Source organism: Pseudacidovorax sp. RU35E (assembly GCF_900156165.1).
Lineage (GTDB): Bacteria > Pseudomonadota > Gammaproteobacteria > Burkholderiales > Burkholderiaceae_C > Xenophilus.
Window position 1 is genome coordinate 1 of the sequence record NZ_FTMY01000009.1, and the last position, 108,706, is coordinate 108,706.

The following is a 108,706-nucleotide window of genomic DNA, read 5'->3' on the forward strand; positions in this document are numbered from 1 at the left end:
CCAGCGCAGGTGGACAAGGCCATCGAGAAGTTCGGCTTCGCCATGGGCCCCTTCCGCATGGGCGACCTGGCCGGCAACGACATCGGCTGGGCGATTCGCAAGCGCCGCTCGGTCGAGCAGCCCGACATGAAGTACAGCCGCACGGCCGACAAGCTGTGCGAGCTCGGCCGCTTCGGCCAGAAGACGGGCGCGGGCTGGTACGACTACCAGGCCGGCAAGCGCGACGCGATCCCGTCCAAGCTGGTGGAGGACATGATTGCCGAGCACCGCAAGGAACTGGGCATCACGCCGCGCAAGATCAGCGACGAGGAGATCGTGCAGCGTCTGGTGTATTCGCTGGTCAACGAGGGTGCGCACATCCTCGAAGACGGCATCGCCAGCAAGGCCAGCGACATCGACATGGTCTACATCACGGGCTACGGCTTCCCGATCTTCCGCGGCGGCCCGATGCACTACGCCAGCCAGCAGGGGCTGTTCAACGTGGTGCAGGCGATGCAGCGCTTCGGCCGCAACCCCAACGACGATGCCAAGTTCTGGGAGCCTGCCGGGCTGATCAGCAAGCTGGCGGCCGAGGGCAAAGGGTTCGATCAGGCCTGAGGCACTGAACCACTGACGCACTGCCGCACCGACTGCCGATGATCCGCCGCCTCCTGTCGATCCTGCTCGCCGCGCTGGTGCTGCTGGCCGCGGCGCTGGGCCTCAACACCTGGCGTCAAGGCTCGCGGCAGGTCGCCGTGGCGCCAGCACCCAAGGCGGACATCGACCTCGGATCGGCAGCGCAGCGCTTGGCGGGTGCGGTGCGCTTTCGCACCGTCTCGGCCATGGACGGCTCGGGCGAGTCCAGCGCCGAGTTCGACAAGTTCCAGGCCTACCTGGCCCAGCAGTTTCCGCGTGTGCACGGTGCGCTTCGCAAGGAGGTGGTGGGGCGGCACGCGCTGCTCTTCACCTGGGAAGGGCGCGACCCCAAGGCCATGCCCGCCGCGCTGATGGCGCATCAGGACGTGGTGCCCATCGCGCCCGGCACCGAGCGCGCCTGGAGCGTGGACCCCTTCGCCGGCGAGGTGAAGGACGGCTTCATCTGGGGCCGCGGCACCATGGACGACAAAGGCAACCTGCTGGCCCAACTGGAGGCCGTGGAGTCGCTGCTGGCGGCCGGCTTCCAGCCGCGCCAGACCCTCTACTTCGTGATGGGCGACGACGAGGAGGTCAGCGGCCTGCGCGGCGCCAGGCCCATCGCCGAGCTGCTGCAGTCGCGCGGCGTCGAGCTGGAATGGGTGCTCGACGAGGGCCTGCTGGTGCTCGACGGCGTGCTGCCCGGCCTGTCGAAGCCCGCGGCGCTGATCGGCCTGGCGGAGAAGGGCTACGGCACCTTCTTCCTCACGCTCGACACCTCGCCCGGCCATTCGTCCATGCCGCCCGCGCACAGTGCCATCGGCCGCATGAGCGCGGCGCTGGCCCGGCTCGAGGCCTCGGCCATGCCGGGTGGTATCCGCGGCGTGGCGGGCCAGATGTTCGGCACCCTCGCGCCGGAGATGAGCCCGCTTAATCGCGTGATGCTCTCCAACCTGTGGCTCACTGAGCCCCTGGTGCGGGGCCAGCTCGAGAAGAGCCCCAGCAGCAACGCCATGCTGCGCACCACCACCGCGCTCACCATCGTGCGCGCCGGGAACAAGGACAACGTGCTGCCTGGCCGCGCCGAGGCGGCCGTCAACTTCCGCGTGCTACCCGGCGACACGCTGGACAGCGTGCAGGCCCACCTCAAGAAGGCGCTGGCCGACGACGACATCCAGATCAAGGCCTATCCCGGCAATGCCGAGCCGTCGCCAGTTTCGCCCACCGACAGCACGGGCTATGCGCTCATCGAGCGCAGCATCCGCGAGCGCTTCCCCGATGCGGTGGTAGCCCCCGGCCTGATGACCGCCGCCACCGACTCGCGCCATTTCACGGGCATCTCGAAGGCGGTCTACCGCTTCTCGCCCATCCGTGTGAACAACGAGGACCTGCCTCGCTTCCACGGCACCAACGAACGCCTGAGCATCGCCGCCTACGGCGACATGATCGGCTTCTACCAGCAGCTGCTGCGCAACGCGTCGCAGCCCGCTTCCGTTTCCGCCTCCATTCAAAGGAAGACACCATGACCCGCGCCGTGATCGTTTCCACCGCCCGTACGCCGCTCGCCAAGAGCTGGAAGGGTGCCTTCAACATGACCCACGGCGCCACGCTCGGCGGCCACGCCGTGCAGCATGCGGTGCAGCGCGCCGGCATCGATGGCGCCGAGGTCGACGACGTCATCATGGGTTGTGCCACGCCCGAAGGCGCCACCGGCAGCAACATCGCGCGCCAGATCGCCCTGCGCGCCGGCCTGCCCGTGACCACCTCGGGCATGACCATCAACCGCTTCTGCTCCTCGGGCCTGCAGACCATCGCCACCGCCGCCCAGCGCATCATCGCGGGCGAGGGCGACGTGTACGTGGCCGGTGGCGTGGAAAGCATATCGTGCGTGCAGAACGAGGCCAACAAGCACATGCTGACCGATCCCTGGCTGGTCAAGAACAAGCCCGAGATCTACTGGAACATGCTGCAGACCGCCGAGCAGGTGGCCAAGCGCTACAACATCGGCCGCGAGGCCATGGACGAATACGGCGCCCGCAGCCAGCAACGCGCCACCGCCGCGCTGGAAGCCGGCAAGTTCAAGGACGAGATCGCGCCGATCACCGTGCTGGCCGGCGTGGCCGACGGCCAGCTGGGCCTGATCACCAAGGAAGTGACCGTCGAGAACGACGAGGGCATCCGTCCCGGCACCACCAAGGAAGGCATCAGCGGCATCCGCCCGGCCATGCCCGGCGGCCTGATCTCGGCCGGCAATGCCAGCCAGTTCTCCGATGGCGGCGGCGCCTGCGTGGTGGTGGACGAGGCCTATGCCGAGCGCAAGGGCCTGAAGCCGCTGGGCCGCTTCCTGGGCTTCGCGGTGGCGGGCTGCGAGCCGGACGAGATGGGCATCGGCCCCGTCTTCGCCATCCCGAAGGTGCTCAAGAAACTGGGCCTGACGGTCAATGACATCGACCTGTGGGAGTTGAACGAAGCCTTCGCGGTGCAAGTGCTGTACTGCCGTGACAAGCTGGGCCTGCCGGACGACCGCCTGAACGTCAACGGCGGCGCCATCGCCGTCGGCCATCCCTACGGCGTGAGCGGCCAGCGCCTGACCGGCCATGCGCTGATCGAAGGCAAGCGTCGTGGCGCCAAGAAGGTGGTGGTGACCATGTGCATCGGCGGCGGCATGGGTGCGGCCGGCGTGTTCGAGGTTCTCTGATCCTCGGCGTACGCGCACCGAAGGCATGGCGATGAAGGTCGATCTGCCCACGCTGCAGGGCTTCTTCGCCAGTGCGCCCTTCATGGCCGACCTGGGCGTGCAGGCGACGGGCGGCGAGGCAGGGCGGGTGCGCACGGCGCTCACGCTCGCGCCGCGCCACCTGCAGCACACCGGGGTGGTCCATGCCGGCGTCATGGCTTCCATCGCCGACCACACCATGGGCGCGGCGGCGCAGACGATGGCGCCGGATGGCTTCTGGATCGTCACCGCCGAGTTCAAGACCACGCTCCTGCGAGGCGCCCGCGGTGTGCGCCTGGAGTGCGAGGCCTGGGTGCTGCGGGCGGGACGCCAACTGAGCTTTGCCGAGGCCGAGGTCTATGCGGTGGCGGCCGATGGGCAGCGCACGCTGGCCGTCAAGGCGGCGGGCACCATGGCCCTGATCGCGGCGCAGGGCTGAGCACAGGGCGTCCAGGCCGCTACTGCCCAACCCCGCGCCGAACTCCGGCGCGGTCTTCTTCACCACGAGACAACCATGAGCTATCGCGACACCCTCGACTTCCTGCTCTACGACTGGCTCCATGCCGAGCGCCTGAACGAGCGCCAGCGCTTCGCCGACCATTCGCGCGAGACCTTCGATGCCGTGCTCGACACCTGCGAGCGCATCGCCCGCGAGAAGTACGCGCCGGCCAATCGCACCGTGGATGTGGAAGAGCCGCATTTCGACGGCGAGAAGGTCGTTCTGCCGCGCGCCACGCACGAAGCGCATGCGGCCTTCGTCGAGAGCGGCATGATGGCGGCCGCGCAGGACTACGACATCGGCGGCATGCAGCTGCCCTACACGGTGCAGGCGGCGGCCAATTCCTTCTTCGCCATGGCGTCGGTGAGCATCGGCTCGAACATGCTCACCAGCGGCAATGCCAACCTGCTGATGGTGCATGGCACCGAGATGCAGAAGCAGGTCTTCGCGCTCAACGAGTTCTCGGGCCGCTGGGCCGGCACCATGTGCCTGTCGGAGCCGCAGGCCGGCTCCTCGCTATCGGACGTGGCCACGCGCGCCGTGCCGGACGGTGACGGCTTCGAGAACGACCCGCTTGGGCCCCGCTACCGGCTCAAGGGCAACAAGATGTGGATCTCGGCCGGCGACCATGAGCTGACCGAGAACATCGTCCACATCGTGCTGGCCAAGATTCCCGACGCCGAGGGCAAGCTGATTCCCGGGGTCAAGGGCATCTCGTTGTTCATCGTCCCCAAGAAGATGGTGGACACCGAAGGCAATCTGACTGGCGTGCGCAACGACGTGGCGCTGGCCGGTCTCAACCACAAGCTTGGCTGGCGCGGCACCACCAACACGCTGCTCAACTTCGGCGAGGGCAAGTACCCGGTCGACGGCAAGGCCGGTGCCGTGGGCTATCTGGTCGGCAAGCCGGGGCAGGGCCTGGCCTGCATGTTCCACATGATGAACGAGGCCCGCATCGGCGTCGGCACGGCCGCCGTCATGCTGGGCATGGCGGGCTATCACGCCTCGCTCGACTACGCCAAGAACCGGCCGCAGGGCCGGCCCGTAGGCCCGGCCGGCAAGGATGCGACCCGTCCGCAGGTGCGCATCATCGAGCACGCCGACGTGCGCCGCATGCTGCTGGCGCAGAAGGCGTACTGCGAAGGCGCGCTGGCCCTGCAGCTGTACTGCGCCCGCCTGGTGGACGAGCAGAAGACCGGCACGCCCGAGGCCGCGGACGACGCCCGCCTGCTGCTGGAGGTGCTGACGCCCATCGCCAAGAGCTGGCCCAGCGAATGGTGCCTGGAGGCCAATTCGCTGGCCATCCAGATCCACGGCGGCTACGGTTACACGCGCGACTTCCCGGTGGAGCAGTACTGGCGCGACAACCGCCTGAACATGATCCATGAGGGCACGCACGGCATCCAGGCCGCGGACCTGCTGGGCCGCAAGGTGCTGATGGAAGGCGGCAAGGGCCTGCAGCTGCTGGGCGCCCGCGTGCAGGAGACCATCGCCCGCGCCGCGGCCCGGCCCGAGCTGGCCGGCTTTGCCGACGCGCTGGGCCAGGCCTTCGGCCGCGTGACGTCGGCCATCCAGGCTGCGTGGTCCACCGGCAACCCGGCAGAGGCGCTGGTCAATGCGGTGCCCTACATGCAGGCCTTCGGTCACATGGTCCTGGCGTGGATGTGGCTGGATGTCGCGGACAAGGCCATCGAGAAGGACAATGGCGCGACCTCGTTGTCGACCACCGGCCGCCTTGGCGCCGCCACCTACTTCTTCCGCTACGAACTGCCCAAGATCGGCGCCTGGCTCAACGTGGTCGAGAGCCGCGAGCCGGTCTGCGCAGACCTTCCCGAAGACGCCTTCTGATGACTCCCCAAGCACCCGTCCGCCCGCCCAAGCAACGCCACTGGACCGAGAAGCTGTGCTGGATCCTGATCTACGCCGGCCTGTTCATCGTGGTGCTGGGCATCGCCACTGCCCGCCAGGACGCGCCGCTGGGCTGGTCCATCGGCGTGCCGGGCGGCGTGGCCGTGCTGGCCGGCGTGGTGCTGATCTACATCCGTTCCCGCATCAAACCCTGAACCGGGCGCGTCGCGCCCATTTCGCAATTTCCGGAGACAAGAAGCCATGAGCGCACGCACCGTCCAGCAATTGTTCGACCTGAAGGGCAAGGTCGCCCTGATCACCGGCGGCTCCCGCGGCCTGGGCCTGCAGATGGCCCATGCGCTGGGCGAGGCCGGTGCCCGGGTCATGCTCAGTTCGCGCAAGGCCGAGGATCTGGAGCAGGCCGCGGCCGAGCTGCAGGCTGCGGGCATCGATGCGCGCTGGATCGCCGCCGACTGCAGCAAGGAAGACGACACCCGCCGCCTGGCCGACGAGACGCTGGAGCGCATGGGCGCCGTGGACATCCTGGTGAACAACGCCGGCGCCAGCTGGGGTGCCCCGGCCGAGGAGCATCCGGTGGCCGCCTGGGACAAGGTGATGAACCTCAACGTCCGCGGCTACTTCATCCTGAGCCAGCAGATCGCCAACGGCTACATGATCCCCAAGAAGACCGGGCGCATCATCAACATCGCCTCCATCGCGGGCCTGAACGGCAACCCGATCGGCATGAAGACCCTCGCCTACAACACCTCCAAGACCGCGGTGATCGGCTTCACCCGCACCCTGGCCGCCGAGTGGGGCCACCATGGCATCAACGTCAACGCCATCTGCCCCGGCTTCTTCCGCACCAAGATGGCCGCTGGCCTGATCGACGCGCTGGGCGAGGACAACATGAAGGCTGCCGCGCCGCTCAACCGCCTGGGCGATGATGAGGATCTCAAGGGCATCACGCTGCTGTACGCCAGCGACGCGGGCAAGCACATCACCGGCCAGTGGATGGCGGTGGATGGTGGCACCAGCGTCGTGCTGGGCGCGGCCTGAGCCCGCCTTTCCATCGAACCCGCGCCGCCTCGTGTGGTGGCCTTCCAGACCATGAACATTTCCTTCGGCGTCGACATTCCCTTCGTCCACCATCTTGGCTTCACGATGCACCGCTTCGAGGGCGGTGAGTCGGAGCTGCGCTACACGCCGACCGACGAGCACCTCAACAGCTTCCAGGTGGCGCACGGCGGGGCCTGCATGACGCTGCTGGACGTGACCATGGCCACGGCGGCGCGCAGCGTGCAGCCGGAGATCGGCGTCGTCACCATCGAGATGAAGACCAGCTTCATGCAGCCCGCGCGCGGCCCGCTGGTGGCTCATGGTCGGCTGATGCACCGCACGGCGACGCTGGCCTTCACCGAGGCACGCATCGTCGACGCCGAAGGCCGCCTGTGCTCGCATGCCACCGGCACCTTCAAGTACGTCAAGCGCCTGCCGGTCGAAGGCCGCAGCGTGCATTCCCTTCAACCCCTTTCCACCGACTGACCCGGAGCGCACCACCATGCCGCAGAACAAGCAGATCCACCTGGACAACCGCCCGACCGGCGAGGCCGAACTCGCCAACTTCAAGCTGGTGACCGCCGAGACGCCGGCCCTGACCGATGGCCAGGTGCTGGTGCGCCACCACTACCTGAGCCTGGACCCGTACATGCGCGGTCGCATGAACGACTCCAAGAGCTATGCCGCCTCGCAGCCCCTGGGCCAGACCTTCCAGGGCGGCACGGTGGGCGAGATCGTCGAGAGCCGCCATCCCAAATTCGCCGTGGGCGACAAGGTGGTGGGCTTCGGCGGCTGGCAGGAATACGGCGTGGTCGACGCCAACCAGCCCGGCATGCTGCGCAAGGTGGACACCACGCACGTGCCGCTGTCGCATTACCTGGGCGCCGTCGGCATGCCCGGCGTGACGGCCTGGTACGGCCTGGTCAAGATCATTGCGCCCAAGGCCGGCGAGACGCTGGTCGTCACGGCCGCGAGCGGCGCCGTCGGCAGCGCCTTCGGCGCGCTGGCCAAGGCCCGCGGCTGCCGCGTGGTCGGCATCGCCGGCGGGCCGGACAAGTGCAAGTACGTGACGGACGAACTGGGCTTCGACGCCTGCATCGACTACCGGCAGCACCCCGACGTCAAGAGCATGAGCGCCGCGCTCAAGGAAGCCTGCCCCGACGGCATCGACGGCTACTTCGAGAACGTCGGTGGCTACATCCTCGACGCCGTGCTGCTGCGCATGAACGCCTTCGCCCGCATCGCCCTGTGCGGCATGATCGCCGGCTACGACGGCCAGCCGCTGCCGCTGCAGAACCCCACGCTGCTGCTGATCAACCGCGTGAAGCTCGAAGGCTTCATCGTCAGCGAGCACATGGAAGTCTGGCCCGAGGCGCTCAAGGAGCTGGGCACGCTGGTCGCCACCGGCAAACTGCGCCCGCGCGAATCCATCGCCGAGGGCATCGAGAAGGCGCCCGAGGCGTTCCTTGGCCTGCTCAAGGGCAAGAACTTCGGCAAGCAGCTGGTCAAGCTGGTCTGAGGCACTGACGCTGTCCCGCCGGTGCGCCGGCTTCGCAAGGCCAGGAGGCAGGCATGAACGCTTTTGTCACGCACGAGGTCTTCAACCAGCCCCAGCCGCTGGTCGACTACGACCTGTTCGCCACGAACCGCGCACTGCAGGACGCCCTGCGCTTCAACGCACCCAGTCTTGACCTGTCGCCGCTGCAGGCGCTGGGCCGCGAGGTGGGTACGGCGCTGATGCAGCAGCATGCGCGCCTGGCCAATGTGCACACGCCGGTGCTGCACACGCACGACCGCTTCGGCCGGCGCATCGACGAGGTGGAGTTCCATCCTAGCTACCACGCGCTCATGGGCGCCGCCGTGGGCGCAGGCCTGCACGGCACGCCCTGGGCCGAGGCGGGCGATCCGGCGGCGGCCGCGGCCGGCCGATCGCCGCATGTGCAGCGTGCTGCCGGCTTCATGCTCTTCACCGAGCTGGAGCCCTCGATGCTGTGCCCCATCTCCATGACCTATGCGGCCACGCCCGGCCTGCGCGGCAATGCCGCCATCTACGCCGACTGGGCGCCCAAGTTGCAGAGCCGCTGGTACGACCGGCAGCTGGCTGTCTGGCGCGACAAGCCCGGTGTGACCATGGGCATGGGCATGACCGAGAAGCAGGGCGGCTCGGACGTGCGTGCCAACACCACGCAGGCGGTGCGCGACGGCAGCGACGCCTGGGGCGAGCGCTATGTGCTAACCGGCCACAAGTGGTTCTTCTCGGCCCCGATGTGCGACGCCTTCCTGGTACTGGCGCAGGCGCCGGCGCCGGCGGGGCTCTCCTGCTTCTTCCTGCCGCGGGTGCTGCCGGACGGCACGCGCAACGCACTGCGCATCCAGCGCCTGAAGGACAAGCTGGGCAACAGGGCCAATGCCAGCTCCGAGGTCGAGTTCCACGGCGCCACCGCCTGGCTGGTGGGCGAGGAAGGGCGCGGTGTGCCGCAGATCCTCGAGATGGGCACCATGACCCGGCTCGACTGCTCGCTGGGCACCAGCGGCCTGATGCGCCAGGCGCTGGCCCAGGCGCTCAACCACACCGCGCAGCGCAGCGCCTTCGGCAAGCCGCTGATCGCGCAGCCGCTGATGAAGAACGTGCTGGCCGACATGGCGCTCGAAAGCGAAGCGGCCGTGGCCCTGTCGATCCGCCTCGCGCGCGCCTTCGACCGCGCGCACGACCCGCGCGAGCGGCTGCTCGCCCGCGTGCTCACGCCCATCGCCAAGTTCTGGATCTGCAAGCGCGGCGCCGCGCTGGCGCAGGAGGCCATGGAATGCCTGGGCGGCAACGGTTACGTGGAGGAGGGCGGCGAAGGCGTGCTGGCCCGCATCTACCGCGAGATGCCGGTCAACTCCATCTGGGAGGGCGCCGGCAACATCATGGCCATCGACCTGCTGCGCGCCCTGCGCAAGGGCGACATCGCCGCGGCGCTGGCCGACGAACTGGCGCCCGCCCGCGGCGCGCATCCGGCGCTCGACCGGCTGATGGAGGCCCTGCCCACGCGCGTGGAAGCCATGGCCACCGAGACGCAGGCGCGCCGCCTGGCGCAGGACGTGGCGCTGGCCGTGCAGGCCGCGCTGCTGGTGCAGACGGCGCCGGCAGCGGTGCATGAGGCCTTCTGCGCCTCGCGCATCGGTGGCGACTGGGGCCAGACTTTCGGCACACTGGGCGAGGGCGCCGATTTCGACGCCATCCTGGCCCGGGCCATGCCGCGCTGAGTCTGCCACTCGCAGGGGCGGCCCGGGCCCACGCACAGACGTTCTTCGCATCCGAACCACGCAGCGGCGTACGCCGCTGAACCCCGGCGCCATGCCGCCGTCCTTTTCCGGAGTCCCCATGGCAGACATCATCCTGCACCACTACGCCGCCTCGCCCTTCTCGGAGAAGGTGCGCCTGCTGCTCGGCCACAAGAAGCTGGCCTGGAAGTCGGTGATCATTCCCTCGGTCATGCCCAAACCCGACCTGGTGGCGCTGACCGGCGGCTACCGCCGCACGCCGGTGCTGCAGGTGGGCGCGGACGTGTACTGCGACACCGCCCTCATCGCCGACGTGCTGGAGCACCTGCAGCCCGAGCCCACCCTCTACCCCGAGCCCGAGAAGGGCCTGGCCCGCATCGTGGCGCAGTGGGCCGACAGCACGCTGTTCTGGGCCGCCATGGCCTGGAACCTGCAGCCCAAGGGCGCGGCCGAACTCTTCGCCAGCCTGCCGGCCGAGGCGGCCAAGGCTTTCGGCGAAGACCGCGGCAAGATGACCGCCGGCAACATGGCGCGCATCAAGCCGGCCGATGCCGCCGCCGCCTACAAGAACTACCTGCGGCGCCTGTCCGACATGCTGGACGACCGCAGCCACTTGCTCGGCGAGGTGCCCTGCATCGCCGACTTCGCGGCCTACCACCCGCTCTGGTACACCAGCCGCGTCAATGCGGTGAAGTCCATCCTGCAGCTCACGCCGGCGGTGGTCGACTGGATGGACCGCATCAAGGCCATCGGCCACGGCACGTTCGAGAAGATCGGGTCGGCCGACGCGCTGGCCATCGCCAAGGCCGCGGCGCCCAAGACCCTGCTGACCGACAGCACCTTCCAGGACGACCATGGCATCCCGCTGGGCAGCGCGGTGACCATCCGCGCTGAGAGCTTCGGCCTCGAAGAGACCGCCGGCACGCTGGTGGCCGCGACACGCACGCACTTCACGCTGGCCCGCGAAGACGAGCGGGCAGGGGCGCTGCACGTGCACTTTCCGCGCACGGGCTATGTGCTGAAGGCAGCCGACGCGGGCTGATCGGCGCGATGGCGGCGGGCTTGTGCTGCCCGCCGACGTCGCCTGCAGGACAGCCGTGGGGCGTCGCGGGCGCTCCAATCGGTCGCACAGCGGCAATCCTCCGCATTCCAGAGACAACGGCAAAAGGACCGACTTCCATGATCCAGGACTTCCACGGCAAGACCGCGGTGCTGACCGGCGCCGCTTCCGGCTTCGGCCTCGAATGCGCGCGCATCGGCGCGGCGCGCGGCATGAACCTCGTACTGGTCGACGTGCAGCAGGATGCGCTCGACAAGGCCGAGACCGAGATGAAGGCCGCCGGCGTGCAGGTGATGGCGCGCAGGGTGGACGTCGCCAACGCCAGCGAGATGGGAGCCCTCGCCGCGGCCGTGAAGGAGCGCTTCGGCGCGCCGCATTTCGTCTTTAACAACGCGGGCGTGGGTGCCGGCGGCCTGGTGTGGGAGAACTCGGTCGCCGACTGGGAATGGGTGCTGGGCGTGGACCTGTGGGGCGTGGTGCACGGCGTGCGCTTGTTCGTGCCCATGATGCTGGAGGCCGCCGAGAAAGACCCGGCCTACCGTGGCCACATCACCAACACCGCCAGCATGGCCGGTCTGCTCACGGCCCCCAACATGGGCATCTACAACGCCGCGAAGGCCGCCGTGGTGAGCCTGACCGAGACCATGTACCAGGATCTGCGCCTGGTCACCGACCAGATCGGCGCCAGCCTGCTGTGCCCCTACTTCGTGCCCACCGCCATCGTGCAGAGCGACCGCAACCGGCCGGGTGGCGCGCTGGCGCAGGGCCAGCTGACCAAGAGCCAGCTGATCGGCCAGGCCATGTCCGAGAAGGCCGTTTCCAGCGGCAAGGTCACGGCGGCCGAGGTGGCGCACAAGGTCTTCCAGGCCATCAGCGACAACCAGTTCTACGTCTTCAGCCACACCGGCGCCAAGGCCTTGGGCAACGTGAAGAGCCGCATGGAGAACATCGTGGCCATCCAGAACCCGGCCGATCCCTTCCTGGAGCGGCCGGAGCTGGGGGCACAGCTGAAGGCGCAGTTGCGGGGCGGTTGAGCGGGCTCAGCCATCGGCCGATGGTGCTCGGGCGGCCGAGGAAGACCGACGTCTCCGTGCGTGCCAAGCTTCAACCCGCCGGCACGGCTGGCGGCGCCAGTTCGGTGAACTGGCCGTTCCAGTACGGGTAGTAGGGATAGGGCGGCGTCGTCGCGCTGGCCGCATCCAGGCGGGCCATCTGCGCGGCGCTGAGCTGCCAGCCGATGGCGCCGAGGTTCTGGCGCAGTTGCGTCGCGTCGCGCGCGCCGATGAGCACGCTGCTCACCGTGGGCCGCTGCAGCAGCCAGTTGATGGCGATCTGTGGCAGGGTGCGGCCGGTCTCTTCGGCCACGGTATCCATGGCCTCGACCACGCGGAACAGGCGCTCGTCCTCCACCGGCGGTGCGAAGCCGGCCGTCTGGTGAAGGCGGCTGCCCTCGGGCAGCGGCTGGCCGCGGCGGAGGCGGCCCGTGAGCCGGCCCCACCCCAGGGGGCTCCAGACGATGGCCCCCAGTCCCTGGTCGATGCCCAGCGGCATCAGCTCCCACTCGTAGTCGCGGCCGATCAGTGAGTAGTAGGCCTGGTTGGCGACGAAGCGCTCCGTGCCCAGTCGGTCGGCCTCGGCCAGTGCCTTCATCAGCTGCCATCCCGCAAAGTTGGAGGCGCCGATGCTGCGCACCTTGCCGCTGCGCACCAGGTCGTCCAGCGTGCGCAGCATCAGCTCCACCGGCGTGGCGGCGTCGAAGGCATGCAGTTGCAGCAGGTCGATGTGTTCGGTGCGCAGGCGGCGCAGCGCGGCCTCCACGCCGCCGATCAGGTGGTGGCGCGACCAGCCACGGTCGTTGGGGCCGGGGCCGGCGGGCAGCGTGAGCTTGGTCGACAGGATGGCCTCGTGCCGCCGACCCTGCAGCGCCTCGCCCAGCACGCGCTCGGAGGCGCCGTCCGAATACACGTCGGCCGTGTCGAAGAGCGAGACACCGGCCTCCAGGCAGATGGCGATCATCTCGCGGGCCTCGTCCACGTTGGTGCGGCCCCAGGCGCTGAAGAGCGGCCCTTGTCCGCCGAAGGTGCCGGCGCCAAAGCCGAGCACAGGGACGCGGAAGCCGGAGCGGCCAAGCAGTCGATGTTCCATGGTGGTTTCTCCTTGGGTGTCAGGGTCAGGCGTTGCAGCGGCGGGGCGTGGAAGGCGCGTCGGCGGACAGGCGACGACGCTGCATCGCCCGGCTGACCAGCGCCAGCGCCAGCCCGGCCAGCGTGAGCCCGGCGGCTGCGGGGCCGAGGCCCTGCAGCCCGGGCCCGTGGTCGATTACCGCGCCGCCCACCCAGGCGCCGAGGGCGTTGCCCAGGTTGAAGGCGGCGATGTTCAGGCTGGACGCCAGGTTCTGACCCGCGCCGGCCGCCTGCTCCAGCATGCGGGCCTGCAGCGGCGCGGCGGTGGCGAAGGCGGCCACCCCCAGCGCCGCCAGGAAGACCGCCGCAGCCAGGCGATGTGGCATGGCGATCGGGGCCAGTGCCAGCACCACGGCCAGCGCGAGCAGGGTGCCGATCACGGCCGGCATCGGCGCCCGGTCGGCCAGCCGGCCGCCCAGGATGTTGCCCACCGCCAGCCCGCCGCCGAAGACCAGCAGCAGCGGCGACACGGCCGCGACGGACAGGCCGGTCACCTGCGTCAGCACCGGCTGCACGTAGGTGTAGAAAGCGAACACGCCGCCGAAGCCCAGGATGGTGATGGCCAGGCTCAGCCACACCTGGGGCCGGGCCAGCACCGACAGCTCCTCGGCCAGCGTGGCGGCCGCCTCGGCCTGCGCCTGCCGCGGCACGAGGCGCATCAGCACCGCGAGCGCGACCACGCCGACCACGGCCACGGCCCAGAAGGTGGCGCGCCAGCCCCACTGCAGCCCGATCCAGGCGCCGGCCGGCACACCCAGCAGCGTCGCAGCTGTGAGACCGGTGAACATCAGCGCGATGGCCGAGGCCCGGCGCTCCGGCGGCACCAGGCCGGCGGCCACCACGGCGCCGACGCCGAAGAAGGTGCCGTGCGCCAGCGACGTGAGCACGCGGGCGGCCATCAGCGTGGCGTAGTCGGGCGCCAGGGCGCAGGCGATGTTGCCTGCGGTGAACACGCCCATCAGCGCGATCAGCACCGTGCGTCGCGGCAGGCGTCGCGTGGCCAGCGTGAGCACGGGCGCACCCACGGCGACGCCCAGCGCATAGCCGGAGATGAGCAGGCCGGCCGCCGTGATGGACACCCGCAGATCGGCCGCGACCTGCTGCAGCAGGCCCATGATGACGAATTCGGTGGTGCCGATGCCAAAGGCGCCGGCGGTGAGGGCAAGTAGTGCGAGAGGCATGATGGCCGTGACTGTGATCTGATCGCGTCACGATGACTAGGACGCTTTCTGGACAAGCAGCTGTGAAGCCAATTCACAAATCGGCCGCCGCGCGTGTGGAGGTCAACCGCGCCGGCGAACTGGAGGCCTTCGTGCAGGTGGTGGACCGGGGCGGCTTCTCGGCTGCGGCGCGGCACCTGGGTCTGACGCCCTCGGCCATCAGCAAGCTGGTGGCGCGGCTGGAAGCGCGTCTCTCGGTGCAACTGGTGCACCGCTCCACGCGCAAGCTGCAGCTCACGGCCGAAGGGCAGCTCTTCTACGAGCGCGGCCTGCGGGTGCTGGCCGATCTGGACGAGGCGGAGCGCTGCGTGGGCGCCGGCGCCGCGCCGCGCGGGCGGGTCAGCATCAATGCCAGCATTCCCTTTGGGCATCGCCTTCTTCTGCCGCTGGTGCCGCGACTGCTGGAGGCCTATCCGGAGCTGCAGGTGGACGTGGTGCTGACCGACCGCGTGGTCGATCTGATGGAGGAGCGCTGCGACATCGCGATCCGCTGGGGCAAGCTGCCGCCTTCGGATCTGGTGGGCCGGCTGCTGGGCCACACGGCGCAGGCCATCGTCGGCTCACCCGACTACCTGGCGCGGCACGGCGCGCCCACCACGGTGGAGGAGCTCGCGCGCCACAACCGGCTGGGTTCCACCTATCGCCGCAACGTGCCCGACTGGCCGCTGGTCGTCGATGGCCGTGCGGTCGCCATGCCGGTGGTGGGCAGCGCCCGCGCCAGCGACGGTGCGGCGCTGCGCCTGCTGGCGCTGGAGGGGGTGGGGCTGGCGCGTCTGTCGGTCTACCACGTGTTGCCCGACCTGCGCGCGGGGCGTCTGGTGCCGGTGATGGAGGCGTTCAACCCGCACGAGCTGGAGCCGCTGCATGCCGTCTATCTGGGCCGACCGGGGCGGCTGCCGGCGCGGGTGCGGGCGGTGCTGGACTTCCTGGCGGCGAACGCGGACTTCGAGGGTGCGGACCGGGTGCCCGCGCCGGCTTCTTGAGCCTGGCTTCGACGTCTGGCTTCAGGCCAACGGTGCACGCGGCAGATGGACTCGGGCGCACAGCCCGTGGGGAATGGCGGACGCCAGCGTCACGCGCCCCCCCTGGCGCTCCACGATCTCCTTCACGATCGGCAGGCCCAGGCCGCAGCCGTTGCCCTGGTCGGTCGCGCGCACGAAGCGCTCGAAGACGCGGGACGAGTCCTCCGGCGCGATGCCGGGCCCATCGTCGGTGACGCTCAGCACCGCCTCGTTGCCATCGCGCTGAACATCCACCGTCACGACCGCGCCACGGCCCGCGTAGCGCAGGGCGTTGTCGATCAGATTGCTGAGGGCTTCGCGCAGCAGCCAGGCATGGCCGGTGACGATGAGGGGCAGGGCCTCCCCCTGCGGGCCCCCATCCTCTTCCGTCGGCGCAAAGCCCAGGTCGATGCCCTCGCGTAGCGCGCGTGGCACCAGCGTGGCGGTGAGCTCCTGCGCCAGCGCCCGCAGGTCCACCGGCGAGCCCCGGGCCGCGGCGGTGTCGGGCTCGGCCCGCGCAAGGGTGAGCAGTTGGTTGACCAGCTGCGCGCTGCGGTCCGCGCTCTCGTGCACGCGGCGCAGGCGCTCGCGCTGGGCGTCGTCGCCGGCCAGGGCCAACGCCACCTCGGCCTGCGACTTGAGGCCCGCCAGCGGGGTGCGCATCTGATGCGCGGCATCGCTGATGAAGCGCTTCTGCTGCGCCAGGTTGTTCTGCACGGCCGCCAGCAGGCCGTTCACCGCCATCACCAGCGCGCGCACCTCGCCCGGTGCAGCGTCGAGGCGGATCGGTGTGAGGTCTGTGGGCGCCCGGCCTTCGACCTCGCGGCGCAGGCGCAGCAGTGGCGCAAGGCCGGCGCGGATGCCCAGCCAGATCACCGTGGTCATCAGCAGGATCAGCCCGGCCAGCGGCAGCAGCGTGTCCCAGAGGATGCCGCGTGCCAGCTCCTCGCGGCTGGTGCGGCTGCGGGCCACCTGCACCAGCAGCACCGCGTCCGGGTCGTCGCGGCCACCCTGGCGCAGGAAGAGGGCAGCCACGCGCAGCGGCTGTCGCGTGCCGACCTCGTCGTTGGCGGGCGGCAGCAGCGCATCGTAGAAGTAGGGCTGGCCGATGGGTGGCCGGGCCATGACGGCTGCCGGTGGCAGCGGCAACTGGTGGTTGCCCAGGATGAAGGCGCCCGGGGGCGTGCTGACCATGTAGTGCAGCCGGTCGTCGGGGTCGGCCTCCAGCACGTCCTGGGCGGCGCGTGGAAAGTCGATCAAGAGGCCGTTGTCCAACGGGCGCAGCTGGCGGGCCAGGGCACGCGAGGCCTGCAGCAGGCTCGCGTCGACGGCCGCGTTGGTGTAACGCTCGGCCAGCTGGTAGGCGGCGAGGCCGCCCGCCAGCCACAGCACGAGCTGCGGGAGCAGCAGCCACAGCAAGAGCTGGCGGCGCAGGGTGGGCGCGAAGCGGCGGGGGGCGGAGGCGCGCCGATCAGCCACGTACGCCCGCCGTCGCTGCCGGCGCCGGGCTTTCGAGCAGGTAGCCCAGCCCGCGCACCGTGCGGATGACCAGACCCGGCTTCTCCAGCTTGCGCCGCAGCTTATGGACGTAGACCTCCACCGCGTTGCCCACCGCGGCGCTGTCGCCCTCGTCGCCCATCCAGGCGCGCACGATCTCGTCCTTGGTCACGACCTCGCCGGCGCGCTCGGCCAGCAGCTCCAGCATGGCCCATTCGCGGCCACTCAGCTCGATGGCCTCGCCGCCGACCGTGGCGCGGCGGTTGTCGCGGTCCAGCAGCATGCCGCCCACCTGCAGGCCGCTGCCGCGCGCGCGGGTGCGGCGCAGCAGGGCGTGCAGCCGCGCTTCCAGCTCCGGAAAGTCGAAGGGCTTGGTCACGTAGTCGTCGGCACCGGCCTGCAGGCCGCTCACGCGGTCTTCCAGGCTGTCGCGGGCGGTGAGCACGACGATGGGCAGCAGCGGCTGCTCGGCGCGCACGTTGCGCAGCAGGCTCAGGCCGTCCAGCAGCGGCAGGCCCAGGTCGAGGATGGCGAGGTCGAAGCGATGGCGGCCCAGCAGGTACTCGGCCACGGCGCCATTGGGCGCGTGCTCCACCGCGAAGCCGGCGCCCTTCAGCTGGGCCGCCAGTCCGTCGGCCAGCAGGGCGTCGTCTTCGGCAAGCAGGATGTGCATGGCGCCGAGATTAACGAAGCAGGGCCGCTTCGGCCTCGGGTTTAACCTTAGATTAATAAATTAAAGAGACTTTAATAATCCGGCCGCGGCGACGACGCCGACCACTCAACGGCCCCGCGGGGCGACTTAAGGAGACCTGGCCATGCGCAACCATCCGACTGCTTCCTTCACCCGCACCGCCGCCGCAGTGGCCTGGCTGGCTCTGGCCGGCGCCGCTCAGGCGGGCGAGGTCGAGGTGCTGCACTACTGGACCAGCGGCGGCGAGGCCAAGGCCGCTGCCGCGCTCAAGGCCACGCTGCAGGCCAAGGGCGACACCTGGAAGGACTTCGCCGTGGCCGGCGGCGGTGGCGATTCGGCCATGACGGTGCTGAAGTCGCGCGTGGTCTCGGGCAATGCGCCGTCGGCCGCCCAGATCAAGGGCCCGGCCATCCAGGAATGGGCGCGCGAAGGCGTGCTGACCAGCATCGACAGCGTGGCCAAGGCCAACAAGTGGGACGCGGCGCTGCCGCCCACCGTGGCCGCCATCATGAAATACAAGGGCAACTACGTGGCCGCGCCGGTCAACGTGCACCGCGTGAACTGGCTCTGGATCAACCCCGAGGCGCTGAAGAAGGCCAAGGCCAAGGCGCCCACCACCTGGGACGAGTTCTTCGTCACGGCCGATGCCATGCAGAAGGCCGGCATCACGCCCGTGGCCCACGGCGGGCAGCCCTGGCAGGACTTCACCACCTTCGAGACGGTGGTGCTGGGCGTCGGCGGCGCCGACTTCTACCGCAAGGCGCTGGTGCAGCTGGACCAGGACGCGCTCAAGAGCCCGACCATGATCAAGGCCGCCGAGACCTTCAAGCGCATCAAGCCCTACACCGACAAGGCCGCCTCCGGCCGCGACTGGAACCTGGCCACCGCCATGGTCATCAAGGGCGAGGCCGGCATGCAGTTCATGGGCGATTGGGCCAAGGGCGAGTTCGTTGCCGCGGGCAAGAAGCCGGGCACCGACTTCCTGTGCATGGCCGCGCCGGGCACGGCCCAGGCCTTCACCTTCAACATCGATTCCTTCGCCATGTTCAAGGTCAAGGGCGATGACCGCATCAAGGCGCAGAACGACCTGGCCGAGGCCATCATGTCGCCCGCCTTCCAGGAGACCTTCAGCCTGGCCAAGGGTTCGATCCCGGTGCGGCTGGACGTGCCCATGGACAAGTTCGACGACTGCGCCAAGCTCTCGGCCAAGGACTTCGCGGCCACCGCCAAGTCGGGCGCCCTGGTGCCCAGCGCGGCCCACAGCATGGCCGTGCCCTCGGCCGTCGAAGGCGCGCTCAAGGACGCGGTGAGCCAGTACTGGAACAGCGACAAGATGAGCGCGCAGGACGCCGTCGCCAAGATCGCCGCCGCGGCCAAGACCCGCTGACCGGCACCGCGCTGCATACCTGACGAGCACCGCCCCGGCCGCCACCCGCGCCGGGGCCCGCCGCCGCATCGCCCGACGAGGGAGCCCCATGTCCGCGCCTTCCCGCCTGCCCACGCCCTGGCTGCCCAAGCTGGTCATCGCGCCCAGCTTCGTGCTGGCCTTCCTGTTCATCTACGGCCTGATCGCCTGGAACGGCTACCTGTCGGTGTCGGAGTCGCGGCTGCTGCCCAACTACGACTTCGCCGGGCTCGACCACTACCTCACCCTGTGGGAGAACGAGCGCTTCCGCGTCGCGATGACGAACATGCTGATCTTCGGCGTGCTCTTCATCGGCGGCAGCACGCTGCTGGGCCTTCTGCTGGCCATCCTGCTGGACCACAAGATCCGCGCCGAGGGCGTGCTGCGCACGGTGTACCTGTACCCCATGGCCATCTCGGCCATCGTCACCGGCACCGCCTGGAAGTGGATGCTCAACCCCGGCATGGGCCTGGAGCACCTGATGCAGTCCTGGGGCTTCGCCGGCTTCAGCTTCGACTGGCTGGTCGATCCCGACCGGGCCATCTACTGCGTGGTGATCGCCGGCATCTGGCAGAGCGCGGGCTTCGTCATGGCGCTCTTCCTGGCGGCGCTGCGCGGCATCGACGACGCCATCATCAAGGCGGCGCAGGTGGACGGCGCCAGCCTGCCGCGCATCTACTGGCGCATCATCATCCCCAGCCTGCGGCCGGTGTTCTTCAGCACCGTGCTGGTGGTCAGCCACCTGGCCATCAAGAGCTTCGACCTGGTGATGGCGCTCACCGCCGGCGGCCCCGGCTTCGCCACCGACCTGCCGGCCACCTTCATGTACGCCATGGCCTTCACCCGCGGGCAGATCGGCCTGGGCGCGGCCAGCGCCACCGTCATGCTGGCCACCGTGGCGGCGGTGGTGGTGCCGTACCTGTACTCCGAACTGCGGACCAAAAAGGGCTCCTGACCATGCGCGTCGTTCACCGCACCATCCTCTGGGCGCTGCTGCTGCTCTTCGCGGCCTACTTCCTGGCGCCCCTGTACGTGATGCTGGTCACCTCCTTCAAGGACATGGACCAGGTGCGCGCCACCAGCATGGTGGCCCTGCCCACGCAGCCCACCTTCGAGGCCTGGTCCAAGGCCTGGAGCTCCGCCTGCACCGGCACCGACTGCCGCGGCCTGCAGCCCTTCTTCATGAACTCGGTGCTGATGGTGGTGCCGGCCGTGGCCATCTCGACGCTGTTGGGCGCGCTCAACGGCTACGTACTGGCGCAGTGGCGCTTTCGTGGCAGCGAGACGATGTTCGCGCTGATGCTCTTCGGCGTCTTCATGCCCATGCAGGTCGTGCTGCTGCCCATGAGCCAGGTGCTGGGCTGGCTGGGCATCGCCAGCTCCATCTGGGGGCTGATCCTCATGCACCTTCTGGCCGGGCTGCCGACCACCACGCTGTTCTTCCGCAACTACTACGTGGGCCTGCCGCCCGAGCTGGTCAAGGCGGCCATGCTCGACGGCGCCAGCTTCTGGCAGATCTTCCGGCGCATCGTGCTGCCGCTGTCGGTGCCGATCCTGGTGGTGACGGTCATCTGGCAGTTCACGGCCATCTGGAACGACTTCCTCTATGGCGTGGTGTTCTCCGGCGCCGACAGCAAGCCCATCACGGTGGGCCTGAACAACCTGGCCAACACCACCAGCTCGGTCAAGGAATACAACGTGGACATGGCCGCGGCGCTGATCGCCGCGCTGCCGACTCTGTTTGTCTACGTGGTGGCGGGCAAGTACTTTGTGCGCGGGCTGACGGCCGGCGCGGTGAAGGGATGAACACCATGGGCGCACTCGGCATCCGGCAGATCCACAAGACCTACGCGGGCAACACCCACATCCTCAAGGGCATCGACCTGGAGATCGAGGCCGGCGAGTTCCTGATCCTGGTCGGACCCTCGGGCTGCGGCAAGTCCACGCTGCTGTCGATCATCGCGGGGCTGGACGCACCGACGTCCGGCTCGGTCCACATCGGCGAGCGCGAGGTCACGAACCTGCCCAGCAAGGACCGCGACATCGCCATGGTGTTCCAGAGCTATGCGCTCTACCCCAACATGACGGTGGCGCAGAACATCGCCTTCGGCCTGGAGCTGCGCAAGGTGCCCAAGGCCGAGCGCGAGGCCACGGTGCAGCGCGTGGCGCAGATGCTCCAACTGCAGGCGCTGCTGGGTCGCAAGCCCGGCCAGCTCTCCGGCGGCCAACGCCAGCGGGTGGCCATGGGCCGGGCGCTGGCGCGCGATCCGGCGCTCTTCCTCTTCGACGAGCCGCTGTCCAACCTGGACGCCAAGCTGCGCGTGGAAATGCGTGCCGAGATCAAGCGCCTGCATCAGCGCACCAAGACCACCACCGTCTACGTCACCCACGACCAGGTCGAGGCCATGACGTTGGGGGACCGCATCGCGGTGATGAAGGACGGCCTCGTGCAGCAGTTCGGCACGCCGGAGCAGATCTACGGCAGCCCGGCCAACCGTTTCGTGGCGGAGTTCATCGGCTCGCCGGCCATGAACTTCATCGATGCCGTGACCGGCGCCGAAGGCGGCGTGGAGGCGGGCGGGTTGGTGATGCCGTGCGACCCTTCGCGCCATCCGGCGTTGCCCTCCCAGGGTGCCGAAACGAAGCTGTTGTATGGCCTGCGGCCCGAGAACATCGTCTTCGCCGATGCGGGCCTGGAGGGCGTGCTGGAGCTGATCGAGCCGACCGGCCCCGAGACCTATGCCGAGGTGGCCACGCCGCTCGGTCTGTTGACGGTGCGCGTGCCCGGCACGCTGCGTGCCCGCGTTGGCGAGGCGGTGCACTTGCAGTGGGGCGCGGAAAGCGTGCACCTGTTCGACGCCGAGGGCACGCGGCGGCTCTGAGACGGCGGGCGCAGCGGTGAGGGCGCTGCCGGCGCGGCATGCCCGCAGCGGCCGGCCTCGGGCACGGCCGAGCCAATGCCCATGGCAGCCCGGGGCCGCAGCCGGGTCGACGGGCAGCTTCGTGCTCGAGCCGGGACAATGCGCCGCCTATGTCCTCGTCTCCCCGGTTCCTCCGCATCGCCGTCGTCCTCGGCCTGCTCTCGGCCATCGGCCCCTTCGCCATCGACATGTACCTGCCGGCGCTGCCGGCCATCGGCCAGCAACTGGGCACCGACTTCGGCAGCGCGCAGCTGAGCCTGACGGTGTTCTTCATCTCCATCGGCATCGGCCAGCTGCTCTACGGCCCGGTGTCGGACATGGTGGGCCGGCGGCCGCCCATGTTCTTCGGCATGACGCTGTTCGCGCTGGCCAGCGTGGGCTGCGCGCTGGCCACCGACATCCACACGCTGATCGTGCTGCGCTTCGTCCAGGGCCTCGGCGCGGCGGCGGGCATGGCGATCCCGCGCGCCGTGGTGCGCGACCTGCACACGGGCTCCGACGCGGCGCGGCTGATGTCGCTGCTGATGCTGGTGTTCAGCATCTCGCCCATCCTGGCGCCGCTCGCCGGCAGCGGCGTGATCGCGGTGGCGGGTTGGCGAGCGGTGTTCTGGGTGGTCGCCCTGGCGGCCGTGGCGGGCCTGGCGCTGCTGGCCTTCAGCCTTGAAGAAACCCGCCCGCCCTCGGCCCGCGTGGAGAGCAGCCTGGGCAGCGCCCTGCGTGCCTATGGCGGTCTGCTGCTGGACGCGCATTTCCTGGGACTGGTCTTCATCGGCGGCTTCGCGATGATGGGCTTCTTCATCTACCTGTCGACCTCGTCCTTCGTGATGATCGGCCACTACGGCCTCACACCCACGCAGTACAGCATCGCCTTCGGCGTGAACGCTGCGGCATTCTTTGGTGCCGCCCAGCTCAATGGCCGGCTCTCGGCCCGTTTCGGCCTGGCGCCGCTGGTGCGTGTCGGCGTGCTGGGCGCCAGCGTCGCGATCAGCCTGATGCTGGCGCACTACCTGACGGGTGGAGACTCGCTGGCGATGCTGATGGGTCTGTACTTCGTGGCCACCGCCTTCATGGGCCTGGTCATTCCGACGACCGCCGTGCTCGCGATGGAGAACCACGGCGCCATCGCCGGCACGGCCGCGGCCCTGATGGGCACGCTGCAGATGCTCGGCGGTGCGGTGGGCATGGCGGTGGTCAGCCTGTTCAACGACGGCCGGCCGCTGCCCATGGTGCTGGGCATGGCGGCGGGCATGTACCTGTCGCTCGTGCTCACCCTGCTGACGCTGGGTGTACGCGGCCGCCGGCTGCCGTCGCCTGCCTGATCGGCTGAACCGAGATCGCGCGTGACCGGCCTTGCCGTCTTCGACACCGCCATCGGCCACTGCGGCCTGGCCTGGGGCGAGGCCGGCCTGCGCAGCGTGCTGCTGCCCGAGGCGGACGGCAGCAACACGGGCCTGCGCGCCCACCTGCTTCGCCGCTGTCCCGACGCATCCGACACGGTGCCTCATCCCGACTGGGTGGTGCAGGCCATCCAGGGCATCCGCGCCCTTCTGACCGGCGAGCCCCGCGACCTGCGCGAACTGCCGCTGGACGAGCGTGGCGTGCCGGACTTCCATCGCCGCGTCTACGCCCTGACCCGGCAGATTCCGCCGGGCCAGACCCGCACCTACGGCGACTTGGCCGAGGCGCTGGGCAGCAAGGGCAGGGCGCGGGCGGTGGGCCAGGCCCTGGGCCACAACCCCTTTGCGCCGGTCGTGCCATGCCACCGGGTGCTGGGTGCCGACGGCCGGCCGGGCGGCTTCTCGGCACCGGGCGGGGCACTGCTCAAGCTGCGCATGCTGGCCATCGAGGGCGCCCGTCCCTGGGGCAGCGAGCCGCTCTTCGACGAACGTTGAACACCTTGCACGACCCTGCCCGCACCACCCCGGCGCGCACTCGGCCATCGGCGGACTTGCGCGCACCGTGACGACGCGCGGCGCAGAATCGCCTGATGCCGATGCTCTCCCTCCGCCTGCCGCCAGCCTTCGTCACCACGCATCCCGACCAGGCGGCACGGAGCGGCGCATGACGCCGGCTGCGACGGAAAGCCCGGCCTACGACGGCCTGCCCCAGCCGCAGCGCGGCCGTGCGATGGCCGTGATCATCGTGGCCATGATCGTCTCGGTGCTCGACGGCACCATCCTCAATCTCGCTCTGCCCGGCATCGCCCGTTCGCTCAACGCCAGTGCCTCGCATGCGGTGTGGGTGGTCAATGCCTACCAGATCGCCACGCTGGTCCTGCTGCTGCCGCTCGCGCGGCTGGGCGAGCAGATCGGCTTCCGGCGCGTCTACATGGCCGGCATGGCGCTGTTCACCGTCGCCTCGCTGGGCGCCTTGATGTCCAACAGCCTGGGCTGGCTGATCGCGGCGCGTGCCGTGCAGGGCGTGGGCGCGGCCGGCCTGATGAGCGTGAACGCGGCCCTGGTGCGGCTGACCTATCCACGCAGCCAGTTGGGCAAGGGCATGGCGATCAACTCGATGGTGGTGGCCGCTTCGTCGGTGGCGGGCCCGTCGGTGGCCGCGGCGGTGCTGGCGGTGGCCGACTGGCCCTGGCTCTTCGCCATCAACCTGCCGCTGGGCGTGGCGGTGCTCTGGCTTGGCTGGAAGGCGCTGCCCCCGAACGTCGGGCCCGCGGTGGGCGACCGCATGCGGATGTTGGACGTGCTGCTCAACATCGGCATGTTCTCGCTCTTCTTCCTGGGCGTCGACCGCCTCGGCGTGCAGGACGGCCAGGCCGGCGGCCGGCTGGACGGTTGGCTGTGGCTGGGCGGCGGGCTGCTGCTGGGCGCGGTCTACATGCGCCGGCAGTGGCCCATGCGCGTGCCGCTGTTCCCGGTCGACCTGCTGCGCATCCCGGTCTTCGCGCTGTCCATGGGCACCTCGGTCAGCGCCTTTGCGGCGCAGATGCTGGCCTACATCGCGCTGCCCTTTCTGCTGCTCGATGCCTTCGGCCGTACCCATGTGCAGGCCGGCCTGCTGCTGACGGCCTGGCCCCTGGCCATCGTGGCCACGGCGCCCATCGCGGGACGGTTGATCGGCCGGGTGCCCGACGGGCTGCTGGGGGGCATCGGTCTGGGCCTGCTGGCGGTGGGCCTGGCGCTGCTGGCCCTGTTGCCGGACGCGCCGGCCAACGGCGACATCGCCTGGCGCATGGCCCTGTGCGGTGTCGGCTTCGGGCTGTTCCAGTCGCCCAACAACCACACCATCGTGACGGCGCCGCCGCCGCACCGCAGCGGCGCCGCGAGCGGCATGCTGGGCACCGCGCGGCTCACGGGACAGACCGTGGGTGCCGTGGTGCTCGCGGTCATCTTCAGCGTGTGGGATCCGCACCTGCGCACCGGGCCCGAAGTGGCGCTGGGCGTGGCGGCGGTCTTCGCGGCCGTGTCGGGCGTGTTCAGTTCGCTGCGGCTGAAGACGGCCAGTGGGCACGCAGCCGCCTGAGGCGCCGGCTGCGCCTCTTCGCGCGGGTCAGACCATCCGCCGGATCTTCTTGTGCCGCCAGACGGCGCGGTAGTAGGCCGTCTGCATCAACAGCATGGCGCAGAAGCCCAGCGGATAGGCCATCCAGATGCCCTTGAGGCCGAAGCGGTGGCTCATCCACCAGGCGGCGGGCACTTCGACGAAGAGCACGGCGCCGATGGTGATGGCCGTGGGCACCAGCACCGAACCGCTGGCACGCATCACGCCCGCCAGGGCCGAGCCCATGCCGAAGACCACCAGACTCCACAGCATGATGTGCAGCAGCTGCTGCGCCACCTCGATCACGGCCGGGTCGGTGATGAACAGGCCCATCAGTGGCCGGGAGGCCAGGTAGGCCAGCAGCACCAGCCCGCCCGTCAAGGCCAGGTTCATGCCCAGCGCGGTGGCGGTGATCCGGCCCAGTTGGTCGGCCTTGCCCGCGCCGATGGCCTGCGCCCCCAGCACCGAGGCCGTGATGGCGATGGAGATGGCCGGAAACTGCACATAGGCGATCACCTGGTTCACCGCACCGTAGGCCGCCGTGGCGGCCGAGCCGAAGCCGTTGACCAGCGACAGCAGCACCACCGCCGCCAGAGACACCACGATCATCTGCACGCCGGTAGGCACGCCCACCCTGAGCACGGCGCGCAGCAGCTGCCAGTCGATGCGCAGGTGCCGCAGCAGCGCCCGGTTGGGTGCCAGCGGGCTGCCGCGCCGGCGCAGGTGCAGGCCCATCCACAGGCTGGCGAGCACGAAGCCCACCACCGTGGCCCAGGCCGCACTGGCCACGCCGAGCTGCGGCAGGCCGAGCCAGCCGCGGATCAGCGTGGGCGTCAACAGCAGTCCCGTGCTGGTGGAGATGAGCAGTGTGTAGAGCGGCGTGAGCGTGTCGCCCACACCGCGCAGCATGGCGGTGGAAAGCAGGTAGACGAACAGGCCGGGCATGGCGATCAGGATGATGCGGGCATAGGCGGTGGCGTCGGGCAGGATGTCTGGGGGCGTGCCCAGCGCGTGCAGCAGCGGCTGCGTGAACAGCCCCCCGAAGACCGCGACCAGGAGGCCGAAGAGCAGCACCACCGAAAGCGCCGTGCCTGCCACTGCACGTGCCCGCTCGGGCTCGGCCGCGCCCCAGGCCTGGCCGATCAGCACCGAGGCGCCCGAGCCCAGCCCTATCGTGAAGGCGATGAAGAAGAACATCACCGGGAAGAAGCCCGAGACGGCAGCCAGCGCCTGCACGCCGAGCATCTGACCGAGGTAGATGTTGTTGACGGTGCCCGAGGCCGACTGCAGCACGTTGGACAACAGCATCGGCAGCAGGAAGAACAGGAAGGTCTTCCAGAGCGGCCGGGCATCAGGGGCGGCCGTTGCAGCCCCGCGCGCGTGCCCGCTGGCGGGCATGGCGGAAAGGCGCGCTCCCAGTGCGGCCCTGCCACCATCTGCGTTGGTTTCGCGCTCACGAGCGGGAGTGGGCCCGCTCACGCCGTGTGCTCCGGGGCGGCGGCCCAACTGCCGGCCGAGAGGTGCCGCGCATAGCGCGCCACGTCTTCGGGCCAGTCGTGGATCTGTTCGGCGAAACGTGCCGGATCGCCGGCGAAGAGGGCGCGGGCCGCTTCCTCGAAGCCGGGCAGGGCGCTCGCCACGGTGCTCATGAAGCGGTAGGCCGACTCGCGCGACGCCCGGACCGCATCGCGGTCCGCATAGACGCGGCGCGCGTCGTCCACCAGCCGACGCAGCGCCACCGAGGCGCCGCCGGGCTGGCGACTCAGCCATTCCCAATGCCGCGGCAGCAAGGTGACTTCGCGCGCCACGACGCCCAGGCGGGGGCGGCCCACGCCCCGTGCGTGGCGTGAAGCCCCGGCGTGCGGCTCTGGCGGCGCGTCGCCGCACGCGGTGCCGGCTTCGAGCTCGACCCGATCGCCGCTGAGGTCGTCGAAGACCACCGCGGGTGGGTTGTCCTGCCGACGACGCAGTTCGGCCAGCACGACGTCGCGAGGACCTTGGGCGACCTGTTGGTAGCCGACGAAAGCCGTCAGCTGGGGGGCGGTGGGGGCATCCATGATGACGCGAATATTACCCGGCTGAAATGAGGTGCGCAATATGGCCCGGGTAAAATTTACCGGTATTTGTCCTACGCCCGCGGTGGTTGGCGGATGCCGTGGGCTCGTCCGCCTGCCGCTCCATGCACCCGAAGGAGTGTGGGCAGAATGCAGCGCGATGCAAGTGGTGCCCCATGTGACGGTTTGCGAAGGATGCGATGCGGTGTTCCGCGCGCCAAAGCTCCGCTCGCGTGAGATCGCCCACTGCCCACGGTGCGGCACCGAGCTGACCCGTCATGCGGGCCAGCAGCGCGATCGGCTTCTGCCGCTGACGCTCGCCAGCCTCATCCTTTTCGCGATCGCCAATCTCTTTCCCATCGTGGAGATCGAACTCCAGGGGCGCAGCAGCCAGACCACTCTTGCAGGGGCGGTGGTGGTGCTGGCAGGCGAGGGCATGTCGCCGGTGGCACTGCTGGTGCTGGCCACTACGCTGCTGTTTCCGCTCGCGCAGTTGTGCATCCTGCTGTACCTGCAGGTCGCACCGACGGTGTGGCAGGCGGATCGGGAGGCCGATGGTGACGCGGCCACGCCACCAGAGCGGCCACCGGGTTTCGCCGTGCTGGTGAAGGCGCTGCAGTCGCTGCGGCCCTGGGGCATGGTCGAGGTCTTCCTTCTTGGCGTGCTGGTCGCCATCGTCAAGCTCTTCGGCATGGCCACGGTGGTGCTGGGGCCAGCGCTGTGGGCCTTCGTCGGGCTGACGGTGCTGCTGACCACGCTGCTGTCCTTCGACCCGCGCAGCTTCTGGCAGATGGCCTTCGAGCGGGAAGAAGGCGCGAAGGGGGGCGCCGCATGACGAGCCGGACCCGCGCTGTACGCGAACGGCTCTCGCGGCTTGCCAGTCATGCCACGCCGCACCTTCCGGTCGAACAGGGCGGCGGGGCCATCGTCACGGCGCACCATGCGGGCCTGCTCGACTGCCACCGGTGCGCCACGGTGTGGGAGGGCGCGCAGGTCGGCGAGCAGTGTGGGCGCTGTGGCACCCGCCTGCGCGCGCGCAAGCCCGACAGCCTGCGCCGGGCCTGGGCCTACCTGCTCGCTGCCGCGGTGCTCTACCTGCCCGCCAACCTGCTGCCGGTGATGATCACCAAGAGCCTGCTCGGCACGCAGCAGGACACCATCCTCAGCGGGATCATCTTCTTCTGGATTTCCGGCTCCTACGGGCTGGCGGCATTGATCTTCACCGCGAGCTTCCTGGTGCCGCTGTTCAAGCTGGCCGCGCTGGCCGTGCTGGTGGTCACCACGCAGCGGCGCAGCCGCTGGCGTCAGCGCGAGCGGGCCAAGCTCTACCAGGTTCTGGAGTTCATCGGTCGATGGTCGATGCTGGACGTGTTCGTGGTGTCGCTGCTGGCGGGGCTGGTGCGGATCCAGGGTTTTGCGGTGGTGCAGGCTGGCGTGGGGATTGCTGCCTTCGGCGCCGTGGTGGTGCTGACCATGCTGGCCTCGCTGAGCTTCGATCCACGCCTCATCTGGGACGCGGGTGAGCCCGAGCCGGAGGAGTCCGCCGAATCGGCGGATGGCGATCCAACCACGGCCGACTCGAAGGTTGTTGCATGAGCGATGCGCGTCCACGAAGGCCGCATCGCCGCCCGCAGGGGCATAGGAGTGTGAATGAGTGAACCGGGGCCTCATGAAGGCCAGACTTCCGTCCCTGGCGATGCGCCGACAGCGCCGCCGGCGCTTGCACGTCCGCGTGTGGTGCGCCGCCGCGACTGGGTGCCGTCGCTGATCTGGCTGATCCCCATCGTGGCGGCCTTGGTGGGCATCACGCTGGTGGCCAAGGTGCTCTGGAACCGCGGGCCCGAGATCGTGCTCACGTTCAAGACCGCCGAGGGACTCGAAGCGGGCAAGACGGCGGTCAAGTACAAGGACGTGCAGATCGGCACCGTGCAGAGCATCCGCCTGGCGCGCGACCGCTCCCACGTGCGGGTGGCGGTCGAGCTGGACAAGAAGGCGGCCGATGGCTTCACCGCCAAGGACGCGCGCTACTGGGTGGTGCGGCCGCGTTTCGACACCTCGGGCGTCTCGGGCCTGAACACGCTGCTTTCGGGTGCCTACATCGGGGCCGATGCGGGCGCCGAAGAGGAAACGGCGAGCGAATTCGCCGGGCTGGAAGCGCCGCCCATCGTCACCCGTGACGCCAGCGGACGGCAGTTCGCGTTGCACGCGAAGGACGCCGGCTCTCTGGACATCGGCTCGCCGGTGTACTTCCGCCGGGTGCGGGTGGGCCAGGTGGCGTCGGTGGAGCTCGATGGCGACGGGCGCGGCGTGGCGCTGCGGGTGTTCATCGACGCGCCTTACGACCGCTTCGTCGGTGCCAACACGCGCTTCTGGCATGCCAGCGGCCTGCAGGTGCAGGCGGGCGCCAGCGGTTTCCAGGTGCGGACGCAGTCGCTCGCGTCCATCGTGCTGGGTGGCATCGCCTTTGCCGCGCCGGACGACGTGATGGGCCCGAGCGCCGACGAGAACAGCGTCTTCGCGCTTGCCGAGGACGAGACCGCGGCGATGAAGCCGCCGGATGGACCGCCGCAGACACTGCTGATGTACTTCAACCAGTCGCTGCGCGGGCTCTCGCCCGGCGCGCCGGTGGACTTCCGCGGCGTGATCATCGGAGAGGTGAAATCGATCGGCGTGCAGTTCGACCGCAACGAGCGCGAGTTCCTGATGCCGGTGGTGGTCACCGTGTATCCGGACCGCCTGCGCCGCTCCAACACGCTCGAGGGTTCGCAGGCCGCGCCGCCGGTGGAGCCGCGCTTTACCCAGCAGGAACGCACCCGCTTCCTCATCGGCCGCGGGCTGCGCGCCCAACTGCGTACGGGCAACCTGCTGACAGGTCAGCTGTACGTGGCGCTGGATTTCTTCCCCAAGGAGAAGCCGGTCAAGGTCGACACCAACCAGGACCCGATCCAGATCCCCACGGTGGCCGGGAGCTTCGACGAGCTGCAGGAGCAGCTGCAGGAGATCGCGACCAAGGTCAACAAGATCCCGTTCCAGGAAATCGCAGGCGATCTGCGCAAGACCCTTGGCACGCTCGACAGGACGCTCGGCAGCGCCGAGGCCACCGTCACGCGCATCAACAACGACGTGACGCCCGAGATCGCCGCAGCCGTCAAGGACGCGCGCAAGACCATCGACGCCGCGACCCGCACGCTGTCGGAGGACGCACCGGTGCAGCAGGACCTGCGCTCGACGCTGCAGGAGCTGACGCGCGCCGCCGGTTCGGTGCGGGTGCTGACCGACTACCTGGAGCGCCACCCCGAATCGCTGCTGCGCGGCAAACCCGAGGACAAGAAGCGATGAGCCGCTCTGCATCACCACGACGCTTCGGCGTGATCACCGTCATGGCGCTGGCCCTGGGCGCACTGGGGGGCTGTGCCTCCGAGCCCGACCGCTACTACACGCTGGCGGAGCCCGCCACGCCCCAACCTCTGACGGCGCCTCCGGCAGGCGGTACGGCCATCGAGATGGCGCCGCTGGCCGTGCCCGAACGGCTGGCGCGGCCGCAGATGGTGGTCCGCGGTCCTGCCGGCGCCGAGGTGCAGGTGCTGGAGCAAAGCCGCTGGGTGGCCTCTTTCGAGCAGGAATTGCGCGATGCGCTGGCGGCGGGGGTGGCCGCCCGGCTGGGTGCCACCGATGCGACCCGCGGACCGGGCGTTGCCGGTGCGCTGCCATGGCGCATCACCACGCAGGTCCAGCGCTTCGATGCCACGCAGGGTAGGCAGGTCGAGGCGGGGTTGAGCTGGACGGTGCGCCGCGCCGACAGCACGCAGCGCAGCACCTGCGCGTGGCGCGGCAGCGAGCCGGCGCCCGGCGGCATCGACGGTGTGGCGCAGGCGGGGCAGCGCGTCGTGGCGCGGGTGGCTGAGGCCATGGCGCGCCACGTGGCGGCCTTGCAGGCAGGGCAGCCTGCGGCGTGCCCGGCGTCGCAGGGCTGACGGGCTGACCGCGCGGGCGATCAGGTCCTTCCGGCCAGCACCGCCTCACCAAGCGCCTGCACCGACAGGGGGGCGCTGCCTTCGGCCTTGTTGTTGATGGTCACGTAGGCCGCGTGGCCTGCAGCGGTGCTGCCGGCGATCACCCGCGCCAGCAGGCCACGGGTGTGAGGGTCGGGGTCCACCAGCCGGTCGAAGGGCTCGTAGAGGCCCTTCGCCTCCTCGTAGCCGTAGGCGCCGTGCAGGCGGTTGAGGTTCCAGCGGCACACGAGCGGTCCTGGCCACAAGGCGCGCAGCAGCGGCAACTGGTCCTCGATGGGCGGCAGCTTGGGATGCAGGCCCAGGCAGTAGGTGGCGCCATGGGCCTTGAGCACGCGCACGAAGTCGGGCGTCAGGAATTCAGTATTGCGGACCTCCACCGCCACCACGGCGTCCGGTGCCGTCGGCCGCAGCGAGGGCAGGGCGGCCAGCATGGCATCGAGCCGCGCCAGCACCTCGGGCATGTGCGCCAGCATCGTGCCTGGCAGGGGGCTGAGCTGGAAGACCAGCGCGCCCAGCTTGGTGCCCAGGCCCTGCAGGGCCGGCTCCACGAAGTCCTGCACCGCCAGTTGGGGGTTGAGGAACGCGGGGTTGGGGCGTTGACCGCGTCCGTCCTCGGCGCGCACAAGGGCATCGGCGACAGCCGACGGCGCCTTGACCACGAAGCGGAAGTCCTCCGGCACCTGGCTGGCATAGGCTGCGAACTGCGATGCGGTGAGGGCGCGGTAGAAGTTGCGATCCAGGCTCACGGTGCGCAGCAGTGGATGCTGCGCATAGGCCGCGAGGCCGTGGCGCGACAGCACCGAGCCTTCATAGTCGCCGTTCCACACCAAGCCGGCCCACCCGGAGAAGTGCCAGGACGAGCTGCCCAGGCGCAGCAACGGCGGCAGGCGCGCGGCCATTTCGCGCAGGCGCTCCTCGACGGCGGCCGGCTCTACCTTGGGCATGCCGGCCTTGGCACGGCGCTTGGGCGGGGCCGCCTCGTCCGCGGCTGGCGGCGCGGCGGATGACCCCGCGTCGGCTGGTGCCGGGCGTGGGGGTGCGGGTAGGGGAAGGTCGTCGCCGAAAAGTGAGTCCTGCATGCGAAGAGAGAGGGCGAGTGCGAGGCTCGGGCATGGCAGGCGGGACAATCGCCCGCTTCGCCTTTCGAGGTCCGCCATGTACCTGCCCGCCCATTTTGACGCCGAGGATCCCGTGCTTGCCGCGCAGCTGATGCGCGAACATCCTTTCGCCAGCCTCGTGACCAACGACGACGAGCGCTTTCCCTTCGTCACCCACCTGCCGCTGGTGCTGGTGTCGAAGGGGCCGGGTGAGTGGACGCTGCTGGGCCATGTGGCGCGCGCCAACCCGCAGTGGAAGCAGCTGCAGGCGCGGCCCGAGGCGCTGGTCGTCTTCCTGGGACCGCACGGCTATGTCTCGCCGACGGTCTACCCGGACCGCGAGCGGGTGCCGACCTGGAACTATGTCGCCGTCCACTGCCGCGTGCGCGCCACCCTGCTGCCGGAGGCCGGTACCAAGGATGCATTGCTCAAGCAGCTCATCGGCCAGCACGAGCCGCCCTACGCACAGCAATGGCGCGACCTGGGCGAGGACTACCAGCGCCGCATGCTCGCCGGTATCGTCGCATTCGAGCTCAAGGTCGTCGGCTGGCAATGCAAGCTCAAGCTCAACCAGCATCGGCCCGAGGCCCATGCCGGGATGCGGCGGCTGCACGCCGCGCAGGGCGGCGAGGCTGCCGGGCTGGGCACCTGGATGGACCGTGCGGGCGTTGGCGGTTGACGCGCGTGATCCGGTCGTCCCCTTCTTCGTCCAGCGGGCCCGCTGAGCCGCACAGCCAGAGCGATGAAGACCATCGCTGGATGGCCCTGGCGCTCGACGAGGCCCGCGCCGCGGCCGCAGCCGGAGAGGTGCCGGTCGGCGCGGTGCTGGTGCGCGATGGCCGGCTCGTGGCCACGGGCCGCAATGCGCCGGTCGCCACCCACGATCCCAGTGCCCATGCGGAGATGGCGGCGCTGCGGACGGCCGGGCAGGCGCTGGGCAACTACCGGCTGGACGGCTGCACGCTCTACGTGACGCTGGAGCCCTGCGCCATGTGTGCTGGGGCCATGCTGCATGCACGGCTGAGCCGCGTGGTCTTCGGCGCGGCCGATGCGCGCACGGGCGCCGCGGGTTCGGTGCTCGATCTCTTCGGCTTCGGCCAGCTCAACCACCAGACGGCAGTGCAGGGCGGCGTGATGGGCGAGGACTGCGGCGCGCTGCTCCAGGACTTCTTCCGCGCGCGGCGCGCACAGGCCCGGGCGCAGGCGCAGCCGGTGCGCGACGACGCACTGCGCACACCCGAGGGCCGGTTCGATGGCCTCGTCGCCTTCGATGTACCGCTCGCCTTCACCACCGAGCTGCCGGTGCTGGCCGGGTTGCGGATGGCCTACGTCGATGTGGATCGTCTGTCCGCGCAGGGCACAGGATCGGCGCGGCGCGGCATCCTCTGCCTGCACGGGGCTGGCCAATGGGGGCATCTTTTCCGCCACATGCCAGCGCTGCTGCCAGAGCGCCGCCTCTTGATCCCCGACCTGGTTGGCTTCGGCCGAAGCGACAAGCCCAAGAAGGACGGCGCGCACGCGCTCGACTGGCATGCCGAGGTGCTTGCGGATTGGCTGCTCGCCTCTGGCATCAGCGAGTTCGGCCTGATCGTCCATCCCGACATGGCCGCACTGGCCGATCGGGTGGTCGAGCGGGCTGCATCAAAAGGCATGGTGTCCGGCCCCCATCTGGCGCTCCCACAGGCCCTGCTGGCGGTCCGGGGAGCCGAGGCTGAGGAGGCCGCGCGGGCCTGGGCTGCGCCTTTCCCCGACAAGGGCCATGAAGCCGCCCTTCGCGCCTGGCCGGTGCGCCGTCGGCCGGTGCAGGACCTGTCCGCGGACGCGGCCCGTACGCTGGCTGCGCAGTGGCGGACCCTGGAAGAGCCGATGGGATACTCCCCCGGGTGAACAAGAAGCACATCTACATCTACTCCCCCTCCAGCGCCGTGCGCGAGAAGCCGGCCTTCCGCCGTGGCGTGGCCTGGCTGCGCGCGCAGGGCCACGAGGTGGAGATCGACGAAGCGGCTCTCGCGGCCGAGCAGCGCTTCGCGGGCGACGATGCCACCCGCATCGCCGCGATTGCGCGGGCAGCAGCCAGCGGTGCGGATGTGGCGCTGGCCTCGCGCGGCGGCTACGGTCTGACGCGCATCCTGGAAGGGATCCCCTACAAGGCCGTGGCGAAGGCCATCGAGCGCGGTACGGCCTTTGTCGGCATGAGCGACTTCACGGCCTTCCAGCTCGCCATGGTGGCGCGCACGGGTGCAGCCACGTGGTCCGGCCCGACGCTGTGCAGCGACTTCGGTGCCGAGGAGGGCATCGACGACATCACGGCCGCCTGCTTCGACGACCTGCTCGATGGGTACGGCGAGGGCACGGGCTGGCGACTGCCCGCCCGCGACGAGGTGCCGAGCTTCAGGCCGGTGCGTGGCGCCACGCTGTGGGGCGGCAACCTCGCAGTGCTGTGCAGCCTGTTGGGTACGCCCTACTTTCCGCAGGTGGACAAGGGCGTGCTCTTCCTGGAGGACGTGGGCGAGCATCCCTACCGCATCGAGCGCATGCTCGAGCAGTTGCGCCTGGCGGGCGTGCTGGCCCGTCAGAAGGCCGTCGTGCTGGGGCAGTTCACTGGCTACCGCGCTGCACCGCACGACCGGGGCTTCAAGCTGCAGACGGTGGTGGAACGGCTGCGCACCCAGATCAAGGCGCCCGTGCTCACGGGCCTGCCTTTCGGCCATGTGCCCACCAAAGTGCTGCTGCCGGTCGGCGCCAAGGTCGACCTTGCGATCGAGGGCAAGGAAGCCTTCATCGTGTGGGGACACGGCGTTGGCGGCAGCCGCCACCTGCACTCCGGCGACCACGGGCACGGGCATTAAAGCGGCCGCGGCAGTGACGCCCTGCGCCTGCAGGGCCCGCCGGAGACGCCTCAGGAGGCGCGCATCTGAGCGCGCAGGCGCGGGCGGAAGGCTTCGGAGCGGCCGAACAGCGCATTGATCGGTTGCAACTCCTGCCGCGCCCGGGCCTCGCCACAGGCATTCATGAGGGCGGTCAACAGGTCCTGCCGCAGGTACCACAAGGATTCGAGCTCGCTGGCATAGGTCACGCGCTCCGCCAGGGAGCGCCGTTGGCGCAGCAAGCCATGGCGTTCGAGCGCGGCGAGCATGGCGACGCGCACCTGCTGCAGCGTGCGCTCGGCACCCGCGGGCGCGGCATTCCGGGCCGGTGTCCGGAGCCAGCGGGAGATGGCATTCAAGGACTTCATGAGGGGTGGATTCGTCGCCTTGGAATGACCTTACGCAGGGCCGCCGCATCTCGCAACGTAGAAAAAAGTTTCCGCAGTGTTGCGTCTGGTTCTTCGAGGAGGCCATGCATGCGTCTGGCGGGGTGCGGGCGGCGAACCGCTGCGGCATTCCCTCAGATCGCAGGCCGATTGTGGGCAAAGCAACAGGCCACGGAATTGACCTGCATCAAATCGGCGGCCGAACTCGCGCGATTTCTTTGTCTGGAGATAATTGCAGGAAACAATTCGTTGAACATTGGACGATGGCAACCACGGTCGTATTCGCGGACCTGACCGGCAGCACGCGGGTCTTCGAGGCCATGGGCAATGCCCGCGCGACCGATACCGTCACGCGGCTGGTCCAGTGGGTGGGCGATGTGTGCGAAGCCCACGGCGGGCGCGTGATCAAGAAGCTCGGCGACGGGATCTTCGCGCTGTTCCCCGACGGGGCGCTCGCGATCTCCGCCATGCTGGAAATCCAGCGCAGCCACCACAAGCGCCTGCTCAAGTGGCCGGAGGCGTTGCGCATGGATCTTCAGATTGGCATTGCGAGCGGCGAGGTGGTGGAGGTCGACGGCGACTTCTACGGGGACGCAGTGAACGTCGCCTCCCGCCTGAGCGACCTGGCCGGTCCGGGCCAGATCTGGGCCACCGAATCGGTGGTCGACCAGCACCTCGGACCCGAGGTCCGCCACCGCAGCCTGGGCCCCATCGCCATCCGCGGGCGACAGGACACCCCGATCATCCACCGCATCGACTGGCAGGACGAGGTGGTGGACCTGCTGACGCTGCCTGCGGCCCTGTCGACCCTGGCCAAGCCCGGCATCGACACGGCGTTCGGGCAGATCGAACTCTCCTGGTTGGACGTGCATGCCGCCTTCGGCGCGCGCGACCTGCCGATCCACCTCGGCCGCGTGAGTGAGGCCGATTTCGTGGTGAACGACCCGCGCGTGTCGCGCCTGCATGCCCGCATCGAGGCGCGCAACGGCAGCTGCATCCTCACCGACGTGAGCAGCTATGGCACCTGGGTGCGTTTCCGCGACGCGGACGGCAGCAGCAGCGAGGTGGCGCTGCGCCGCGATGAATGCATGCTGCACGGCAGCGGCGAGATCAGCCTGGGGGCACCGCTGTCGGACTTCACGGCGCCGACCATCAGCTTCCACACGGCCGGCGGGCGGGTGCAGCTGGCCATGAAGGCCGAAGCCTCGGAGTGAGCCGTCGCGCCGTCGAGGGCGGTGCCGGTGCGCTCAACGGTCCACCGGGAGGATCAGCGTCTCCTTGACCTCTTCCATCACCACGTAGCTGTGCGACTCGGCCGCCACCGGCAGCTTCTTGAGGATGTTGCCCAGCAGGTGCCGGTATTCGCCCATGCCGCGCAGCCGCGCCTTGACCAGGTAGTCGAAGCCGCCGGACACCAGGTGGCATTCCAGCACCTCGGGCATGTGCAGAAGCTCGTTGCGCACCTTGTCGAACACGTCGGCCGACTTGGATGAGAGCTTGATCTCCACGAACACCAGCAGCATCTTGCCCAGCGCCTCGGGCGCCACGCGGGCGTGATAGCCGCTTATCACACCCGTGCGCTCCATCCGCTTGACCCGCTCGGAGCAGGGCGAGGTCGACAGGCCCACGCGCTGTGCAAGGTCGGTGATGGCGATGCGGCCTTCGCGCTGGAGGATGTCCAGGATCTTGCGGTCGATGCGGTCGAGGGTGGCGAATTCGGGCATGGCGTCGGGCGGCTCAGCGGATGCACAGGGTTGGTCAGCTGATTTTGCTGCGGATCCCCAAAAGAACCGTCAAAGTTTCGGGTCATGCCTGCATAAAGTTCTGGGATCGACTCCACGAGTCTTCTTTTCCAGCGGGATCGGCCATGAAAGTCATTGTTCTCGGCGGCGGCGTGATCGGCACGACCACGGCCTACTACCTGGCCCGCGCGGGCGCGCAGGTGACGGTGCTGGAGCGCCAGCCCGGCGCCGCGCTGGAGACCAGCTTCGGCAATGCCGGCCAGGTCTCGCCGGGCTACTCCACGCCCTGGGCCGCGCCCGGCATCCCGTTCAAGGCGATCAAGTGGATGTTCCAGAAGCATGCGCCGCTCGCCATCCGCGCCGACGGCAGCCTGTTCCAGCTGCGCTGGATGGCCCAGATGCTGCGCAACTGCTCGGCCGAGCGCTATACCGTGAACAAGGAACGCATGATGCGGGTGGCCGAGTACAGCCGCGATTGCCTGCGCAAGCTGCGCGCCGATACGGGCATCGACTACGAACAGCGCACCGGCGGCACGCTGCAGCTGTTCCGCAAGCAGCAGCAGCTGGACGCCGTGCAGCGCGACATCGCCGTGCTGCAGGAGTGCGGCGTGCCCTATGAACTGCTGGACCGCGAAGGGCTGGCCCGCGTCGAGCCGGCGCTGGCTCGCACGGGGGGGGGCCTCGTGGGCGGCCTGCGCCTGCCCAACGACGAGACGGGCGATTGCCATCTCTTTACCACCCGCTTGGCTGAAATGGCCCGTGGCCTGGGCGTGGCATTCCGCTACGGCAGCAACGTACAGGGGCTTGGCACCGACGGCGGCCGCATCAGCGGCGTGCAGGTCGACGGCCAGTGGCTCGAGGCCGATCGTTACGTGCTGGCCTTTGGCAGCTATTCGCGCGCGCTCATGGAGCCCCTGGGGCTCGACCTGCCGGTCTATCCGGTCAAGGGCTACTCGCTGACGGTGCCATTGGTGGACGAATCGCTCGCGCCCCAGTCCACGGTGCTTGACGAGACCTACAAGATCGCCGTGACCCGCTTCGCCGACCGCATCCGCGTGGGCGGCATGGCCGAGCTGTCGGGCTTCGACCTCAGCCTTAGGCCGGCGCGCCGCGCGACGCTGGAAAAGGTGGTGGGCGAACTGTTCCCCGGTGGCGACCTGCCGGCCGCGAGCTTCTGGACCGGGCTGCGCCCGATGACGCCCGACAGCACGCCAATCATCGGCCACACGCGCTGGGGCAACCTGTTCCTCAATACCGGCCATGGCACCCTGGGCTGGACCATGGCCTGCGGCTCGGGCAAGTTGACCGCCGACCTGGTGACCGGCCGGCGGCCCGAGATCAGCACCGACGGGCTGGCGGTGGACCGCTACGCCCGCCCGGGCCAGGGCCTCGATCGGCCGCAGCCCGCAGGCGTGCAGCCTGCCTGAGCGACAGGGCGGCGGCGCAGGCCCGCGCGCCGCCGCATCGGGCGCTCAGTCCATCACGGAGGGCAACCCGCGCCGCTCGACACCAGCAGCTGACGGATCCCGATGGTCTGCGCACTGTCGTCCGGCCCGGCCGTGTTGACGGTGAACGTGCAGCCATAGTTGGTGTTGGCCACCGTGGCCGGCGTGAGCACGTCGTCCCCCGTCGGCTTCACGCCGTCACGCTCCCACTTGATCATGGCGTCGAAGGCGGCCACCTGTTCCGCGACCGTGAAGTCGCAGTGCGTGATGCCGCGGATCGCCCGCTGAACCAGCCAGTTGCCGTTGCCCTTGGCCACCACGCGCTGGCGGTAGATCTGCTCCATGCTGAAGGGCACGAACAGGTCGCCGAGCGTATGCAGCGTGACCACGGGGATCTTGATGTCGCCGTTGTTGCGCGGGATCCAGCGCAGACCGTCGCGCCGCAGGCGGTTGGCGTCCACGTCGGCCGTCAGCTTCTGCACCGAGGCATTGAGCGCGGTCGAGGCCGTGGCATTGCCATCGATCGTGTAGGTGAAGCGGTTCGTATCGGTGACGTTCTTGTTCAGGATGCCGTTGATCGTGCCGTCGCTGCCGAACAGGCCGAGCGGCGCCTGGAACGATCCACCCTGCGTGAGGCCGATGGAGAACAGCGGTCGCTCGCCACCTGTCAGGTTCTTGATGACCGAGGCGTATTGCAGGCCCAGCGGCGAGGTTGGCGTCAGCGTGGTGGCGGTGACCGTCGAGAACAGCTGGCCCAGCACCAGGTTCTGGATGTCGCTCCAGTTGGTCAGCGGGTACTTGGGCACGCTGGCCAGGGCCTGCGCCGTGAGCTGCGCCGCCGAGAAATAGTCGAAGAGTTCGGTGTCGCCCAGCACACCGCACATGGGCACGGCACCGGCGTAGCTCACCTTGTTGCGTGCCGTGGCCTGGGCCTCCGCCTCGATCGCGGCGGCGGTGATGTGGCCGCCCATGGAGTGGCCCGTGATGTAGACACGCGATGGTGCCGCCAGGGTGCGGCCGCGCGCCTGGGCAATGCTGTTGAAGGCCAGCGCCAGGGCGTTGGTGTCTTCCACGCCGGCTCGCACGTCGTAGTAGTTCTTGCTGTAGCTCGAGGCCGCCCAGGCGTAGCCGTTCTGGATCAGGTAACGGCGGATGGACGGGTTGGTCACCGCCAGCGTGTTGCCCGTGCCGGCATAGCCATGGGCATACATCACCAGCTTGCCGTTCCAGTTGGCGGGCACCTCGACGCGATACGCGGCACCGCCCATGACACCGGCCCAGCGGCTGGTGGTGGTGACGTCGACGGTGTCACCGGGCGCGGCGGCCAGCGCGGTGAAGGTGGTGGCCGTGGGCTCGGCCGGGACGAAGCTGTTGCGGCTGTCCTGAGGACGGGTTTCCTCGGGTACGGGTGCAGGCGCGGGCGTCGGCGCAGGGGAAGGGGCCGGCGCCGGGCTCGGCGCGGGGGCTGCGATGGGCGTGAAGGCGACGTTCGAGCCGCCACCCCCGCCGCAAGCGCTCAGGGCGAGAACGGCCGCAGCCGCGATCAGCCGCAGGGGCTGGTTCTGGAACGCATCCATGGGTGTCTCCGTGTTGTCTGGACTGTGCCGCCCTCGAAGCGGCGCGCCAGCCTATCGCGGTGACCGATTTGGTTCCTAGGGATTTCCCCGCGCGGGTGTCAAGTCGGGGACCGGTCCTACATCTGCGGAGTTCTTCACGCCATGGCGAGATGCGAAGCCTGCAGCGGCCGGGCTGCCGGCCTCGACGTGTTCACCCGGGCCGACGGGTGACCTTCACGACCACATCCATGCCAGCATAGGCCTTGGCCTCGCCGAACCAGCTGCCGGCGATGGGCGGCGCCTGGGCGGGATCACGCGCAACCCCGACGCGGATCAGGCGGCTGCTGCCCATCAGGTTGTTGGTGGGGTCGAAGGCGATCCAGCCTGCGCCCGGGAGGTAGGCCTGCAGCCAGGCGTGGGTGCTGCCCGCGCCGACGATGCGCTCGGCGGGTTCTTCTCCATCCTCCTGCGCATCGTTGCCTTCGTCGAGCATGGGGTCGTACAGATAGCCCGAGACGAAGCGCGTGGCGATGCCGAGGCGTCGGGCGGCTTCCATCATCAGCAGCGAATAGTCGCGGCAACTGCCGCCGCCGATGGCCAGCGTCTCCAGGGGGGTCTGGGTGCCTTCTTCCTCGCGCGCGTGGTAGGCCAGGCTCTGGTTGATGTGGGCATTCATCCGCGTGAGCGTCTCGCGCGTGCTGTTGGGCGCGTCGGTGTGCAGGAACTGGTGGGCCCAGCGGATGAGCGTGCCGTCCGGGTCGTCATGATGGGGGCGCAGGTAGTGCTCGAGGTCCAGTCGTTCCTGCAGCGAATAGGCGAAGGGCAGGAACTCGGCTGCGGGGTCGAGCTGCAGTTCGTCTTCCAGCGCAGGCACATGCTCGATGGTGAAGGCGCAGACGATGGTGAGTTCCGCCGCCGGCTCCTTGGGCTGGACCAGGGCGACCGAGTTCGAGTGCGGGTCCTGGATGAGCCGCACGTGTGCTTCCGGGCTGACCTGCAGGTCGGTGGCCAGCACGCGAAGATCGTGGCTGTCGCGTGGACGGAACATCACCCGGTGCAGGCCGAAGTTCACCGCCTCGTGGTAGCGATAGGTGGTGGTGTGGAGGATGTCGTAGCAGGTCGCCATGGGCGGATGGTAGGCAGGCGGAATGAAGAACGAGTGGATGGCCGGGAGGCGCGTGGGGCGAGGCCGGTATGGAACAGGCGCAGTCTGACCGGGTGGGGACAGTGGACGCGTGCGTCCGGGGCTCAGCGCCAGAGGCGGCGGGTGTCCATCGCGCGAGCCTGGGCTGCCGGCACGGGGAGCGGTTCGCCGTGCCAGCGGGCGGCCAGCAGTTCGGCGCAGAGCGCAGCAAAGCTCAGGCCGCGCGACCCCAGCGCCGTGCACACCCAGGGGCCGGCCGGGGCGTCGGGATCGATCGGACCGACCAGCGGACGGCGGTCGGCAGAGGCGCAACGCACGCCCGCCCAGTCGTGCACCGGGGATTGCGCCGCGAGCATCTTCGTGGCGAGCGACGGGTGAAGACGCGCAAGGCGCGCGAGGTTGTGCGCGCGGTCGGCGGGTCGCGCGTCGGTACCGGTGTCGCCCGGCTCGTAGGTCGAGCCGCTCATCCACAGCCGCGGTACCGCCGAATCTTCGGCGATGGACAGCGATGCCCCGCCGTTGTCGGCCGGGACCTGGGCGATGAGGTGTCCATCGCCGTTGACCGGGATGGACGCCACGGCGGCGCCGATGTCTGCACTCAGCTCGCCCCAGACGATCTGGCCGCGCACCGGTTGCAACGGCAGGGCGGGCGCGAAGCGCCGTGTGCCGGGGCCGGCGGCGAAGACAACGCGGTCGGCCTGTGCAAGCACCTGGCCATCGCCGTCGCGGAGCAACCACCCGTTCTGCTGGGCAGGCCCGACGGCAGCCACCTCGGCACCGCCGCGAAATGCGATGTCCGGATGAGCCAGCCAAGCTGCCACCAGGCGGTGCGGCTTCACCCACCCGGCACGGGCATGGAAGAGCGCGGGCGTGTCCTCCGGCAGGCCTGCACGGCCGAGCGGGTCGGCCGTCGCGATGGTGGTCTCGTTCCAGTGGCCGCTCTGCCCCCATTCCGGCGGCAGGCGCAGGGACGTGACATCGCGGCGCTCCACCGCGCCAGTGGCCGCCCAGTCGGTGCCTTCGGTCAGGCCCAGCGTGGTCAGCTGCGCCCATGTCGCGCGGATGCCAGCGCGGGTCAGGCGCGAGAGCAGCGCGTCGTCGGGCGAGACATGCGGGGCCATCAGCCCGAACGGCAGCGCTGAGGCGCCGGCGGCCGGGTGGGGGGCGGCATCCAGCACGGTCACCCGCCAGCCGCGACGCGCGAGCGCATGGGCCACTGCCGCACCGGCCAGGCCCGCGCCGACCACGGCGCAGTGCCCGGGTGAGAGCACGCGCTCGGCGTCTTCGACCTGAGGCCTGCGTCGCACCGGCCAGGCGGGCGCGTACCGGCCGCGCAGGCAGTCGCGCTTGGGCGGCAGGCCGGGCGCCTTCTCCACCACGAAGCCCAGGGGCGCCAGGGCATCGCGCACGGCGCGCGCCACGGTCCAGGTGGCCACGGCAGTGCCGGACCGGCAGAAGCGCGCCACGGTCTTGAACACCTCGGGCGACCACATGTCGGCATTCACGCCGGGGCTGAAGCCGTCGAGGAACAGGCTGTCCGCCTCGAAGGGCTGATGCGCCCGCAACATGGACCGCGCATCGCCGATGCACAGCGTCAGCAGCACGCGGCCGTTCTCGAAAGCCAGGCGGTGGAAGCCCGGCAACAGGCCATGCCACTGGGCCGCGAGTTGCTCGCCCAGTGCAAGAAGTTCGGGGTAGGGCGCCACCGCACGGCGGATGTCCGCAGCCGAGACCGGATAGGCCTCGACCGAGACGAAATGCAGGATCTGCGGGCGCTGGGCATCCTCGCGCCAGGCATGCCAGGTGGCCAGGAAATTGAGGCCGAGGCCGAAGCCCGTCTCCAGCACGCGCCACTGCGGCGCATCGGCCCAGGCGCCAGGCAGGCCACAGCCGCCCAGGAACACGTGGCGTGCCTGGGCCAAGGCGCCGGTGATGGAGTGGTAGACGTCCTGGAAACGAGGGCTGAAGGGCTGGCCTTCATCGTTCCAGATGAGGATGTGGCTCATGTCGAAGACCGGCCGCGCATCGCAGGCGCAGCCGGGAAGCCGCGGGCTGGGCGCGGTGGTCAGGCCGCCGGCGGGGGCACGTAGCCCTGGGCAGCGTCGGCGCCGTCGCCGAAGAAATGCTTTTCCATCTGGCGCGCCAGGTACTGGCGGGCGCGGGCATCGGCCAGGTTCAGTCGGTTCTCGTTGACCAGCATGGTCTGGTGCTTGAGCCAGGCGGCCCAGGCTTCCTTGCTGACGTTCTCCCAGATGCGCTTGCCGAGTTCGCCAGGGTAGGGCGGGAAGTCGAGGCCCTCGGCTTCCTTGCCGAGCTTGATGCATTGAACCATGCGTGCCATGGGGGGCTTTCTTGTGTAGAGAGAGAGACGGTGGGAGGGGTGCGGTGCGAGCAGGGACGACCGGCTTAGCTGATTTCGCTATTTAGAACTGAGAACTCCGTCGTTCCCCTTTCCTTATGCGATATCCAGAATTCAAGTCATCGACCTTATGCACAACAAGGCATGAACATGAATTTCCGCCGTGACTTTATCAAGCTTTCCCTCGCCGCCGGCGCTGTCGCAGCCTTGTCCCTGCCGGCCTGGGCGCAGACCGTGACGCTGCTCAACGTGTCGTACGACCCGACGCGCGAGCTGTATGTGGACTACAACAAGGCCTTCGCCAAGTACTGGAAGGGCAAGACCGGCCAGGACGTGGTGGTCAAGCAGTCGCACGGCGGATCGGGCAAGCAGGCCCGCTCGATCATCGACGGCATCGACGCCGACGTGGCGACGCTGGCCCTGGGCGGCGACATCGACGCGCTGGTCGAGCATGGCGGCCTGGTCAAGGCCGACTGGCAAAAGCGCCTGCCGCACAACTCGGCGCCCTACAACTCGACCATCGTCTTCCTGGTGAAGAAGGGCAACCCCAAGGGCCTCAAGGACTGGGACGACCTGGTCAAGCCCGGCGTGCAGGTGATCACGCCCAACCCCAAGACCTCGGGCGGCGCCCGCTGGAACTACCTCGCGGCCTGGGAATATGCCAAGCGCAAGTACGGCAGCGACGCCAAGGCCAAGGAATACATCGGCAATCTGTTCAAGAACGTGCCGGTGCTCGACACGGGCGCGCGCGGCGCCACCATCACCTTCGTGCAGCGCGGCGTGGGTGACGTGCTGCTGGCCTGGGAGAACGAGGCCTTCCTGGCCGTGAAGGAGTTCGGCCCGGACAAGTTCGACATCGTGGTGCCGTCCATCTCTATCCTGGCCGAGCCCTCGGTGGCCGTGGTCGACAAGGTGGTCGACCGCAAGGGCACCCGTGCCGTGGCCGAGGAATACCTCAAGTACCTGTACTCGGACGAAGGCCAGGACATCGCCGGCCGCAACTACTACCGTCCCACGGGCGACAAGGCCAAGGCGAAGTACGCCGCGCAGTTCCCCAAGCTGGCGCTGTTCACCATCGACGAGGCCTTCGGCGGCTGGGCTAAGGCCGACAAGGCGCACTTTGCGGACGGCGGCTCCTTCGACCAGATATACACCAACAAGCAGAAGTGAGACGCTGCGTGGCAGGGGGCGCCCCACGCCCTGCCACGGACTGCGTCGCCGCGATGCAGGGTGGGCGGATTCACCCACCGCGTCAGGGACAAGGCGGGCACACGGCCAGTCGCGCAGAATAGGCGCCCCGCCTTCCGGGCGGCCCTTTTGTCACTGCCGCGCCCACGCCTATGTCCGCCTTTCCCATCGATGAAATCGTCTCGTCCCTGCGCCAGGTGCGCAACGATTGGCGCCACGCCCAGCAGCGTGTGGCTGGCGGCGAGCGGCAACTGCCCTCGCGTGCCGCCGTGGACGAAGTGGTCGAGAGCCTGATCGGCGCGCTCTTTCCCATGCGACTGGGCCCCGCCCACCTGCGCGAGGAGGGCGAGGACTTCTACGTTGCGCACACCATCGATCAGGCGCTGCGCCAACTGCAGGAGCAGGCCGTGCAGGAACTTCGGCATGTGCGCCGCCTCGATGCCGTGACCCCTGCCGAACTGCGCGCCGACGCCGGGCAGCGCACCCGCGAATTTGCGCTGCAGTTGCCCGCGATCCGCGCGTTGCTCGACACCGACGTCATGGCCGCCTACCAGGGCGACCCGGCCGCGCAGAGCGTCGACGAGGTGCTGCTGTGCTATCCGGGCGTGACGGCCATGATCCACCACCGCATCGCGCATCCGCTCTACCGGCTGGGGCTGTCGCTGCTGGCGCGCATGGTGGCCGAGCGCGCCCATGCGCAGACGGGCATCGACATCCATCCAGGTGCGACCATCGGCGCCGGCTTCTTCATGGACCACGGCACCGGCATCGTGATCGGTGAGACGGCCGTGATCGGCCAGCATGTGCGGCTGTACCAGCAGGTCACGCTGGGGGCCAAGCGCTTCCCCACCGACGAGAACGGCCATCCGCAGAAGGGTCTGCCGCGTCACCCCGTGGTGGAGGACGACGTGGTGATCTACGCCGGCGCCACCATCCTGGGGCGCGTAACCATCGGCAAGGGCGCCACCATCGGCGGCAATGTGTGGGTGACGGACGACGTGTTGCCAGGCGCCTCTGTCACGCAGGCCAGCCTGCAGAAGAACCGCGGCTCACGGCCGGGTGACTGCTGAGCGTGATGCGATGGGCCGTCCCGATCGTGGGGCGGTGGATGTAAGCGGCGGTGCTTGCGACGGCGACTGACAGACATGCCGACCACGCTCGCCCAGCATCGAGGCTTTTCGTGTCCATCCCGCAAGAGGAGCGTCTTCGATGAGCCAATATCGCATCGCCGTCCTGGTCGGCAGCATCCGCCAGGATTCCCTCAACCGCAAGCTGGCCCTGGCGCTGGCGGCGCTGGCGCCGGAGGACTTCACCTTCGAGCACCTGCGCATCGACAACCTGCCGCTCTATAACCAGGACTTCGACGGCAAGCAGCCGGCCGAGGTGCAGCAGCTCAAGACCGAGATCGCCCGCGCCCAGGGCCTGCTGATCGTCACGCCCGAGTACAACCGTTCGATTCCCGGCGTGCTGAAGAACGCGCTGGACCACGGCTCCCGGCCCTACGGCCAGAACGCCTGGGGCGGCAAGCCGGCCGGGGTGATCGGCATCTCGCCGGGCGCCATCGGCACGGCGCTGGCGCAACAGCACCTGCGCAACGTGCTGGCCTACCTCGACGTGCCGACGCTGGGTCAGCCCGAGGCCTTCATCCAGAACAAGGACGACCTGTTCGACGAGAAGGGCCACATCGGCAACGAGGGGACGCGCAAGTTCTTGCAGGGATGGATGGACAAGTACGTTGCGTGGGTCAAGCGACACGCGAGCGTTTGAACCGTCCTTCGCGCGTAAGGCTGCAAACCGCTCACCCGCGCTGGCCCTGGCAGCCCTGCCACGCAAGGCCAGCCAAGACTCAACGATGCTGCGGCTGCCTTCAGGCGGCGACGGCGGCTTCGGCAGCCTTGGGGATCGCGGCCCGGGCGGCTTCCAGCGCCGCAGCACGTGCCGACTCGCCCATGGCCAGACCTTCGGCACGCACGAAGCGCACGTCGGTGATGCCAAAGAACCCGAAGACCACCTTCAGGTAGCTTTCCTGGTGCTCGGCGGCCTGACCTGCCTCGGAGGTGGAGTACTGCCCGCCACGGGTGGACACCACGATCACGGTCTTGCCGGTGGCCAGGCCTTGCGGACCCTTTTCGGTGTACTTGAAGGTGCGGCCGGGCTGGGCCAGGCGGTCGATCCAGGCCTTGAGCTGGCTGGGGATCGAGAAGTTGTACAGGGGGGCACCCACGACGATCACGTCGGCGGCCAGGAACTGGCGGACCAGCGCTTCGGAGACGGCGTTCTCCTGCTTCTGGGCGTCGGTGGTGGCTTCGGCCCCCACCTTCACACCCAGAGCGTCCGGGCCGAAGTGGGCGGGGGCGTTGGCCACCACGTCCAGATAGTCCACCTCAGTGCCGGGATGGGCGGCCACCCAGTCGCGGACCACTTCGGCCGTGAGCAGACGGGAGACGGAATTGGCGCCAAGTACGCTGGAATCGATGTGCAGCAGTTTCATGTTCTTCACTCCTGAAAGAGGCAGGCCCGACGGAATTCGGGCACGCGAGAAGTCTAAAACTGGGACAGAAGACCGATAAGTCGCCAGAATCGGGACCATTCGTTCTTTGGATGGAACAATGAACTCCCTGCAGGACCTCAATGACCTCGTTTTTTTTGCCGAGGTCGTCGAGCGCGGCGGCTTCAGCGCTGCCAGCCGCGCACTGGACATTCCCAAGTCGCGCCTGTCCCGCCGCATCGCACAGTTGGAGGCCTCCCTCGGCGTCCAGTTGCTCCAGCGCAGCACGCGCCGGCTGTCGCTGACGCCCGCCGGCGAGGTCTACCTGCGCCACTGCATCGCCGTGCGCGAGGCGGCCGAGGCAGGCGCCGCCGAGGTGGCGCAGGTGCGCAAGGAGCCGCGCGGCCTGGTCCGGCTGAGCTGTCCCGTCACGCTGGCGCAGAGTAACGTGGGGCCGGCGCTGCCGGAATTCTTCCGGCGCCATCCGGGTGTGCAGTTGGAAATGCGGGTGATGAACCGACCGGTGGACCCGGTGGAAGAGGGCGTGGACATCGCACTGCGCGTGCGCAACGAAGTCGAGAACAGCGCGACGCTCGCATCGCGCGTGTTCGGGCGCAGCAAGTTGCTGCTGGTCGGCACGCCGGCCTTGCTGGCGCGGCACGAGCCACTGACGCATCCGGAGTCGCTGGAGCAGGTGGAGTGCGTCTCGATGTCGGCCGCGGATGCCCGGGCCGGCACGCTGCTGCAGGGCCCGGGCGGCGCCACCCATCTGCTGATGCAGACGCCGCGCTACCTGGCGAACGACCTGCTGACGCTCAGCTTCGCGGTGGAGCAGGGCGTGGGCATCGGCTTCCTGCCCGACTACCTCTGCCGCGAGGCCCTGCAGGCGGGCAGGCTGCAGTCGGTACTGCCCGACTGGCAGCCGCCGCCCGGCCTTGTGCATGCCATGTTCACGCCGCGGCGGGCGCTGGTGCCGGCCGTCCGAGCGGTGCTGGACTTTCTCGGCGAGGTGCTGGCCGAGGCGCCGAATCGGACGGGGTCTGTGTGACGCCCGCCTTTCAACGGGAGCGCAAGCCTTCCTTGCGGTAGAAGTGGGCGAGTGCCGGGGGCGTCGCCAGCCGCACCTTCGGCAGGGCCACCTCGCCGAACAGGGCGTCGTAGCGCCTTCGGTTAGCGGGCGTGACCACGGCGATGTAGCGCAGCATCGACCATTTGACGCTGTCCTTCGCGCCTTCGAGCGCGCCCTTGCGGTCGGTGTCGAACCAGCAGCGGCGCACATACCGCCACATGCTGAGCGGCGTGCTCGCATCCAGCAGGATGAAACCGGTGGCGCGGGCCAGCCGCTGGAGGAGGCATTGCGTGTAGTTGCCGTCCATCACCCAGCGCTCGCCTTGAATCGCTTGGTCGTGAAGGGCAACGAATTCGGCGCGGGGTCGAGGCTGCCAGTCGGTACCGGGCTGGTGGTAGAGCTGGTCCAGGTGCACTGGCGGCAGATCCCGCGACCGGCCGATCGCCGCTGCCAGGGTCGACTTGCCGCTGTTCGAGGGGCCCAGGATGCAGATGCGGGGGCCGAGCTGGGACAGCGAGGTGGCGGTTATGTCAGTCATCCGATGCTCTGCGTGTATTGCCCCAGAGCTCTGCCGACGGCTGGCCACCATGGGCGAGAAGTGCCGGGATGGCGGTGCGATGCCGGCTGGCAGAGTTCGGGTTGGGAGGGTCGAGTTCCAGATGGAGCAAATGGCCGTTCTCCACATAGCCGTTGACGCCGAGTTCGGGGATTACCAGTGTGGAAGGACAACCAAGAACGTCCAGTTCGGTCAGGGGCAGCAGGCGCCCGATCGCGCTCGGCGCCTGCGCTGCCAAGTCCTCGAGTTCATGTCTCCAAGGCGCGAGTGCTTGGCCTGCGTCGAGGATTTGCGTGCGAGCCGCCATGAGGTGCCGCTAAATTTTTGGGGGCGTGAACTGTAAAGCCTCAGTGGCGTTGGCTTGTCGACTCGCGCGACCTGCCCGACCTGCGGCTCAGGGTCGGCCTGCCCAAGCTGAAGGCTTCATGCTTGCTTTGGCATAACCAAACAAGGAGATATTCGTTTGTGATCGAAGCGCTTGTCTTCAGAATCCAGACTCCCTTGCTTCCACCTGACAGAGGATCACGCCATGGCCACGCTGCGACTCGGTGACACCGCCCCCGACTTCACCCAGGATTCCTCCGAGGGCGCGCTCCATTTCTACGACTGGGCGGGCGATTCGTGGGTGGTGCTGTTCTCGCACCCCGCCGACTTCACCCCGGTGTGCACCACCGAGCTGGGCAAGACCGCGGCCCTGGGCGGCGAATTCGCCAAGCGCGGGGTCAAGCCCATCGCCATCAGCGTCGATCCGGCCGACAAGCACAAGGAATGGATTGGCGACATCAACGAGACGCAGAACACCACGGTCAACTTCCCGATCCTGGCCGACGCCGACCGCAAGGTGGCCGAGCTGTACGACCTGATCCACCCGAATGCCTCGGCCACCGCCACGGTGCGCAGCGTGTTCATCATCGACCCCAAGAAAGTGGTGCGCGCCACCATCACCTACCCGGCGAGCACCGGTCGCAACTTCGACGAGATCCTGCGCGTGATCGACTCGCTGCAGCTCACCGACAGCCACAAGGTCGCCACGCCCGCCAACTGGAAGGACGGCGACGACGTGGTGATCGTGCCCAGCATCCAGGACCCGGAAGAGCTGAAGGCCCGCTTCCCCAAGGGCTGGAACGCGGTGCGGCCCTATCTGCGCGTGACGCCGCAGCCCAACAAGTGAGCCGCCCGCGGCCATGACGCAGCGCATCATCATCGTGCCGGGCTGGCGCGACTCCGGCCCTGGCCACTGGCAGAGCCTGTGGGCCGAGCGCCTGCAGGACGCCGAGCGCGTGATGCAGGACGACTGGGTGTCGCCCCGGCGCGAGGCCTGGGTCGGCACGCTGGAGCGGCTGATCCTGTCGCGGCCGGAGCGGGTGGTGATCGCGGCGCACAGCCTGGGCTGCATCGCGACCAGCCACCTGGGCGCCGAGGCCGCGGCCCGCGTCGAGGGCGCGCTGCTGGTGGCGCCGGCCGATCCGGAACGCCGTGCCGCGCTGGTCGACTTCGCGCCCGTTCCATACGCGCGCCTGCCCTACCGCAGCATCGTCGTGGCCAGCACCACCGACCCCTTCTGCCCGGTGCGCCTGGCCGGTGCCTATGCCCGGGCCTGGGGCAGCGAATTCGTCCGCATCCAGAATGCGGGCCACATCAACGTGGATTCGGGCCACGGCGACTGGCCGCTCGGGCTGGCGCTGCTCGAATCCCTGACCGATGCCCCCAGCCGTCTGACGGCCGGGGATCGGTCTTCCGTGCAACACTCCGCGACCTTATGAATTCCAAGATCAAGACCTTCGCCGCGGCCCTGACGGTGGCCGCCTCGGCCTTCGCCGGCAATGCCTTCGCCCAGAACCAGCTGCTGAACGCGTCGTACGACGTGGCCCGCGAGTTCTACAAGGACTACAACGCTGCCTTCGTCGCCCATTACAAGAAGACCACCGGCAAGGACGTCAAGATCGACCAGTCGCACGGCGGCTCCAGCGCCCAGGCCCGCTCGGTGGCCGACGGCCTCGACGCGGACGTGGTGACGATGAACACCAGCACCGACATCGACTTCCTGGCCGACAAGGGCGTGGTGGCCAAGGACTGGACCAAGAAATTCCCCGACAACGCCTCGCCCACCACCTCGACGATGCTGTTCCTGGTGCGCAACGGCAATCCCAAGGGCATCAAGGACTGGGACGACCTGATCAAGCCCGGCGTGCAGGTCGTGGTCGTCAACCCCAAGACGGGCGGCAATGGCCGCTATGCCTATCTGGCCGCCTGGGGCTACGTGAAGAAGAAGGGCGGCACCGACGCCCAGGCCGCCGAATTCGTCGGCAAGCTGTTCAAGAACGTGCCGGTGCTGGCCCGCGGCGGCCGCGATGCCACCACCGCCTTCCTGCAACGCAGCATCGGCGACGTGCTGATCACCTTCGAATCCGAGGTGGTCTCCATCGACCGCGACTTCGGCACCGGCAAGGTCGATGCCGTCTACCCGAGCATCAGCATCCTGGCCGAGAACCCCGTCGCGGTGGTCGAGCGCACGACGGCCAAGAAGGGCACGGGTGAGCTGGCCAAGGCCTACCTGAACTACCTGTACTCGGACGAGGCGCAGGAGATCGCCGCCAAGCATGCGCTGCGTCCGCGTTCGCCGGCCGTGCTGAAGAAGCATGCCGACACCTTCAAGCCCCTGCAGCTGTTCACGGTGCAGGAGCTCTTCGGCAGCCTGGGTGAAGCGCAGAAGGTGCACTTCAACGACGGCGGCCAGTTCGACAAGCTCTACACCCCAGGCACGCGCTGATTCCATGGCTGGTGTGACTTCACCGGCGCTGCCGACCCCGGCAGCGCCGGTTTCTCGTTCAAGGGCCGGCGGCGCCAAGCGCGTGCTGCCGGGCTTTCACCTGACGCTCGGGTACACGATCTTCTATCTGTGCCTGATCGTGCTGATTCCGCTCAGCACGCTGGTCTTCAAGACCTTCACCATGAGCTGGGATCAGTTCTGGGTGGCCGTCACCGCACCGCGCGTGCTGGCCTCGTACCGGCTGACCTTCGGCGCCTCCTTCCTGGCCGCGTTGGTCAACCTGTTCGCCGGGCTGCTGGTGGCCTGGGTGCTGGTGCGCTACAAGTTTCCGGGCAAGAAGCTCGTCGACGCGCTGGTGGACCTGCCCTTTGCGCTGCCCACCGCCGTGGCCGGCATCTCGCTCACGGCGCTGCTGGCCGGCAACGGCTGGATCGGCCAGTACCTGGAGCCGCTGGGCATCAAGCTGGCCTTCACGCCGGCCGGCGTGGTGATCGCGCTGATCTTCATCGGCCTGCCCTTCGTGGTGCGCACGGTTCAGCCGGTGCTGGAAGACACCGAGAAGGAACTGGAGGAAGCCGCCACGTCGCTGGGCGCCACGCGCTGGCAGACCTTCCGGCTGGTGATCCTGCCCTCGATCACGCCGGCCCTGCTCACCGGCTTCGCCATGGCCTTCGCCCGCGCCATCGGGGAGTACGGCTCCGTCATCTTCATCGCCGGCAACATGCCCATGATTTCCGAGATCACGCCGCTCATCATCATCGGCAAGCTGGAGCAGTACGACTACCAGGGCGCCACCGCCGTGGCGCTGGTCATGCTGGTCTTCTCCTTCCTGATGCTGCTGGTCATCAACGCGCTCCAGGCCTGGCAGCGCAAGCGGGGGGTGTCGGCATGAGCGGTACGACAGGCATGCGCGCCGGCACTGGGCGCGTGCGCGCGGGCACAACCGAATCGCCCGCCGTGCGCTGGACGCTGATCGGCCTGGCGCTGATCTTCATGTTCTTCTTCCTGGTGCTGCCGCTGGCCGCCGTCGCCACCGAGGCGCTGCGCAAGGGCTGGGGCGCCTATGTGGAGGCGCTGAAGGAGCCGGACGCCTGGTCCGCCATCGAGCTGACGCTGATCGTGGCGGCCATCTCCGTGCCGCTGAACCTGGTGTTCGGCGTGGCGGCGGCCTGGGCCATCGCCAAGTACGAGTTCAAGGGCAAGGCCTTCCTCACGACGCTGGTGGACCTGCCCTTTGCCGTGTCGCCGGTGGTGGCCGGCCTGATCTACGTGCTGGTGTTCGGCGCCCAGGGCTGGCTGGGGCCCTGGCTGTCGGAGCACAACATCAAGATCATCTTCGCCGTGCCCGGCATCGTGCTGGCGACCGTGTTCGTGACCTTCCCATTCATCGCGCGGGAGCTGATCCCGCTGATGCAGGCGCAGGGCACCGAGGAGGAGCAGGCCGCCATCGTGCTGGGCGCGAGCGGCTGGCAAACCTTCTGGCACGTGACGCTGCCCAACATCAAGTGGGGCCTGCTGTACGGCGTGATCCTGTGCAACGCACGGGCCATGGGCGAGTTCGGCGCGGTGTCGGTGGTTTCGGGCCACATCCGCGGCCAGACCAACACCATGCCGCTGCATGTGGAGGTGCTCTACAACGAGTACCAGTCCGTCGCCGCCTTCGCCGTGGCCTCGCTGCTGGCGGTGCTGGCCCTGGTCACGCTCGTGATCAAGACGGTGGCCGAATGGCGCCATGAGCGGGAGATGAAGGCCTTGGCCGAACTGCCCCCCGAACGGCCGGCGCCTACTGCGTGAGTCCGCTTTCCACAGGGGCCCCGCCGCCTGCATGGCGGGGCGCCAGAACAGAATAAGAGTTAGCCAACCATGAGCATCGAAATCCGCAACGTCAGCAAGCGCTTCGGCGACTTCCATGCGCTGCGCGACGTCAGCCTGAACATCGATTCGGGCGAGCTGTTCGCGCTGCTGGGCCCCTCGGGCTGCGGCAAGACCACGCTGCTGCGCATCATCGCGGGCCTGGAGACGGCCGACACCGGCAGCATCCTGTTCAGCGGCGAGGACACCACCGACGTGCATGTGCGCGAGCGGCAGGTGGGCTTCGTGTTCCAGCATTACGCGCTGTTCCGGCACATGACGGTGTTCGAGAACGTGGCCTTCGGGCTTCGCATCAAGCCGCGCAGCGAGCGACCCAGCGACGCGCAGATCAAAGCCAAGGTGCTGGACCTGCTCAAGCTGGTCCAGTTGGACTGGCTGGCCGACCGCTATCCGGCGCAGCTGTCGGGCGGCCAGCGCCAGCGCATCGCCCTGGCGCGCGCGCTGGCGGTGGAGCCGAAGGTGCTGCTGCTGGACGAGCCTTTCGGCGCACTGGATGCCAAGGTGCGCAAGGAGCTGCGCCGCTGGCTGCGCCGGCTGCACGACGAGCTGCATGTCACCTCGATCTTCGTCACGCACGACCAGGAAGAGGCGCTGGAGGTTGCCGACCGTGTGGTGCTGATGAACAGCGGCCACATCGAACAGGTCGGCTCGCCGCAGGAGGTCTGGGACCATCCGGCGAGCCCCTTCGTCTACGGTTTCCTGGGCGATGTGAACCTGTTCCACGGCCGCGCCCACGAGGGCGAGGTCGAGCTGCAGCAGGGCATGCGCTTTGCTGCGACGGAGGCGGACCTCGCGCAGGATGCCAAGGCGCTGGCGTACGTGCGCCCGCACGACTTCGACATCGCGCCGTACGTTGCTGGCCAGTTGCACGTCCATGGCATCGTCGCGCGCCTTACCCGGGCCATCGTGGTCGGACCGATTGCGCGCATGGAACTCGAACCGGTGGAAACGAATCCGGATAATCCCGGAGGTGGAACGTTGATCGAGGTGCAGATTCCTGCCCAGCAGTTCCGCGAGTTGGGTCTGCGCGAGGGCGACACTGTGGTCGCGAGCCCGCGCCGGGCCCGCGTCTTCGTCGACCAAGGATCAGGGATTTGAACCAACTATTTGGCGCGCCCCGGCGCATTCACGGGCTCATCGCCGCGGCCTGCGTGGCCATGCTGGCCTTCGGCATGTATCTACAGCATGTGGTGGGTCTTGAGCCTTGCCCCATGTGCATCGTCCAGCGCTATGCGCTGATCCTCGTGGCGGTGTTCAGCGCGCTGGCGGCCGCCACCGGGGGCAACGGCCTGCGCAAGTTCTGGGGCTTCGTGGCCCTGGTCTTCGCCGCGGGTGGGGCATTCACGGCGGCACGGCAGAGCTGGCTGCAATGGCATCCGCCCGAGTTCGCGAGCTGCGGCCGAGACATCTACGGAATGATCGAGACCTTCCCGCTGCAGCGCGTGGTGCCCATGATCTTCCGCGGCAGCGGCGATTGCTCGCAGATCGACTGGACCTTCCTGGGCCTGTCCATCGCGAACTGGTCCTTCCTGTGCTTCGTCGTGTTCGGGCTGGTGTTCGTGGCGCTGCTGTTCCAGCGCCAGCATCGCCGTTTCTGAACCCCGGACCTGCCCGCCGGCCCCGCTCTGGTGCATGACTTGCCAGGCGGGGCGTTCGTGAAGAGGCGCCGTCAGAGCCTGGCCTGATCCACGCGCAGGGTCAGCGCCTGGGCGCTCTCCTTGCGCTCGCTGTAGCGGTCGACCAGGTAGGGCGCCACGTCGCGGGTGAGCAGTGTGAACTTCACCAGTTCCTCCATCACGTCGACGATCCGGTCGTAGTAGGCCGAGGGCTTCATGCGGCCTGCCTCGTCGAACTCCTGATAGGCCTTGGCGACCGAGGACTGGTTGGGGATGGTCAGCATGCGCATCCACCGACCCAGCACGCGCATCTGGTTGACGGCATTGAAGGACTGGGAGCCGCCCGAGACCTGCATCACGGCCAGCGTCTTGCCCTGCGTCGGACGCACCGCGCCGACCGACAGCGGGATCCAGTCGATCTGCGTCTTCATCAGGCCCGTCATGGCGCCGTGGCGCTCGGGCGAGCACCACACCATCCCCTCGGCCCACTGCGTGAGTGCATGCAGGTCCTGCACCCGGGGGTGGTCCGCCGGCGCATCGTCGACCAGCGGCAGGCCCGATGGGTTGAACATGCGTGTCTCGGCGCCGAGCGCCCGCAGGACGCGCGCGGCTTCCTCGGTGGCCAGGCGGCTGTAGGAGCGCTCGCGCAGCGAGCCGTACAGCAGCAGGAAGCGAGGCGCGTGCGTGCTGCGAGCAGGCGTGAACAGGCGCGCCGCGTCGGGTGCCTGCAGGAGCGCAGCCTCGACTTGGGGAAGGTCGGGCAGGGTTTCAGACACGGCGGCCCTCCGCATCGACGACCGCCTGTCCGTCCTCTTTGCTGAATGCGCTGCGCTGGGGCTGCGGCAGGATGTCCAGCACCGTCTCCGATGGCCGGCACAGGCGGGCACCGAGCGGCGTGACCACGATGGGGCGGTTGATGAGGATGGGGTACCGCCCCATGAGGTCGATCAGTTGGTCGTCGCTCCATGTTGGAGCCTCGAGCCCGAGCTCGGCGTAGGGCGTGCCTTTCTCGCGCAGCAGCGCGCGCACTGGCATGCCCATGGCGGTGATCAGTCCGACCAAGGTCTGCCGGTCCGGCGGCGTCTTCAGGTATTCGATGATGGTGGGCTCCTCGCCGCTGTTGCGGATCAGGGCCAACACGTTGCGGGAGGTGCCGCAATCGGGGTTGTGATAAATCGTAATGTCGCTCATGGGGCAGGAGGGGGCAGGGGTCTGGAAGTGGGCGCCCCGCCACGCTCGTACCAGCCGCGCGAGCGGTTGACCAGGCGCACCACGAGCAGCATCACGGGCACCTCGATCAGCACGCCGACCACGGTGGCCAGTGCGGCACCGGAGTGGAAGCCGAACAGGCTGATGGCCGCCGCGACGGCCAGCTCGAAGAAGTTGCTGGCCCCGATCAGCGCCGAGGGGCAGGCGATGGCGTGCTTCTCGCCGAGGCGCCGGTTGAGCCAGTAGGCCAGGCCCGAGTTGAAGAACACCTGGATCAGGATAGGAACCGCCAGCATGGCGATGACCAGGGGCTGCTGCAGGATGGCGCGGCCCTGGAAGGCGAACAGGAGCACGAGCGTGAGCAGCAGTGCCGCGATCGACAGCGGGCCCAGGCGCACCAGGGCCGCATCGAAGGCCGCCTGACCTTTGCGCAGCAATGCGCGCCGCCAGAACTGCGCCAGGATGACCGGGATGACGATGTACAGCGCCACGGAGGTGAGCAGCGTTGCCCACGGCACCGTGATCGCAGACAGGCCCAGCAGCAGCCCGACGACGGGCGCGAAGGCGAACACCATGATGGTGTCGTTCAGCGCCACCTGCGACAGCGTGAACACCGGGTCGCCGCCGGTGAGCCGGCTCCAGACGAAGACCATCGCCGTGCACGGCGCCGCCGCAAGGAGGATGAGGCCGGCCACATAGCTGTCGAGCTGATCGGCCGGCAGCCGGCCCGCGAACACATGCCGAACGAAGAGCCATGCCAGAAGGGCCATCGAGAAGGGCTTGACCGCCCAGTTGACGAACAGCGTCACGCCGATGCCGCGCCAGTGCTGCCGCACCTGGCCGAGTGCGCCGAAATCCACTTTGAGCAGCATCGGAATCACCATGACCCAAATCAGCAGCCCGACCGGCAGGTTGACCTGGGCCATTTCCATGCGGCCGATGGCCTCGGACACGCGCGGCGCCGATTGGCCCAATGCGATGCCGGCAACGATGCAGGCCAGGACCCATACGGTCAGGTAGCGCTCGAAGGCGCTCATGGCCGCGCTCGGCGGACGCCCAGTGGAAAGAGAAGGTGAGGTCATCGTCGTGGCTCAGCAGGCGGTGCATCTCGGGGCTGCTGCCACGACTTCGCAGGCTTCGCCCTGACAGCAGTGCTCGGTCATGTAGCCCAGCAGATCGTTCATGCGGGTGAAGTCGGCGCGGTAGACCAGATTGCGGCCTTGCGGCTCGATGGTGACCAGGGCGGCATGGGCCAGTTCCTTCAGATGGAAGGACAAGGTGTTGCGTGCCACATCGAGCTGATCGGCCAGCGTGCTGGGCGTCGACCCCTGAGGCCCGGCCACGACCAGCGCGCGAAACGCCCGAAGCCTTTGGGGATGGGCCAGGGCGGCGAGGGCGGACACGGCTTCGTTCTCGGTCATCATTCGATGATACAAGAGTTGTTGAATTGATTGGGCGCCAGCACCTTGGCGGGAGCTTGTGGAGGCGCCCGTGCTTTCCCCACGCACGCGGCGCTTTGCGTACCGGACGCCGCCCACGATGGATCCGCCGATGGGACGGGGATTGTTTCCCGCCGGGGAACACCGCGTTCGGCAATGCCTCGGGTTTTCCCTAGATCAACGGTCCACAATTCATCTCACGGGCCAGCGATTGAACGCAGACCCGAAGCCGGTGGGGCAGGTGCCCTGCCAGCTCTGTTCAACGCAATACCTGCCTACAGGAGAAAAATCATGACCAAGACCTCGAAGATCATCGCCCTCGCCGCCCTGTCGTTCGCCGCCGTTGCCGGCGCCAGCGCCGAGGAATACCAAGGCGTCACCGCCCCGGTGTCGGCCTTCAGCCGCGCCGAAGTGAACGCCCAGGGCGTGCAGGCTGCTCGTGCCGAGCAAAACCTGGAATACGTCGGCCAGCAGGTGGCCGTGGCCCCCGCCGCTCCCCGCAGCCGCGCTGCCGTGCAGTCCGAAGCCGTTGCCGCTGCCCACAATCCCACGTCCAACCTGGACGCCAAGGCCTTCGTGAACAGCAAGATTCCAGCCCAGTACACCCAGGGCAGCCTGTCGGTCTACCGCAAGGCTGCGCTGTAAGCTCCCCGCAGCCCGATGCCTCGCCCGTTGTAAGCGGGCGGGGCGTGGGCCGAAGCCTTCAGGTGACTTGAAAGCCGGCGTGCGAAAGCATGCGGGCTTTCTTCATTGGGATCGCGGCACCTCCGGCGACGGCGCGTTTCGGCTTCCCAGGCGCCTCAGCGCAAGTGGCCGAGCAGGATGGACGCCAGTCCCGTTGCAGTGGCCAGCAGCGTTGCTGTCGTCACGGCCCGCATGGCCAGGGGATCGGCCAGAGCTTCGGGCCCATGCTCCGACAACTGGCGCCGCCGCAGCCGACCGAAGCTGAAAACGGCCGCGGCGGCCACGACAAGCGCGCCGGAGAGCACCAGCAGCGGCACGGAATCGTGCACGTAGCCGCTGCGCAGATTGAGCACCGCATTCAGCAGCAGGCCGGCGGCGGTCCGCGTCCAGGACAGCGTGGTGCGCTCGGGCTGCAGGCCCGGATCGCGGCTGGCAGCGGTGGACATTCAGGCGCGATGGATGGCAATGGCCCACGCCATCAGCACGGCGAGCACCGCGCAGATGAGCACCACCGCCACCGTCAGGATGGCCAGCATGCGCGAATGGGGCAGCGCAGCGCGGTGCCGCATTGAGACTTCGTTGTCGCGCCAGCGCGTGTACGCCAGCAACGCCAGCGTGCCCGCCACGCCGCACAGCAGGATGGCGGTGCCGACCACCAGCAGGTGCGGCTGCAGCTTGGTGGAGAACTGGTCGAGCAGGACGCCCGCCGCCAGCACGGCCAGCGCGGTGCGGATCCAGGCCAGGAAGGTGCGTTCGTTGGCCAGCGTGAACCGGTAGTCCGGCTCTTCGCCACTGGAGCGCCATGCCGGCCGGGGTTGGATGCGGGGCAGCGTACCTGCGTGGCGTTCTGGGTCGTTTTCGGCCATCGCCCGAGTATCCGTGTGTGGGCTGACTGCCGCCTCAGTCGGCCACGAAGCCGGTGGCCTTGACGATGCGCGCCCAGCGCGCGGACTCGTCGTTCATCTTCTTGAGGAAGGCATCGCCGCAGATGTCGGGCGAGGGCGCGAGGCCCGAGAGCGCCATGCGGTTGCGGAAGTCCGGCGAAGCCAGCACCTTACGGTGCGCCTCGGTCAGGCGTTTGACAATGGGCGCGGGCAGGCCGGGTGGGCCGTTCAGGCCGAACCACACGGTGGTCTCCAACTGCGGCAGGCCGAGCTCGCGCACCGTGGGCACATCTGGCAACTCGGGAGCACGCGTCGGCGCGGTGGTGGCGAAGGCGAGCAGCTTGCCCGCCTTGATCTGCGGCGTGGCGGTGGCGATCTGCACGAAGCCCAGCGGCGCGATGCCGCCCACCATGTCGGTGATCTGCTGCGGGCTGCTGCGGTAGGGCACGTGCGTCATCGGCACGTTCAGCGCCTCGCTCAGCTGGAAACCCAAAAAGTGCGCCGGCGAGCCCGGCGAATAGGACGAGTAGGTCGGCGGCGTCTTCTCGGCCTTGAGCCACTGCTGCAGGCCCCTGAAGTCCTTCGGCCCCAGCGACGGGTGGCTGGCGAGCACGAGGCCGGCATCCACGCCCTGGCAGATGGGCGTGAAGTCGGCCGGCGTGTACTTGGCCTTGGGATTGGCGTTGGGCGTGATGGTCAGCATACCGGCCGTGCTGACCATCAGCGTGTAGCCATCGGCGGGCGCGCGCAGCATCTGTTGTGCGGCCACCATGCCGCCGACGGCCGGCGAGTTCTCGACCACGATGGGCTGGCCCAGGTCGCGCGACATCAAGTCGGCCAGTGCGCGGGCATAGACGTCGGGCGGCCCGCCCGGGGTGGAGGGCGCGATCATCTTGATCGTCTTGGTGGGCCAGGCCTGGGCCTGGGCACCGATGCTGGCGAAGGCACCGACGAATGCCAGGCCTACGGCCAGGGCCGTGCGGTGGGCGAGCGGCGCGCGTGTGGAAGGGGTCATGGTCTGTCTCCTTGGATTTCGAGGGGGCAACGTTCAGCGTTGGGGCATGTCGCGGTACGAATAGCCCAGGCTCACGGCCGCGTCGTCAGGGATGGCCGGCACGGATTCGTTCCAGGCCAGCCAGTCCTCGCGCAGCGCCTGGAAGCGTGCAGGTTCGCGCGCCGCCAGGTTGGCGCGTTCGCGCTCGTCGGCGCGCAGGTCGAAGAGGTACTCGTGCTCGTCGACCTTGAGGTACTTCCAGGGCCCGCGGCGCAGGGCGCGCTGGCCGCGGTGGTTCATGCGCCAGTACAGCGGGCGCTCGAAGCCCTGCGACGGGTCGCGCAGCACGGCCGCCAGCGAGACGCCATCCAGCGTGTGGCCGGCAGGCGGCGCACCGCCGCCCAGCTCCAGCATCGTGGCCGACCAGTCCATGGTCATGCAGTGCTGGGCGCTGGTCGTACCGGCGGGAATGGCGGCGGGCCAGTGTGCGATCCAGGGCACGCGGATGCCACCCTCGGTCAGGTCCATCTTGCCGCCCACAAGTGGCCAGTTGTCCGAGAAGCGCTCGCCGCCGTTGTCGCTGGTGAAGACGATCAGCGTGTTCTCCAGCAGGCCTTCTGCGCGCAGGGCTGCGACCAGCTGGCCGATGCCTTCGTCCATGTGATGGATCATGCGGCGGTAGGTGTGGATGTTGCCGCCGTCCAGGTGGAACAGGTTGGCGGCCGTCTCGGCGGCCACATGCTCATCGTCGCGCGTCTCCCAGGGCCAGTGCGGCGCCGTGTAGTGCAGGCTCAGGAAGAAGGGCTTGCCGGCGCGGGCATCGGCCGCGCGGGCCTGCACATGGCCCACGGCGCGCGCGGAGAGCAGATCGGTGAGGTAGCCCGTCTCGTGGTGCTCGCTCTCGCCGATGTAGAGGTCGTGGTCGCCGCGGCCCGAGCAGTGGGTGAAGTAGTCCACGCCGCCGGCCATGATCCCGTAGAACTCGTCATAGCCCGAGCGCAGCGGGCCGAAGCTGGGCGGGTAACCCAGATGCCACTTGCCGATCAGCGCCGTGGCGTAGCCGGCATCGCGCAGCAGCGAGGGTAGGGTGGGCATCTCGGGCGGCAGGCCCAGCGTGGTGCTGCCCTTGCTGCGGCTGTTGATCGGTTCTTCCATGCCGCCGCGCAGGCGGTACTGGTAGCGCATGGTCATCAGCGCGAATCGCGTGGGCGAGCAGACGGGCGAGTTGGCGTAGCCCTCGGTGAAGCGCAGGCCGCCTTCGGCCAGGGCGTCGATGTTCGGGGACACGAGGCCGAAGTCGGCACTGCGGCCACCGTAGCAGCCGAGGTCGGCATAGCCCAGGTCGTCGGCGACGATGTAGATGATGTTGGGTCTGGTTGTCATGACAGCGTGCACAGCGAGGAGCAACGGCCGAGCTTAGGCAGGACGCAGCCATCCGTAAAATTGAAAATCACGCGCCAACCATAAAAATCCCGATGGATCCTCGGCACTTGGTCCAGCTCGCGACCATCCTGGAGAAAGGCTCGATCACCCAGGCGAGCCGGCATCTGCACCTCACGCAGCCTACGCTCACCCACAACATGCAGACGCTGGAGATGCAGGCGGGCGGCCAGCTCTTCGAGCGCAGCCGCTACGGTGTGCGCAGCACGCCGCTGGGCGAGATGCTGGCGCGCGAGGGGCGGGCGATCGCGCGCCGGCTCAAGGACGCCGCGGAGGTCAGCGCGCGGCACCGCGGCGGCATCCGGCGCCAGCTGCGCATTGGCTCGGGGCCGATGGTGGGCGCCGCGGTGCTCGACGAGGTGACGCGCGCCCTGCTTGCCCGCTTCGACGACCTGGCCCTCTCCGTGCGCAGCGACCGGCCCCATGTGCTGGTGGAGCAGTTGATCGACGGCCAGCACGATTTCGTCATCGGCCCCTCCTGGCTGGAGCGACCGCCACAGGGCATCGAGCGGCGGCTGTTGGTGGCCGACACCCTCGGCGTGTACTGCGGGACGGGCCATTCCTTCGCCGAGCGGCCCTCGCTGGCCCATGGCGAGGCGGAGGCCGCGGACTGGATCAGCCTGGGAACCGCATCACCTTTCGACCAGGACGTGCAGGGCATGCTGGTGGGCGGCGGCGTGCAGCAGATGCGGGCGCAGGTCACGGTGCTGGGCGAGGCGTTCGTGCTGCTGGAGATGCTGGCGCGCGGGCGGCACCTGTCGGTGCTGCCCGACTTTCCCTTGCGGCGGCTGAGCCAGCGCTTCGGACTGTTGTCGTTGCCCTGGCCGGGACCGCCTGCGGCGCGGCCCATCTACCTCTGGAACCAGACCACGACCACCGAGAGCGGCCTCATGGCGGAAGTGGGAGAGCTGATCCTGTCGCAGGTGCGGGCGCTGGCCTGAGCGGCGCGGACGGGGCGGACTTCATGGCCTGGGCAGACAGCGCCATATGCCAGCTGCGCCAGCGACCGGCGAAAAAAACCGCCCGCGTGGGCCGGGTCTTCGACCCAGCCCGCGCGGGCGGCTTCTTGGTGGTGCGCGCCGAGGGCTAGATTCGTCCCATCAGGAGCAGCACGATCACGATCACGAGCACCAGACCCAGGCCGCCGCTCGGGCCGTAGCCCCAGCTGCGGCTGTAGCCCCAGCTGGGCAGGGCGCCGATCAGCAGCAGGATCAGGACGATGAGCAGGATGAAGGAAAGGGACATGACGTAGCTCCGAGCTCTGTGAGTTGTTGACAGAGCGGATGCTGCGCATATCGAAGGGGCCGGGCGGACGGCGGCGGGCCCCTCGCGCTGTCAGGCCCTCGCCGCGGTCGGGTGTCAGAGTTTTGCCAGCCGCGTCAGCGCATCGCGCAGTGTCTCGTCGCGTTTGGCATAGCAGAAGCGCACCACGCGCTGGTCGAACCCATCGCCATAGAAGGCCGACAGCGGAATCGCCGCCACGCCGATCTCGCGCGTGAGCCACTGGCAGAAGTCGGCCTCCGACAGGTCGCTGACCGACGAGATGTCCACGCACTGGAAGTAGCTGCCCTCGCTGGGCAGCAGTCGCAGGCGGGTGCGTGCCAGGCCTTCGGCGAACAGGTCGCGCTTGCGCTGGTAGAAGGCCGGCAGGTCCAGATAAGGCGCCGCATCGGCCATGTAGTGCGCCAGCGCATGCTGCATCGGCGTGTTCACGGTGAACACGTTGAACTGGTGCACCTTGCGGAACTCGGCCGTCAGGACCGCCGGCGCGGCCACGTAGCCCACCTTCCAGCCGGTGACGTGGTAGGTCTTGCCGAAGCTGCTGACGATCAGGCTGCGCGCGGCCAGGCCCGGGAAGCGGGCCACGCTCTGGTGCAGCGCGCCGTCGTAGACCATGTGCTCGTAGACCTCGTCGCTGATCACGAACACGTCGGTGGGCGCGAGCAGGTCTTCGAGCTGGCGCATCTCCTCGGCGGTCCACACGGTGCCGCTCGGGTTGTGTGGCGTGTTGATCAGGATGGCGCGCGTGCGCGGCGTCAGCGCCGCCGCGATGCGGCCGAAGTCGGGGCGGAAGCTGCCCGGCACCAGCGGCACGCGCACCACCACGCCGCCAGCCAGCTCGATGTTGGGCACGTAGCTGTCGTAGCAGGGCTCCAGCACGATCACCTCGTCGCCCGGCCGCACCAGTGCCAGGATCGCCGTGATGATGGCCTGCGTGGCCCCGGCCGTGACGGTGATCTCGGTGCCGGCGTCGTAGCGGCGGCCGTAGAGCGCCTCGATCTTGGCGGCGATGCGCTCACGCAGCAGCGGCACGCCGGTCATCGGCGGGTACTGGTTGTGGCCGGCGGCCATCGCGGCGGTGACGGCATCCAGCAGCTTCGGGTCGCAGCCGAAGTCCGGGAAGCCCTGGCCCAGGTTGACGGCGCCGTGCTCGGTCGCCAGGGCCGACATCACGGTGAAGATGGTGGTGCCCACGGCGGGCAGCTTGGTGCCCGGCTCGGGCGTGCGGGGTGCAGCGGTCATGTCAGTGAAGGCGCGAAGCGGCGGGTTCAGAGTTCGTAGTCGTCGTAGTGGCCGCTCAGGGCCTTGGCGATCAGGTTGCGGTCCAGCCGGTCCGAGAGCAGTTCGGCAAACTTGAAGACGAAGTTGCGCAGGTAGGCGCCGCGCTTGAAGGCGATGCGGGCGACGTTCTGGCCGATCACCTGGCCCATGGGGCGCACCACCAGGTCCTCGTTGCTGTCGTCGCGCACGGCCATCTCGGCCACGATGCCCACGCCCAGGCCCAGGCGCACATAGGTCTTGATGACGTCGGAGTCGATGGCTTCCAGCGCGATGCGCGGCGACAGCTTCTTCTGCGCAAAGGCATGGTCGATGCGCGTGCGACCCGTGAAGGAAGGGTGGTAGGTGATGATCGGCTCGGCCGCCAGATCCTCCAGGTTCACGCGCTCCTTGGCGGCCAGGGGATGGTCCTTGGGCAGCACCAGCACGTGCTGCCATTCGTAGCAGGGCAGGGTGACCAGGCCGTCGTAATCGTCCAGCGATTCGGTCGCCACGCCGACTTCCGCCACCTCGTCGAGCACCATCTGGGCCACCTGAGCCGGCGAGCCCTGATGCAGGCTGACATTGACCTTGGGATAGGCCTCGCGCAACTTGACCACCGGAACAGGCAGCACGTAGCGCGCCTGGGTGTGCGTGGTGGCGATGGACAGCGTGCCGCTGTCCTGCGCACTGAATTGCTCGCCGATCCGGCGCAGGTTGCCCACCTCGCGCATGATCAGTTCGATGCTGGCGAGCACGTGCTGGCCGGGTTCGGTCACGCGCTTGAGGCGCTTGCCGTGGCGCGCAAAGATCTCCACGCCCAGCTCTTCTTCCAGTTCGATGATGGCCTTGGAGACGCCGGGCTGCGAGGTGTGCAGCGCCTTGGCGGCTTCGGTCAGGTTCAGGTTGCGGCGCACGGCCTCCTGAACGAACTTGAACTGGTGAAGGTTCATAACAAATCCCGATATTTATCGCGATTCATTATGCCTTATCAATCTATCGAGGCGGTTGGACGGCCAGGCGGGCCAGCAGGTCGATGACTGCGGGCTCCTGCCCCACGGTCAGGGCCTTGGTGAAATGCACGCCGGGATGCTGCTGCCGCAATTCCGCCATGAGCAGGGGCAGATCTTCGCGGGCATGGCGCCCCATGCCCAGGAAAAGGGGCACGACGTGGACGCTCTCCACCCCTTCGGCCACGAGTTCCGCGACGGCCGCCGGCAGGTCGGGCGAGACCATTTCCAGGTAGGCACAGCGCACGCGTGCGTCCGGCGCCTGCTCGGACACGCGTCGCGCCACCGCTTCCACCGGTTCGCGCCACTGAGCGTCACGCGAGCCGTGGGCGAAGAGAACGATGCCGCGCGTCGTCATCGCCGCAGCACCAGCCAGCCGAAGGCGCCGAGCGACATCAGCGAATAAAGAAGGCCCGGCGCCGCCGCCGTGGCCCACGGCCACCAGTTGCGCAGGTTGCCGATGTAGCCGAAAACGTTGTTCAGCAGGAAGAAGCTGATGCCGATCATCACGCCGCCGAACACATAGCCAGCGATGCCGCTCTGGCGGAAGTGCAGGTAGGCAAAGGGCAGGGCCAGAACCACCATCACCAGACAGGACAGCGGATAGAAGACCTTGCGCCAGAACTCGATCTTGTAGCGCTGGGTGGCCTGGCCATTGGCGTCCAGGTGGCGCGTGTACTCGAACAGGTCGACCGTGCGCATGCGCTCGGGCTTGAGCAGCGCCACCGCCACCATGTCGGTGGTCAGGCCCGTCTGCCAGGGCATCAGCGCCTGATGGATGTTGATCACCTTGGGCGCGGCAGTGCCGGGACCCGTCTGGAATTCCTGCCGCTGGGCATCCTGGAGCAGCCAGCCGCCGTCGACGATGCGCGCCGTGTTCGCCGTGGTCAGCGAGCGAAGGAAGCCGCGCTCGTCGAACTCGAACACGCGCGGCAGCTTGAGCGTCCCATCGCGGTCGATGGAGACCACGTTCACCGCAAACGAGTGATCGCCGCGGCGCTCCTTCAGCCAGCCGCCCGTCAGACCAGCGGTGGCCAGGTACCCCTGATAGCGCGACTTGAGCAACTGGGCGGCACGGTCGGACAGCGGTGCCACATAGTCGCCCACCGCGAAGGTGAGGACCACGAAGCCCAGCCCGAGCGTGAGCAGCATGCGCAAGGCTCGCCAGGGGCCAAGTCCGCTGGTGCGAAGGATCGTGTATTCGGAACTGCGCGCCAGGTTGGCCATGACGAAGATGCTGCCGATCAGCACCGCGATGGGCAGCAGTTCGTACAGATGGCTCGGCACCAGCAGCGTGACGTAGAGCAGCGCCTGCGGCAGGCCGTAAGGCGCCACGGTGCCCTTGCCCACCGAGGAGAGTTCGTCCACGAAGTCGAAGAAGAAGAACAGGCTCAGGAAGCCGAGCGTGACGAAGGCGATCGACTTGATCGCGTCCACATAGATCAGGCGGCGAAGCGTTCTCATGCGTTCAGGCGGCAGGAATGCGCGGGCTGGGCCGGCGCCAGCTGTGGTGACGCAGTGCGATCCACAGCAGCATGCCGATGAACATGCCGCCATGCAGCACCACCAGGAAACCGGGCAGCGCGAAGCGCCCGTTGCCCACCCAACTCTGTCCCAGGTTCAGCAGGTTGAAATAGATGACGAAGCAGAAGAGGGCAAACAGCAGGTTGCCACTGCGGCCCACGCGCGGGTTGACGTTCGACACCACCAGCGCCAGCAGCACGAAGTTGACCGCGGCCAGCACCATGCCCACGCGCCAGCCCAGTTCACCCTGGTTGACCGGTGTGGGCGCGCCGATCAGGGCCAGCGTGGACATGGACTTGGGCGCGACCTCTTCGCCCGGAAGCGGCCCATCGTTGCCCATGCGGGCGCCGTAGGTGCCGAACTCGCTAATCTTCAGGTCGCTGTTGTCGAAGCTGCGCTCCAGCCGCTGGCCATTGGACAGGACCAGATAGCGGCCGCCCAGGAGCGTCTCGACCTTGCCGCTCTGGGCCGAGGTGACGATCTGCTGGTTGCGCTCCAGGGACGAGATGAAGACGTTGGAGGCCGAAGTGGCGTCCGGCGAATCCTTGTCGATGTAGAACACGCGGTTGCGTGCCGCCGATTCCTGGAACTGGCCCGGCGCCACGCGGTCGAGATCGCCGCGCCGCTCGTACTGGTCACGCATGCCCTGCGTCTGCGAATTGGCCCATGGCCAGCCCACCAGCGACAGCACCGCGATCAGCAGCAGTACGGGCCAAGCGAACCGCAGCAGAGGCGAGATGAAGTCGGCGAGGCCGCGTCCCGCCGAAAACCAGATCACCATCTCGCTGTCGCGGTACATGCGAGAGAGCGTGCCGACGATCGAGATGAACAGGCTCAGGCTGAGGATGGTGGGCATATAGCCCACCACCGTATAGGCCATGACCAGGAAGACCTCGGAAGGGTTGACGCTGCCACGCGAGGCGAGGCCCAGCGTGCGGATCAGGATGATCGTCATCACGATCGCGATCAGCACCACCAGCGTGGCCCCGAAGCTGCGCGACAGCTCCTTGCGCAAAGTGGAATGGAATAACATCGTCCGAGCGAAAAGACGGATTATGGACTTCCAACTCAAGACCCTCGGCCTCGCGCAGGCCGCCGCAGAAAAGGCCGACGCACTCGTCGTCCTCGTGCACGACGACTTCAAGGGCGAGGGCAGCGACGGCGTGTCGCGGCTGCTGGCCCAGGCCCGCAAGGCCGGTGACCTGAAGGGCAAGCCAGGCAAGCTCATCGCGGCCTATGGCGCTGCCGATGTCTTGGCAACGCGGCTCGTGCTGTGTTCTGCCGGTGACCTCTCGGCCGCGGCGGTTCGCAGTGCCGTCGGGGCGGCGATGCAGGCGGTGAAGTCCGCCGCGCCCAAGAAGGTCTCGGTGGTCTTTGCGGGCAAGGTCGACGCGCGCGCCCTGCGTGCGGCCGTGCTGGCCGCAGCCGACGCCACCTATGTCTACACGACGACACAGTCCAAGCCTGAGCCGCGCACCATCCGGCAACTCGTGCTCGGCGTGTCCGACAGCGCCGGACTGCAGGCCGGTTTCGATGTGGCCCGTGCCACGGTGCGGGGCATCGAGTTCGCCAAGGAATGGGCCAACCGTCCAGGCAACCATTCGACGCCGACGATGCTGGCCGAGGCGGCGCAGTCGCTGGCCCGCGGCCCCAAGCTGAAGGTTGAGGTGCTGGGCCCGCGCGAGGTGGCCAAGCTCGGCATGGGCGCCTTCATGGCGGTGGCCCAGGGCTCGGAGCAGCCGCTGCGCTTCGTCGTGCTTCGCTATCAGGGCGCGGCCAAGGACGTGGCCCCGCAGGTGCTGGTCGGCAAGGGCATCACCTTCGACACCGGCGGCGTCTCGCTCAAGCCCGCGGCCGAGATGGACGAGATGAAGTTCGACATGGGCGGCGCGGCGAGCGTGCTCGGCGTGTTCCGTGCGCTGGGCGAGATCCAGCCCGCCATCAACGTGGTCGGTCTGATTCCCAGCTGCGAGAACATGAACGACGGCCGCGCGGTCAAGCCGGGCGACGTGGTCACCAGCATGGATGGCCAGACCATCGAGATCCTCAACACTGACGCCGAAGGCCGGCTGATCCTGTGCGATGCGCTGACCTATGCCAAGCGTTTTGCGCCCAAGGCGGTGATCGACATCGCCACCTTGACGGGCGCCTGCGTGGTGGCGCTGGGCGGTGTACGCAGTGGCCTGTTCTCCAGCGACGATGCCCTGGCGCAAGCCCTGCAGGATGCAGGCGAGAACGCGCACGACCGCTGCTGGCGCATGCCGCTGGACGACGAATATGCCGAAGGCCTGAAGACCCGCTTCGCCGACGTGGCCAACGTGGCCGGCCGCGCAGGCGGTGCCATCACGGCCGCCAAGTTCCTGCAGCGCTTCACCGGCGAGTTCGCCTGGGCGCACCTGGACATCGCCGGCACGGCCTGGAAGAGCGGCGGGGCCAAGGGCGCGACCGGCCGGCCCGTGGGCCTGTTGCTGGACTACCTGCTTGCGCAGACCGCCGTCGGCGCCACGCCTGCGGCACCGCGCAAGCGTGTCCGCAAGACGGCGGCCTCGGCCTGATTTCGTCGCTGACGGCTCTCCCACCGACGTGACCGAGATCGACGTCCACTACAACGCCGCGGACAAGCTGCATCACGCCTGCCGACTGCTGCGCAAGGCCGTGCTCGGTGCGGACGCGCAGGTGGTGGTCCAGGGGCCGGACGAGTTGCTCGACGCGCTGGACGATGCGCTGTGGCGCTTCTCGCCGGCCGACTTCATCGCCCATTGCAAGGCCGACGCACCCGTGCACGTGCGCGGACGCTCCGCGGTACTGCTGGGCCTGGCCGAAGGCGAGTCGCCTGCCCATCGCCAGGTCATGCTCAACCTGGGGCTGCCACTGCCGCAAGGTTTCGAGCGCTTCGATCGCCTGATCGATGTCGTGGGGCTGGACGACGAGGAGCGCTCGGCGGGGCGCAACCGCTGGCGCCACTATTCGGACCGCGGCTATGCCATCACCCGCCATGACGTGGGAGCGCGCGCCGCATGAGTGGAGCGCCTCGCACGCCGCCGCGCTTCGTGCCCACCCTCACGACGGTGGTCGATCTGGAGGTGCCGGCAGTGGCGACCCCGGAGCTGGTGTGGCCAGAGTCGGCTGCAGCGGCGCCCAGGATCGACGTGCCCGCGCCCTTGGCGTCCTCCTCCTCGCATCCCGCGCCTGCGACGCCCCCGCCACCGGCCGTCACGGAACCGGCCGCAGTGACCGCACCAACGCCGCAGCAGCCGTCGCCCTCGATGGTTGCACTGCGTCCGGAAGACGTCTTCGAGATCGAGGAAGAGCTGCTGCACCGGGTGCTCCAGCGCGTCGATCTGCGACTCGAAGAGGCCCTGACCGACGTGGTTTCGCAAGCCGTGCAGCAGCAGCTCGACGCCATGATCCCGGTGCTGCGCCACCGGCTCGAAGACCAGTTGCGGCAGCTCATTTCCCAGGCCCTGGCGCAGGAGCTGTCGGCGGCCGAACCCCGTGTTTCCGCCGGGTCTGGTGCACCATCGTTGGGCTAAACTGAATTTCAGGTCGCAAGGCACGAGGGTGCCGCCGGCCGGTGCGTCGGCCTGGAACTTGCTCCTGCTCGGCGCGCCGGTTGCATCGACCGGTAGACCAACATCAATCCTGTCTTCATCGTTCTGGAGGTTTCTCATGCAATTGAAATGGACCGCGGTCGCTTTGGCTGCACTCTCGGTGGTGGCCTGTGGCAAGAAGGAAGAAGCCGCAGCACCCGCGGCGAGCCCTGCAGCCACTGCGGCAGCGCCCGCGCCTGCTGCACCTCCGGCGGGTGACACGCTGACGGTCAAGATCGGCCATGTGGCGCCCACCAGCGGCGCCATCGCCCACCTCGGCAAGGACAACGAACTCGGCGCCAAGATGGCCATCGAGGACCTCAATGCCCAGGGCGTGAAGATCGGCGACAAGACCGCCAAGTTCGAGCTGCTGGCCGAAGACGATGCCGGCGATCCGAAGCAGGGCACCGCCGTCGCGCAGAAGCTGGTGGACAGTCAGGTCAACGGCGTGGTCGGCCACCTGAATTCGGGCACCACCATTCCCGCCTCCAAGCTCTACAGCGACGCCGGCATCCCCCAGATCTCGCCGTCCGCCACCAACCCCAAGTACACCCGTCAGGGCTTCAAGACCACCTTCCGCGTGGTGGCCGACGACACGCAGCTCGGCGGCACGCTGGGCAAGTACGCTGTCGAAACCCTCAAGGGCAAGAACATCGCAGTGATCGACGACCGCACGGCCTACGGCCAGGGCGTCGCCGACGAGTTCGAAAAGGCCGCCAAGGCCGCGGGCGCCACCATCGTGGGTCGCGAGTTCACGACCGACAAGTCCACCGACTTCAACGCCATCCTGACCAAGCTCAAGGGGGCCAAGCCCGACGTGCTGTTCTTCGGCGGCATGGACGCCGTGGGCGGCCCGATGCTCAAGCAGGTCAAGCAGCTGGGTCTGAACGTCAAGTTCATGGGTGGCGACGGCCTGTGCACGGGCGAGCTGGCCAAGCTGGCGGGTGATGCCATCGGCGAAGAGATGGTGTACTGCGCCGAAGCCGGCGGTGTGGACGGCGACTTCAAGGCGCCGCTGGACGCCTGGAAGGCCAAGTTCAAGGAAAAGAACGGCGTCGACGTGCAGATCTATGCGCCGTATGTCTACGACGCCGTGCAGGTGCTGGCGGCCGCCATGCAGAAGGCCGGCTCGGCCGATCCGGCCAAGTACCTGCCCGAAGTCGGCAAGATCGAATACAAGGGCCTGACCGGCCCCATCGCCTTCGACGAGAAGGGCGACATCAAGAACGGCGCCCTGACGCTCTACACCTACAAGGGTGGCCAGCGCACGCAGATCGCCGTGGTGCGCTGATCGTCGGCGACAACATCGCTGCACGACCCAGGGGCCTTCGGGCCCCTTTTCTTTTTTCCGGCGGTGGCGGGTCGCCGCCTGTCTGGCCGGTCGGCCAGACGCAGATCAATCCAGCTGAAGGTTGATCGAGCGCACGAGCGTGCGCCAGGCCTTGAGGTCGTCGCCGATCACGGTCGCGAACTGCGCGGGACTCGTCTGCGGCAAGTCGTCGAAGTTGAGTTCGCGCAGCCGCCGGACCACCTCGGGGTCGACCAGCGCCTTCTGCACGGCGCCGTTGAGGCGCTCGATGATGGCGGGCGGCGTGCGCGCCGGGGCGAGCAGGCCGTACCAGCTGTAGGTGGTGAAGGGATAGCCGGCCTCGGTCATCGTCGGCACGTCGGGCAGCATGGGCAGCCGCTGGGGCCCGCTGTTGGCCAGCGCACGCACGCGGCCGGCCTTGACCAGTTCGATGGTGGACGAGGTGTCGGCGAAGGCGGCGTCCACCTGCTTGCCTGCGAGGTCCTGCACGCAGGGGCTGCTGCCCTTGTAGGGCACGTGCAGCATGTCGATGCCGGCCTGTTTCTTCAGGCTCTCCATCGCCAGGTGCCCACCGGAGCCCGCACCCCACGAGCAGTAGCTGTACTTGCCCGGATGCGCCTTCACCTCGGCCACGAACTCGCCGAGCGTCCGGGCCGGAAAGTCGGGTCTCACCAGCAGCAAGTTGCCGCCGCGCCCGATCTGGGCGATGGGCGCGAGATCCTTGACTGGGTCATAGGGCAGCTTGCGGTAGAGGCTCGGATTGACGACCACCGAGGCCGCGTAGGCGAAGAGCAGCCGGTAGCCGTCGGGCGCGGCGCGGGCGCCAGCCTCGACGCCGAGCACGCCGTTGGCGCCAGGCTTGTTCTCGACCACGAACGGCTGGCCGAGCTGCTTGCCAAGCGCCTCCGCCATCACGCGGGCGATGGTGTCGGTGCCGCCTGCCGCCGCCGTGGGAACGATCAGCGTCACGGGGCGCTGGGGATAGGTGTCTGCGGCGTGAGCGGGTGCGCAGGCGGCCAGGGTGGCCAGGAAGAGGGCGCCGAAGCGCAGTGAAGCAGGCATGGGTGTCTCCGTCATCCGAATGTTGCGGGGGAAAGGCTGGGCGATCGGGCGCGGTCGGCCGTCAGCGCAGCCCCAGTTGCGCGTGCGTGCCGGCCTCGAGCCGGTCGGCGCTGCTGAGCAGGAGGTTGCGCGACACGTAGCTGCGCACCTGGCCTGCGCGTTCACGCAGCCATGCCGCCTTGAGCTGCCTTGCCTGCGCGATCTCCGGCGCCTCGCCCTGTGCGGTGGCCAGCAGGTCGATCACATGCAGCGCGAGCTGCCATTCGCCACGCGAGGCCAGGCTGCTGGCGTGGGCCAGCACCCCGGCCTTGTCCGTGATGGCCGCACCGATCTCCCGCGCCGCCACGTCGGGCGAGGCGGGGTGCAGGGTGGTGGGGTTGCGGTCCCACCAGCCGTTCTCGGCGCGGTAGACGTCGCGCACCACGTAGCTTGGATCGCCATAGGTGGGCTTGAGCCAGTCGGCACCGAAGACGGCCTCGGGGAAATCGAGCCGCGCGAGGATCTGCGCCTCGTTCAGGCCCTCGTTCATCAGCGCGACTGTCTGCGCCCGCAGCCAGCGCAGGGCATGCGCCGTGTGCAGCAACACCTCGCGGATCGGGGCTTCACCGCGCAGCGTGGGCCCGAATTCGCGCACGGCGACCTCGGGCCGCAGGGTGGCCAGCTGCTCCAGCGTCTGCGCCCAGCGGACTGGGTCGCGCAGCGTGCGCAGGGGCGTGCCCACGTTCGGCATGGAGTCGATGAGGGCCGCGCCGCCATAGAGCACGCGCTGGGCGGGCGCCCAGAGCGCGATGGCGTCGTCCGTCTCCGAGGGCGCCCAGTGCAGTTCGACCCGGCGCTCGCCCTGGCCGATCACCAGCCGATCCTCGAAGGTCTCGTCCGGATCGTGCATGGCGAGGTGGCGTTCGAAGAACGCCGCCGGCCGGCGGAACTGCATTTCCGCCAGCCGGTGCTGAAGGCCGGCCGTCTCGCGATAGCGCGCAAGGCGGCGCGGAACGTTCGCATGCGCGATGAGCCGCGGCCGGGGATCGCCGCGCTGCTCGGCATGGGCCAGCCACTGGTCGATGCCGGCGTTGTAGCCCAGGTGCCCGTGGCTGAAGCACAGGGCATGAAGCGGCGCGTCGCTCAGCGCACGCAGCGCGGCGATCATGCCCGCCGTCACTTTGCCGCCGGGGCCGGCGTCCACCACCACCAGGCCGACGTTGGTCTCGGCGGCGAAGGCATGCCCCTGGCCTCTCAGCAGATGCAGGCCCTCGCCCACGGTGTCGCTGCCTTCGCCGACGATCAGGAAGGGCTTGTCCGCCGGCGCTGCGCGAGTGGGAGGAACGGCGTTCATGCGAGGGCCTCCGGCGCGGCGGTGCCGGCAAGGCTGGGCGAATGGCCGGTCACCTGCAGCGCAGGCGGATGCCAGCGGCCTTCCAGCAGGGCGGGTTGCGGAATGTAGGCCCGCAGGCACAGGTAGAACTCGGCCGCTGGTGCCGGCAGCCAGTTGGCGCGCTCGGCCGGATCGGAAGGTGCGTCATGCGCGATGTGGATCGTGAGGCTGCCATCGGCCGCCCAGTCCAGTCCTTCGCTGCGGTCACCGATGGCGTAGCGGCCGATGGGATTGGCCACCAGCATGTAGTCGCGGGCGTCATACATCGTGATGGACCAGAAGGCGTCGACCGGCGGCGTTGCGCCGGGGCCGAAGTGCAGCGAATAGCGGCGCCGTCCCGTCAGCGCCTCGCCCTGCGCATCCTGCCAGGCCATCGGGTAGTAGGCCTCCGCGCTCTCCAGCATGCCGATGTACTTGAGCGCGACCAGCGCCCGCGAGCGATGGTCGTCGCCGAAGCTGCCCGACACCACCGGCGGCAGCGTCCAGCCTTCGGCGGTGGGCCGGCCGGTCTCGGCGCCGCGCAGCAGGGCCAGCGCCTCGTCGAGCGCAGGGCCGAGGCGGTCCGGTGCCGCGTGGGACGCTGGGGCGCCGGCCGGGTCCAGGCCCAGGGCGGCCAGGGCAGCGAGCCACTGGCCATCCGGGGCAGGTGGCGGGTTGGCGTGGAGCGCAGCGCGTACCTGGTGCGCAAAGTGCGCAGGTGTCGGCGGGGCCGAGGCGTCGCAGTCGGGGTCGAAGGCTTCGGGCCGGGCCGGGCGGCCGGCGATCCAGTCGCTCAGTCGGCGCACCTGCAGTCCATCCTGCACGCCATGGGCGCCGGGCAGGTCGTGCTCCCCGTCGACCAGGATGCGGCCGATCACCCACACCCAGGGCGTGGGGCAGGCCACCCGGCTGCCGGCCGCCTGCAGTTCGGCCGGTAGCGCGCCTTCCCAGCCCGGAGGCGTCAGGACGAAGCGACGCGCACCGTTGCCGGTCAGTCGGGTGCCCAGGTGCGCGAACGGATTCGTGAAGAAGTCCAGCAGCCCCAGGACGTAATAGCGCCCCTGCGTGTCGGGCACCTCGACCACCAGCGGCTCGTCGTCCACATGCAGCCAGGCGGTCGAGTAGAGCGTGTCGTTGTTGGGGGTGACGACCCGGCTGCGGCCCGGTGCGAGCAGGTGGCGGCTGTGCGTGAACACGTTGCACCAGCGTTGGCCGGCGGGCGCCTCGCCATGCGCCGCCACGCGCCTGGGCGAGGTGGCGGCGCGCATGCGGCGCATCTCGTAGAGCGGGTAGGCATAGACGACGGCGTCCCGGTCCAGGTGGGCGGTGGTCGTGCTCATGCGCCGGCTCCCATCGGCTGCAGCGCCGGGATGCGCCACTGGCGTGCGTCGCCGCGCGGGTGGTACAGGCGCAGGATCAGGTAGAAGCGCCCCGCCGGGGTGGGCAGCCAGTTGGCGCCCTCCTCAGGCTGCGCGTGGCTGAACACGATGCGCAGGCTGCCGTCCTGATCGCGCACGAGTCCCGGCGTTCGATCGCCGATGGCATGGCGGCCGATGGCATTGGGATAGAGGAAGCGGTCGGCGTCGTAGAGCGTGACCGACCAGAAGGCGTCGGCGGGCGGCAGCGCATCGGCCTCGAAGCGAAGCGTGTAGCGGCGGCTGCCGTCCAGCAGTTGGCCCTCGGCATCGAAGTGGCCTGCGGCGTAGAGCGCCTCGGTGGTGGCCAGTGCGCCCAGGCCGATGTAGGCCGTCAGGGCGCGGGTGAGGTAGTCGTGGCCGTAGCGGCCGGCCCGGCCGGCCAGCACCCAGGGCTTGCGCCGCCGACTGCGTGCCGCTTCGGCGACTAGGCGGCTTGCCTCGGTCAGGCCTTGCAGCAGGCCCTCGCGCGTCGGGGCGTCCAGCGTCTGCCAGTCGAAGCCCGCGCCGGGCCGAAGGCCGGCCTGGCCGAGCCAGGCGACCAGACCCTGGTCTTCCGGCCGGCCCGGCGCATCGGCCAGCGCGCGGCAGAGGTTGCCGAAGAAGCGCCGCGCCACGTCCTCGGCCGGTACGCCGGCCTGCATGTCGGCCATGGCATCGACCGGTTCGCCTTCCCAGGCTTCCACGCAGGCCGGGGCTCGCGAGGGAGCCGTCCCTTCGGCGGGGGCGAGTCGGATGCCCGCCTGCAGCGCGCGGGCGACGGGCAGATCGGCTTCGTCGCCCACCAGGATGCGGCTGATCAGCCAGACCAGGATGGTGGGGCATGCCACCTGGCGCAGATGCGCGAGCGCGGCCGGCGCCGACTGGCCCGGGCCGAGCAGCAACACCTGTTCGCCCTGGGCCTGGCAGTTGCGGGGGCCCAGGTTCTCGAAGTTCTCGGTGTAGGCGTCATAGAGCGCCAGCACGAAGTAGCGTCCTGGGTGCTCGGCCGCGGGCGGCACGGTCAGCACGCAAGGCCCGTCGCCGAGGTGGATCCATGCGGTCGTGTAGAGCAGGTCGTTGGCTGGCGTGACGATGTCGCGGTCCTGGTCCGTGGAGGGCCGGGTGATGGCATGCGGCGCGTTGATGGGGGCGCGGTGCGCGGGGCTGGCTCGGCCCGTCTGCAGTCGGCAGGTGCGCACCGACTCGATCAGGGGATAGCCATACACGAAGCCGGCCAGGCCCACGGAGCGGGCAAGGTCGCGGCGGCCGGCGTCCAGGCCGGTGAAGGTGTCGGAAGAGGTCATGGTGTTTGAAGCTCGAAGAACGGGGGGCGGGCCGTCAGACCCGCGCGCCGCGGGTTTGCGGAGCGTCTGGGGCCGACGGGTAGGGAAGTTCGGGCAGGGCCTCACCGGCCAGGGCGCGCCCGACCACGAGCGCGTCCACCGCGACGCAGCCGCCCTCGGTGCGGGAGCGCGCGATCAGCGGATTGATCTCGGCGCTTTCCAGCGAATCGCCCGCCCGCAGGGCCAGGTCGGCCAGGGCGCACAGCGTGTCGACCAGGCTGTCGAGGTCGGCCGGGGGCCGACCGCGCGCGCCGTCGAGCACGGCAAACGCGCGCAGTTCGCGCACCATGGCCAGCGCTTCCGCGCGGTCCACGGGCAGCACCCGCACAGCCACATCGCGCAGCACCTCGGCATGGATGCCGCCGAGCCCCACCAGCAGCACCGGCCCGAACACCGGGTCCTGCCGCACGCCGGCGATGAATTCGGTGCCGCCTTGCACCATGCGCGCCACCAGGGCACCTTCGCGCTTCGCGTCGGGGCGGCGCTGCGCCACGCGCGCCTGCAGGTCGCGGTAGGCCTGTCGGACGTCGTCGGCGCCCTGCAGCCCGAGCATCACACCGCCTGCCTCGGTCTTGTGCGGAAGGTCGGCGCTGACCACCTTGAGGGCCACGGCGCCGCCCAGCGTCAGCGCTGCGTCCGCCGCCTCGGCAGCGTCCCGCGCCCAGCGATGCGGCACGACCGGCACGCCGCATTCGGCCAGCAGGGCCAGGGCCGCCGGCTCGCTCATGGCGCCTGGCGGCAGCCGCAGCGCCGCGCCGCGCGCGGGCGGCTGGGTCACGGTGCGCGGGGACTGGGCTGCCAGGCGGGCGATGGTGCACACGCCGTCGGACGGGTCGGCGAAGACCAGGCAGCGCATGGCTTCCAGCTCGGCGCGCCGCGCGGCCGGCAGCAGCGTGCTGATTGCCAGCAGGGTGTCGGGGAAGGCCTCGCGCAGCGAGGCGACGAGCGAACGCAGCACCGGCCAGAAGGCCTCGGACGCGCCCGCCGCCGCCAGGAAGCCCATCCACGAGGCGAAGCCCTGGTCCTGCAGCATCAGGCGCGCGCTGCGTTCCATCAGGCTGAGGTCGTTGGTCACCTGGCCCGTGATGTCCACGGGATTGCGCGGCGCCGCGAAGGGCACCCATTCGCGCAGCGTTGCCTGGGCCTGCAGGCTCAGGGGCCGCACGTCCAGCCCCAGGGCGTCGGCCGCATCCGCCATCAGCGCGCCCACGCCGCCCGACAGGGTGAACAGGCCCAGACTGCGGTCGCGGGGCCGGCCCGCCACGGCGGCGCTGTGGGCCAGGTCGAAGAATTCGGTGAGGGTGTGGGCGCGCATCACGCCATGGCGGCGCATCACGGCCTCGTACACCGCGTCGTCGCCGGCCAGCGCGGCCGTGTGCGAAGCCGCGGCCTCCGCGCCCAGCGCCGTCTGGCCGACCTTGACCATCACCACCGGCTTGCCCGCCGCCTGGGCCAGGGCCAGCGCCTCGCGCAGCCGCTCCCCGTCGCGGCAGCCTTCCATGTAACCCATGATCACGTCGGTGCCCGGATCGCGGGCCAGCCAGGCCAGGCAGTCGGCGAACTGCACGTCGGCCTCGTTTCCCGTGGTGGCCCACAGCGACAGGCCCACGCCGCGCTCGCGGGCCATGGCATAGGCATAGGCGCCGAACGCGCCGGACTGACTCACCAACCCGATGCGCCCCGGCGCCACCCGGCCCACACCCGGCGCCGGCGAGAAGGTGGCATAGACCTGCGTGCGCAGGTTCATGAAGCCCAGGCAGTTCGGGCCGATGAGGCGGATCCCCGCCTCGCGCACGCGCTGGCCGAGCCGCTGCTGCGCGGCGACGCCGTCGCCGCCGATCTCGGCATAGCCCGACGAGAAGAGCACCAGCCCGCGCACGCCGGCGGCGATGGCGTCCTCCACGGCCTCCTCGACGCGGGCGGCGGGCACTGCGAGGATCGCCAAGTCCACCGGCGCACCGATCGCGCGCAGGCTCGCATGGGCGGGCAGGCCCTGGACCTGATCGGTGGTGGGATTGACGGCGTAGAGCCGGCCTTCGTAGCCGAAGCGACGGAGGTAGTCGACCGGGATGCCGCCGATCTTCTGAGGGTTGGCCGAGGCGCCGACCACGGCGATCGACTGCGGATCGAACAGGGCCGAGAGGCTGGCGAGCCCCTGGTCCAGGGTGTTGGAGGCGTTCATGGTCGCTGCGCTCAGAAGTTGTGGCGGATGCCCGCGGCCAGCACGCGGACGGCGTCGCCGCTGTTGTTCGCCACCGTGACGCCGGCCAGCGACGCCGAGGCATCGGCACGGTTGCCCAGGCCCAGCCACCGCGCATACAGGGCGGTGCGTTTGCTGAGGTTGTGGTCGTAGCCCAGCGTCCAGCCCAGCTGGCGCCGCGCGCTGCCGTCCACCCGGCGGTCCACCGCCTCGACCATGACCTGCGATACGGCATTGAAGCTGTAGCGCGCGCCCAGGCTGGTCAGCCTCGCAGCCGGCGTGCTCCCCAGACTGGAGCGCACGCGCACATGGTTGGCATACAGGTCGAGCGCGTCGAGCTTGTAGGTGGCGCTCAGGCCCTGGTAGGTGGTGCGTGCCGGATCGGCCAGGGGCGCGGCGGCGCTGCCGCCGTGGGCGCGCTGGAAGGCGTAGGCCAGGGTGAGGCGCTCTCCGCTCCAGCCGGCCGCGGCGCCTTCGAACTGGCCGCTGCGCTTGCTGGCCGTGGCGGCCTCGCCGAAGCCGAAGCCCACGTCGGCCCAGAAGCCGGCGCCGGGCGGCGTGCGGTAGCGCACCATGTTGCTGGCCCGTGCGGCAAAGGCCTGCGCTCCAGGCTGGGCGTCGGTGGCAGCGACCAGGTTGAGCGGCGAGAACACCGAGTTCAGGCCGAAAGGGTCGGCCCGGAACAGCGTGTAGAACATCGGCGTGTACATGCGGCCCAGGTCCACCTGGCCCCACGGCCCGGCCAGACTGACGAAGGACTGGCGGGTGAAGCTCAGGTCCGGGCCGGGCAGGTTGCCCAGACCCGTATCGGGCGAGACGCCACTTTCGAGCACGAAGCCGGCGCGCAACCCGCCACCCAGGTCTTCGGTGCCGCGAAAGCCCACCCGCGAAGCGGTGTGGCCGCCGTCCTGCAGCCGCGTCCACGAGCTGCTGCCACTGCGGGCATGGGCCACGTACAGGTCCACCGTGCCGTACACCGTCACGCCTTGCGCCCATGCGGCAGCGCTCGCCGCCAGCCCCAGGCCGGCCGCCAGGAAAGTCTTCATGCTTGCTTGTCTCCGTGGGCCACTCGGCCCTTGTCGTGGTTTGAACGGGTTCCACGATAGGCAGCCCAAAGCCCAAAATCTGTCAATCGACCGACACAAATACGGAGATCACCCCCTGGCGAACCCCAACCCAGCGACCAGCCGGCCGGCCTCGCATGCGGCGCTCATCGAGCGCGGGCTGCGCTGGTGCGAGCTGTTCTCGACCTGGCCAGTGCACTGCCTGCAGCGGCTGGTGCCCGCGATCCGCCTGCAGCGCTACCGGCGCGGAGCGCAGGTGCTCGGCCACGAAAGTGCGCGCCGTGAACTGCTGGTGGTCGTCTCGGGCAGCCTGGAGGTGGCGGCAGTCAACGAGGCGGGGCGGCGCTACGTCAACTCACTGCTGGGGCCGCGGCACGTGGTGCCCCTGGTGCGGCTGCTCGACGACATCCCGCTGAGCTACGGCTATGACGCGCATGAGGATTCGGTGGTGCTGCACATTCCGGCGGACGCCGTGATCGAGGTGCTGGATGCCGAGCCCGGCCTCTGGCGCGAGGTGGCGCGGCTGGCGCTTTATCGGCAACGGCTGAGCGTGGGCTCGCTGCGGGCGCAGATGGTGGGCTCGATCCAGCGCCGGCTGGCGGCCACCCTGTTGAACATGGAGATGGGCTATCACCTGTCGGGGCAGCCGGCGCGCGAGGGCCTGCTGCAGGTCTCGCAGGCCGACCTGGCGGCCATGCTGGGCCTGTCGCGGCAGACCATCAACAAGGAACTCGCCCGGCTGCGGGCGCTGGGGCTGGTGGACTACGGTGGGGGCTACAAGCGGCTGCGCATCGTCGACCTGCCGGCGCTGGAGCGCCTGGTGGAGAGCTGAGCGCCGCGTGGCGCCGTGCGCTCAGCGGGCGTGTTCGTACACGTAGAGGCCGACGTCGATCCGCCCCTCACGGAAGCCCGCCTCGCAATAGGCGAGGTAGTACTCCCACAGCCGGTGGAAGCGCTCGTCGAAGCCCAGCGGCTGGATCGCCGGCCATTGCGCCATGAATCGCCGGCGCCACTCGGCCAGCGTCAGCGCATAGCCGTGGCCGAAGCGCTGCACCTCGGCCAACTTCAGGCCCACCCGCTCACCCTGCTCGCGCATGAGGGTGGGCGTGAGCAGCATTCCGCCGGGGAAGATGAAGCGCTGGATGAAGTCGGCGCCCGCGCGGTAGCGCGCGAAGGCCGCCTCGTCGATGGTGATGGCCTGGATCACGACGCGGCCGCCGGCGGCCAGGCGGTCCTTCAGCGTCTGGAAATAGGTGGGCCACCAGGCCTCGCCCACGGCCTCGATCATCTCGATGGAGACGATGCGATCGAACTGGCCCTGCACGTCGCGGTAGTCCTGCAGCCGCAGGTCGACACGCTCGTGGAGGCCGGCCCGGGCCGCACGGTCCTGCGCACAGCGCAGCTGTTCCGTCGAAAGGGTGAGGCCCGTGACGTGTGCGCCGGCCTGGGCGATCTGGCGAGCCAGTCCGCCCCAGCCGCAACCGATCTCCAGCACCGAGCGGTCCGCGGACACGTCCAGCAGTTCGACGATGCGGCTCAGCTTGCGGGCCTGTGCGGCCTCCAGCGTCTCGTGGTCGTGCGTGTAGATGGCGCTGGAGTACTGCAGGCCCGGGTCGAGCCAGCGTTCGTAGAAGGCGTTGCCCAGGTCGTAGTGGAAGGCGATGTTGTCGCGGCTGCCGGTGCGGCTGTTGTCGCGCCGCAGGTGCGCCAGCCGGGCAAGCCAGCGGGCGGGCCGCATGCCGTCGATGGCGCCCTGCCACGCGGCCTCGTTGGCCGCGCCCAGCTCCAGCACGGCGAGCAGGTCGGGCGTGGACCAGTCGCCGTCGCGGTAGGCGATCGCCAGGCCCAGGTCGCCCTGCGCGAGCAGCCGCAGCAGCGGCCGCCAGCGGTGCAGCCGGATCAGTGCCTGCGGGCCGGGCAGGGTGCCGCGTGCCTCCAGCCGTTCCCCGTGCGGGAGCTGAACGATCAGGTGGCCCGCCTTCAGCTGATTCAGCAGCGGGCGGATGCAGCGCCGGGCCAGCAGGGCGGCCAGCAGGCCTGGGCGCCGTGATTCGGGTGGCGGTGTCAGGTCGCAGGAAGGATCGAGCGGAGCGGTCATGGCAGGGGACGCAGGGTGGCGGGCGTGTCGGGCGGCAGGGTCGAGGGCGCTGCGGGCGACACGGTAACCGGATTCCGGGGCGGCGCCGGCCGCGCGACCAGGCCGATGCCCTTGCGCCACAGTTGCAGTGCCTCCCAGTGGATCGCGCCGATCACCTTCAGCGTGAGCAGTGGATGACTGAAGAAGGCCTTGAGCAGCGCGCCGTCGGTCAGCGGGCGGGCCTGCGCGTCCAGGCGCGCAACCAGGAGCGGGCCCTGGGCATCGACCGCATCCACCCCCACTTCCAGGGGGCTGCCGGACGCGGCGCCTTCGGCGGGCGGGCGGATGCGGAAGCGGTAATGCATGTCCAGCCCCAGGAAGGGCGAGACATAGAGCTGCTTGTCGCAGCGCTGTTCGATGATGCCGTCGTGCCCCGCCGGGACCGGCAGGAGATAGCTGTGGCGCTGGCCGAAGGTGTTGTTGACCTCGTACAGGATCGCCTGCAGGCCACCGGCCGGCGCATCGCAGAAATACACGCTCAGCGGATTGAAGGCATAGCCCAGGATGCGCGGCATGGTCAGCAGCCGGATCCGCCCACCCAGGGGCAGGCCGGCCGCCTGCAGCTGGGCCTCGACGTGTGCGCGCGGACCCTCGGCATGGCCGGCGCCATAGTCCTTCCACTGCAGGCTGAAGAGGTTGAAGCGGCCGAGCGAGAAAAGCCGGCTCGCCGCCGCCAGGGCATCCACGCGGTCGATGTCCAGCAGCACCGAATAGACCCGGTAGCGCAGGCGGTGCCGCCGGGGCCGCATGCGCTGGTGCATGACTTCGCCCAGATAGAGGGCCTGACCGTCGCCCTGTGCCCCGGCTCCCCGGTCGTCGGTGCGGTGTGAGGAAAGGGCCTTCGATGGCGACCGTGTGGCGTCGTCGTGCAGCGCGCGTACGGTCTGGGCCATGGCCGGGCGTCCGCTCATGCCGCCACCGTGGCCGTCACTGGGCCCAGGTGGATGCGCCCCGACTCGTTGGCCACCTGCCAGGGGCGCCTGACGCCGCCGAGCGCCTCCGCCACCGCCAGACCGGACTGCAGGCCATCCTCGTGGAAGCCCGAGCCGAAGTACGCGCCGCAGTACCACACACGCTGCCGGCCCTGGATCGACCACAGCGAGCGCTGCGCCTCGATGGCGTGCGTGTCGAACAGCGGATGTTCGTAGACCTGCGTGCGGATCAGGTGGTCGCCATGGGGTTCGACGATGGGGTTGAGCGTGACGAACAGCGGTGTCTTGTCGTCGATGCCCTGCAGCCGGTTCATCCAGTAGGTCACGCAGGGTGCGCCATCGGGCTGCCGCCGGTCCGACAGGTAGTTCCAGCTCGACCATACGGCGCGGCGGCGCGGCATGAGCGCCGGATCGCTGTGCAGCACCGTGTGGTTGCGCGAATAGCGGAAGGCGCTCAGGAGGCGGCGCTCGTCCTCGCTCGGATCCTGCAGCATGCCGAGCGCCTGGTCGGCATGGGCCCCCACCACGACCGCATCGAAGCGCTCGGGCCACCAGCCGGCGGCCGTGCGCACCCAGGCGCCTTCGTCGTCGCGCCGGAGTTCGACGACCGGCTGGTCGAGGTGAAGGCGCTCGCGGAAGCCCGCCGTGAGTCGTTGCACGTAGGCGCGGCTGCCGCCCTTGACCGTGCGCCAGACCGGCCGGCCGTTGACCTGCAGCAGATGGTGGTTCTCGCAGAAGCGGATGAAGGCTTCGGTCGGGTAGCGACCGACCTGTCCGGCGGGCGTGGACCAGATGGCGGCTGCCATGGGGTAGAGATGATCTTCGCGAAAGGCTTGCCCGTAGCCATGGGCGTCGAGGAAATCCTCCAGCGGCTGCAGGCCGGCGGTTGCGGCCAGGGCCGGTGCCTCGCGGTAGAAGCGCATCAGGTCGCGCAGCATGGCCCAGAACCGGGGCCGCAGCAGATTGCGCGGCTGTGCGAACAGGCCCCGCAGGTCGGTGCCTGCGTATTCCAAAGCCCCCCTGTCCTGGCTCACCGCGAAGGACATGTCGGAGGCCACGGTGGGCACCTCGAGGTGGGCAAAGAGGGCGGTGAGGTTGGGATACGACGGCTCGTTGTAGACGATGAAGCCTGTGTCCACCGGCACATGGCCACCGCCCGCCGCTGGCGCATCGACCGTGTGGCTGTGTCCGCCGGGCCGCGGCTCGCTTTCGAAGACCGTCACCCGGTGGCGCTGGTTCAGCAGCCAGGCCGCCGAGAGGCCGGCGATGCCGCCGCCCACCACCGCGATGTTCATCGGCTCAGCGCCGGCCTCGACTCCGGCGGGCGGCATGCCGGGGGCGACAGGGAGGGTCAGGCTCATCGGGACTCCAGGGTGCATGTCGCCTATACGGCCTGCTGCGGTGTTTGGATTCGTGCCGTCCTACAACGGATGAGGCCGATGGCGTGATCCAATCCGCTGCCGGTTGCGTAAAGGCCTACATCATGGAAGCCCGGTACCAGCCGTCGAACGTCCCACCGCCACGGAAGCGTCCGCTGCCCGTGTCCATCGTGAACCTCGCCGACGCCCAAGCCGTACTCCCCACCTCCGCCGAACTCTGCGACCTGGTTCGCGCTGTGGCGGAGCGCCAGGACCGTACGGCCTTCGCGGTGTTGTTCAAGCACTTCGCGCCCCGCATCAAGACCTATCTGATGCGCTCCGGCGCGGAGCCGGACGCCGCGGAGGATCTGGCGCAGGAAACGATGGTCGCGCTCTGGCGCAAGGCCGCGCTCTTCGACGCGCGCCAGGCCGGTGTGTCGACCTGGGTGTTCACCATCGCGCGCAACCTGCGCGTGGACCGCTACCGCCGGCAGGGCGGCGCCGTCGAAGTGCTTTCGGCCGAGCAGGCCGACCTGGATTCCATGCCCGAGGATGCCCCGGCACCGGACGAGCGACTGCACGCCCGCCGCTGCGAACACCGGTTGCGCGAAGCGCTGCGGCGCCTGTCGCCCGACCAGGTGCGGGTGCTCCATCTGTCTTATTTCGAGGACCAGCCTCATGCGCGGATAGCCGACGAACTCGGCATTCCCCTGGGCACCGTCAAGTCGCGGGTGCGACTGGCGGTGGCGCATCTGCGTAAGCTGCTGGATGGCCTGGCATGACGACGATCCGACATCACCCGACCGACGACATGTTGGTCGCCCTCGCTGCGGGCACGCTGCCCGCAGGACCGGCCGCCGTACTGGCCAGCCACGTGGAGGACTGCGCCGTCTGCGCTGAGCGCGTGGCCGAATTCGAAGCCCTGGGCGGCGCGCTGCTCGAGGAGATGCCCGATGCCGGTCTGGCGCCCGAGGCGCTGGCCCGTACCCTCGCCGCGATCGATTCGCCCTTGGCGTCGAGCGTCGCCGCAACGCCGCCTCACGCCAGACGCGTGGGGCATCTGTCCCGGCCTGAGCTGCCCGCCGGCGCCCGCTGGCCACGCGCCCTCGACGGTTGCAGCGCCACGCCCTGGCGCTGGATCGGCCCGGGCATGCGCTGGAGCCGCCTGCGCCTGCCGCAGGACCCCGACGCCAACGTGTTCCTGCTGCGCATCGGCGCCGGCAAGTTCCTGCCGCCGCACACGCACAGCGAACTGGAGCTGACACAGGTGCTGTGGGGCAGCTTCCATGACGGCCGGGCGATGTTCGGACCGGGCGATTTCGACGCCGCGGACGGCACGATCCACCATCAGCCGGTCGTGCAGCCGGGCAGCGAATGCATCTGCCTGGCGGCGGTTGACGGCCGCGTGGTGTTCGACAGTTTTCTTGCGCGGACCCTGGGCAGCCTGGTGGGCATGTAAGGCGCGAGGGGCGTGACGCGCTCGACGCGGGCCGTCGGCTCACGAACTTTCCAGTCCTTGCGCTTCCTGCGGCACGCCGCATGGCCCGAACGACAAAGGCGCCGAAAGGCGCCTTTGTCGTTCGGGCCGATGGCGGTTCAGCCGCGCCAGGCGAGCGTGAGGCGGGTGGCCACGGCCGAGGAGACACCGGTCACGAAAGTGCCCCAGATCAGATCGGCCACCGTCACCTTCCACGGCCAATCCTTCAGCGTCGCCTGATTGGTCAGGTCGTAGGTTGCATAGCAGATGAGGCCCAGCAATGCCCCCATGGCGAGCGCCTGCATCGGCTTGCGTGCCTCAAGTGCCGGGCCGATGGCGAACACCACCATGCCCACCAGGTACAGCAGATAGAAGATCACGGCCGGGGCCGTCGCGAATCCATCCGCCATCAGGTGGCCGATGGACGGCCGGTACAGACGCGAGGCCATGGTGCCGAGCCAGACGGCATCGAGCCCGAGGAAGACCACGGCCGCGATGCCGTAGGCCGTGAGGTAGTGGGAAAAGGGCAGGGTCATGAACGGCGGGCCTTGGAGTGGAAAAGAAGCGTGGGAGGCCTGCTCAGCGCAGGCGATAGCTCAGCAACTTGCCGCCTTCGAGTGTGCCGTCCAGACCCACCCAGCGGCCGCTGCCGTCGTACCAGAGTTCGATGCGCTGCTTGAGCGCCACGATGCGCCAGCGCTGGGCCTCGACGGACTGGCCTCGCACATCGATGTTCGCCGCAGGCAACTGCTCGATGCGCACCGGCTCGAGCTTGCCGGTCTGGGCATTGAGCAGTTCGCGCTGGCGCAGGATGGCGCGGTTCCAGTAGGCGAAGCTCATGGCGCAACCGGCCAACAAGGGATCGCCCGGCTCCAGCCGCACGGCGAGCTTGTCACCGTTGTCGTCGGTGTCGGCCGTGAGGGACTTGAGGCAGTCGCCCTGCCAGCGCTCCTGCGCCTGATGGCGATAGCGGTAGACCGTGATGCCCAGCAGCTTCACATCGAATCGCGCCTCGCTTCGCAGGCTGCGAGCGGCACCGTCCTGCCCCTCCAGCGTGAAGACATGCTGGCCGATGGGCTTGCCGTCGAGCGAGGCCTCGAAGGACCAGACCTGCTGGGCCGAGGCCACGAAGGGCAGGGCGAGGGCCAGCAACCCGGTGGCCAAACGCCTGCTCATGCCGCACGCCCCCGCGGCGGCCAGGGAATGAAGGCACTGGTCCGCGCGACGTAGTCGCGATAGGCGGGGCGGCGCGCACTCAGGTCCTTTTCGAGCAGCGTGACGCCCGACACGCGCAGCAGCATGAAGGTGATCAGCACTGGCGAGACGAAGCACCAGAGCGCACTGGCGCCGGCGGCCTCCAGCGTCATCAGGGCCAGCCCCCACCACACGCAGCTCTCGCCGAAATAGTTGGGATGGCGGGTGTAGTGCCACAGCCCCTTGTCCATGACGGCATTGCCGCCCTTGTGCCTGGCGCGGAAGGCCGCCATCTGCGCGTCTGCCACGGCTTCGAATGCGATGCCGAACAGCGCCAGGGCGGCGCCCAGCAGGTCGATCGCCCCGAAGGGGCGGCTGCCCGCCAGTCCGGCGAGCAAAGGCGCGGAGATGATCCAGCCGAGCACCCATTGCAGCCCGAAAACGATCACGAGGCTCTTCCAGGCGAAGGCGGCACCGTGCCGTTCGCGCATCTCGGTGTAGCGGCGGTCTTCGCCATGGCCCCAGTTGCGCCAGCTGATGTAGACGCACAGGCGCAGCGCCCACGCCAGCGCAAGACCCAGCATCACCAGGCGGCGCGTCGGATCCGCCGCCGGCATCGCCACCGCATAGGCCAACGCCGGCACGGTGATCAGCCAGGGCCAGATCCGGTCGGCCAGGCTTGCATCGCGCTTCCAAAGGCTGGCAAGCCAGCCCGCCAGCGCGATCGGCAGCGACACCATGAGCCCCAGGAGCGCGGAATGCAGCATGGCGGCGGCCCTCAGCGCTTCTGGAACAGGTAGTGGCCGACCCACCAGCGCTGCCCCTCGTCCCAGCCGAAGAGCTCCTCGACCGAGAGAAAGAACAGGCGCCAGCGCATCCACCAGCGGTCGGCCTCGTTGGCGCCATAGGCAGCGGCGATCACCGGCAGCAGCTCGCTCCTGCGGGCGTCCATGTTCTCCAGCCAGGCCCGGGCGGTGCGGGCATAGTGGCGCCCGTCCCAGCGCCAGCGGTCGACGAGGCGCAGGTCATCCTGGCATTGCATGGCCAGGTCGTCGCTGGGCATCATGCCGCCGGCGAAGAAATAGCGGGTCATCCAGTCGCTGGCGTCGCGCTCGACGAAGGGGTAGGGCGCCTCCTTGTGCACGAACACGTGCATGAAGAAGCGGCCTTCGGGCGACAGCCACTTGGCCACGCGCGCGAATGCGGCCGGCCAGTTGCGCAGGTGTTCGAACATCTCGACCGAGACGATGCGGTCGAAACGCTCGTCGGTGTCGAAGGCGTTGACGTCGCAGGTGATGACCTTGAGGTTGCACAGATGCCGCCGCGCCGCCTGGCCCTCGATGTAGGCCCGCTGCGAATGCGAATTGGAGACCACGGTGATCGGGCTGGCCGGATAGCGGGCGGCCATCCACAGCGACAGCGAGCCCCAGCCGCAGCCCAGCTCCAGGATGCGCTGGCCGTTGACCAGGCCGGCGCGCTCGCAGGTGGTGGTCAAGGCGGCGGCCTCGGCGGTGTCGAGGTCCTCGGTGTCGGGCCCCCATTCGCAGCAGCTGTATTTGCGGTGCGCGCCCAGCACGCCGCCGAAGAAGTCGGCCGGCACCTCGTAGTGCTGCTCGTTGGCCTTCTCGGGCAGCGGGGCCAGGGGGGCCGTGCGCATGCTCGCGAGGAAATCGCGGGTCTGGCACGCCACGGCCTCGGCATCGCCGCATTGCAGTTCCTCGATGCGCTCGCGCAGCAGGCGGCGGATGCCGAGGCGGATCACGCTGTCGGGCACATAGCCCTGTTCGACCCAGCGGATGGCAGTGGCGGTGTTGTCACGGGGCATGGCGGTTCTCGTGTCGCAGTGGACGGAAGCGAAGGTGTGTCCGTCTGTACGCAGACGGCGGGCTTTTGGATTGCTCCGCCGGGATGCCCGGCATCGCTGGGCACAATGCCCTCATGCGTCTGCGCCTCTCCCATCACCTCGTTCCTGGCGCCTGTGCGCTGGCGGTCGCCGTCGTGCTGACCGGTTGTGCGTCGACCACGCCGCCGTCGCCCTCTGTGGGCCAGCCGCCAGTACCGGCACGCGGCACGGCGTCGTCGCCATCGGCTTCGACCCCGGTCTCGCCCGGCCGCGCGGCACTCGCTGGTGCGGAAGACCGAAACCCGGCATTTGCGGCTTGGTTGTCGCAGTTCCGCCAACAGGCCGTGGCTGCCGGAATCCAGGAGTCCACGCTTCGCGCGGCGCTCGATGGCGCGCGCTACCTGCCCGGGGTGGTCGAGCGCGATCGCAGCCAGCCCGAGTTCACCCGAAGCGTGTGGGACTACCTCGACACTGCCGTGTCGCCCCAGCGCGTGACGCGCGGCCAGGCCAAGCGGCAGGAGGCCGCGGCGGCCGCCGACGCCGCGGCCGCGCGCTATGGCGTGCCGGCGGAGGTGCTGGTGGCCGTCTGGGGCATGGAGAGCAACTTCGGCAGCAACTACGGCGACATTGCCACCATCGATGCCCTGGCCACACTGGGCTTCGACGGCCGGCGCGCGGACTGGGCGCGCCAGCAGCTGATCGCTGCACTGCGCATCGTGCAGAACGGCGACATCGATGCCGCGCACATGATCGGCTCCTGGGCCGGCGCCATGGGGCAGACCCAGTTCCTGCCGACCAACTTCCTGGCCTACGCAGTCGATGCCGATGGCGACGGCCGCCGCGACATCTGGGGCAGCATGGCCGACGTGATGGCCTCCACGGGCAACTTCCTGATGCGCGAAGGCTGGCAGCGCGGCCAGACCTGGGGCGCCGAGGTGCGGCTGCCGGCCGGCTTCGACCTGGCGCGGGCCGATCCGTCGGTGCGGCAGTCCTCCGCGCAATGGGCGGCAGAAGGCGTGAGCGCCGCGACGGGCGGCCCGCTGCCGGAGCTGAGCGACGCGTACGTGCTGCTGCCGGCCGGCGCACGCGGGCCGGCCTTCCTGGTCGGGCCGAACTTCCGGGCACTGCTTCGCTACAACAATGCGACCAGCTACGCCCTGGGCGTGGGCCTGCTGGCCCAGCGCATCGCGGGCGGTGCAGGCGTGATCGCGGAGTGGCCGCGCGACCTGCAGCCTCTGGGCCGCAGCGACATGCTGGCGTTGCAGCAGGCGCTGGCCGCTCGCGGCTTCGACCCCGGCACGCCGGACGGTCTGCTCGGCCCTGCCACCCGCGGCGCCATCCGCGCCTGGCAGCGCAGCAGCGGCCAGCCGGCCGACGGCTATCCCACCCGGCAGATGCTGCAGCAGCTGCGCGGGCAATGAATCTGCATGCATCGTTGCCGATGAAGGACCTGAGCCTCGACGACCGCGCCCTCATTGCCGAGTGCGAGCAGGCCTCGCTCGACCTGCTGGTGCGCAACCTGTCGCCCCACGGCATCCTGGCGGCCAGCCGCACCGAGGCGGCGGTGGCGCGGCGCTACACCCGCATCTTCGGCCGCGACGCGGCCATCTGCATCATGGCCATGGCCGGCAGCGGCGTTCCGTCGCTGGAGGAGGGCGCCGTCGCGAGCGTGCAGGCGCTGGCGGACCAGCAGGCGGCCAACGGGCAGATCCCGAAGTACGTGGACCCCGAAGGCCAGGACGCCGATTTCTGGTACTTGGGCTGCATTGACGCGACCCTGTGGTGGTTGATCGCCATCGACCACTTGCGCGGTCTGGGCCGTGTGCCCGGCGGCCGGTGGGCGGCCGGCGAGGCGCTGGCCATCCAGTGGCTGCTGGCGCAGGAGCATCAGCACTTCCGGCTGCTGCAGCAGAACGAGGCCAGCGACTGGGCGGACATCATGCCGCGCTCGGGCTTCGTGCTCTATACCAACGCGCTGTGGTACGAGGTCAAGCGCCGTTTCGGCCTGGCCCATGTCGAAGAGACGAAACACCACTTCAACCACCTCTTCAACCCCTTCCAGCAGGACCTGCCCGAGTACCACCGCGCCCGGCTGTTGCGCCACTATGCGCGGCGCGGCCGGCGCGACCCGGGCATGTACCTGAGCTTCGTCAACCTGTCGGTGGTGGGCGACGAGGGTGACGTGTTCGGCAATGTGCTGGCCATCCAGAGCGGGCTGGCCGATGCGGACATGGCATCCAGCATCGTGCAGCGCGTCGGCGAGGCGCGGGCCAGCGAGCCCTGGCCGGTGCGGGTGGTGCTGCATCCGCTGTCGCAGCAGCATCCGCTGTGGCGGCCCTACATGGGACGCCACCAGCAGAACTACCTGCATCAGTACCACAACGGTGGCATCTGGCCCTTCGTCGGCGGCTTCTGGGTAATGGTGCTGGCGCAGCTCGGTCTGCACGACCAGGCGAGCGCCGAACTGGTGAAGCTGGCGCGGGCCAATGCGCACGACGACTGGCGCTTCACCGAGTGGTTCCACGGCAAGTCGCTGGCGCCCATGGGCATGGCGGGGCAGAGCTGGAATGCAGCCGCCTTCCTGATGGCATCGCAGGCCGTCCGCGGTGCGGCACCCTCCGCCGCGCGGGCCGGATGAGACGCAAGGCCCCGATCAGCGGGCGGCGGCTGCGCCGCAGTCGGCGCACACGCCGTACAGCGTCAGCTCATGCGCCTCGACCGCGAAGCCGGCCGGCGCCAGGCCCGACAGGTCGCCGGGGCAGGCGTGGATGTCGAACACCCGGTCGCAGCGCCGGCACTGGAAGTGATGGTGGTGCGCATGCCGTGCCGATTCGTAGCGGGCCACCGCGCCGGGAAGCTCGACGGTGCGGATGGCGCCGCTTTCCAGCAGCAGCTTGAGATTGCGGTAGATGGTGGCGATGCCCAGCGCCGGCACTTCATGCTGGGCCACGGCCAGGATCTCGGCCGGCAGCAGCGGCCGGGGCGACTCATCGATCACCCGCCGGATGGCGGCCCGCTGACGGGTGCCTCGCGTGCCGATGGCGCCGTCCGGCACCGTGCCTTCGTCGGACGCGGGAGCGTCGTCCTCATGGTCATGGGAATGGCGGTGGGCGGCGCTCATGACGGGCAGTCTATCGAGTCGGTCGGCCAGCCCGGCGCAAGACGCACGACCTTCACCTCACCTTGGCGGTCAGCGCCGTCGCGATGGCTTCGGCATTGAAGCGGAACAGCTGCAGGTAGCTCCCGGCCTCGGTGCCGGGCGCCGAGAGCGCGTCCGAATACAGCCTGCCGCCCACCGCCACGCCCGATTCACGAGCGATTCGCTCCACCAGTCGCGGGCTGGAGATGTTCTCCATGAACACGGCGCTCACCTGGCCCTTGCGGATCTGCCGGATCAGCTGGGCCACCCCTGCGGCGGAAGGCTCGGCATCGGTGTTGATGCCCTGCGGCGACAGCAGCGTCACGCCGTAGGCCGCGCCGAAATAGCCGAATGCGTCGTGAGAAGTGAGGATGCGGCGGCGCTGAGCCGGGATGGCGCCGAAGCGCGCGCGGACCTCGCGGTCGAGCGCCTGGAGCTTGGCCGTGTAGGCGGCCGCCCGTTCGCCCATCGCGGTGGCACGGGCCGGCCGCAATTGGGCCAGTGCGTCGCGGATGTTGGCGACATAACGCACGGCATTGCGCAGGTCCTGCCATGCATGGGGATCGGTGCCCTCGCCATGGTCGTGGCCGTGGCCGCGTTCGGCCTCGTCATCGTCTGCCTTGCGCGGCGTGACGCCGGCGCTGGCCACCACCACGCTGCCGCGGTAGCCGGAGGTCTTCACCAGCCGGTCGATCCAGCCCTCGAAGCCGAGGCCGTTGACCACCACCAGGTCGGCAGCGGCCAGGGCGCGCGCGTCGGCAGGCGTGGGCTGGAACACATGCGCATCGGCATTGGGGCCGACCAGGGCCTGGACCTGCACGTCCGGGCCGCCGACCTCGCGCACCATGTCGGCCAGGATCGAGAAGCTGGCGACGATGCGCAGGGGCTTGTCCTGGGCGTGGGCGGCGCTGTTGGCCAGGGCGGCAATGGCGAGCAGGCCGGTCAGGAAGGGACGACGGGCGATCAAGGATGGCATGGTGCGAAAAGAAGCAGGGTGAATTGAATGAGGACGGGCGGCCCGCTTCGCGTGTCGGTGAGGCCGACGCGCTGGTTCTGCGCATCGACGGCCCGGGGGCGAATGGTTCAGGTTGTCGTGCTGGGGCGCATGGCTTCTGCGCCACGGCGCGTGCTCATGCAAGCCGGTGCGGGCGCCGCAGCCGTTGCCACAGCAAGCCTTCGCGGCTGCCAACGAACAGCGACAGCAGGTAGATGGCGCCGGCCACCAGCACGATGGCCGGCCCCGACGGCCACTGTGCGTGGTACGACAGCAGCAGCCCGGCCAGACCCGAAAAAGCGGCGATCAGCGCCGCCACCGCGATCAGCCCGCCAACCTGGCCCACCCAGAAGCGGGCGGCGGTGGCCGGCAGCATCATCAGCCCGACGGCCATCAAGGTGCCCATGGCCTGGAAGCCCGCCACCAGGTTGGCCACGGTGAGCACCAGGAAGGCCAGGTGCACCCAGCGCCCGGGCCCACCCACGCTGCGCAGGAAGCCCGGGTCCACGCATTCGGCGATCAGCGGTCGCCAGAGCAGGGCCAGCACCGCCAGCGTGACGCCGGTGGTGCCGCAGATCAGCAGCAGCGCGCCGTCGTCCACCGCCAGGATGGTGCCGAAGAGCAGGTGCATGAGGTCGACGCTGGTGCCGCGCAGCGATACCAGCATCACGCCGAGCGCCAGGGCGATGAGGTAGAAGGCGGCGAAGCTCGCGTCCTCTCGCTGCGCAGTGGCCCGCGCCACCACGCCGGCGCCCAGCGCCACGCCGATGGCGGCCAGAAAGCTGCCGATGCTCATGGCCGCGAGCGATGGACCGGCGATGAGGAAGCCCAGCGCCGCGCCGGGCAGCAGCGCGTGGCCGGTGGCGTCGCCCATCAGGCTCATGCGCCGCAGCACCAGCAGGGTGCCCATGGGCGCGCTGCCCAGGGCCAGCGCCAGCGCGCCGACCAGGGCGCGGCGCATGAACCCGAAATCGACGAAGGGCTGGATCAGCAAGTCGTGCAGCGTCATGGCCGGGCGCTCCCGACACCCTGCAGGGCGGGCGGGCCCTCGCATACCGGCGCATGCGCGTCCCAGGCCTGCGCCATGCGTCGTGCCGAGGCCAGATGGGGGGGCTGCAGCACTTCTGCTACGGGGCCCCAGGCCACGCAGCGCCGGGCCAGCAGCAGGGCCTCGTCGAAATGGGCCTCCACCTGGGCCATGTCGTGCAGCACCGCGATGACCGTGCGGCCTTCGGCGCGCCAGCCGTCCACGACGGCCAGCAGGTCGTCGGTGGTGCGCGCGTCCACGGCGTTGAAAGGTTCGTCGAGCAGGATGACCGGCGCATCCTGAAGCAGGGTGCGCGCGAACAGCACACGCTGGAACTGGCCGGCCGAGAGTTCGCCGATGCCGCGCCGCTCGAAGCCGAGGAGGCCGACCGTCTGCAGGGCGCCGAGGACGGCGTCGCGATGGGCAGGACGTAACCTGCCAAAACTGCCGATCTGGCGCCAGAGCCCCATGGCGACCAGGTCGAAGACCTGCAGCGGGAAGGTGCGGTCGATGTCGGCCTGCTGCGGCAGCCAGGCGATGCGGCCGGCACACTGCGTGTCCAGATCGATCCGGCCGGTGCTTGGACGCAGGCGACCCATGATGGCGTTCAGCAAGGTGGTCTTGCCGGCGCCATTGGGACCGACGATGGCGGTGAGCGCGCCGGCCGCGAAGCCGCCCGTGACGTGATGCACCGCCGGATGGCCGCGGTAGGCGACGGTCAGATCAAGCAGGCGCACGGGGCACGCCCGGGCCGCCTGCACGAGCGACGCGGCGGTTTGAATGCTCGACGCGGTGGAAGGGCGGAGCGCGCTCATTCCAGCATCGCCCACCAAGCGGCCAGCCCCAGCGCAGCAATGAGGAGCGCGGCCAGTGCCAGACGCACGCCTGCGCCCAGGCTCATCAGGCTGGCGGGCGAAAAGGCCCGGATTGAAAAAGCGTCACGAAGCTTGGAGAACACGATAACGATTGTACGTTATCAATAAAGAAGTTGCTTTGTTGGGTCGTCGGCACGAGCGCCGAGGCGACCTGGCAGCTGTCGTGTACCTACTGCCGAACGGCTCGCCCTCTATGGCAAACTGCCGCCCTTTTTCCCTGGGTAGAACCAAGCAAGCATGCAGAAGATCATTCGCCAGATCGCCGCCGAGCTGAAGGTGGGCGAGCACCAGGTCCAGGCCGCGACCGACCTGCTGGATGGCGGCGCCACGGTGCCGTTCGTCGCCCGCTACCGCAAGGAGGCCACCGGCGGCCTGGACGATGCGCAGCTGCGCGAGCTGGAAGTGCGCCTGACCTACCTGCGCGAGCTGGAGGAGCGCCGCGGCGCGGTGCTCAAGGCCATCGACGAGCAGGGCAAGCTGACCGACGCCCTGCGCCTGGCCATCGCCAGCGCGCCGACCAAGCAGGAGCTGGAGGACATCTACCTGCCCTTCAAGCAAAAGCGCCGCACCAAGGGCCAGATCGCCCGCGAATTCGGCATCGAGCCGCTGGCCGACAAGCTGCTGGCCGACCCCACGCTGGACCCGGTGGCCGAGGCCCAGGCCTTCCTGAAGCCACCGACCACGCTGGACGACGGCAAGCCGGGCCCCGATTTCTCGACAACCATGGCCGTGCTCGACGGCGTGCGCGACATCCTCTCCGAGCGCTGGGCCGAAGACCCGGCGCTGGTGCAGTCGCTGCGCGAATGGCTGTGGGCCGAGGGCCTGCTCAAGTCCTCGCTGGTGTCGGGCAAGAACGAGCACGACCCCGAGGTCGCCAAGTTCCGCGACTACTTCGCGTACGACGAGCCCATCGGTCGCGTGCCCTCGCACCGGGCGCTCGCCGTGTTTCGCGGCCGGCAGCTGGAGATTCTGGACGCCAAGCTGGTGCTGCCCGTGGAGCCCGAGCCCGGCAAGCCCAGCATCGCCGAAGGCCGCATCGCCCTGCACCTGGGCTGGAGCCACCAGGGCCGCAAGGCCGACGACCTGATCCGCAAGTGCGTGGCCTGGACCTGGCGCGTCAAGCTCAGTCTGTCGAGCGAGCGCGACCTGTTCTCGCGCCTGCGCGAAGAGGCCGAGAAGGTTGCCATCAAGGTCTTCGCCGACAACCTGCGCGACCTGCTGCTGGCCGCGCCAGCCGGCCCGCGCGTGGTGATGGGGCTGGACCCGGGCATCCGCACCGGCGTGAAGGTGGCCGTGGTCGATGCCACCGGCAAGCTGGTGGACACGGCCACCGTCTTCCCGCACGAGCCGCGCAAGGACTGGGAAGGCTCGCTGCACACGCTGGGCAAGCTGTGCGCCAAGCACGGCGTCAACCTGATCGCCATCGGCAACGGCACCGCCAGCCGCGAGACCGACAAGCTGGCGGCCGACCTGATCAAGCTGCTGGGCAAGATGAGCGAGCAGGCCGGCGCACCCGCACCGCATGTGGAGAAGGTGGTGGTCAGCGAAGCCGGCGCCTCGGTCTACAGCGCCAGCGAATACGCCAGCCAGGAAATGCCGGACGTGGACGTGAGCCTGCGCGGCGCCGCCAGCATCGCGCGCCGGCTGCAGGACCCGCTGGCCGAGCTGGTCAAGATCGACCCCAAGAGCATCGGCGTGGGCCAGTACCAGCACGACGTCAACCAGAGCGAGCTGGCCCGCACGCTGAGCGCCGTGGTCGAGGACTGCGTGAACGGCGTGGGCGTGGACCTGAACACGGCCAGCGTGCCGCTGCTCAGCCGCGTCTCGGGCCTGACGCCCAGCGTGGCCAAGGCGGTGGTGCGGTGGCGCGAGGCCAACGGGGCCTTCTCCACGCGCCGCCAGTTGCTAGAGGTGAGCGGCTTCGGTCCCAAGGCCTTCGAGCAGAGCGCGGGCTTCTTGCGCATCCGTGGCGGTGCTGACCCGCTCGACATGACCGGCGTGCATCCGGAAACCTATCCGCTGGTGCAGAAGATCATGGAAAAGACCGGCAAGCCGGTGGCCGAGCTGATGGGTCGCGCAGACATGCTCAAGACGCTGCGCCCGGAGCTCTTCGCCAACGAGAAGTTCGGCGTCATCACCGTCAAGGACATCCTGTCCGAGCTGGAGAAGCCCGGCCGCGACCCGCGTCCCGACTTCAAGGTGGCGCGTTTCAACGACGGCGTGGAAGACATCGCCGACCTCAGGGAAGGCATGGTGCTCGAAGGCACGGTCAGCAACGTGGCCCAGTTCGGCGCCTTCGTGGATCTGGGCGTGCACCAGGATGGGCTGGTGCATGTGAGCCAGCTTTCCCACAAGTTCGTCAACGACGCGCGCGAGGTGGTCAAGACCGGCGACATCGTGCGCGTGAAGGTGATGGAGGTGGACGCGGTGCGCAAGCGCATCGGCCTGACCATGAAGCTGGATGCGCCCACCGGTGCCGGTCGGCGTGAGGGTCCGCGGGACGGCAATCGTTTCGAGCCGGCCGGCCGGGGCCAGGGGCCGCGCCGGGACGCAACCCCACCAGCGGCGGGTCAGATGGCCGCTGCCTTTGCAAAACTGCAGAGCCTCAAGCGCTGAATCGCTCGAGAATCTTCTCGAAATAGCTCTGGCGCAGCGGCTAAATCGCTGATGCAAATAATGATTTCTGAATAAAATCTTCTCAGAAATCATTTCATAACCATGCGGCCGGTTCAGCTTCACCCCGATGCCTTGCGCCAGCAGCTTGCGCGCGCCCCGGCACAGGCTGCGGCCCGGTTGGCATCTGCGCTCGGCGTCAGCGTTCCGACGCTCCATCGCCAGATGGCCCGTCTGCCGGCCGGCGATGTGCTCAGTGCGGGCCGGGCGCGGCGCGCCCGCCATGCACTCACGCGCCGACTCCGGGGAGGGCCCTCGCAGCTGCCGGTGTTCGCGGTCGACGGCGACGGAAGGCTGCAGACGGTCGGGCCGCTCACCCTCACGCAGCCTGAAGGCAGCCACCTGCTGCTGACTGCCGCGGGCTGGCCGGTGCCCAGCGAGGCGCGCGACGGCTGGTGGCCCGGACTGCCATATCCGTTGCATCAGATGCGGCCGCAGGGCTACATGGGGCGACAGTTCGCGCGGCTGTCGCATCGGCGGCTGCAAGTGCCCGAGGATGTGGCCCGCTGGAGCGACGACGATGCACTCTTCGTCATGAGCGTGGCCGGCAGCGACCTGAGCGGCAACCTGATCGTGGGCGAGGCGGCGTGCCAGCAATGGCTGGCCGACCGCGCCGCTCCTGAGCCGCCCGTGGGGGAGGCGGACATCGCGGCGCACTACGTCCAACGTGCCCAGGAGGCCGTGGCATCGGGTGTGCCGGGCTCCAGCGCGGCGGGCGAGTTTCCCAAGTTCACGGCGGTGCGCGCCCTGGCGGGCGCCGCGACCCCACATGTCATCGTCAAGTTCTCCGGTGCCGACGAGTCCCCCACCGTGCGCCGCTGGGCCGACCTCCTGGTCTGCGAGCACCTGGCCCTGGAGGCGGCGGCTGCGCTGCCCGGGCTGCGCGCGGCGCGCAGCCGCATCGTGGTGGGAGGTGGGAGGACCTTTCTGGAGGTCGAGCGTTTCGACCGGCACGGCGAGGCCGGCCGCAGCGCCCTGTGCGCCCTCGATGTGCTGGACGCCGCCTTCCTCGGCCGCGGTGGCAGCCAATGGCCCGCACTGACCGCTGCGCTGGGCGGGCTCGGGCTGCTCGCGCCGGGGGTCGAGGAGGCCGTGCAACGGCTCTGGTGGTTCGGCCGCCTCATCGCCAACAGCGACATGCACACCGGTAATCTGGCTTTCGCGCCAGAGCAGGGTCGCCTGGCCCTGGCGCCTGCCTATGACATGCTGCCCATGCGCCTGGCGCCGCTCGCCGGTGGCGAGCTGCCGGCGCGCAGCCCCGAGTTCGCCCTGCCGCTGCCCGATGAGCGACCGGCCTGGCACGATGCCTGCGCGGCGGCGCTCGGCTTCTGGCAAGGCGCGGCGGCCGATGGGCGCATCAGCGATGGCTTCCGGGCGCTCTGCGGCGCGCATGCGCAGGCGCTGCAGCAGTTGGCGGAGCGGGCCTGAGCGTCGGGCATGCCTCGGGGCCCAGCCGCAACAATGCCGCGCAACGAAGCAGCCAGCAGCGTCCCGCACAATCCGCCGACTTTCCCGCTCCCATGAACGCCTTGCGCATCCACGCTGGCCCTGCAGCCCGCGCCCATATCGAGAAGAACGGCCTTGCCCCCGACCACATCCGGGTGATCCCCGGCGCCGCCGGCGGGCCCAAAGGACTCATCCTCGGACCGCTCGACCGCTTCCTCTTCGGCGAATGGCTACCGCAGTCGGGGCAGCCGGTGGATCTGGTCGGTGCCTCCATCGGCTCCTGGCGGCTTGCCACGGCCTGCCTGCATGACCCGGCCGAGGCCTTCGCCCGTTTCGAACGCGATTACATCGCCCAGCGTTTCGATCCGCCGGCGGGCGCCCGTCGCATGAGCGCCCGGCAGGTCAGCGAGCGTTTCAACGCCGACCTGTGCGGCTTCTTCGGCCCGCGCGCCGCCGAAGTGCTGGCCCATCCCCGCTATCGGCTGCACATCGTCACGGCACGCGGGCGTCACCTGCTGGGCCGCGAGGGCGGTGCGCGGACTGTGGCCGGCTACCTGGGTGCCTTCATGACCAACGGCCTGCACCGGCGGGGACTGGGCGCCTGGCTGGAGCGGTGCGTGTTCTCCGCCGGGATGGCCGAGCTGCCTTTCGACGCCAGGGACTTCCCCACCCGGCGTGTGGGGCTGGATGCAGCCAATTTCCATCCGGCGCTGCAGGCCTCGTGCTCCATCCCCTTCGTCTTGCAGGCCGTGCACGACATCCCGGGCGCACCGCCAGGCGCCTACTGGGACGGCGGCATCACCGACTACCACCTGCACCTGCGCTACCGGGCCGACGACGGCATCGTGCTCTATCCCCATTTTCAGCAGGCGGTGGTGCCGGGCTGGCTCGACAAGGGTCTCAAGTGGCGCCACCGGTCCACGCCTGCGCTCGACCACATGGTGCTGATCGCCCCCCATCCGGACTGGGTGCGCAGCCTGCCGCGCGGCAAGCTGCCCGACCGCACCGACTTCACGGATCCGGGTCTGGACCCGGCGGCGCGGATGCAGGCCTGGCGCACGGCGGTGGCGGAGGCGCAGCGTCTGGCCGACGAATGGGCGCAGTGGCTGCAGCGGCCCGACCCCGCGTGCGTGTTGCCCCTCTGACGCGCGTCAGGGTTCGCTCGTTTCGACGATTGATTTAATTCTTTGTCATTAAATCAACTGGAAATTTGTCAGGCAGTTTGTTAATTGCGCAAATTTTTTGTTGAAAAACCTCAAGCCCCCGACGACGCTGCCGATATTTCCAACAGGGATCAGTCCCACGGAAGGCTTGCCATGCTCAACACCCAGTCGCCCTCGCTGCCCTTGTCCGGAGACGAGTCCGGCATGCTGGCGCAGGACGGTGCGAGGCCGTCGATGGGCCGCCGCGTGATCGTCGACGCCCACCGGCGTGTAGGCGGCTACCAGGCCGTGCCCGTGCGTGGCCCCGCGGCGGAGCGCCTGCTCGACCCGAGCCTGCGCGAGCCCGACGCCGGCATGATGCCGGCGCTCAAGGGCCTCACCTTTCTCGCCTGCAGCTGCGACGACATCGCCGCCGGTGCGCTCGACGGACTCGACCCGGAACACGTGGTGCTTCAGATTGCCCGGGGCGGCGCCCAGCGCGGCTTCGACACCGAGCTTTTGCAATCGGCCCGGGCGCGGGGCTTCAAGCTCGCGTTCGACGTCAGGCTGCTCAAGGAATACGAGGCCTCGGTGCCGCTGGCGTCCTATGTCGTGCTGGAGATGGGCGTGCTGCCGCTGGACCTCGCGTCGATGATGGCGCGCGCGATCCAGAAGACCACGCAGGCCATCCCTCTGGCGATGCATGTGCGCACGCCGGTGCAGTTCAAGCAGCTGGCCGCCTCGGGCGTGCGCCTGTTCGAAGGCCGCTGGTACCTGCAGCCGCCCAGCGTGGCCGACCGCAGCGTGCAGCTGTCGTACACCTCGCTCATCAAGCTGCTGAATCTTGTAGCGCGCGAGGCGGAGATTTTCGAGATCGAGGCCCTGCTCAAGCACGAGCCCACGCTGGCCTACAAGCTGCTGAGCCACCTCAATACCGCGGGCATCGGCTTTGGCCAGAAGATCGACTCGTTCCGTCACGCCGTGATGGCGGTGGGCATGAAGGCGCTGCTGCGCTGGGCGGCGCTGCTGTTGGCCGGCACCGCGCCGGGCAGCGTCGCTCCGGCAGCCGGCACCACCGCCGTGGTGCGCGGACGGCTGATGGAGCTGCTCGCGCTGCAGGAAATGTCGCCTGGCGACGCCGACCAGGCCTTCATGGCGGGCCTGTTCTCAATGCTCGACGTACTGATGTCCACGCCGCTGCGCGAAGCGCTGGCGCTGATGCCGCTGCCCGACGCGGTGCGCGAGGCGATCCTGCAGGGCAGCGGGCCTTTTGCCGGCCTGCTGGAGCTGGCCAAGGCCTGCGAGAGTGCGGATGCCGGGCTGCTGGAGATCGTCTCGCAGCGCTACCGCATCCCGGTGGACCGGTTGCTGGCGATGCATGTCGAGGCCCTGGGCTGGGCCGAGCAGCTGGGCGTCTGAGGCCGCGCGCCAGCGGCTCGCTGGCGGCCTGGGCTCGGGCAGGGCGCCTGCCCGTCCCGCAGGCGCATCACATGGACGCGAGCAGCATCTCGCGGTAATCCTCGCGTGTGGCCAGCCGCGGGTTGGTCTTGTGGCAGTGATCGGCCATGGCGCCATCGATCACCTTGTCGAACATCGCCTCCGTCACGCCGACCTCGGCCAGGCCCGTGGGCAGGCCCAGGCGGGCGCTCATGTCGCGGATCGCCTCGCCGATGTCGCCCGGCTGGTCCAGGTGCATGGCCCGGGCCATGCGCTGCAGTCGATGCTCCTTCTGCACCGACTCGGCGCCCGCGTTGAACCGCACCACGGCAGGCAGGAAGAGGGCGTTGAGGGTTCCATGGTGCAGACGCGGGTCCACGCCGCCCAGGCTGTGGCTCAGGCTGTGCACGCAGCCCAGGCCTTTCTGGAAGGCCATCGCGCCCTGCATCGAGGCGCTCATGAGGTTCAGGCGCGCCTCGCGGTCGCTGCCGTCCTTCGTGGCACGTTCGATGTGGTTCCAGGCGCGCTCCAGGCCGTCGAGCGCGATGCCGTCGGCCGGCGGGTTGAAGGCGCCGGCCATGAAGGTCTCCATGCAGTGGGCGATGGCGTCCATACCCGTCGCAGCCGTCAGCTTGGCCGGCAGGCCCAGCGTGAGTTCGGGGTCGCAGATGGCGGCCTTGGGCATCAGGTGCCAGCTGTGGAAGCCCAGCTTGCGGTGGTCGTCCACGATGATGATGGCGCCGCGGGCCACCTCGCTGCCGGTGCCGGCCGTGGTCGGCACGGCGATCAGCGGCGCCACCTGCTCGGTGATCTTCGGCGAGCCGCCTTCGATGGTGGCGTAGGTCTTGAGCGGCCCCTCGTGCGTGGCGGCGATGGCCACGCCCTTGGCGCAGTCGATGGCCGAGCCGCCGCCCACCGCGATCAGGCCGTCGCAGCAGCCCTGGCGGTAAACCTCGACGGCGGCGCGCACGGCGGCCTCGGTGGGGTTGGAGGGTGTCTGGTCGAAGACCGAGGCCTGCAGCCCGCCCAGGGCGGCGAGTGTCTTGTCCAGCAGGCCGGCGGCACGCACGCCGGCGTCGGTCACGACCAGGGGCCGCTCGATGCCGATGCGGCGGCATTCGTCGGCCAGCAGGCGCAGCGCGCCGAACTCGAACTGGATCTGGGTGAGGTAGTTGATGAGCGCCATCGTCGGTTGTCTCCGCGTTTAGGATTCGCCCGCATCCTAAAGCGAAGCCCCGCTGCGGCCATTCAACCAGGAGACAGCCCGCATGTTCCCGCCCCCCTCGACCTTTCGCCGCGCGCGCTTCGCGCTGTCTTCGCTGGCGCTGGCTGCGCTGCTGTCCGCCTGCAGCATGCCGCGCTTCATATCGCGCTCCAGCCCGTCGCCGGCGCCGGCCAGTGCGGCAGCTGCCGCTGCACCGGCCGCGTCCCAACGAACGGCCGGCTGCCTGAGGCCGGCCCAGGTCGATGCCTGGCTCACGGCCTACGAAGCCCGCAAGCCCGTGCCCAACCCGTCCGCCTCGATGACGCCGGACGATGCGGACTGCACGCGCGCGCTCTTCCAGCAGGGGCTGGCGAAGCGTTACGGCGCACTGGTCGGCTACAAGGCGGGTCTCACCAATCCGGCGGTTCAGAAGCGCTTCAGCACCGACCAGCCGGTGTGGGGCGCGCTCTACAGCCGCATGCTGCTGGACAACGGCGCCACGGTCGATGCCGCCTTCGGCGCGCGGCCGCTGTACGAGGCCGACCTGCTGGTGCGCGTGAAGAGCAGCGCCATCAACCAGGCCCGCTCTGCGGCCGAGGTGCTGGCGCAGGTCGAACAGATCATCCCCTTCATCGAGCTGCCCGACCTGATGGTCGACTCGCCGGCGCAGCTCAACGGCAACGGCGTCACGGCCATCAACGTGGGGGCGCGGCTGGGCGTTCGCGGCACGCCGCTGGCGGTGCCGGCGGACGCGGCCGGCCGCGACCGGCTCATGGCGCAGTTGCGCGACATGAACGTGCGTTTGGTGGACGCGCAGGGCGCGGCACTGGGCGGAGGAAAGGGCAGCGACGTGCTGGGCCATCCGCTGCATGCGGTGGTGTGGCTGGCCATCGCGCTCAATGCCGAGGGCCTGGCGATGGAGCCGGGGCAGCTGATCAGCCTGGGCTCCTTCTCGGCGCTGTTGCCACCGCGACCCGGCCTGCGCGCAAGCGTCTACTACGATGGCGTGCCCGGCCTGCAGCCGGTGTCCGTGCAGTTCCGCTGACCCCTTTGTCGCTTCGCATGCCCCCTGAATCTTCCGTCACGGCCGGCCTCACGCCCCGCATGGCGGGCGTGGTCGAGCGCATGGCCCGCGCCGGCCATCCGCCACTCCACGCCCTTACGCCTGCGCAGGCCAAGCAGGCCTATGAGAAAGGCGCCGCCGTGCTCGAGGTGCCCCGCCCCGAGCTGGCGCGCATCGAGGACCTGCACATCCCGGCGCGCGACGGCACGCTGCTGCCCGCGCGGCTGTATGCGCCCTCCGCCGGACGGTTGCCGGTGCTGCTGTACTTTCATGGTGGCGGCTTCGTGGTGGGCAGCGTGGCCACGCACGACACGCTGTGCCGCGTGCTCGCCCAGCGCTCGGGCTGCGCGGTGGTGTCGGTGGACTACCGGCTGGCGCCGGAGCACCGCTTTCCCACTGCCGTCGACGATGCCTGGGATGCCTTCCGATTCATGGCTGGACACGGTGCCGAGGCCCTCGGCCTGGATGGCCATCGCCTGGCGGTCGGTGGCGACAGCGCCGGGGGCACGCTGGCGGCGGTCTGCGCCATCCAGGCGCGCGACGCGGGGCTGCCGCTGGCCTTGCAGTTGCTCATCTACCCGGGCACCGGCCCTTCGGCCGATACCGATTCCTACCGCCGTTTCGCCGAGGGCCCGGTGCTCACCAGGGCGCTGGTGGACTGGTTCTTCGCCCAATACATCGACGCGGCCGACCGCCACGACTGGCGCTTCGCGCCGCTGCTGGCGGACGACCTGGACGGCGTCGCGCCGGCCTGGATCGGGCTGGCCGAGCATGATCCGGTGGTCGACGAAGGCGTGGCCTATGCCGATCGGCTGCGGCTCGCGGGCGTGCCGGTGTCGCTGGAGATCTACCGCGGCGTGATCCATGAATTCATCAAGATGGGCCGCGCCGTGCCCGAGGCCGAGCAGGCCCATGCCGACGCTGCGCATGCGCTGGCGCAGGCATTGCGGCCCTGATCCGTCGGGCGCACGGCCGGGCCTGCAGCGCTGGCCCGTCGCTGCCGAACCTCTGTTTTCACCTACCAATGGCGGCGCGCCGACCGGCCGCCAGCCACCCCAATAACCATGAACCACGAGACATTGCCCCGCCGCACCGACTTCCGTTTCTTCCACCGCCTGCGCGTGCGCTGGGCCGAGGTGGACATGCAGAAGATCGTCTTCAACGCCCACTACCTGATGTACTTCGACACGGCCATCGCCGACTACTGGCGCGCGCTGGCCATGCCCTACGAGTCGTCGATGCTGGCCCTGGGCGGCGATCTCTATGTGCGCAAGGCCACCGTCGATTACCGCGCCTCGGCCCGTGTGGACGACGTGGTCGACGTGGCCATGAAGTGCGTGCGCATCGGCAATTCGTCCATCGTGTTCGACGGTGCGCTGTTCCGCCAGGACCAGTACCTGGTGGGCTGCGAACTGGTCTACGTGTACGCCGATCCGGCGACGCAGACCTCCAGACCGGTGCCGCAGGCGCTGCGCGACATCCTGCTGGGCTACGAGGCCGGCGAGGCCATGACCGAGGTCGTCACCGGTGACTGGGCCGCTCTGGGCGAGTCTGCCGGTGCCCTGCGTCGCGCGGTGTTCGTGGAAGAGCAGGGCATCCCCGAAGACCTGGAGTGGGACGAAGACGACGCCACGAGCCTGCACGGTGTGGCACGCAACCGTCTGGGCCACGCCATCGCCACCGGCCGACTCCTGCCCGCCGACGAACAGGGCGTCGCCCGCATCGGCCGCATGGCCGTGGAGCGTGTGCTGCGCAGCCAGGGCCACGGCGAGCGAGTGCTGCGCGCTCTGGAGGACGCGGCCCGCGCTCGCGGCGACAAGGCCGTGGCGCTGCACGCCCAGCGCAGTGCCGAGCGCTTCTATTCACGCCTGGGCTACGCCCCAGTGGGTGAGCCCTTCGAAGAGGCGGGCATCGCGCACGTGACGATGCAGCGGGCCTTGTAGCCCGCGGACACGCCGATGCCGGCGGCCCACCGCCTCGGCATCGACCCACTGCTCAGATGTCTTCCAGCAGCGGATAGGGCAGCGGTTGCACGGTCAGCGCCGCGTGCCCGGCGCGCAGGCCCCCAGCTTCCAGCGCCGACACCTGAATCGACACGAACCCGGCCCAGCCGCCCCCCGGCGCCGGAGCCGCCGCGGCCACCGTGCCGACCGGCTGCTCCGGGTCGGCGCCGAAGACCTCCGCGCCGGCGGCGAGGGGCCCGTCGGCGCTCACCACATAACCCCGCCGCTTGAGCGTGCCGCGGAACTGGCTGCGGGCCACCACTTCCTGGCCCGGGTAGCAGCCCTTCTTGAAATTGACGCCGCCCACGGACTCGTAATTGAGCATCTGCGGCACGAAGGCATCGGCCACCGGTGCACCGATGGACACCACGCCGCTCATCACCTCGCTCCAGGCCCAGGTCTCGGCGCCGAGTTCGGTGCCGGCCGGGGCGGCGGTACCGGCTGGGGCCAGCCACAGGGCGCGGGGTACGCCTTCGCAGGCGTGCAGGGCGACGACGCTCACGCCCTCGGCCACCGCATGTCGCTGGCCGGGGGCCGCGCCCGGGTCTGCGCCGGCCGCGGCGATGGCCGCACCGGCCAGGCCCCGCACATCGAAGTCGGCGGTGGCGTCGCTCAGCTTGGCCTTGGCGCGCAGCACGAACATCGACAGCCGCTTGAGCGTGGCCGCCAGCAGGTCGCGCGAGCAGACCAGGAGGAACTGGTCCGGCGCCTGCCGCCAGGCGACGAAGCTGGCGAGCATGCGGCCCTTGGGAGAGCACAGCGCCGCGAGGCGGGCGGCGTCGTCCTTGAGCAGCAGGAAGTCCTGCGTGAGCTGGCCATGCAGGAAGGCCGCCGCATCGGGGCCTTCCGCGCGGATCACGCCCAGCGCGGCGAGCGGGGGCGTCACACCTTGGAAGAGGGGGTGGGTCATGCGTGAATTATCATGGCCGACCCTTGGCGGTGCCCTGCGCGGGACACTCGCCGCAGCCCACGCCGGCGGCCCCGCTCCCGCCCCCTCGGCCGTCCTCGATCCACCCCTTCGCCGTGCGCCGTTTCTTCGTTTCCCTGTTCCTGTTGGCCTTGCTGTCGGTGCTGGCCGTGGGCGGCTGGGCGTTCTGGTGGCTGCACCAGCCGCTGCGGTTGCCGGCCGCCAGTGTCGACCTGTCGGTCGAGCCCGGCACCACGCCGCGCGGCGTGGCGCAGGCCGTGGCCGACGCGGGCGTGGCGGTCGACCCCCGGCTGCTCTACGCCTGGTTCCGCGTCTCGGGCAAGGACCGCCAGATCCGCGCCGGCAGCTACGAGATGGACGCGGGGGTCACGCCGCGCCTGCTGCTGGAGATCCTGGTGCGCGGGCGCGAGGCCACCCGCAGCGTGGTGCTGGTCGAGGGCTGGAACATCCGCCAGGTGCGCGCGGCGCTCGCCAAGGCCGAGATGCTCAAGCCCGAGACGGCCTCGCTGTCCGACGCCGACCTGATGGTGCGGCTGGGCCGGCCGGGCCAGCATCCCGAAGGCCGTTTCTTCCCCGACACCTACACCTATTCCAAGAACTCCACCGATGTGGCGCTGCTGCAGCGTGCCATGCGCGCGATGGACCGCAAGCTGGAGGCCGCGTGGGCGGCCCGCTCGCCCGACACGCCCCTCCGGTCGGCCGACGAGGCGCTGATCCTCGCCAGCATCGTCGAGAAGGAGACCGGCAAGGCCAGCGACCGCGCCGAGGTCGCCGGCGTGTTCGTCAACCGTCTGCGCATCGGCATGCCGCTTCAGACCGACCCGACCGTCATCTACGGCCTGGGCGAGGGCTTCGACGGCAACCTGCGCAAGCGCGACCTGCAGACCGACACGCCCTGGAACACCTACACCCGCCAGGGCCTGCCGCCCACACCGATCGCGATGCCGGGCAAGGCCTCGTTGCTGGCCGCCGTTCAGCCGGCACGTACCAAGTCGCTCTACTTCGTGTCGCGTGGCGATGGCACCAGCCAGTTCAGCGAGACGCTCGACGCGCACAACCGCGCGGTCAACCGCTACCAGCGGGGAGGGCAGTGAACATGG

At 69.4% G+C, this 108,706-nt stretch carries 109 protein-coding genes (1 of these 109 cut by a window edge); 60 read left to right on the plus strand and 49 right to left on the minus strand.

Annotated features, from left to right (window positions below):
• The 12 genes from BXA03_RS16685 to BXA03_RS16740 form a co-directional block, all read left to right on the plus strand.
• Positions 1 to 597 (plus strand): 3-hydroxyacyl-CoA dehydrogenase family protein (locus BXA03_RS16685; RefSeq protein ID WP_234983718.1); only part of this gene is annotated, 597 nt, incomplete at its 5' end.
• A gap of 38 nt (positions 598 to 635) precedes the next feature.
• On the plus strand, positions 636 to 2,138 hold the full coding sequence (locus BXA03_RS16690) for a M20 family peptidase (protein ID WP_076509903.1): 1,503 nt from the start codon (positions 636 to 638) through the stop codon (positions 2,136 to 2,138).
• Positions 2,135 to 3,310: an acetyl-CoA C-acyltransferase gene (locus BXA03_RS16695; protein WP_076509905.1), complete on the plus strand. Its 1,176-nt coding sequence runs from the start codon at positions 2,135 to 2,137 to the stop codon at positions 3,308 to 3,310. The genes BXA03_RS16690 and BXA03_RS16695 overlap by 4 nt, the downstream gene beginning before the upstream one ends.
• Positions 3,311 to 3,341: 31 nt before the next feature.
• A complete protein-coding gene (locus BXA03_RS16700) occupies positions 3,342 to 3,767 on the plus strand; it encodes a PaaI family thioesterase (RefSeq protein ID WP_200803393.1) in 426 nt (141 codons plus the stop codon).
• A 75-nt stretch (positions 3,768 to 3,842) separates the two neighbouring features.
• Positions 3,843 to 5,675: an acyl-CoA dehydrogenase gene (locus BXA03_RS16705; protein ID WP_076509909.1), complete on the plus strand. Its 1,833-nt coding sequence runs from the start codon at positions 3,843 to 3,845 to the stop codon at positions 5,673 to 5,675.
• The gene (locus tag BXA03_RS16710) at positions 5,675 to 5,890 is read left to right on the plus strand and encodes a hypothetical protein (RefSeq protein WP_076509911.1); all 216 of its coding nucleotides are present in this window, start codon (positions 5,675 to 5,677) and stop codon (positions 5,888 to 5,890) included. The genes BXA03_RS16705 and BXA03_RS16710 overlap by 1 nt, the downstream gene beginning before the upstream one ends.
• Positions 5,891 to 5,936: 46 nt before the next feature.
• The gene (locus BXA03_RS16715) at positions 5,937 to 6,734 is read left to right on the plus strand and encodes an SDR family oxidoreductase (protein ID WP_076509913.1); all 798 of its coding nucleotides are present in this window, start codon (positions 5,937 to 5,939) and stop codon (positions 6,732 to 6,734) included.
• Positions 6,735 to 6,785: 51 nt separating this feature from the next.
• Positions 6,786 to 7,220 carry a PaaI family thioesterase gene (locus tag BXA03_RS16720; protein ID WP_076510391.1) on the plus strand — a complete coding sequence of 145 codons (435 nt, stop codon included), beginning with the start codon at positions 6,786 to 6,788 and terminating at the stop codon, positions 7,218 to 7,220.
• A 16-nt stretch (positions 7,221 to 7,236) separates the two neighbouring features.
• Positions 7,237 to 8,253 (plus strand): NADP-dependent oxidoreductase, encoded by a 1,017-nt coding sequence (locus BXA03_RS16725; protein WP_076509915.1) that lies wholly within the window; start codon positions 7,237 to 7,239, stop codon positions 8,251 to 8,253.
• A 53-nt stretch (positions 8,254 to 8,306) separates the two neighbouring features.
• Positions 8,307 to 9,983, plus strand: a complete 1,677-nt coding sequence (locus BXA03_RS16730; RefSeq protein ID WP_076509917.1) for an isovaleryl-CoA dehydrogenase — start codon at positions 8,307 to 8,309, stop codon at positions 9,981 to 9,983.
• 118 nt (positions 9,984 to 10,101) lie between these two features.
• The gene (locus BXA03_RS16735) at positions 10,102 to 11,043 is read left to right on the plus strand and encodes a glutathione S-transferase family protein (RefSeq protein WP_076509919.1); all 942 of its coding nucleotides are present in this window, start codon (positions 10,102 to 10,104) and stop codon (positions 11,041 to 11,043) included.
• 137 nt (positions 11,044 to 11,180) lie between these two features.
• On the plus strand, positions 11,181 to 12,095 hold the full coding sequence (locus BXA03_RS16740) for an SDR family oxidoreductase (protein WP_076509920.1): 915 nt from the start codon (positions 11,181 to 11,183) through the stop codon (positions 12,093 to 12,095).
• A 70-nt stretch (positions 12,096 to 12,165) separates the two neighbouring features.
• Here BXA03_RS16740 and BXA03_RS16745 read toward each other — a convergent pair whose 3' ends face one another.
• Both BXA03_RS16745 and BXA03_RS16750 read right to left on the minus strand, forming a co-directional pair.
• Positions 12,166 to 13,206, minus strand: coding sequence for an aldo/keto reductase (locus BXA03_RS16745; protein WP_076509922.1), 1,041 nt, complete (start codon positions 13,204 to 13,206; stop codon positions 12,166 to 12,168).
• Between the two features lie 25 nt (positions 13,207 to 13,231).
• The gene (locus BXA03_RS16750) at positions 13,232 to 14,425 is read right to left on the minus strand and encodes an MFS transporter (RefSeq protein ID WP_076509924.1); all 1,194 of its coding nucleotides are present in this window, start codon (positions 14,423 to 14,425) and stop codon (positions 13,232 to 13,234) included.
• Positions 14,426 to 14,457: 32 nt separating this feature from the next.
• Here BXA03_RS16750 and BXA03_RS16755 point away from each other — a divergent pair, with 32 nt between their 5' ends.
• Positions 14,458 to 15,447, plus strand: a complete 990-nt coding sequence (locus BXA03_RS16755) for a LysR family transcriptional regulator (protein ID WP_076509926.1) — start codon at positions 14,458 to 14,460, stop codon at positions 15,445 to 15,447.
• A gap of 21 nt (positions 15,448 to 15,468) precedes the next feature.
• Here the strand turns inward: BXA03_RS16755 and BXA03_RS16760 are convergent, their stop codons facing one another.
• A complete protein-coding gene (locus tag BXA03_RS16760) occupies positions 15,469 to 16,944 on the minus strand; it encodes a sensor histidine kinase (RefSeq protein ID WP_076509928.1) in 1,476 nt (491 codons plus the stop codon).
• Positions 16,937 to 17,635, minus strand: a complete 699-nt coding sequence (locus BXA03_RS16765) for a response regulator transcription factor (protein ID WP_076509930.1) — start codon at positions 17,633 to 17,635, stop codon at positions 16,937 to 16,939. Before BXA03_RS16765 ends, BXA03_RS16760 begins: the two co-directional genes overlap by 8 nt.
• 142 nt (positions 17,636 to 17,777) lie before the next feature.
• On the opposite strand from BXA03_RS16765, the gene BXA03_RS16770 reads away from it, so the two are divergent.
• From BXA03_RS16770 to BXA03_RS16800, 7 genes are all read left to right on the plus strand, one after another.
• Positions 17,778 to 19,040 (plus strand): ABC transporter substrate-binding protein, encoded by a 1,263-nt coding sequence (locus BXA03_RS16770; protein WP_076509932.1) that lies wholly within the window; start codon positions 17,778 to 17,780, stop codon positions 19,038 to 19,040.
• Between the two features lie 88 nt (positions 19,041 to 19,128).
• Entirely contained in the window at positions 19,129 to 20,013 is an 885-nt protein-coding gene (locus tag BXA03_RS16775; RefSeq protein WP_076509935.1) for a carbohydrate ABC transporter permease, read from the plus strand.
• 2 nt (positions 20,014 to 20,015) lie between these two features.
• The gene (locus tag BXA03_RS16780; protein WP_076509937.1) at positions 20,016 to 20,864 is read left to right on the plus strand and encodes a carbohydrate ABC transporter permease; all 849 of its coding nucleotides are present in this window, start codon (positions 20,016 to 20,018) and stop codon (positions 20,862 to 20,864) included.
• 5 nt (positions 20,865 to 20,869) lie between these two features.
• On the plus strand, positions 20,870 to 21,940 hold the full coding sequence (locus BXA03_RS16785; RefSeq protein ID WP_076510393.1) for an ABC transporter ATP-binding protein: 1,071 nt from the start codon (positions 20,870 to 20,872) through the stop codon (positions 21,938 to 21,940).
• Positions 21,941 to 22,089: 149 nt separating this feature from the next.
• Positions 22,090 to 23,298, plus strand: a complete 1,209-nt coding sequence (locus BXA03_RS16790) for a multidrug effflux MFS transporter (RefSeq protein ID WP_076509939.1) — start codon at positions 22,090 to 22,092, stop codon at positions 23,296 to 23,298.
• Positions 23,299 to 23,319: 21 nt separating this feature from the next.
• On the plus strand, positions 23,320 to 23,871 hold the full coding sequence (locus tag BXA03_RS16795) for a methylated-DNA--[protein]-cysteine S-methyltransferase (protein ID WP_076509941.1): 552 nt from the start codon (positions 23,320 to 23,322) through the stop codon (positions 23,869 to 23,871).
• A 169-nt stretch (positions 23,872 to 24,040) separates the two neighbouring features.
• Positions 24,041 to 25,456 carry an MFS transporter gene (locus BXA03_RS16800; RefSeq protein ID WP_076509943.1) on the plus strand — a complete coding sequence of 472 codons (1,416 nt, stop codon included), beginning with the start codon at positions 24,041 to 24,043 and terminating at the stop codon, positions 25,454 to 25,456.
• Positions 25,457 to 25,483: 27 nt separating this feature from the next.
• Here BXA03_RS16800 and BXA03_RS16805 read toward each other — a convergent pair whose 3' ends face one another.
• Together BXA03_RS16805 and BXA03_RS16810 are read right to left on the minus strand one after the other, a co-directional pair.
• A complete protein-coding gene (locus tag BXA03_RS16805; protein WP_076509945.1) occupies positions 25,484 to 26,872 on the minus strand; it encodes an MATE family efflux transporter in 1,389 nt (462 codons plus the stop codon).
• Between the two features lie 77 nt (positions 26,873 to 26,949).
• Positions 26,950 to 27,531 carry a DUF2239 family protein gene (locus tag BXA03_RS16810; protein WP_076509947.1) on the minus strand — a complete coding sequence of 194 codons (582 nt, stop codon included), beginning with the start codon at positions 27,529 to 27,531 and terminating at the stop codon, positions 26,950 to 26,952.
• 157 nt (positions 27,532 to 27,688) lie between these two features.
• Here BXA03_RS16810 and BXA03_RS16815 point away from each other — a divergent pair, with 157 nt between their 5' ends.
• Genes BXA03_RS16815 through BXA03_RS16830 form a run of 4 tightly spaced genes read left to right on the plus strand, consistent with a single transcriptional unit; the run spans position 27,689 to position 31,502 of the window.
• On the plus strand, positions 27,689 to 28,363 hold the full coding sequence (locus tag BXA03_RS16815) for a paraquat-inducible protein A (RefSeq protein WP_076509949.1): 675 nt from the start codon (positions 27,689 to 27,691) through the stop codon (positions 28,361 to 28,363).
• Complete coding sequence (locus tag BXA03_RS16820) at positions 28,360 to 29,124, plus strand: paraquat-inducible protein A (RefSeq protein ID WP_083716137.1); 765 nt, start codon at positions 28,360 to 28,362, stop codon at positions 29,122 to 29,124. The genes BXA03_RS16815 and BXA03_RS16820 overlap by 4 nt, the downstream gene beginning before the upstream one ends.
• 54 nt (positions 29,125 to 29,178) lie before the next feature.
• The gene (locus BXA03_RS16825; protein WP_083716138.1) at positions 29,179 to 30,867 is read left to right on the plus strand and encodes a PqiB family protein; all 1,689 of its coding nucleotides are present in this window, start codon (positions 29,179 to 29,181) and stop codon (positions 30,865 to 30,867) included.
• Entirely contained in the window at positions 30,864 to 31,502 is a 639-nt protein-coding gene (locus tag BXA03_RS16830; RefSeq protein ID WP_083716139.1) for a PqiC family protein, read from the plus strand. The genes BXA03_RS16825 and BXA03_RS16830 overlap by 4 nt, the downstream gene beginning before the upstream one ends.
• 20 nt (positions 31,503 to 31,522) lie before the next feature.
• Here BXA03_RS16830 and BXA03_RS16835 read toward each other — a convergent pair whose 3' ends face one another.
• Positions 31,523 to 32,485, minus strand: coding sequence for a DUF72 domain-containing protein (locus tag BXA03_RS16835; protein WP_369822436.1), 963 nt, complete (start codon positions 32,483 to 32,485; stop codon positions 31,523 to 31,525).
• A 211-nt stretch (positions 32,486 to 32,696) separates the two neighbouring features.
• Between BXA03_RS16835 and BXA03_RS16840 the strand changes: the two genes are divergently transcribed.
• From BXA03_RS16840 to BXA03_RS16850, 3 genes are read left to right on the plus strand one after another with little or no spacing between them, the layout of a single operon-like run.
• On the plus strand, positions 32,697 to 33,317 hold the full coding sequence (locus BXA03_RS16840) for an FMN-binding negative transcriptional regulator (RefSeq protein ID WP_076509955.1): 621 nt from the start codon (positions 32,697 to 32,699) through the stop codon (positions 33,315 to 33,317).
• 5 nt (positions 33,318 to 33,322) lie between these two features.
• Positions 33,323 to 34,525 carry a tRNA adenosine(34) deaminase TadA gene (gene tadA, locus BXA03_RS16845; RefSeq protein ID WP_255377190.1) on the plus strand — a complete coding sequence of 401 codons (1,203 nt, stop codon included), beginning with the start codon at positions 33,323 to 33,325 and terminating at the stop codon, positions 34,523 to 34,525.
• Positions 34,522 to 35,487, plus strand: a complete 966-nt coding sequence (locus BXA03_RS16850; protein ID WP_234983720.1) for an LD-carboxypeptidase — start codon at positions 34,522 to 34,524, stop codon at positions 35,485 to 35,487. Before tadA ends, BXA03_RS16850 begins: the two co-directional genes overlap by 4 nt.
• Before the next feature lie 50 nt (positions 35,488 to 35,537).
• Here BXA03_RS16850 and BXA03_RS16855 read toward each other — a convergent pair whose 3' ends face one another.
• Positions 35,538 to 35,873 carry a hypothetical protein gene (locus BXA03_RS16855; RefSeq protein WP_076509960.1) on the minus strand — a complete coding sequence of 112 codons (336 nt, stop codon included), beginning with the start codon at positions 35,871 to 35,873 and terminating at the stop codon, positions 35,538 to 35,540.
• Positions 35,874 to 36,154: 281 nt separating this feature from the next.
• On the opposite strand from BXA03_RS16855, the gene BXA03_RS16860 reads away from it, so the two are divergent.
• On the plus strand, positions 36,155 to 37,105 hold the full coding sequence (locus BXA03_RS16860) for an adenylate/guanylate cyclase domain-containing protein (RefSeq protein ID WP_076509962.1): 951 nt from the start codon (positions 36,155 to 36,157) through the stop codon (positions 37,103 to 37,105).
• Between the two features lie 33 nt (positions 37,106 to 37,138).
• On the opposite strand, the gene BXA03_RS16865 is transcribed toward BXA03_RS16860, so the two are convergent.
• Positions 37,139 to 37,615 (minus strand): winged helix-turn-helix transcriptional regulator, encoded by a 477-nt coding sequence (locus tag BXA03_RS16865; protein WP_076509964.1) that lies wholly within the window; start codon positions 37,613 to 37,615, stop codon positions 37,139 to 37,141.
• Between the two features lie 20 nt (positions 37,616 to 37,635).
• Here BXA03_RS16865 and BXA03_RS16870 point away from each other — a divergent pair, with 20 nt between their 5' ends.
• The gene (locus BXA03_RS16870; protein ID WP_369822437.1) at positions 37,636 to 39,060 is read left to right on the plus strand and encodes a D-amino acid dehydrogenase; all 1,425 of its coding nucleotides are present in this window, start codon (positions 37,636 to 37,638) and stop codon (positions 39,058 to 39,060) included.
• 53 nt (positions 39,061 to 39,113) lie between these two features.
• On the opposite strand, the gene BXA03_RS16875 is transcribed toward BXA03_RS16870, so the two are convergent.
• From BXA03_RS16875 to BXA03_RS16890, 4 genes are all read right to left on the minus strand, one after another.
• Complete coding sequence (locus BXA03_RS16875; protein WP_076509968.1) at positions 39,114 to 40,655, minus strand: alpha/beta hydrolase family protein; 1,542 nt, start codon at positions 40,653 to 40,655, stop codon at positions 39,114 to 39,116.
• Between the two features lie 190 nt (positions 40,656 to 40,845).
• Positions 40,846 to 41,760, minus strand: coding sequence for a transglutaminase family protein (locus BXA03_RS16880; protein ID WP_076509970.1), 915 nt, complete (start codon positions 41,758 to 41,760; stop codon positions 40,846 to 40,848).
• 122 nt (positions 41,761 to 41,882) lie between these two features.
• On the minus strand, positions 41,883 to 43,784 hold the full coding sequence (mnmC, locus tag BXA03_RS16885) for a bifunctional tRNA (5-methylaminomethyl-2-thiouridine)(34)-methyltransferase MnmC2/FAD-dependent 5-carboxymethylaminomethyl-2-thiouridine(34) oxidoreductase MnmC1 (protein WP_076509972.1): 1,902 nt from the start codon (positions 43,782 to 43,784) through the stop codon (positions 41,883 to 41,885).
• A gap of 59 nt (positions 43,785 to 43,843) precedes the next feature.
• Positions 43,844 to 44,119, minus strand: a complete 276-nt coding sequence (locus tag BXA03_RS16890) for an oxidative damage protection protein (protein WP_058643489.1) — start codon at positions 44,117 to 44,119, stop codon at positions 43,844 to 43,846.
• A gap of 168 nt (positions 44,120 to 44,287) precedes the next feature.
• Between BXA03_RS16890 and BXA03_RS16895 the strand changes: the two genes are divergently transcribed.
• The 3 genes from BXA03_RS16895 to BXA03_RS16905 all read left to right on the plus strand — a co-directional run bounded on the left by BXA03_RS16895 (position 44,288) and on the right by BXA03_RS16905 (position 47,092).
• Positions 44,288 to 45,307, plus strand: a complete 1,020-nt coding sequence (locus BXA03_RS16895) for a sulfate ABC transporter substrate-binding protein (protein WP_076509974.1) — start codon at positions 44,288 to 44,290, stop codon at positions 45,305 to 45,307.
• 170 nt (positions 45,308 to 45,477) lie between these two features.
• On the plus strand, positions 45,478 to 46,395 hold the full coding sequence (gene epsC, locus BXA03_RS16900) for a serine O-acetyltransferase EpsC (RefSeq protein ID WP_076509976.1): 918 nt from the start codon (positions 45,478 to 45,480) through the stop codon (positions 46,393 to 46,395).
• Positions 46,396 to 46,534: 139 nt separating this feature from the next.
• A complete protein-coding gene (locus BXA03_RS16905; protein WP_076509978.1) occupies positions 46,535 to 47,092 on the plus strand; it encodes an NADPH-dependent FMN reductase in 558 nt (185 codons plus the stop codon).
• A gap of 100 nt (positions 47,093 to 47,192) precedes the next feature.
• Here the strand turns inward: BXA03_RS16905 and BXA03_RS16910 are convergent, their stop codons facing one another.
• Positions 47,193 to 47,816: an FMN-dependent NADH-azoreductase gene (locus tag BXA03_RS16910; RefSeq protein ID WP_076509979.1), complete on the minus strand. Its 624-nt coding sequence runs from the start codon at positions 47,814 to 47,816 to the stop codon at positions 47,193 to 47,195.
• Positions 47,817 to 47,934: 118 nt separating this feature from the next.
• Between BXA03_RS16910 and BXA03_RS16915 the strand changes: the two genes are divergently transcribed.
• Positions 47,935 to 48,861, plus strand: coding sequence for a LysR family transcriptional regulator (locus tag BXA03_RS16915; protein WP_369822438.1), 927 nt, complete (start codon positions 47,935 to 47,937; stop codon positions 48,859 to 48,861).
• Between the two features lie 10 nt (positions 48,862 to 48,871).
• Here the strand turns inward: BXA03_RS16915 and BXA03_RS16920 are convergent, their stop codons facing one another.
• Positions 48,872 to 49,420, minus strand: coding sequence for a P-loop NTPase family protein (locus tag BXA03_RS16920; protein WP_076509981.1), 549 nt, complete (start codon positions 49,418 to 49,420; stop codon positions 48,872 to 48,874).
• Positions 49,413 to 49,745 (minus strand): hypothetical protein, encoded by a 333-nt coding sequence (locus BXA03_RS26585; RefSeq protein WP_143476347.1) that lies wholly within the window; start codon positions 49,743 to 49,745, stop codon positions 49,413 to 49,415. Before BXA03_RS26585 ends, BXA03_RS16920 begins: the two co-directional genes overlap by 8 nt.
• 222 nt (positions 49,746 to 49,967) lie before the next feature.
• On the opposite strand from BXA03_RS26585, the gene BXA03_RS16930 reads away from it, so the two are divergent.
• The 7 genes from BXA03_RS16930 to BXA03_RS16960 all read left to right on the plus strand — a co-directional run bounded on the left by BXA03_RS16930 (position 49,968) and on the right by BXA03_RS16960 (position 55,678).
• On the plus strand, positions 49,968 to 50,609 hold the full coding sequence (locus BXA03_RS16930) for a peroxiredoxin (RefSeq protein ID WP_017761948.1): 642 nt from the start codon (positions 49,968 to 49,970) through the stop codon (positions 50,607 to 50,609).
• Positions 50,610 to 50,622: 13 nt separating this feature from the next.
• Positions 50,623 to 51,201: an RBBP9/YdeN family alpha/beta hydrolase gene (locus BXA03_RS16935; RefSeq protein WP_076509985.1), complete on the plus strand. Its 579-nt coding sequence runs from the start codon at positions 50,623 to 50,625 to the stop codon at positions 51,199 to 51,201.
• A complete protein-coding gene (locus BXA03_RS16940) occupies positions 51,198 to 52,208 on the plus strand; it encodes a sulfate ABC transporter substrate-binding protein (protein WP_076509987.1) in 1,011 nt (336 codons plus the stop codon). Before BXA03_RS16935 ends, BXA03_RS16940 begins: the two co-directional genes overlap by 4 nt.
• Positions 52,209 to 52,212: 4 nt before the next feature.
• Positions 52,213 to 53,100: a sulfate ABC transporter permease subunit CysT gene (gene cysT, locus BXA03_RS16945; protein WP_076509989.1), complete on the plus strand. Its 888-nt coding sequence runs from the start codon at positions 52,213 to 52,215 to the stop codon at positions 53,098 to 53,100.
• Positions 53,097 to 54,002, plus strand: coding sequence for a sulfate ABC transporter permease subunit CysW (gene cysW / locus BXA03_RS16950; RefSeq protein WP_076509991.1), 906 nt, complete (start codon positions 53,097 to 53,099; stop codon positions 54,000 to 54,002). Before cysT ends, cysW begins: the two co-directional genes overlap by 4 nt.
• Positions 54,003 to 54,071: 69 nt before the next feature.
• Positions 54,072 to 55,178: a sulfate/molybdate ABC transporter ATP-binding protein gene (locus tag BXA03_RS16955; RefSeq protein WP_076509993.1), complete on the plus strand. Its 1,107-nt coding sequence runs from the start codon at positions 54,072 to 54,074 to the stop codon at positions 55,176 to 55,178.
• Positions 55,175 to 55,678 carry a disulfide bond formation protein B gene (locus BXA03_RS16960; protein ID WP_076509995.1) on the plus strand — a complete coding sequence of 168 codons (504 nt, stop codon included), beginning with the start codon at positions 55,175 to 55,177 and terminating at the stop codon, positions 55,676 to 55,678. Before BXA03_RS16955 ends, BXA03_RS16960 begins: the two co-directional genes overlap by 4 nt.
• Before the next feature lie 71 nt (positions 55,679 to 55,749).
• Here the strand turns inward: BXA03_RS16960 and arsH are convergent, their stop codons facing one another.
• Genes arsH through BXA03_RS16980 form a run of 4 tightly spaced genes read right to left on the minus strand, consistent with a single transcriptional unit; the run spans position 55,750 to position 58,326 of the window.
• Complete coding sequence (gene arsH / locus BXA03_RS16965) at positions 55,750 to 56,472, minus strand: arsenical resistance protein ArsH (RefSeq protein ID WP_076510403.1); 723 nt, start codon at positions 56,470 to 56,472, stop codon at positions 55,750 to 55,752.
• Positions 56,465 to 56,887, minus strand: a complete 423-nt coding sequence (gene arsC, locus BXA03_RS16970; protein ID WP_076509997.1) for an arsenate reductase (glutaredoxin) — start codon at positions 56,885 to 56,887, stop codon at positions 56,465 to 56,467. The genes arsH and arsC overlap by 8 nt, the downstream gene beginning before the upstream one ends.
• The gene (gene arsB / locus BXA03_RS16975; RefSeq protein ID WP_076509999.1) at positions 56,884 to 57,987 is read right to left on the minus strand and encodes an ACR3 family arsenite efflux transporter; all 1,104 of its coding nucleotides are present in this window, start codon (positions 57,985 to 57,987) and stop codon (positions 56,884 to 56,886) included. Before arsB ends, arsC begins: the two co-directional genes overlap by 4 nt.
• A gap of 9 nt (positions 57,988 to 57,996) precedes the next feature.
• On the minus strand, positions 57,997 to 58,326 hold the full coding sequence (locus BXA03_RS16980; RefSeq protein ID WP_076510405.1) for an ArsR/SmtB family transcription factor: 330 nt from the start codon (positions 58,324 to 58,326) through the stop codon (positions 57,997 to 57,999).
• A 309-nt stretch (positions 58,327 to 58,635) separates the two neighbouring features.
• Between BXA03_RS16980 and BXA03_RS16985 the strand changes: the two genes are divergently transcribed.
• On the plus strand, positions 58,636 to 58,989 hold the full coding sequence (locus tag BXA03_RS16985; RefSeq protein WP_076510001.1) for a hypothetical protein: 354 nt from the start codon (positions 58,636 to 58,638) through the stop codon (positions 58,987 to 58,989).
• Positions 58,990 to 59,144: 155 nt separating this feature from the next.
• Here BXA03_RS16985 and BXA03_RS16990 read toward each other — a convergent pair whose 3' ends face one another.
• Genes BXA03_RS16990 through BXA03_RS17005 form a run of 4 tightly spaced genes read right to left on the minus strand, consistent with a single transcriptional unit; the run spans position 59,145 to position 62,289 of the window.
• Positions 59,145 to 59,474: a DUF202 domain-containing protein gene (locus BXA03_RS16990; RefSeq protein WP_076510003.1), complete on the minus strand. Its 330-nt coding sequence runs from the start codon at positions 59,472 to 59,474 to the stop codon at positions 59,145 to 59,147.
• A complete protein-coding gene (locus tag BXA03_RS16995) occupies positions 59,475 to 59,894 on the minus strand; it encodes a YidH family protein (RefSeq protein ID WP_076510005.1) in 420 nt (139 codons plus the stop codon). It lies immediately after the preceding gene.
• Between the two features lie 34 nt (positions 59,895 to 59,928).
• On the minus strand, positions 59,929 to 60,927 hold the full coding sequence (locus BXA03_RS17000; RefSeq protein ID WP_076510007.1) for a Bug family tripartite tricarboxylate transporter substrate binding protein: 999 nt from the start codon (positions 60,925 to 60,927) through the stop codon (positions 59,929 to 59,931).
• Positions 60,928 to 60,960: 33 nt separating this feature from the next.
• On the minus strand, positions 60,961 to 62,289 hold the full coding sequence (locus tag BXA03_RS17005; RefSeq protein ID WP_076510009.1) for a sulfatase family protein: 1,329 nt from the start codon (positions 62,287 to 62,289) through the stop codon (positions 60,961 to 60,963).
• A gap of 92 nt (positions 62,290 to 62,381) precedes the next feature.
• Between BXA03_RS17005 and BXA03_RS17010 the strand changes: the two genes are divergently transcribed.
• Positions 62,382 to 63,287, plus strand: a complete 906-nt coding sequence (locus tag BXA03_RS17010) for a LysR family transcriptional regulator (protein ID WP_076510011.1) — start codon at positions 62,382 to 62,384, stop codon at positions 63,285 to 63,287.
• A 145-nt stretch (positions 63,288 to 63,432) separates the two neighbouring features.
• Here BXA03_RS17010 and BXA03_RS17015 read toward each other — a convergent pair whose 3' ends face one another.
• The 6 genes from BXA03_RS17015 to lptF form a co-directional block, all read right to left on the minus strand.
• Entirely contained in the window at positions 63,433 to 63,591 is a 159-nt protein-coding gene (locus tag BXA03_RS17015; RefSeq protein ID WP_017761920.1) for a DUF3309 family protein, read from the minus strand.
• Positions 63,592 to 63,705: 114 nt separating this feature from the next.
• Positions 63,706 to 64,869 (minus strand): pyridoxal phosphate-dependent aminotransferase, encoded by a 1,164-nt coding sequence (locus tag BXA03_RS17020; protein ID WP_076510013.1) that lies wholly within the window; start codon positions 64,867 to 64,869, stop codon positions 63,706 to 63,708.
• A 26-nt stretch (positions 64,870 to 64,895) separates the two neighbouring features.
• Positions 64,896 to 65,837, minus strand: a complete 942-nt coding sequence (locus BXA03_RS17025; RefSeq protein ID WP_076510015.1) for a CysB family HTH-type transcriptional regulator — start codon at positions 65,835 to 65,837, stop codon at positions 64,896 to 64,898.
• Between the two features lie 43 nt (positions 65,838 to 65,880).
• Positions 65,881 to 66,252: a sirohydrochlorin chelatase gene (locus BXA03_RS17030; protein ID WP_076510018.1), complete on the minus strand. Its 372-nt coding sequence runs from the start codon at positions 66,250 to 66,252 to the stop codon at positions 65,881 to 65,883.
• The gene (gene lptG / locus BXA03_RS17035; protein ID WP_076510020.1) at positions 66,249 to 67,358 is read right to left on the minus strand and encodes an LPS export ABC transporter permease LptG; all 1,110 of its coding nucleotides are present in this window, start codon (positions 67,356 to 67,358) and stop codon (positions 66,249 to 66,251) included. The genes BXA03_RS17030 and lptG overlap by 4 nt, the downstream gene beginning before the upstream one ends.
• Positions 67,359 to 67,362: 4 nt before the next feature.
• Positions 67,363 to 68,451: an LPS export ABC transporter permease LptF gene (gene lptF, locus BXA03_RS17040; RefSeq protein ID WP_076510022.1), complete on the minus strand. Its 1,089-nt coding sequence runs from the start codon at positions 68,449 to 68,451 to the stop codon at positions 67,363 to 67,365.
• Between the two features lie 22 nt (positions 68,452 to 68,473).
• Here lptF and BXA03_RS17045 point away from each other — a divergent pair, with 22 nt between their 5' ends.
• From BXA03_RS17045 to BXA03_RS17060, 4 genes are all read left to right on the plus strand, one after another.
• Entirely contained in the window at positions 68,474 to 69,973 is a 1,500-nt protein-coding gene (locus BXA03_RS17045; protein ID WP_076510024.1) for a leucyl aminopeptidase, read from the plus strand.
• A 28-nt stretch (positions 69,974 to 70,001) separates the two neighbouring features.
• A complete protein-coding gene (locus tag BXA03_RS17050) occupies positions 70,002 to 70,439 on the plus strand; it encodes a DNA polymerase III subunit chi (RefSeq protein ID WP_076510026.1) in 438 nt (145 codons plus the stop codon).
• On the plus strand, positions 70,436 to 70,951 hold the full coding sequence (locus tag BXA03_RS17055) for a hypothetical protein (protein WP_076510028.1): 516 nt from the start codon (positions 70,436 to 70,438) through the stop codon (positions 70,949 to 70,951). Before BXA03_RS17050 ends, BXA03_RS17055 begins: the two co-directional genes overlap by 4 nt.
• Before the next feature lie 136 nt (positions 70,952 to 71,087).
• Positions 71,088 to 72,299, plus strand: a complete 1,212-nt coding sequence (locus BXA03_RS17060; protein ID WP_076510031.1) for a branched-chain amino acid ABC transporter substrate-binding protein — start codon at positions 71,088 to 71,090, stop codon at positions 72,297 to 72,299.
• Positions 72,300 to 72,404: 105 nt separating this feature from the next.
• Here BXA03_RS17060 and BXA03_RS17065 read toward each other — a convergent pair whose 3' ends face one another.
• From BXA03_RS17065 to BXA03_RS17090, 6 genes are all read right to left on the minus strand, one after another.
• Positions 72,405 to 73,379 carry a Bug family tripartite tricarboxylate transporter substrate binding protein gene (locus tag BXA03_RS17065; protein ID WP_076510033.1) on the minus strand — a complete coding sequence of 325 codons (975 nt, stop codon included), beginning with the start codon at positions 73,377 to 73,379 and terminating at the stop codon, positions 72,405 to 72,407.
• Between the two features lie 61 nt (positions 73,380 to 73,440).
• Complete coding sequence (locus BXA03_RS17070; RefSeq protein ID WP_076510035.1) at positions 73,441 to 74,712, minus strand: alkyl sulfatase dimerization domain-containing protein; 1,272 nt, start codon at positions 74,710 to 74,712, stop codon at positions 73,441 to 73,443.
• Positions 74,709 to 76,070 (minus strand): DUF1254 domain-containing protein, encoded by a 1,362-nt coding sequence (locus tag BXA03_RS17075; protein WP_076510037.1) that lies wholly within the window; start codon positions 76,068 to 76,070, stop codon positions 74,709 to 74,711. Before BXA03_RS17075 ends, BXA03_RS17070 begins: the two co-directional genes overlap by 4 nt.
• Complete coding sequence (locus BXA03_RS17080; protein ID WP_076510038.1) at positions 76,067 to 77,431, minus strand: DUF1254 domain-containing protein; 1,365 nt, start codon at positions 77,429 to 77,431, stop codon at positions 76,067 to 76,069. The genes BXA03_RS17075 and BXA03_RS17080 overlap by 4 nt, the downstream gene beginning before the upstream one ends.
• Positions 77,432 to 77,465: 34 nt before the next feature.
• Complete coding sequence (locus tag BXA03_RS17085) at positions 77,466 to 79,652, minus strand: acetate--CoA ligase family protein (RefSeq protein ID WP_083716140.1); 2,187 nt, start codon at positions 79,650 to 79,652, stop codon at positions 77,466 to 77,468.
• Between the two features lie 11 nt (positions 79,653 to 79,663).
• The gene (locus tag BXA03_RS17090) at positions 79,664 to 80,716 is read right to left on the minus strand and encodes a porin (RefSeq protein ID WP_076510040.1); all 1,053 of its coding nucleotides are present in this window, start codon (positions 80,714 to 80,716) and stop codon (positions 79,664 to 79,666) included.
• A gap of 232 nt (positions 80,717 to 80,948) precedes the next feature.
• On the opposite strand from BXA03_RS17090, the gene BXA03_RS17095 reads away from it, so the two are divergent.
• Positions 80,949 to 81,566, plus strand: coding sequence for a Crp/Fnr family transcriptional regulator (locus tag BXA03_RS17095; RefSeq protein ID WP_234983721.1), 618 nt, complete (start codon positions 80,949 to 80,951; stop codon positions 81,564 to 81,566).
• 21 nt (positions 81,567 to 81,587) lie between these two features.
• Here the strand turns inward: BXA03_RS17095 and BXA03_RS17100 are convergent, their stop codons facing one another.
• The 3 genes from BXA03_RS17100 to BXA03_RS17110 are packed head-to-tail and all read right to left on the minus strand — an operon-like array spanning position 81,588 to position 85,164.
• Entirely contained in the window at positions 81,588 to 82,832 is a 1,245-nt protein-coding gene (locus tag BXA03_RS17100; RefSeq protein WP_083716141.1) for an SAM-dependent methyltransferase, read from the minus strand.
• Positions 82,829 to 83,782, minus strand: coding sequence for a DUF1365 domain-containing protein (locus tag BXA03_RS17105; protein ID WP_234983722.1), 954 nt, complete (start codon positions 83,780 to 83,782; stop codon positions 82,829 to 82,831). The genes BXA03_RS17100 and BXA03_RS17105 overlap by 4 nt, the downstream gene beginning before the upstream one ends.
• Positions 83,779 to 85,164, minus strand: a complete 1,386-nt coding sequence (locus tag BXA03_RS17110; RefSeq protein ID WP_083716143.1) for an NAD(P)/FAD-dependent oxidoreductase — start codon at positions 85,162 to 85,164, stop codon at positions 83,779 to 83,781. The genes BXA03_RS17105 and BXA03_RS17110 overlap by 4 nt, the downstream gene beginning before the upstream one ends.
• 179 nt (positions 85,165 to 85,343) lie before the next feature.
• On the opposite strand from BXA03_RS17110, the gene BXA03_RS17115 reads away from it, so the two are divergent.
• Together BXA03_RS17115 and BXA03_RS17120 are read left to right on the plus strand one after the other, a co-directional pair.
• Entirely contained in the window at positions 85,344 to 85,943 is a 600-nt protein-coding gene (locus BXA03_RS17115; RefSeq protein WP_234983723.1) for a sigma-70 family RNA polymerase sigma factor, read from the plus strand.
• The gene (locus tag BXA03_RS17120; RefSeq protein WP_076510042.1) at positions 85,940 to 86,620 is read left to right on the plus strand and encodes a ChrR family anti-sigma-E factor; all 681 of its coding nucleotides are present in this window, start codon (positions 85,940 to 85,942) and stop codon (positions 86,618 to 86,620) included. The genes BXA03_RS17115 and BXA03_RS17120 overlap by 4 nt, the downstream gene beginning before the upstream one ends.
• A 137-nt stretch (positions 86,621 to 86,757) precedes the next feature.
• Here BXA03_RS17120 and BXA03_RS17125 read toward each other — a convergent pair whose 3' ends face one another.
• Genes BXA03_RS17125 through BXA03_RS17140 form a run of 4 tightly spaced genes read right to left on the minus strand, consistent with a single transcriptional unit; the run spans position 86,758 to position 89,657 of the window.
• A complete protein-coding gene (locus BXA03_RS17125) occupies positions 86,758 to 87,174 on the minus strand; it encodes a DUF2177 family protein (protein WP_076510044.1) in 417 nt (138 codons plus the stop codon).
• 43 nt (positions 87,175 to 87,217) lie between these two features.
• A complete protein-coding gene (locus BXA03_RS17130) occupies positions 87,218 to 87,814 on the minus strand; it encodes a DUF6134 family protein (RefSeq protein ID WP_076510046.1) in 597 nt (198 codons plus the stop codon).
• A complete protein-coding gene (locus BXA03_RS17135) occupies positions 87,811 to 88,599 on the minus strand; it encodes a DUF1295 domain-containing protein (RefSeq protein WP_076510048.1) in 789 nt (262 codons plus the stop codon). The genes BXA03_RS17130 and BXA03_RS17135 overlap by 4 nt, the downstream gene beginning before the upstream one ends.
• Positions 88,600 to 88,610: 11 nt before the next feature.
• On the minus strand, positions 88,611 to 89,657 hold the full coding sequence (locus BXA03_RS17140; protein ID WP_076510050.1) for an SAM-dependent methyltransferase: 1,047 nt from the start codon (positions 89,655 to 89,657) through the stop codon (positions 88,611 to 88,613).
• Between the two features lie 113 nt (positions 89,658 to 89,770).
• Here BXA03_RS17140 and BXA03_RS17145 point away from each other — a divergent pair, with 113 nt between their 5' ends.
• Positions 89,771 to 91,096 (plus strand): lytic murein transglycosylase, encoded by a 1,326-nt coding sequence (locus BXA03_RS17145; protein WP_076510417.1) that lies wholly within the window; start codon positions 89,771 to 89,773, stop codon positions 91,094 to 91,096.
• 20 nt (positions 91,097 to 91,116) lie between these two features.
• Entirely contained in the window at positions 91,117 to 92,313 is a 1,197-nt protein-coding gene (locus BXA03_RS17150) for an amylo-alpha-1,6-glucosidase (RefSeq protein WP_076510052.1), read from the plus strand.
• A gap of 15 nt (positions 92,314 to 92,328) precedes the next feature.
• Here the strand turns inward: BXA03_RS17150 and BXA03_RS17155 are convergent, their stop codons facing one another.
• The 4 genes from BXA03_RS17155 to BXA03_RS17170 form a co-directional block, all read right to left on the minus strand.
• Complete coding sequence (locus BXA03_RS17155; protein WP_083716146.1) at positions 92,329 to 92,796, minus strand: Fur family transcriptional regulator; 468 nt, start codon at positions 92,794 to 92,796, stop codon at positions 92,329 to 92,331.
• 52 nt (positions 92,797 to 92,848) lie between these two features.
• The gene (locus tag BXA03_RS17160; protein WP_076510054.1) at positions 92,849 to 93,790 is read right to left on the minus strand and encodes a metal ABC transporter solute-binding protein, Zn/Mn family; all 942 of its coding nucleotides are present in this window, start codon (positions 93,788 to 93,790) and stop codon (positions 92,849 to 92,851) included.
• A 154-nt stretch (positions 93,791 to 93,944) separates the two neighbouring features.
• A complete protein-coding gene (locus tag BXA03_RS17165) occupies positions 93,945 to 94,817 on the minus strand; it encodes a metal ABC transporter permease (RefSeq protein ID WP_076510056.1) in 873 nt (290 codons plus the stop codon).
• Entirely contained in the window at positions 94,814 to 95,650 is an 837-nt protein-coding gene (locus tag BXA03_RS17170; protein WP_083716147.1) for a metal ABC transporter ATP-binding protein, read from the minus strand. The genes BXA03_RS17165 and BXA03_RS17170 overlap by 4 nt, the downstream gene beginning before the upstream one ends.
• 297 nt (positions 95,651 to 95,947) lie before the next feature.
• Between BXA03_RS17170 and BXA03_RS17175 the strand changes: the two genes are divergently transcribed.
• The 4 genes from BXA03_RS17175 to BXA03_RS17190 all read left to right on the plus strand — a co-directional run bounded on the left by BXA03_RS17175 (position 95,948) and on the right by BXA03_RS17190 (position 102,390).
• Entirely contained in the window at positions 95,948 to 98,326 is a 2,379-nt protein-coding gene (locus BXA03_RS17175) for a Tex family protein (RefSeq protein ID WP_076510060.1), read from the plus strand.
• A gap of 102 nt (positions 98,327 to 98,428) precedes the next feature.
• A complete protein-coding gene (gene yjjJ / locus BXA03_RS17180) occupies positions 98,429 to 99,811 on the plus strand; it encodes a type II toxin-antitoxin system HipA family toxin YjjJ (protein WP_076510062.1) in 1,383 nt (460 codons plus the stop codon).
• Between the two features lie 92 nt (positions 99,812 to 99,903).
• The gene (locus BXA03_RS17185; protein WP_076510064.1) at positions 99,904 to 100,974 is read left to right on the plus strand and encodes a patatin-like phospholipase family protein; all 1,071 of its coding nucleotides are present in this window, start codon (positions 99,904 to 99,906) and stop codon (positions 100,972 to 100,974) included.
• Positions 100,975 to 101,145: 171 nt separating this feature from the next.
• Positions 101,146 to 102,390: an EAL and HDOD domain-containing protein gene (locus BXA03_RS17190; RefSeq protein WP_076510066.1), complete on the plus strand. Its 1,245-nt coding sequence runs from the start codon at positions 101,146 to 101,148 to the stop codon at positions 102,388 to 102,390.
• Between the two features lie 67 nt (positions 102,391 to 102,457).
• On the opposite strand, the gene BXA03_RS17195 is transcribed toward BXA03_RS17190, so the two are convergent.
• Positions 102,458 to 103,594, minus strand: a complete 1,137-nt coding sequence (locus tag BXA03_RS17195; RefSeq protein WP_076510068.1) for an iron-containing alcohol dehydrogenase — start codon at positions 103,592 to 103,594, stop codon at positions 102,458 to 102,460.
• 166 nt (positions 103,595 to 103,760) lie between these two features.
• Here BXA03_RS17195 and BXA03_RS17200 point away from each other — a divergent pair, with 166 nt between their 5' ends.
• The 3 genes from BXA03_RS17200 (at position 103,761) to BXA03_RS17210 (ending at position 106,618) form a co-directional block, all read left to right on the plus strand.
• Positions 103,761 to 104,657, plus strand: coding sequence for a 2-keto-4-pentenoate hydratase (locus BXA03_RS17200; RefSeq protein ID WP_369822446.1), 897 nt, complete (start codon positions 103,761 to 103,763; stop codon positions 104,655 to 104,657).
• Between the two features lie 17 nt (positions 104,658 to 104,674).
• Positions 104,675 to 105,631, plus strand: a complete 957-nt coding sequence (locus BXA03_RS17205; RefSeq protein WP_076510070.1) for an alpha/beta hydrolase — start codon at positions 104,675 to 104,677, stop codon at positions 105,629 to 105,631.
• Positions 105,632 to 105,739: 108 nt separating this feature from the next.
• Positions 105,740 to 106,618 (plus strand): YbgC/FadM family acyl-CoA thioesterase, encoded by an 879-nt coding sequence (locus BXA03_RS17210; protein WP_076510072.1) that lies wholly within the window; start codon positions 105,740 to 105,742, stop codon positions 106,616 to 106,618.
• Positions 106,619 to 106,670: 52 nt separating this feature from the next.
• Here the strand turns inward: BXA03_RS17210 and BXA03_RS17215 are convergent, their stop codons facing one another.
• Entirely contained in the window at positions 106,671 to 107,588 is a 918-nt protein-coding gene (locus BXA03_RS17215; protein WP_076510074.1) for a CAF17-like 4Fe-4S cluster assembly/insertion protein YgfZ, read from the minus strand.
• A 113-nt stretch (positions 107,589 to 107,701) separates the two neighbouring features.
• On the opposite strand from BXA03_RS17215, the gene mltG reads away from it, so the two are divergent.
• Together mltG and tmk are read left to right on the plus strand one after the other, a co-directional pair.
• A complete protein-coding gene (gene mltG / locus BXA03_RS17220; RefSeq protein ID WP_076510076.1) occupies positions 107,702 to 108,700 on the plus strand; it encodes an endolytic transglycosylase MltG in 999 nt (332 codons plus the stop codon).
• A gap of 2 nt (positions 108,701 to 108,702) precedes the next feature.
• On the plus strand, positions 108,703 to 108,706 hold the 5' end (the start) of the coding sequence (gene tmk, locus BXA03_RS17225) for a dTMP kinase (protein WP_076510078.1). 647 nt of this gene lie beyond the right edge of the window; only the first 4 of its 651 coding nucleotides appear in the window; it begins with the start codon at positions 108,703 to 108,705; the stop codon falls past the right edge of the window.

Bases quoted from the DNA above. Each gene is read 5' to 3' on its own strand.
- BXA03_RS16690 (WP_076509903.1), top strand. From the start codon at position 636: ATGATCCGCCGCCTCCTGTCGATCCTGCTCGCCGCGCTGGTGCTGCTG.
- BXA03_RS16695 (WP_076509905.1), top strand. From the start codon at position 2,135: ATGACCCGCGCCGTGATCGTTTCCACCGCCCGTACGCCGCTCGCCAAG.
- BXA03_RS16700 (WP_200803393.1), top strand. From the start codon at position 3,342: ATGAAGGTCGATCTGCCCACGCTGCAGGGCTTCTTCGCCAGTGCGCCC.
- BXA03_RS16705 (WP_076509909.1), top strand. From the start codon at position 3,843: ATGAGCTATCGCGACACCCTCGACTTCCTGCTCTACGACTGGCTCCAT.
- BXA03_RS16710 (WP_076509911.1), top strand. From the start codon at position 5,675: ATGACTCCCCAAGCACCCGTCCGCCCGCCCAAGCAACGCCACTGGACC.
- BXA03_RS16715 (WP_076509913.1), top strand. From the start codon at position 5,937: ATGAGCGCACGCACCGTCCAGCAATTGTTCGACCTGAAGGGCAAGGTC.
- BXA03_RS16720 (WP_076510391.1), top strand. From the start codon at position 6,786: ATGAACATTTCCTTCGGCGTCGACATTCCCTTCGTCCACCATCTTGGC.
- BXA03_RS16725 (WP_076509915.1), top strand. From the start codon at position 7,237: ATGCCGCAGAACAAGCAGATCCACCTGGACAACCGCCCGACCGGCGAG.
- BXA03_RS16730 (WP_076509917.1), top strand. From the start codon at position 8,307: ATGAACGCTTTTGTCACGCACGAGGTCTTCAACCAGCCCCAGCCGCTG.
- BXA03_RS16735 (WP_076509919.1), top strand. From the start codon at position 10,102: ATGGCAGACATCATCCTGCACCACTACGCCGCCTCGCCCTTCTCGGAG.
- BXA03_RS16740 (WP_076509920.1), top strand. From the start codon at position 11,181: ATGATCCAGGACTTCCACGGCAAGACCGCGGTGCTGACCGGCGCCGCT.
- BXA03_RS16745 (WP_076509922.1), bottom strand. From the start codon at position 13,206: ATGGAACATCGACTGCTTGGCCGCTCCGGCTTCCGCGTCCCTGTGCTC.
- BXA03_RS16750 (WP_076509924.1), bottom strand. From the start codon at position 14,425: ATGCCTCTCGCACTACTTGCCCTCACCGCCGGCGCCTTTGGCATCGGC.
- BXA03_RS16755 (WP_076509926.1), top strand. From the start codon at position 14,458: ATGACTAGGACGCTTTCTGGACAAGCAGCTGTGAAGCCAATTCACAAA.
- BXA03_RS16765 (WP_076509930.1), bottom strand. From the start codon at position 17,635: ATGCACATCCTGCTTGCCGAAGACGACGCCCTGCTGGCCGACGGACTG.
- BXA03_RS16770 (WP_076509932.1), top strand. From the start codon at position 17,778: ATGCGCAACCATCCGACTGCTTCCTTCACCCGCACCGCCGCCGCAGTG.
- BXA03_RS16775 (WP_076509935.1), top strand. From the start codon at position 19,129: ATGTCCGCGCCTTCCCGCCTGCCCACGCCCTGGCTGCCCAAGCTGGTC.
- BXA03_RS16780 (WP_076509937.1), top strand. From the start codon at position 20,016: ATGCGCGTCGTTCACCGCACCATCCTCTGGGCGCTGCTGCTGCTCTTC.
- BXA03_RS16785 (WP_076510393.1), top strand. From the start codon at position 20,870: ATGGGCGCACTCGGCATCCGGCAGATCCACAAGACCTACGCGGGCAAC.
- BXA03_RS16790 (WP_076509939.1), top strand. From the start codon at position 22,090: ATGTCCTCGTCTCCCCGGTTCCTCCGCATCGCCGTCGTCCTCGGCCTG.
- BXA03_RS16800 (WP_076509943.1), top strand. From the start codon at position 24,041: ATGACGCCGGCTGCGACGGAAAGCCCGGCCTACGACGGCCTGCCCCAG.
- BXA03_RS16805 (WP_076509945.1), bottom strand. From the start codon at position 26,872: ATGCCCGCCAGCGGGCACGCGCGCGGGGCTGCAACGGCCGCCCCTGAT.
- BXA03_RS16810 (WP_076509947.1), bottom strand. From the start codon at position 27,531: ATGGATGCCCCCACCGCCCCCCAGCTGACGGCTTTCGTCGGCTACCAA.
- BXA03_RS16815 (WP_076509949.1), top strand. From the start codon at position 27,689: ATGCAAGTGGTGCCCCATGTGACGGTTTGCGAAGGATGCGATGCGGTG.
- BXA03_RS16820 (WP_083716137.1), top strand. From the start codon at position 28,360: ATGACGAGCCGGACCCGCGCTGTACGCGAACGGCTCTCGCGGCTTGCC.
- BXA03_RS16825 (WP_083716138.1), top strand. From the start codon at position 29,179: ATGAGTGAACCGGGGCCTCATGAAGGCCAGACTTCCGTCCCTGGCGAT.
- BXA03_RS16830 (WP_083716139.1), top strand. From the start codon at position 30,864: ATGAGCCGCTCTGCATCACCACGACGCTTCGGCGTGATCACCGTCATG.
- BXA03_RS16835 (WP_369822436.1), bottom strand. From the start codon at position 32,485: ATGCCCAAGGTAGAGCCGGCCGCCGTCGAGGAGCGCCTGCGCGAAATG.
- BXA03_RS16840 (WP_076509955.1), top strand. From the start codon at position 32,697: ATGTACCTGCCCGCCCATTTTGACGCCGAGGATCCCGTGCTTGCCGCG.
- BXA03_RS16855 (WP_076509960.1), bottom strand. From the start codon at position 35,873: ATGAAGTCCTTGAATGCCATCTCCCGCTGGCTCCGGACACCGGCCCGG.
- BXA03_RS16860 (WP_076509962.1), top strand. From the start codon at position 36,155: ATGGCAACCACGGTCGTATTCGCGGACCTGACCGGCAGCACGCGGGTC.
- BXA03_RS16865 (WP_076509964.1), bottom strand. From the start codon at position 37,615: ATGCCCGAATTCGCCACCCTCGACCGCATCGACCGCAAGATCCTGGAC.
- BXA03_RS16870 (WP_369822437.1), top strand. From the start codon at position 37,636: ATGCACAGGGTTGGTCAGCTGATTTTGCTGCGGATCCCCAAAAGAACC.
- BXA03_RS16875 (WP_076509968.1), bottom strand. From the start codon at position 40,655: ATGGATGCGTTCCAGAACCAGCCCCTGCGGCTGATCGCGGCTGCGGCC.
- BXA03_RS16880 (WP_076509970.1), bottom strand. From the start codon at position 41,760: ATGGCGACCTGCTACGACATCCTCCACACCACCACCTATCGCTACCAC.
- mnmC (WP_076509972.1), bottom strand. From the start codon at position 43,784: ATGAGCCACATCCTCATCTGGAACGATGAAGGCCAGCCCTTCAGCCCT.
- BXA03_RS16890 (WP_058643489.1), bottom strand. From the start codon at position 44,119: ATGGCACGCATGGTTCAATGCATCAAGCTCGGCAAGGAAGCCGAGGGC.
- BXA03_RS16895 (WP_076509974.1), top strand. From the start codon at position 44,288: ATGAATTTCCGCCGTGACTTTATCAAGCTTTCCCTCGCCGCCGGCGCT.
- epsC (WP_076509976.1), top strand. From the start codon at position 45,478: ATGTCCGCCTTTCCCATCGATGAAATCGTCTCGTCCCTGCGCCAGGTG.
- BXA03_RS16905 (WP_076509978.1), top strand. From the start codon at position 46,535: ATGAGCCAATATCGCATCGCCGTCCTGGTCGGCAGCATCCGCCAGGAT.
- BXA03_RS16910 (WP_076509979.1), bottom strand. From the start codon at position 47,816: ATGAAACTGCTGCACATCGATTCCAGCGTACTTGGCGCCAATTCCGTC.
- BXA03_RS16915 (WP_369822438.1), top strand. From the start codon at position 47,935: ATGAACTCCCTGCAGGACCTCAATGACCTCGTTTTTTTTGCCGAGGTC.
- BXA03_RS16920 (WP_076509981.1), bottom strand. From the start codon at position 49,420: ATGACTGACATAACCGCCACCTCGCTGTCCCAGCTCGGCCCCCGCATC.
- BXA03_RS26585 (WP_143476347.1), bottom strand. From the start codon at position 49,745: ATGGCGGCTCGCACGCAAATCCTCGACGCAGGCCAAGCACTCGCGCCT.
- BXA03_RS16930 (WP_017761948.1), top strand. From the start codon at position 49,968: ATGGCCACGCTGCGACTCGGTGACACCGCCCCCGACTTCACCCAGGAT.
- BXA03_RS16935 (WP_076509985.1), top strand. From the start codon at position 50,623: ATGACGCAGCGCATCATCATCGTGCCGGGCTGGCGCGACTCCGGCCCT.
- BXA03_RS16940 (WP_076509987.1), top strand. From the start codon at position 51,198: ATGAATTCCAAGATCAAGACCTTCGCCGCGGCCCTGACGGTGGCCGCC.
- cysT (WP_076509989.1), top strand. From the start codon at position 52,213: ATGGCTGGTGTGACTTCACCGGCGCTGCCGACCCCGGCAGCGCCGGTT.
- cysW (WP_076509991.1), top strand. From the start codon at position 53,097: ATGAGCGGTACGACAGGCATGCGCGCCGGCACTGGGCGCGTGCGCGCG.
- BXA03_RS16955 (WP_076509993.1), top strand. From the start codon at position 54,072: ATGAGCATCGAAATCCGCAACGTCAGCAAGCGCTTCGGCGACTTCCAT.
- arsC (WP_076509997.1), bottom strand. From the start codon at position 56,887: ATGAGCGACATTACGATTTATCACAACCCCGATTGCGGCACCTCCCGC.
- arsB (WP_076509999.1), bottom strand. From the start codon at position 57,987: ATGACCTCACCTTCTCTTTCCACTGGGCGTCCGCCGAGCGCGGCCATG.
- BXA03_RS16980 (WP_076510405.1), bottom strand. From the start codon at position 58,326: ATGACCGAGAACGAAGCCGTGTCCGCCCTCGCCGCCCTGGCCCATCCC.
- BXA03_RS16985 (WP_076510001.1), top strand. From the start codon at position 58,636: ATGACCAAGACCTCGAAGATCATCGCCCTCGCCGCCCTGTCGTTCGCC.
- BXA03_RS16990 (WP_076510003.1), bottom strand. From the start codon at position 59,474: ATGTCCACCGCTGCCAGCCGCGATCCGGGCCTGCAGCCCGAGCGCACC.
- BXA03_RS16995 (WP_076510005.1), bottom strand. From the start codon at position 59,894: ATGGCCGAAAACGACCCAGAACGCCACGCAGGTACGCTGCCCCGCATC.
- BXA03_RS17000 (WP_076510007.1), bottom strand. From the start codon at position 60,927: ATGACCCCTTCCACACGCGCGCCGCTCGCCCACCGCACGGCCCTGGCC.
- BXA03_RS17005 (WP_076510009.1), bottom strand. From the start codon at position 62,289: ATGACAACCAGACCCAACATCATCTACATCGTCGCCGACGACCTGGGC.
- BXA03_RS17010 (WP_076510011.1), top strand. From the start codon at position 62,382: ATGGATCCTCGGCACTTGGTCCAGCTCGCGACCATCCTGGAGAAAGGC.
- BXA03_RS17015 (WP_017761920.1), bottom strand. From the start codon at position 63,591: ATGTCCCTTTCCTTCATCCTGCTCATCGTCCTGATCCTGCTGCTGATC.
- BXA03_RS17020 (WP_076510013.1), bottom strand. From the start codon at position 64,869: ATGACCGCTGCACCCCGCACGCCCGAGCCGGGCACCAAGCTGCCCGCC.
- BXA03_RS17025 (WP_076510015.1), bottom strand. From the start codon at position 65,837: ATGAACCTTCACCAGTTCAAGTTCGTTCAGGAGGCCGTGCGCCGCAAC.
- BXA03_RS17030 (WP_076510018.1), bottom strand. From the start codon at position 66,252: ATGACGACGCGCGGCATCGTTCTCTTCGCCCACGGCTCGCGTGACGCT.
- lptG (WP_076510020.1), bottom strand. From the start codon at position 67,358: ATGAGAACGCTTCGCCGCCTGATCTATGTGGACGCGATCAAGTCGATC.
- lptF (WP_076510022.1), bottom strand. From the start codon at position 68,451: ATGTTATTCCATTCCACTTTGCGCAAGGAGCTGTCGCGCAGCTTCGGG.
- BXA03_RS17045 (WP_076510024.1), top strand. From the start codon at position 68,474: ATGGACTTCCAACTCAAGACCCTCGGCCTCGCGCAGGCCGCCGCAGAA.
- BXA03_RS17055 (WP_076510028.1), top strand. From the start codon at position 70,436: ATGAGTGGAGCGCCTCGCACGCCGCCGCGCTTCGTGCCCACCCTCACG.
- BXA03_RS17060 (WP_076510031.1), top strand. From the start codon at position 71,088: ATGCAATTGAAATGGACCGCGGTCGCTTTGGCTGCACTCTCGGTGGTG.
- BXA03_RS17065 (WP_076510033.1), bottom strand. From the start codon at position 73,379: ATGCCTGCTTCACTGCGCTTCGGCGCCCTCTTCCTGGCCACCCTGGCC.
- BXA03_RS17070 (WP_076510035.1), bottom strand. From the start codon at position 74,712: ATGAACGCCGTTCCTCCCACTCGCGCAGCGCCGGCGGACAAGCCCTTC.
- BXA03_RS17075 (WP_076510037.1), bottom strand. From the start codon at position 76,070: ATGAGCACGACCACCGCCCACCTGGACCGGGACGCCGTCGTCTATGCC.
- BXA03_RS17080 (WP_076510038.1), bottom strand. From the start codon at position 77,431: ATGACCTCTTCCGACACCTTCACCGGCCTGGACGCCGGCCGCCGCGAC.
- BXA03_RS17085 (WP_083716140.1), bottom strand. From the start codon at position 79,652: ATGAACGCCTCCAACACCCTGGACCAGGGGCTCGCCAGCCTCTCGGCC.
- BXA03_RS17090 (WP_076510040.1), bottom strand. From the start codon at position 80,716: ATGAAGACTTTCCTGGCGGCCGGCCTGGGGCTGGCGGCGAGCGCTGCC.
- BXA03_RS17100 (WP_083716141.1), bottom strand. From the start codon at position 82,832: ATGACCGCTCCGCTCGATCCTTCCTGCGACCTGACACCGCCACCCGAA.
- BXA03_RS17105 (WP_234983722.1), bottom strand. From the start codon at position 83,782: ATGAGCGGACGCCCGGCCATGGCCCAGACCGTACGCGCGCTGCACGAC.
- BXA03_RS17110 (WP_083716143.1), bottom strand. From the start codon at position 85,164: ATGAGCCTGACCCTCCCTGTCGCCCCCGGCATGCCGCCCGCCGGAGTC.
- BXA03_RS17120 (WP_076510042.1), top strand. From the start codon at position 85,940: ATGACGACGATCCGACATCACCCGACCGACGACATGTTGGTCGCCCTC.
- BXA03_RS17125 (WP_076510044.1), bottom strand. From the start codon at position 87,174: ATGACCCTGCCCTTTTCCCACTACCTCACGGCCTACGGCATCGCGGCC.
- BXA03_RS17130 (WP_076510046.1), bottom strand. From the start codon at position 87,814: ATGAGCAGGCGTTTGGCCACCGGGTTGCTGGCCCTCGCCCTGCCCTTC.
- BXA03_RS17135 (WP_076510048.1), bottom strand. From the start codon at position 88,599: ATGCTGCATTCCGCGCTCCTGGGGCTCATGGTGTCGCTGCCGATCGCG.
- BXA03_RS17140 (WP_076510050.1), bottom strand. From the start codon at position 89,657: ATGCCCCGTGACAACACCGCCACTGCCATCCGCTGGGTCGAACAGGGC.
- BXA03_RS17145 (WP_076510417.1), top strand. From the start codon at position 89,771: ATGCGTCTGCGCCTCTCCCATCACCTCGTTCCTGGCGCCTGTGCGCTG.
- BXA03_RS17150 (WP_076510052.1), top strand. From the start codon at position 91,117: ATGAAGGACCTGAGCCTCGACGACCGCGCCCTCATTGCCGAGTGCGAG.
- BXA03_RS17155 (WP_083716146.1), bottom strand. From the start codon at position 92,796: ATGAGCGCCGCCCACCGCCATTCCCATGACCATGAGGACGACGCTCCC.
- BXA03_RS17160 (WP_076510054.1), bottom strand. From the start codon at position 93,790: ATGCCATCCTTGATCGCCCGTCGTCCCTTCCTGACCGGCCTGCTCGCC.
- BXA03_RS17165 (WP_076510056.1), bottom strand. From the start codon at position 94,817: ATGACGCTGCACGACTTGCTGATCCAGCCCTTCGTCGATTTCGGGTTC.
- BXA03_RS17170 (WP_083716147.1), bottom strand. From the start codon at position 95,650: ATGAGCGCGCTCCGCCCTTCCACCGCGTCGAGCATTCAAACCGCCGCG.
- BXA03_RS17175 (WP_076510060.1), top strand. From the start codon at position 95,948: ATGCAGAAGATCATTCGCCAGATCGCCGCCGAGCTGAAGGTGGGCGAG.
- yjjJ (WP_076510062.1), top strand. From the start codon at position 98,429: ATGCGGCCGGTTCAGCTTCACCCCGATGCCTTGCGCCAGCAGCTTGCG.
- BXA03_RS17185 (WP_076510064.1), top strand. From the start codon at position 99,904: ATGAACGCCTTGCGCATCCACGCTGGCCCTGCAGCCCGCGCCCATATC.
- BXA03_RS17190 (WP_076510066.1), top strand. From the start codon at position 101,146: ATGCTCAACACCCAGTCGCCCTCGCTGCCCTTGTCCGGAGACGAGTCC.
- BXA03_RS17195 (WP_076510068.1), bottom strand. From the start codon at position 103,594: ATGGCGCTCATCAACTACCTCACCCAGATCCAGTTCGAGTTCGGCGCG.
- BXA03_RS17200 (WP_369822446.1), top strand. From the start codon at position 103,761: ATGCCGCGCTTCATATCGCGCTCCAGCCCGTCGCCGGCGCCGGCCAGT.
- BXA03_RS17205 (WP_076510070.1), top strand. From the start codon at position 104,675: ATGCCCCCTGAATCTTCCGTCACGGCCGGCCTCACGCCCCGCATGGCG.
- BXA03_RS17210 (WP_076510072.1), top strand. From the start codon at position 105,740: ATGAACCACGAGACATTGCCCCGCCGCACCGACTTCCGTTTCTTCCAC.
- BXA03_RS17215 (WP_076510074.1), bottom strand. From the start codon at position 107,588: ATGACCCACCCCCTCTTCCAAGGTGTGACGCCCCCGCTCGCCGCGCTG.